General features: G+C 42.9%; 90 protein-coding genes, 1 tRNA gene and 2 other RNA genes (2 of these 93 only partly in view). 42 read left to right on the top strand and 51 right to left on the bottom strand.

The window, feature by feature from the left end; genetic code table 11:
• From GVN16_RS26130 to GVN16_RS18215, 15 genes are all read right to left on the bottom strand, one after another.
• Positions 1–2,036, bottom strand: partial view of a sensor histidine kinase gene (locus GVN16_RS26130; RefSeq protein WP_229244232.1) — the 5' portion only. Its footprint begins 106 nt before the window's first position; 2,036 of the gene's 2,142 nt are visible here — the first part of the coding sequence; it begins with the start codon at positions 2,034–2,036; its stop codon lies off the left edge, out of view.
• Positions 2,033–5,755 carry an ATP-binding protein gene (locus GVN16_RS26300; RefSeq protein ID WP_166565366.1) on the bottom strand — a complete coding sequence of 1,241 codons (3,723 nt, stop codon included), beginning with the start codon at positions 5,753–5,755 and terminating at the stop codon, positions 2,033–2,035. The genes GVN16_RS26130 and GVN16_RS26300 overlap by 4 nt, the downstream gene beginning before the upstream one ends.
• A 523-nt stretch (positions 5,756–6,278) precedes the next feature.
• A complete protein-coding gene (locus GVN16_RS18275) occupies positions 6,279–7,505 on the bottom strand; it encodes a DUF418 domain-containing protein (protein ID WP_166565365.1) in 1,227 nt (408 codons plus the stop codon).
• Positions 7,506–7,701: 196 nt separating this feature from the next.
• Positions 7,702–8,865 (bottom strand): DUF1624 domain-containing protein, encoded by a 1,164-nt coding sequence (locus GVN16_RS18270; protein ID WP_166565364.1) that lies wholly within the window; start codon positions 8,863–8,865, stop codon positions 7,702–7,704.
• A 55-nt stretch (positions 8,866–8,920) separates the two neighbouring features.
• Positions 8,921–9,976, bottom strand: coding sequence for a type II asparaginase (locus tag GVN16_RS18265; RefSeq protein ID WP_166565363.1), 1,056 nt, complete (start codon positions 9,974–9,976; stop codon positions 8,921–8,923).
• Between the two features lie 93 nt (positions 9,977–10,069).
• Positions 10,070–10,768 carry a hypothetical protein gene (locus tag GVN16_RS18260; protein WP_166565362.1) on the bottom strand — a complete coding sequence of 233 codons (699 nt, stop codon included), beginning with the start codon at positions 10,766–10,768 and terminating at the stop codon, positions 10,070–10,072.
• Between the two features lie 18 nt (positions 10,769–10,786).
• Positions 10,787–12,082, bottom strand: coding sequence for a DUF418 domain-containing protein (locus tag GVN16_RS18255; protein WP_166565361.1), 1,296 nt, complete (start codon positions 12,080–12,082; stop codon positions 10,787–10,789).
• Between the two features lie 35 nt (positions 12,083–12,117).
• Positions 12,118–13,023, bottom strand: a complete 906-nt coding sequence (locus tag GVN16_RS18250; RefSeq protein ID WP_166565360.1) for an amidohydrolase family protein — start codon at positions 13,021–13,023, stop codon at positions 12,118–12,120.
• Between the two features lie 62 nt (positions 13,024–13,085).
• A complete protein-coding gene (locus GVN16_RS18245) occupies positions 13,086–13,877 on the bottom strand; it encodes an SDR family oxidoreductase (RefSeq protein ID WP_166565359.1) in 792 nt (263 codons plus the stop codon).
• Between the two features lie 51 nt (positions 13,878–13,928).
• Complete coding sequence (locus GVN16_RS18240) at positions 13,929–14,825, bottom strand: alpha/beta hydrolase (RefSeq protein WP_166565358.1); 897 nt, start codon at positions 14,823–14,825, stop codon at positions 13,929–13,931.
• A 140-nt stretch (positions 14,826–14,965) separates the two neighbouring features.
• On the bottom strand, positions 14,966–15,484 hold the full coding sequence (locus tag GVN16_RS18235; RefSeq protein ID WP_166565357.1) for an ester cyclase: 519 nt from the start codon (positions 15,482–15,484) through the stop codon (positions 14,966–14,968).
• Between the two features lie 721 nt (positions 15,485–16,205).
• Positions 16,206–18,059, bottom strand: coding sequence for a helix-turn-helix domain-containing protein (locus tag GVN16_RS18230; RefSeq protein WP_166565356.1), 1,854 nt, complete (start codon positions 18,057–18,059; stop codon positions 16,206–16,208).
• A gap of 439 nt (positions 18,060–18,498) precedes the next feature.
• Complete coding sequence (locus GVN16_RS18225) at positions 18,499–19,191, bottom strand: hypothetical protein (protein WP_166565355.1); 693 nt, start codon at positions 19,189–19,191, stop codon at positions 18,499–18,501.
• Positions 19,188–20,348, bottom strand: a complete 1,161-nt coding sequence (locus GVN16_RS18220) for an AAA family ATPase (RefSeq protein WP_166565354.1) — start codon at positions 20,346–20,348, stop codon at positions 19,188–19,190. Before GVN16_RS18220 ends, GVN16_RS18225 begins: the two co-directional genes overlap by 4 nt.
• Before the next feature lie 215 nt (positions 20,349–20,563).
• On the bottom strand, positions 20,564–22,378 hold the full coding sequence (locus tag GVN16_RS18215; RefSeq protein ID WP_166565353.1) for an AAA family ATPase: 1,815 nt from the start codon (positions 22,376–22,378) through the stop codon (positions 20,564–20,566).
• A 1,046-nt stretch (positions 22,379–23,424) separates the two neighbouring features.
• On the opposite strand from GVN16_RS18215, the gene GVN16_RS18210 reads away from it, so the two are divergent.
• Together GVN16_RS18210 and GVN16_RS18205 are read left to right on the top strand one after the other, a co-directional pair.
• Positions 23,425–24,027 (top strand): REP-associated tyrosine transposase, encoded by a 603-nt coding sequence (locus GVN16_RS18210; RefSeq protein WP_229244230.1) that lies wholly within the window; start codon positions 23,425–23,427, stop codon positions 24,025–24,027.
• A gap of 320 nt (positions 24,028–24,347) precedes the next feature.
• Positions 24,348–26,219 (top strand): lipid A-modifier LpxR family protein, encoded by a 1,872-nt coding sequence (locus GVN16_RS18205; protein WP_166565352.1) that lies wholly within the window; start codon positions 24,348–24,350, stop codon positions 26,217–26,219.
• Positions 26,220–26,431: 212 nt separating this feature from the next.
• Here GVN16_RS18205 and GVN16_RS18200 read toward each other — a convergent pair whose 3' ends face one another.
• On the bottom strand, positions 26,432–27,004 hold the full coding sequence (locus GVN16_RS18200; RefSeq protein WP_166565351.1) for a dihydrofolate reductase family protein: 573 nt from the start codon (positions 27,002–27,004) through the stop codon (positions 26,432–26,434).
• 145 nt (positions 27,005–27,149) lie between these two features.
• On the bottom strand, positions 27,150–27,554 hold the full coding sequence (locus tag GVN16_RS18195) for a hypothetical protein (protein ID WP_166565350.1): 405 nt from the start codon (positions 27,552–27,554) through the stop codon (positions 27,150–27,152).
• Between the two features lie 416 nt (positions 27,555–27,970).
• Here GVN16_RS18195 and GVN16_RS18190 point away from each other — a divergent pair, with 416 nt between their 5' ends.
• From GVN16_RS18190 to GVN16_RS18180, 3 genes are read left to right on the top strand one after another with little or no spacing between them, the layout of a single operon-like run.
• Complete coding sequence (locus tag GVN16_RS18190; protein WP_166565349.1) at positions 27,971–28,519, top strand: hypothetical protein; 549 nt, start codon at positions 27,971–27,973, stop codon at positions 28,517–28,519.
• Entirely contained in the window at positions 28,516–29,457 is a 942-nt protein-coding gene (locus GVN16_RS18185) for a hypothetical protein (RefSeq protein ID WP_166565348.1), read from the top strand. The genes GVN16_RS18190 and GVN16_RS18185 overlap by 4 nt, the downstream gene beginning before the upstream one ends.
• A gap of 24 nt (positions 29,458–29,481) precedes the next feature.
• Positions 29,482–30,435 (top strand): hypothetical protein, encoded by a 954-nt coding sequence (locus GVN16_RS18180; RefSeq protein ID WP_166565347.1) that lies wholly within the window; start codon positions 29,482–29,484, stop codon positions 30,433–30,435.
• A gap of 126 nt (positions 30,436–30,561) precedes the next feature.
• Here GVN16_RS18180 and GVN16_RS18175 read toward each other — a convergent pair whose 3' ends face one another.
• Genes GVN16_RS18175 through GVN16_RS18165 form a run of 3 tightly spaced genes read right to left on the bottom strand, consistent with a single transcriptional unit; the run spans position 30,562 to position 34,960 of the window.
• A complete protein-coding gene (locus GVN16_RS18175) occupies positions 30,562–31,506 on the bottom strand; it encodes a hypothetical protein (RefSeq protein ID WP_166565346.1) in 945 nt (314 codons plus the stop codon).
• A 40-nt stretch (positions 31,507–31,546) separates the two neighbouring features.
• Positions 31,547–33,685 (bottom strand): hypothetical protein, encoded by a 2,139-nt coding sequence (locus tag GVN16_RS18170; protein ID WP_166565345.1) that lies wholly within the window; start codon positions 33,683–33,685, stop codon positions 31,547–31,549.
• A gap of 24 nt (positions 33,686–33,709) precedes the next feature.
• Complete coding sequence (locus GVN16_RS18165; protein ID WP_166565344.1) at positions 33,710–34,960, bottom strand: hypothetical protein; 1,251 nt, start codon at positions 34,958–34,960, stop codon at positions 33,710–33,712.
• A gap of 402 nt (positions 34,961–35,362) precedes the next feature.
• Here GVN16_RS18165 and GVN16_RS18160 point away from each other — a divergent pair, with 402 nt between their 5' ends.
• The 5 genes from GVN16_RS18160 to GVN16_RS18140 all read left to right on the top strand — a co-directional run bounded on the left by GVN16_RS18160 (position 35,363) and on the right by GVN16_RS18140 (position 41,005).
• Positions 35,363–35,770, top strand: a complete 408-nt coding sequence (locus GVN16_RS18160; RefSeq protein ID WP_166565343.1) for a hypothetical protein — start codon at positions 35,363–35,365, stop codon at positions 35,768–35,770.
• Between the two features lie 326 nt (positions 35,771–36,096).
• Positions 36,097–36,473, top strand: a transfer-messenger RNA (tmRNA) gene (gene ssrA / locus GVN16_RS18155).
• Positions 36,474–36,625: 152 nt separating this feature from the next.
• Positions 36,626–39,031, top strand: coding sequence for a TonB-dependent receptor domain-containing protein (locus GVN16_RS18150; RefSeq protein WP_166565342.1), 2,406 nt, complete (start codon positions 36,626–36,628; stop codon positions 39,029–39,031).
• Positions 39,032–39,070: 39 nt separating this feature from the next.
• Positions 39,071–39,748 (top strand): response regulator transcription factor, encoded by a 678-nt coding sequence (locus GVN16_RS18145; RefSeq protein WP_166565341.1) that lies wholly within the window; start codon positions 39,071–39,073, stop codon positions 39,746–39,748.
• A 12-nt stretch (positions 39,749–39,760) separates the two neighbouring features.
• Positions 39,761–41,005, top strand: coding sequence for a HAMP domain-containing sensor histidine kinase (locus GVN16_RS18140; protein WP_166565340.1), 1,245 nt, complete (start codon positions 39,761–39,763; stop codon positions 41,003–41,005).
• 6 nt (positions 41,006–41,011) lie between these two features.
• Here the strand turns inward: GVN16_RS18140 and GVN16_RS18135 are convergent, their stop codons facing one another.
• The 3 genes from GVN16_RS18135 to GVN16_RS18125 form a co-directional block, all read right to left on the bottom strand.
• Positions 41,012–41,830, bottom strand: a complete 819-nt coding sequence (locus tag GVN16_RS18135; protein WP_166565339.1) for a sterol desaturase family protein — start codon at positions 41,828–41,830, stop codon at positions 41,012–41,014.
• A 208-nt stretch (positions 41,831–42,038) separates the two neighbouring features.
• Complete coding sequence (locus GVN16_RS18130) at positions 42,039–42,485, bottom strand: SRPBCC domain-containing protein (RefSeq protein WP_205748906.1); 447 nt, start codon at positions 42,483–42,485, stop codon at positions 42,039–42,041.
• Between the two features lie 4 nt (positions 42,486–42,489).
• Positions 42,490–42,984 carry an SRPBCC domain-containing protein gene (locus tag GVN16_RS18125; protein ID WP_166565338.1) on the bottom strand — a complete coding sequence of 165 codons (495 nt, stop codon included), beginning with the start codon at positions 42,982–42,984 and terminating at the stop codon, positions 42,490–42,492.
• Positions 42,985–43,117: 133 nt separating this feature from the next.
• Between GVN16_RS18125 and GVN16_RS18120 the strand changes: the two genes are divergently transcribed.
• Positions 43,118–44,089: a GlxA family transcriptional regulator gene (locus GVN16_RS18120; protein ID WP_166565337.1), complete on the top strand. Its 972-nt coding sequence runs from the start codon at positions 43,118–43,120 to the stop codon at positions 44,087–44,089.
• Positions 44,090–44,212: 123 nt separating this feature from the next.
• Here the strand turns inward: GVN16_RS18120 and GVN16_RS18115 are convergent, their stop codons facing one another.
• Positions 44,213–45,283, bottom strand: coding sequence for a M42 family metallopeptidase (locus GVN16_RS18115; protein WP_166565336.1), 1,071 nt, complete (start codon positions 45,281–45,283; stop codon positions 44,213–44,215).
• A gap of 191 nt (positions 45,284–45,474) precedes the next feature.
• A complete protein-coding gene (locus GVN16_RS18110; RefSeq protein WP_166565335.1) occupies positions 45,475–46,794 on the bottom strand; it encodes an alkaline phosphatase in 1,320 nt (439 codons plus the stop codon).
• Positions 46,795–47,059: 265 nt separating this feature from the next.
• Between GVN16_RS18110 and lysA the strand changes: the two genes are divergently transcribed.
• From lysA to GVN16_RS18095, 3 genes are read left to right on the top strand one after another with little or no spacing between them, the layout of a single operon-like run.
• Complete coding sequence (gene lysA / locus GVN16_RS18105) at positions 47,060–48,298, top strand: diaminopimelate decarboxylase (protein ID WP_166565334.1); 1,239 nt, start codon at positions 47,060–47,062, stop codon at positions 48,296–48,298.
• Positions 48,299–48,309: 11 nt separating this feature from the next.
• A complete protein-coding gene (locus tag GVN16_RS18100) occupies positions 48,310–49,518 on the top strand; it encodes an acyl-CoA dehydrogenase family protein (protein WP_166565333.1) in 1,209 nt (402 codons plus the stop codon).
• A gap of 9 nt (positions 49,519–49,527) precedes the next feature.
• Positions 49,528–50,541 carry a Gfo/Idh/MocA family oxidoreductase gene (locus tag GVN16_RS18095; protein ID WP_166565332.1) on the top strand — a complete coding sequence of 338 codons (1,014 nt, stop codon included), beginning with the start codon at positions 49,528–49,530 and terminating at the stop codon, positions 50,539–50,541.
• Positions 50,542–50,572: 31 nt separating this feature from the next.
• Here GVN16_RS18095 and GVN16_RS18090 read toward each other — a convergent pair whose 3' ends face one another.
• Positions 50,573–51,472, bottom strand: a complete 900-nt coding sequence (locus GVN16_RS18090) for a sugar phosphate nucleotidyltransferase (protein WP_166565331.1) — start codon at positions 51,470–51,472, stop codon at positions 50,573–50,575.
• Between the two features lie 127 nt (positions 51,473–51,599).
• Between GVN16_RS18090 and GVN16_RS18085 the strand changes: the two genes are divergently transcribed.
• The 3 genes from GVN16_RS18085 (at position 51,600) to GVN16_RS18075 (ending at position 57,664) form a co-directional block, all read left to right on the top strand.
• Positions 51,600–53,315: a hypothetical protein gene (locus GVN16_RS18085; RefSeq protein WP_166565330.1), complete on the top strand. Its 1,716-nt coding sequence runs from the start codon at positions 51,600–51,602 to the stop codon at positions 53,313–53,315.
• A gap of 36 nt (positions 53,316–53,351) precedes the next feature.
• Positions 53,352–55,325 carry a plastocyanin/azurin family copper-binding protein gene (locus GVN16_RS18080; RefSeq protein WP_229244228.1) on the top strand — a complete coding sequence of 658 codons (1,974 nt, stop codon included), beginning with the start codon at positions 53,352–53,354 and terminating at the stop codon, positions 55,323–55,325.
• Between the two features lie 296 nt (positions 55,326–55,621).
• Positions 55,622–57,664 (top strand): M3 family metallopeptidase, encoded by a 2,043-nt coding sequence (locus GVN16_RS18075; RefSeq protein WP_166565328.1) that lies wholly within the window; start codon positions 55,622–55,624, stop codon positions 57,662–57,664.
• A gap of 37 nt (positions 57,665–57,701) precedes the next feature.
• On the opposite strand, the gene GVN16_RS18070 is transcribed toward GVN16_RS18075, so the two are convergent.
• On the bottom strand, positions 57,702–58,685 hold the full coding sequence (locus GVN16_RS18070) for a tetratricopeptide repeat protein (protein WP_166565327.1): 984 nt from the start codon (positions 58,683–58,685) through the stop codon (positions 57,702–57,704).
• A gap of 63 nt (positions 58,686–58,748) precedes the next feature.
• Between GVN16_RS18070 and GVN16_RS18065 the strand changes: the two genes are divergently transcribed.
• Complete coding sequence (locus GVN16_RS18065) at positions 58,749–58,991, top strand: hypothetical protein (protein WP_166565326.1); 243 nt, start codon at positions 58,749–58,751, stop codon at positions 58,989–58,991.
• A 33-nt stretch (positions 58,992–59,024) separates the two neighbouring features.
• On the opposite strand, the gene GVN16_RS18060 is transcribed toward GVN16_RS18065, so the two are convergent.
• Together GVN16_RS18060 and GVN16_RS18055 are read right to left on the bottom strand one after the other, a co-directional pair.
• Entirely contained in the window at positions 59,025–60,545 is a 1,521-nt protein-coding gene (locus GVN16_RS18060) for a gluconokinase (RefSeq protein WP_166565325.1), read from the bottom strand.
• A 1-nt stretch (position 60,546) separates the two neighbouring features.
• Positions 60,547–61,428 (bottom strand): helix-turn-helix transcriptional regulator, encoded by an 882-nt coding sequence (locus GVN16_RS18055; RefSeq protein ID WP_166565324.1) that lies wholly within the window; start codon positions 61,426–61,428, stop codon positions 60,547–60,549.
• 138 nt (positions 61,429–61,566) lie between these two features.
• Here GVN16_RS18055 and GVN16_RS18050 point away from each other — a divergent pair, with 138 nt between their 5' ends.
• From GVN16_RS18050 to GVN16_RS18015, 8 genes are all read left to right on the top strand, one after another.
• Positions 61,567–64,728: a SusC/RagA family TonB-linked outer membrane protein gene (locus GVN16_RS18050; protein ID WP_166565323.1), complete on the top strand. Its 3,162-nt coding sequence runs from the start codon at positions 61,567–61,569 to the stop codon at positions 64,726–64,728.
• Between the two features lie 5 nt (positions 64,729–64,733).
• On the top strand, positions 64,734–66,254 hold the full coding sequence (locus GVN16_RS18045; protein WP_166565322.1) for a SusD/RagB family nutrient-binding outer membrane lipoprotein: 1,521 nt from the start codon (positions 64,734–64,736) through the stop codon (positions 66,252–66,254).
• Positions 66,255–66,366: 112 nt separating this feature from the next.
• Positions 66,367–67,299, top strand: coding sequence for an RraA family protein (locus GVN16_RS18040; RefSeq protein WP_166565321.1), 933 nt, complete (start codon positions 66,367–66,369; stop codon positions 67,297–67,299).
• 50 nt (positions 67,300–67,349) lie between these two features.
• The gene (locus GVN16_RS18035) at positions 67,350–68,846 is read left to right on the top strand and encodes a mandelate racemase/muconate lactonizing enzyme family protein (RefSeq protein ID WP_166565320.1); all 1,497 of its coding nucleotides are present in this window, start codon (positions 67,350–67,352) and stop codon (positions 68,844–68,846) included.
• A 78-nt stretch (positions 68,847–68,924) separates the two neighbouring features.
• Entirely contained in the window at positions 68,925–69,863 is a 939-nt protein-coding gene (locus GVN16_RS18030) for a bile acid:sodium symporter family protein (protein ID WP_166565319.1), read from the top strand.
• Positions 69,864–69,993: 130 nt separating this feature from the next.
• Positions 69,994–70,935, top strand: coding sequence for an RraA family protein (locus GVN16_RS18025; protein WP_166565318.1), 942 nt, complete (start codon positions 69,994–69,996; stop codon positions 70,933–70,935).
• A gap of 12 nt (positions 70,936–70,947) precedes the next feature.
• Positions 70,948–72,222 carry a mandelate racemase/muconate lactonizing enzyme family protein gene (locus tag GVN16_RS18020; protein WP_166565317.1) on the top strand — a complete coding sequence of 425 codons (1,275 nt, stop codon included), beginning with the start codon at positions 70,948–70,950 and terminating at the stop codon, positions 72,220–72,222.
• A gap of 307 nt (positions 72,223–72,529) precedes the next feature.
• On the top strand, positions 72,530–73,714 hold the full coding sequence (locus GVN16_RS18015; protein ID WP_166565316.1) for an AGE family epimerase/isomerase: 1,185 nt from the start codon (positions 72,530–72,532) through the stop codon (positions 73,712–73,714).
• 38 nt (positions 73,715–73,752) lie between these two features.
• Here the strand turns inward: GVN16_RS18015 and GVN16_RS18010 are convergent, their stop codons facing one another.
• Complete coding sequence (locus tag GVN16_RS18010; protein WP_166565315.1) at positions 73,753–75,570, bottom strand: M61 family metallopeptidase; 1,818 nt, start codon at positions 75,568–75,570, stop codon at positions 73,753–73,755.
• Positions 75,571–75,743: 173 nt separating this feature from the next.
• Here GVN16_RS18010 and GVN16_RS18005 point away from each other — a divergent pair, with 173 nt between their 5' ends.
• Genes GVN16_RS18005 through trmB form a run of 6 tightly spaced genes read left to right on the top strand, consistent with a single transcriptional unit; the run spans position 75,744 to position 84,383 of the window.
• Entirely contained in the window at positions 75,744–78,740 is a 2,997-nt protein-coding gene (locus GVN16_RS18005) for a tetratricopeptide repeat protein (protein ID WP_166565314.1), read from the top strand.
• A gap of 7 nt (positions 78,741–78,747) precedes the next feature.
• Positions 78,748–80,433, top strand: a complete 1,686-nt coding sequence (locus GVN16_RS18000) for a TonB-dependent receptor (RefSeq protein WP_166565313.1) — start codon at positions 78,748–78,750, stop codon at positions 80,431–80,433.
• Between the two features lie 12 nt (positions 80,434–80,445).
• Positions 80,446–81,423 carry an SPOR domain-containing protein gene (locus GVN16_RS17995; RefSeq protein ID WP_166565312.1) on the top strand — a complete coding sequence of 326 codons (978 nt, stop codon included), beginning with the start codon at positions 80,446–80,448 and terminating at the stop codon, positions 81,421–81,423.
• Positions 81,424–81,429: 6 nt separating this feature from the next.
• Positions 81,430–82,383, top strand: a complete 954-nt coding sequence (locus GVN16_RS17990; protein WP_166565311.1) for a hypothetical protein — start codon at positions 81,430–81,432, stop codon at positions 82,381–82,383.
• Between the two features lie 30 nt (positions 82,384–82,413).
• Positions 82,414–83,709, top strand: coding sequence for a folylpolyglutamate synthase/dihydrofolate synthase family protein (locus tag GVN16_RS17985; RefSeq protein WP_166565310.1), 1,296 nt, complete (start codon positions 82,414–82,416; stop codon positions 83,707–83,709).
• Positions 83,710–83,711: 2 nt separating this feature from the next.
• The gene (gene trmB, locus GVN16_RS17980; RefSeq protein ID WP_166565309.1) at positions 83,712–84,383 is read left to right on the top strand and encodes a tRNA (guanosine(46)-N7)-methyltransferase TrmB; all 672 of its coding nucleotides are present in this window, start codon (positions 83,712–83,714) and stop codon (positions 84,381–84,383) included.
• Between the two features lie 36 nt (positions 84,384–84,419).
• Here the strand turns inward: trmB and gap are convergent, their stop codons facing one another.
• On the bottom strand, positions 84,420–85,430 hold the full coding sequence (gap, locus tag GVN16_RS17975) for a type I glyceraldehyde-3-phosphate dehydrogenase (RefSeq protein ID WP_166565308.1): 1,011 nt from the start codon (positions 85,428–85,430) through the stop codon (positions 84,420–84,422).
• A 799-nt stretch (positions 85,431–86,229) separates the two neighbouring features.
• Here gap and GVN16_RS17970 point away from each other — a divergent pair.
• The 3 genes from GVN16_RS17970 (at position 86,230) to GVN16_RS17960 (ending at position 88,018) form a co-directional block, all read left to right on the top strand.
• Positions 86,230–87,048, top strand: coding sequence for a 2,3,4,5-tetrahydropyridine-2,6-dicarboxylate N-succinyltransferase (locus GVN16_RS17970; protein ID WP_166565307.1), 819 nt, complete (start codon positions 86,230–86,232; stop codon positions 87,046–87,048).
• Positions 87,049–87,399: 351 nt separating this feature from the next.
• On the top strand, positions 87,400–87,837 hold the full coding sequence (locus GVN16_RS17965) for a helix-turn-helix transcriptional regulator (RefSeq protein WP_166565306.1): 438 nt from the start codon (positions 87,400–87,402) through the stop codon (positions 87,835–87,837).
• 1 nt (position 87,838) lies between these two features.
• Entirely contained in the window at positions 87,839–88,018 is a 180-nt protein-coding gene (locus tag GVN16_RS17960; RefSeq protein WP_166565305.1) for a hypothetical protein, read from the top strand.
• A gap of 384 nt (positions 88,019–88,402) precedes the next feature.
• Here GVN16_RS17960 and GVN16_RS17955 read toward each other — a convergent pair whose 3' ends face one another.
• From GVN16_RS17955 to GVN16_RS17910, 10 genes are all read right to left on the bottom strand, one after another.
• Positions 88,403–88,660 carry a JAB domain-containing protein gene (locus GVN16_RS17955; protein ID WP_310587445.1) on the bottom strand — a complete coding sequence of 86 codons (258 nt, stop codon included), beginning with the start codon at positions 88,658–88,660 and terminating at the stop codon, positions 88,403–88,405.
• A complete protein-coding gene (locus GVN16_RS26345) occupies positions 88,638–88,805 on the bottom strand; it encodes a JAB domain-containing protein (RefSeq protein WP_409013185.1) in 168 nt (55 codons plus the stop codon). The genes GVN16_RS17955 and GVN16_RS26345 overlap by 23 nt, the downstream gene beginning before the upstream one ends.
• A gap of 79 nt (positions 88,806–88,884) precedes the next feature.
• Positions 88,885–89,412 carry a hypothetical protein gene (locus GVN16_RS17945; RefSeq protein ID WP_166565304.1) on the bottom strand — a complete coding sequence of 176 codons (528 nt, stop codon included), beginning with the start codon at positions 89,410–89,412 and terminating at the stop codon, positions 88,885–88,887.
• Between the two features lie 61 nt (positions 89,413–89,473).
• Positions 89,474–90,559 carry a tetratricopeptide repeat protein gene (locus GVN16_RS17940; RefSeq protein ID WP_166565303.1) on the bottom strand — a complete coding sequence of 362 codons (1,086 nt, stop codon included), beginning with the start codon at positions 90,557–90,559 and terminating at the stop codon, positions 89,474–89,476.
• A gap of 92 nt (positions 90,560–90,651) precedes the next feature.
• On the bottom strand, positions 90,652–93,186 hold the full coding sequence (gene gyrA, locus GVN16_RS17935) for a DNA gyrase subunit A (protein ID WP_166565302.1): 2,535 nt from the start codon (positions 93,184–93,186) through the stop codon (positions 90,652–90,654).
• Positions 93,187–93,287: 101 nt separating this feature from the next.
• Positions 93,288–93,962: a tRNA (guanosine(37)-N1)-methyltransferase TrmD gene (gene trmD / locus GVN16_RS17930; protein ID WP_166565301.1), complete on the bottom strand. Its 675-nt coding sequence runs from the start codon at positions 93,960–93,962 to the stop codon at positions 93,288–93,290.
• Between the two features lie 13 nt (positions 93,963–93,975).
• Positions 93,976–94,506: a ribosome maturation factor RimM gene (gene rimM, locus GVN16_RS17925; protein ID WP_166565300.1), complete on the bottom strand. Its 531-nt coding sequence runs from the start codon at positions 94,504–94,506 to the stop codon at positions 93,976–93,978.
• A 65-nt stretch (positions 94,507–94,571) separates the two neighbouring features.
• Entirely contained in the window at positions 94,572–95,135 is a 564-nt protein-coding gene (locus GVN16_RS17920; protein ID WP_166565299.1) for a 30S ribosomal protein S16, read from the bottom strand.
• Positions 95,136–95,235: 100 nt separating this feature from the next.
• Positions 95,236–95,593, bottom strand: an RNA gene (gene rnpB, locus GVN16_RS17915) — RNase P RNA component class A.
• A 22-nt stretch (positions 95,594–95,615) separates the two neighbouring features.
• Entirely contained in the window at positions 95,616–97,013 is a 1,398-nt protein-coding gene (locus tag GVN16_RS17910; protein ID WP_166565298.1) for a DUF4403 family protein, read from the bottom strand.
• A gap of 272 nt (positions 97,014–97,285) precedes the next feature.
• Between GVN16_RS17910 and GVN16_RS17905 the strand changes: the two genes are divergently transcribed.
• Complete coding sequence (locus GVN16_RS17905; protein ID WP_166565297.1) at positions 97,286–98,566, top strand: aminotransferase class I/II-fold pyridoxal phosphate-dependent enzyme; 1,281 nt, start codon at positions 97,286–97,288, stop codon at positions 98,564–98,566.
• A gap of 53 nt (positions 98,567–98,619) precedes the next feature.
• Here the strand turns inward: GVN16_RS17905 and GVN16_RS17900 are convergent, their stop codons facing one another.
• The 4 genes from GVN16_RS17900 to GVN16_RS17885 all read right to left on the bottom strand — a co-directional run bounded on the left by GVN16_RS17900 (position 98,620) and on the right by GVN16_RS17885 (position 102,906).
• Entirely contained in the window at positions 98,620–100,716 is a 2,097-nt protein-coding gene (locus tag GVN16_RS17900; protein ID WP_166565296.1) for a VWA domain-containing protein, read from the bottom strand.
• Between the two features lie 109 nt (positions 100,717–100,825).
• Positions 100,826–101,572 carry a 3-oxoacyl-[acyl-carrier-protein] reductase gene (gene fabG / locus GVN16_RS17895; protein ID WP_166565295.1) on the bottom strand — a complete coding sequence of 249 codons (747 nt, stop codon included), beginning with the start codon at positions 101,570–101,572 and terminating at the stop codon, positions 100,826–100,828.
• Positions 101,559–102,251, bottom strand: a complete 693-nt coding sequence (gene rsmI, locus GVN16_RS17890) for a 16S rRNA (cytidine(1402)-2'-O)-methyltransferase (RefSeq protein WP_166565294.1) — start codon at positions 102,249–102,251, stop codon at positions 101,559–101,561. Before rsmI ends, fabG begins: the two co-directional genes overlap by 14 nt.
• A 421-nt stretch (positions 102,252–102,672) precedes the next feature.
• On the bottom strand, positions 102,673–102,906 hold the full coding sequence (locus GVN16_RS17885) for a 4a-hydroxytetrahydrobiopterin dehydratase (RefSeq protein ID WP_166565293.1): 234 nt from the start codon (positions 102,904–102,906) through the stop codon (positions 102,673–102,675).
• Between the two features lie 351 nt (positions 102,907–103,257).
• Here GVN16_RS17885 and GVN16_RS17880 point away from each other — a divergent pair.
• Positions 103,258–103,342: transfer RNA gene (locus tag GVN16_RS17880), tRNA-Ser, on the top strand.
• A gap of 191 nt (positions 103,343–103,533) precedes the next feature.
• Here the strand turns inward: GVN16_RS17880 and GVN16_RS17875 are convergent.
• The 3 genes from GVN16_RS17875 to GVN16_RS17865 all read right to left on the bottom strand — a co-directional run bounded on the left by GVN16_RS17875 (position 103,534) and on the right by GVN16_RS17865 (position 108,805).
• A complete protein-coding gene (locus GVN16_RS17875; protein WP_166565292.1) occupies positions 103,534–104,367 on the bottom strand; it encodes an alpha/beta fold hydrolase in 834 nt (277 codons plus the stop codon).
• A gap of 157 nt (positions 104,368–104,524) precedes the next feature.
• Complete coding sequence (locus GVN16_RS17870; protein ID WP_166565291.1) at positions 104,525–107,383, bottom strand: PD-(D/E)XK nuclease family protein; 2,859 nt, start codon at positions 107,381–107,383, stop codon at positions 104,525–104,527.
• Between the two features lie 105 nt (positions 107,384–107,488).
• Entirely contained in the window at positions 107,489–108,805 is a 1,317-nt protein-coding gene (locus tag GVN16_RS17865; RefSeq protein WP_166565290.1) for a deoxyribodipyrimidine photo-lyase, read from the bottom strand.
• A 69-nt stretch (positions 108,806–108,874) separates the two neighbouring features.
• Here GVN16_RS17865 and GVN16_RS17860 point away from each other — a divergent pair, with 69 nt between their 5' ends.
• The 4 genes from GVN16_RS17860 to GVN16_RS17845 are packed head-to-tail and all read left to right on the top strand — an operon-like array spanning position 108,875 to position 111,935.
• Positions 108,875–109,600 (top strand): hypothetical protein, encoded by a 726-nt coding sequence (locus GVN16_RS17860; protein ID WP_166565289.1) that lies wholly within the window; start codon positions 108,875–108,877, stop codon positions 109,598–109,600.
• A gap of 31 nt (positions 109,601–109,631) precedes the next feature.
• Entirely contained in the window at positions 109,632–110,768 is a 1,137-nt protein-coding gene (locus GVN16_RS17855) for a 5-(carboxyamino)imidazole ribonucleotide synthase (protein WP_166565288.1), read from the top strand.
• 13 nt (positions 110,769–110,781) lie between these two features.
• Positions 110,782–111,264 (top strand): 5-(carboxyamino)imidazole ribonucleotide mutase, encoded by a 483-nt coding sequence (gene purE / locus GVN16_RS17850; RefSeq protein ID WP_166565287.1) that lies wholly within the window; start codon positions 110,782–110,784, stop codon positions 111,262–111,264.
• A gap of 17 nt (positions 111,265–111,281) precedes the next feature.
• On the top strand, positions 111,282–111,935 hold the full coding sequence (locus tag GVN16_RS17845; protein ID WP_166565286.1) for a LysM peptidoglycan-binding domain-containing protein: 654 nt from the start codon (positions 111,282–111,284) through the stop codon (positions 111,933–111,935).
• Between the two features lie 81 nt (positions 111,936–112,016).
• Here the strand turns inward: GVN16_RS17845 and GVN16_RS17840 are convergent, their stop codons facing one another.
• Genes GVN16_RS17840 through GVN16_RS17830 form a run of 3 tightly spaced genes read right to left on the bottom strand, consistent with a single transcriptional unit; the run spans position 112,017 to position 114,106 of the window.
• The gene (locus GVN16_RS17840) at positions 112,017–112,265 is read right to left on the bottom strand and encodes a hypothetical protein (protein ID WP_166565285.1); all 249 of its coding nucleotides are present in this window, start codon (positions 112,263–112,265) and stop codon (positions 112,017–112,019) included.
• A gap of 1 nt (position 112,266) precedes the next feature.
• Positions 112,267–113,010, bottom strand: coding sequence for a lipoprotein signal peptidase (locus GVN16_RS17835; RefSeq protein WP_166565284.1), 744 nt, complete (start codon positions 113,008–113,010; stop codon positions 112,267–112,269).
• A 4-nt stretch (positions 113,011–113,014) separates the two neighbouring features.
• Positions 113,015–114,106, bottom strand: coding sequence for a proline dehydrogenase family protein (locus tag GVN16_RS17830; RefSeq protein ID WP_310587443.1), 1,092 nt, complete (start codon positions 114,104–114,106; stop codon positions 113,015–113,017).
• A gap of 255 nt (positions 114,107–114,361) precedes the next feature.
• On the opposite strand from GVN16_RS17830, the gene GVN16_RS17825 reads away from it, so the two are divergent.
• Positions 114,362–115,343, top strand: partial view of a chorismate mutase gene (locus GVN16_RS17825; protein ID WP_166565282.1) — the 5' portion only. It continues 113 nt past the right edge of the window; only the first 982 of its 1,095 coding nucleotides appear in the window; it begins with the start codon at positions 114,362–114,364; its stop codon lies beyond the right edge, outside the window.

Here is a 115,343-nt window from a genome sequence, read left to right as displayed (position 1 = left end):
AGGCCCAGTCCGGTACCCTGGCCGGTTGGTTTGGTGGTAAAAAACGGCTGAAAGATCTTGTCGAGGATTCTGTCGGGAATACCATTTCCGTTGTCGCTCACGCGGATCTCCACCTTGTTGCCCGATTTGGAAGTGGTAACAGACACCTTGGGCTCAAAACCATCCTCCGATTGTCTTTTCCGCTCACTAACGGCATAAAAAGCATTGGTGATGAGGTTAAGTATCACCCTTCCCATTTCCTGGGGGATCAGCTCTATTTTGCCGATTCTTTCATCAAAATCCGTGATTAATGCAGCGTTAAACGATTTGTCTTTCGCCCTCAGACCATGGTAAGCCAGACGGAGGTATTCGTCTGTAAGGGCATTGATATCAGTCTGTTCTTTTATGCCGTTGCTGCTCCGGCTGTGTTGCAGCATCCCTTTTACAATGGCGTCTGCCCGCTGGCCGTGGTGACTGATTTTCCTGAGATTTTCTGAAATATCGGATAATAGCTCATTTTCAAGCCCCGTATCCCTTTCTCCGTCCTCCTTACTCCGTTCTCCAGCCAATTCTTCTATCAACTCCACACTTACCTCACTGAAGTTATTGACAAAATTCAGGGGATTCTGTATTTCATGGGCAATGCCGGCGGTTAGTTCACCCAATGAGGCCATTTTTTCTGACTGGATCAGTTGCGACTGTGTGGATTTCAGGTTTTCGAGGGAGGTTTTCAGTTCCGCTGTCCTTTCATTTACCTGCTTTTCCAATAGTATATTCTGATCTGCCAGCAGCTCCTTTTTCTCTTCCGTTATTTTGAGTACTTTTTCGGCTTCGTCTGAAACGCTCTTCAATATCTCCTTGAAGCGTATTGAAATATAGACCATCAGCAGGAGCGGGGCTCCCAGAAACGTCAGTGAAAGGAGCGGTTTTTCATATTCGTAATAAAGGTCCGGAAAATTCTTATGCAAGGTAATGTAAGCGAAAGCAGCCAGGACAGTCACCACGATACCGGCCACGATGGCAGACGGGGCACCTTGTATATTTTTTCTATATCTGATTATAAGATAGATTAAATACGAAATCATTGCCATGAAAAACAAACCAAACGGGGCCGAAATGGAGAATATGTGGGCTATGTCGCTGGTGATAATCATCAGGAGGATAATCACGAGGTTTAGCCGGGTGATCCGCTTTAAAAGCACCCACTCCAGGATGATCATACCAAATACGGTCATGATGGGCTGTGTGGTTACCGAAATGAGGTAACGGATCTTCTCGTCGGGATAAGTGATCTCAAAAAAAGTATTCCAGAAGCTTCCTGCAGCTGCAATCAGGACAAAAGTGGTCGATATGGCAATCAACCAGAAAATTCTTTGTCCGGGATTCAGAAAAACCAGCAACCAGAAGAGGAAGAACAGCAAAAACGACACAGAAATGCTGATAGCACCATAGATATGCGTGAGTTTATGGTCGTAAGTAACCCAGCTGACATACTCCGGACCGGTAATGTTGATAAGGCTCTGGAGGTTATGCGGCTTCAGCCTGATTTCTCGCTGCGTAAAAGTGGTCTCATAATCTACAAAATGAATGGCCAGGAGGTACTCTTTACCCGGAATAATGCACACCGGAACAGGGTATTTCAGGATAGGATTATACGCTTTATAGGGATTTCCGGTATTACCAAATGCATGAATCAGCTTTCCATCCAGGTAGATATCGGTTGCAGCCCAGAGATCACGGCTGAGGCCAAGCGGCATACCATTAAACGAGCTGTCCGGCTTTATTTTAATTCTGAACCATCCTTCCACCCGTCCGGAGGCATCTTCCATTCCGGCATTCAACTCCGTCAGATTGAGTTTTTTCCAGCCCGTCAGGTCAATGTCTTCTTTTGCCCATGAAGGATCATGGCCCTGCCTGAAAAGCCAGCCCTCCAGAGGAGCCAGAAACAGCCTCTGATGCGTATGAAACATGTCTGCTGAAAGCACAGTTGTTTTGTCCTGTGCATAACAGAGGTAAGAAGTAAGAAAAATGAACAGGCCTGACAGGATTCTTTTCATATCATCCAGGCGGGTAAAATAATGATGAATGTGGTGCCGCTCCCTTCCTGTGTTTCCACTTTCAGTTCACCATTGTGCCCTTTGGTGACAATATCGTAGCTCAGCGACAGTCCAAGACCTGTGCCTTGCCCGGTTGGTTTGGTGGTAAAGAAAGGCTGGAAGATCTTGTCCAGCACCCTTTGCGGTATGCCGTTTCCGTTATCGCTGATTTTTATTTCTATTTTATCACCGGACTTTTTTGTGCTTACGGCCACCGTAGGGTCGTACTTTTCTCCGGAGACCCTGGCGGCCTGCTTTTTCTCACTTACGGCATAGAATGCGTTGGTGAGCAGGTTCAGAATCACCCGGCCCATATCCTGGGACACGACGTTGATTTTACCGATGCCAGTGTCAAAGTCCGTTTTAAGGGTAGCGTTAAAGGATTTGTCTTTGGCCCTCAATCCGTGATAGGAGAGACGCAGGTATTCGTCACACAGAGCATTGAGGTCTGCAGGTTCTTTCTGACCGTTGCTGTTGCCCGAGTGCTGCAGCATGCCTTTGACGATGGCGTCAGCCCGCTTGCCGTGGTGACTGATTTTTCGCAGGTTTTCGGAAATATCTGCCAGCAGATCGTTTTCAAGCCCGGTATCCCTTTTTCCATCCTCCTTTCTCCGTTCTCCAGCCAATTCTTCTATCAGCTCCACACTCACTTCACTGAAATTATTGACAAAATTTAACGGATTCTGTATCTCATGGGCAATACCAGCGGTCAGCTCTCCCAGAGAAGCCATCTTTTCAGATTGAATCAGCTGTGCCTGGGTAGATTTCAGTTCTTCCATTTTCTGGTTCAGTTCCGAAGTCCTGTCCCTGACTTTTTCTTCCAGTATGCGGTTTTCTTTTTCGAGCCATCCGGACCGCAGCTTGACAATGAAGTAAACAATAAGGAAGGCTATCAGTACAAAGATGGTATAGGCCCACCAGGTACGCCACCAGGGCGGTGATATCGTGAATTTCAGCACATCCGGCTGGCTCCAAATCCCGTTAAAACCTTTGCTGATCACTTTAAAGGCATAATTTCCGGGGGCCATGTTGTAGTAGATCCTGGATGTGTTCTTCGCACTCGCCTCAGACCATTCTTCGTCCTGGCCCTCCAGGAAATAGCGGTAAACGATCTTATCCCTGCCGGTCACCGACTGGTTGGTGAAGGAGAAATTGAAGGAATTCTGGTGATAGGGCAGTTTTAAACCGACCGGCATCTGGAATCCCGGCGTTATATCGTCCCATTCAATCTTATTATCAGCCAGATAGCCCTGGTCGGCAGGCAATTTATCTTTGGTATATTTTTTCCCTCCCAGCGTCAGCGTATCTCCCTTCGCCAGTTGCTTTTTTATATAGGCATTGCTGTGAAAAACCGGGTTCTGGTCCATAATATTGATGCCTTTGATATGCACGGAAGGCGAGGCAAGGTCAATGACGGGATCCTGGTGGGTGACGGTCATGACAGGGGAGGCAGCCCACCAGGTCTGGCCGTTTGAAGCCACCATCACAGTAGCCTGGTTGTAGTCGTTGTAAGGGAAACCCGCCGACTTATTATAATTGTAGAACTTCCATGGCTTATCTTTTGAATCAGGGCGTTCGACCACCTGGATACCGTTTTCTGAACCGATGTGAATCCTGCCGTTAACTTCCGTCATATCATACATAGCCGGCGGACTCATGCCATTTTCAGCACTGATGTTGGTGATGGTTTTCAGGTCTTTGTCAAAAACAGACAAGCCGAATTCCCCGCCTATGAAGATGTCGCCCCGAGAAGACTCGAAAAACATAGAGGTGTAATTTCCCTGCAAACCGCTGCTTTCGTTCAGGGTGATAATGGTATTTGCCCGGGCATCCACCAGATTCGCCCCTTTTTCAGTAATCACCCAGATTCTTCCCTGTTTGTCTCTGCGTGTTAAAAACGCGAGGTTTGAAACAAGTCCGCCAGCTTCATTAAGGGCTTTTATGGTCTTTTTTGCAGGATCATACACAATGACCCCGTCACCCCCCGAAAACCAGATACTGCCGTCATCCATCTGAAAACCTGTAAAACTGAGGTCGCTTATTTTCAGTTTCCTGGTATTGTAAAAGGTAAAGGCGGAGGTGTTCAGGTCTATAATGCCGAATCCGCCTATTGTTCCGAGAAAAAAGACATCTTTACCGATTTTGTAAATATTCCGGTGTTCATTAATCATCATTTCCTGTGGAAATTTCAGCAAAGAGAGTCGTTCTGTCGCCGGGTCATATATGTTTATTCCTTTGTAACTGATGATCCAAATCCTGCCTTTTGAATCTTCCTGTATACCCCAGACATCGTTGCTTTCCAGGCCATCCTTGATGCTGAAATGCTCAGACAGCATACCTTCAGGGTCTATCAGCAGAACGCCGTCGTTGTTGCTGCCCAGCCAGATGGTCCCATCGTTGCCTGTCATTCCGGACGAAGGGAAATTATTGAGAACAACGTTAGTGCCGGTCACCATTTTTTTCATCAGGGCCAGCCTGGGATCATAAACAGTAACCGTATCGTTGGAAAGTATCCAGACCCTGTCTTTTTTATCTGTAAATACATCCAGAACCCGTCCGCTGAAGCCCTGCTTTTTGCCAAGGAAAAATATCTTTTCTTTCTTTAAAGAAATGGAGTAAGCCGCGTCTGAATTGCTCGCCACCACCCACATGTTGCCTTCAGCGTCCGGTGTAAAATCATAAGCTGTTTTTACAAGCAGCCCTTCGTTTTCTCCGATCATCCGAATGTTTTTCAAATCGGGTGAAACGATGCCCACTTTACCCTGAAAAGCAAGCCAAAGCCGGCCTGAACTGTCAAATCTGTGGCCAGAAGCTCTGGGAAGCTTAACCTTATCCGATTGTGGTTTGAACTGGTAGGCTACTTTTTTTTCCAGATTTATCAACCCGATATTCCCGTTGGTTCCCCAGATTTTTCCCGTTGCATCAAAGGTCAGTCTGCCTATGCCGAGCTTGTCTTTTAAATAATAATTTTCAACGATGCCCGTTTTCAAATCTATCCTGAAAATCCCTGAGGCATTGGCCGTGGCGATCAGACGACCCTGCTTGTCGATCACTAAATCAGGAATAGATTCTGTACCGCCTGTTTCGTCTTTTACGAAGAAATTGTAGTTCATGAACTCACTGCCGTTGTATTTACTTAGCCCACGTTCTGTACTGATCCATACGCCGCCCCGAGGATCAGTGACAATGGCGAAAACTTTACTACCCAGCAAACCTTCCGCCTGGCCCAGTTTTACGATACCCGAAGTGCCTTTTTCCCACAGCCCGGGGGCTGTGGCCTGGGTGACGACCGGTTTCGGAAGTAAGAACTTTTTGTAAATGAATTTTATGGGTTTGACGGTATCCAGGAACATGGGCACCTGCTCCAGTTTGTCCCAGTCAAAATCAAGCGAACCAAGCGGAGCCTTCAGAGGCTTGAACGCATGGAGTCCGAAGGGCTTCGATGGAAGCTTGTCCAGGTTAAACCTGACCGTTTCCGGTTTCGGGGTACTGTCCTGCGGATATTCCTTCCATTTTATCGGTTTTGCGGCGGGCAGTTTGAAGGGCCTGGTAACCGGCGGTTTACTCGCCAGCTCATTTTCAGAGAGGGTTTTGCCGTTTTTCAGTTGGCATGAAGTGATGATAAAGAAAGAAAAGCACGTAAAAAATAAAAACCGGACGATCTGAAAAAAATTCTTCACAGCTTAGGGGTTTAGGAGTTTTAAGGTATTCAACATCATATTTTCTACAGGAAGCAGTCAAACACCATCACGGGTAATGATGAAGTTTTCCGCCCTGTCTGTTCAGTCATTTTCCAAATTCATTTCCGGCTGATCTTTCAGTACAAATGATTGATTTTCAGCCATAACAAATTTATACGAACCTCTCCGGAAGGCATTGGTCTATCTGTTCAATTCCTTGGTTTATTTGTTCAGGACTTAGTCTATTGTTGCAGGGCTTGGGGAATGTTCAATGAATGAATGAGTGAATGTTCAATGAGTGCCTGCCCGACCTGGGCTCCGCCCGGGCGGGAATGTTAGAATGTTTACCCGACCTGAAATGACAGAATATTTAATGAGGGAATGATTTAAAGAGTCTCGGCCCAGCCAAGGCTTGTCGAAGCTGTACGTACGAAAGAGACGTTGCATGCAACGTCTCTACAAAAAGAATCAAAAAAAATGCTTATAGCCTAAACCTTACAGCTTATAGCCTATAGCTAAATGCTTACAGCTCCCTTCTTCTGAAAGGCTGCATTTTCCTGTAAGTCAGTGAACGCCAGAGCCACTCCATCGGCCCGAAACGGAAATATTTTAACCAGATATGGCTGTAGATCATTTGTATCACATAAATAGCCAAAGCAATCAGGGTCAGTTTGGCAGGCCCTAGTTTTGCGGCCAGTCCCAGGCCATAGCTCATAAAAACAAAACAGCAAAGCACTGACTGCATCAGGTAATTGGTAAGGGCCATTTGTCCGACAGGGGCAAAAATCATCCATCTTTTCCGCCAGACAGGGTTTTCAAACGCCAGAGCAATGGCCGAAGCATAGAAAATACACAAGGCAGGCACACCGAATGCATACACCACCGGCTGGATAATGCCCATCGGTTGAAGATCATAGTAAGCATCTGTGGTCATCATCATGGCCAATACGATATTACAAGGCACACCAATGACAGCCCCCCAGATCATTGCCTTACGGATAAAAGAACGGTTGGCACTCACATTTGCATAAAGCATATTTTTTGCCACATAAAAACCAATGAGAAACATAGCGAATACCCTGAAAAATCTTCCGGTAAATACCAGATCCGGGTATCTGCCTATCACCAGTCCGCCGATATTCATTTCAATAATTTCAGGATAGCTCCCGCTTTGAAATACCTGGATGACGTGTTTGAAAAATGCCTCGTTTTCAAGAATCGCCTCAGCAGAAACCGGTGCCTGGGGATGAACCAGGTTTAAACCCCAGAATATGCCATATTGAATAACAGGAAGTAAGAGCATAACAATGGCAGTGCGAATTAAGGTTTTGTCCGAAGATTTCCTGAACAGCAGCAACACAAAGCCCAGCATGGCATAAACCGTCAGAATGTCACCGATAAATAAAAGAACGGCATGAAGTATTCCGATGACAAACATGATGATGAGCCTTCTGACGAAACGAAACGTGAAATCCCTGCCCACGCCGGAAGACCGCTGCATCTGCAACGCAAAGCCAATCCCGAAAAGCATAGAAAAGAGGGAGTAAAATTTCCCGTCGATCAGAAAATGCTCTAACCATTCTACATAATGATCAATACCGGTGGTGCCCAGGGCTTCCTGTCCGGCATCTGACAACAGGAAATACACGGCATGACTGACCATATTGGCCAGTAGCACGCCCAGTAAGGCAAATCCACGGAGCACATCCAGTAAATGGTGACGTTCGGTCAGGGTAACGGGTTGATTCATGGCTGTTTAGGGGGTAATTTCAGGTAATTTAAACATAAAATTTCTTTCCGGCAAACAGACGTTGCATGCAAGCTTTCTCTGCAGATATTTAAAATCAATTTTCTACAGATATTATCAATACCGTAGATACACACGGCTGTGTGTATCTACATGGAGAACAGCCTACTGCTTAAAGCTTATAGCTTACCGCTCAAACCTACAAATACCCCAGCCACCATTTCTCCTTATGTTTCTTTTTATAGGCGTCAAACTTTTTACACAAAGGATAAAGCATCAAAACAATCCCCATCCAGATCAGGTAAACGACGCCGAGATTAAAACCGAAGTCTTTCAGGTTAATGTCGAATGAAGTCTGTACCATCAGCTCCCAGCCGTGCCCGGTCAGCTCAGCGGTGATGAAAGAAAGCACACGGATCAGATACAAATGCATGATATAATAGAAAAACGGCACCCTGCCAAAGACGCTGAAGAACTCAACCAGTTTCCCTTTCCACTTTTCTGAATTGGCAAGAAACAATAAAGCAACAGATAAAGTAACCAGCAGATACAAAAGTGACGGCGGGTATTTATTCACATTCAGGAATGACATCAGGGTCTGAGCGGCTGTTTCATAGGATTTCCATGGCTGCGGGTCGCCGTACAGGTTGGACCAGCGGAGCAATACAAAAAGCAAAAGGGCCGAGAATCCGATGGTATTGAACAGCTTCTTTCTGCGGTGATTTCCGAAAGAAGAGGCATAGAAATTGCCGAAATAATAGCCTAGGGCCATTACACCGATCCAGGGGATGATGGGATAAACGATGTTAATTTGGTGCTTAGCCGATAATTTGACAGTGGTAAACTCATGAAGCACGCTCCACCACACACTGCCATCAAAATGAACCGTATCCAGGAGGTTATGCCCGAAGATGAGTATACAGGAGATTACCAGGATCGCGTTTTTCGGTAAATGGATAAACCCGGCGAGAAAAATCATGCTGATGCCCAGGCACCAGATCACAGCCATATCCACATTCCGGAACTGCACGTCAAAATACCAGGCAAAGGTGATGATCGTCAGCTCCAGGAAAACCAGCCACAGCCCACGCTTGATGAGAAAAGTTGAAAGTTCGGCCTTTGTTTTTCTTTTACCACTCATAAAAGCGGATATTCCGGCCAGGAAACTGAAAGTTGGGGCACAGAAATGGGTAACCCAACGGGTAAAATAAACCACCAGGGTGGCCTGGGCAGGGTCGGTGATGTCCAACACACCAACAGAGTTATAAAAATAGTCCCGGGTATGGTCAAGGGCCATGACCACCATGACCAATCCTTTCAAAAGATCAATAGATTCAATTCTGTTTTTGTTAAGGTCTGTCATAGTCTTTTTATATTTAGTTAGGTTAAAAATCTCTCAGGGATTGTCCTTTTTTAAGTCAATAAGTAAGGAACATCTCCTGAATTTTACTCTTATCTTTTGTCACCGTTAAAGCCAGCATTAAAAGTATCCTGGCTTTCTGGGGATTGAGTTTATTCGATACGATGGTTCCGAGTTTTGCATCTTCAAACGGCCCCACATATTGCGTAGTCACCTGACCTGACACCACCCTTGACGATCTTACCACGATGATGTCCTTTTTTACCGCAGTTTTTACTGATTCCAATATGGTTTTATTTATACTCCCGTTGCCCGTACCGGCTATGATTATCCCCGGATGATCAGCATTAATAAAGGCATTGATAGCCACATTGGAGGCATCCGCATAGGCATATACAATTTCGACCGTCGGCAAAGTTTCCGTTTTACTGATGTCAAAAGGCACAAAACTGCGATTCTTAACGGACGACGGAGCGTTGTAAGATACTTTTCCATCATACACCTGACCAATCGGACCGGCATTTGGGGCTGCGAATGCGTTGACATTAAGAGTGTTTACCTTCACCACATGCCGGGCCTCATATACATTTTCATTGAAACATACCAGTACGCCTTTTCCGGTACTGTTAACATCACTTGCTACAATGATGGCATCATACAGGTTTTTAGGACCGTCGCTGCTGATGGCCGTACCGGGCCGCATGGACCCGGTTAAAACGACTGGTTTGTCTGATTGCACCGTCAGGCTGAGAAAATAAGCGGTTTCTTCCTGGGTGTCCGTTCCGTGGGTGATGACCACGCCGTCCGCTTCATTTTTAGCAAATATTTCATTGATCCGCCTGGCTAGTTTCAGCCAGATCTCAACCGTCATGTCGTAACTTCCGATAGCGGCGATCTGTTCTCCCTGGATATTGGCTTTCTGTTTGATCGAAGGGATATTCTTCAGCAATTCATCTACCGGGATTTTCCCCGGTATATACCCGGCCCGGTCGGTATTGGGTTGTTGACCGGCTATGGTGCCGCCTGTCGACAGCACAATGATGCGTGGCAGATTTTGTGATGCCGCGGAAATAGCATAGCTGGAAAAAATAAGTATCAATAACAGTTTTTTCATGGTTTCGGGGATGTTTCCCAGTTTTTCTCTAAAATAAAAATAATTCCGGGGATCATTGCTATCAGCTATTTAATGGCCATGAGAGGCATCATCTCACGTCAGAGGCAGTTTGACAAACCATCGCACCAAAGGATCAAGAAACGACAGCGGAACCTCGAAAATCACCAACAGGTAAACCATCACATCCACCATCAGGAAGGCCGGAAACAGCCATCTTCCCTGCTTTTGTTTTCTTTCGAGCACAATCAGGGTGATCAACAGGCCAAGGATGATGGGAATTCCGATCTCGCCGCCCACAAACCTGAAAAGGGCGGGCTCTATAAACACAATACCTGTTACGATCATGGCCCTGGCGTGTATCTGTACCTGACGTCTGTACGCCACGCCGATGCTGAAGTAGATGGCCAGGAAGAAGAAGTCCCTTACCGGGAAAAGTACATTCGCGAAAGCAAGGTCTGCTGCCGGAACGGCTTTCATACCACTATTTAATATCAATAGCACCGATATCAGCATCACCGGCATCAGAACGTAGGTCAGCCTACCGATCATTCTGTGCAATTCCAGCTTCTTTTTGCGGATCAGCAGGGGCTGGACAATGAGCAAGGTCACCCAAAGCACCATCATGAACGCATGAAAGTGAAAATAGAAGTTGAAATCGTTCGTACCGCTGAAAAATTTAGAGAAATACGACTTCCAGAAGCCGGCAAAGGCCAGGGCCATCAAAGCGATAAAATAGTAACCCGACTTATCAAAGCGGATTTTCCTGACTTGTTCTGTTCTGAGGGTTTCCATAGGGCAGGGGTTTAATGTTTATTTTCTGAAAGGATGTCTTTTCATATAACTCAGGTTTCTCCAGACCCACTCCATAGGGCCAAACTGGAAGTATTTCAGCCAGATGGGACTGATGATCAGCTGAACAACCCAGATAGTGAACACCACATACAGCAATTCATGACGCTGCAGTTTCCCGAAAAGCCCGAACCCCGCACCGGTAAAGATGAACATCGCGATCACAGAATGCATGATGTAATTTGTCAGGGCTATTTTACCTACAGCGGCCAGCCCGGTCTTCAGCCAGCTCAATAGCGGTAATTTACAGAAAAGCATAATCAGCCCGACGTGTCCTATGGCCGTAGGCACACGACCCACATCATAGGTAACATTGGCCTGTGAAAAACCCAGCAAAGAGAAATGACTGTCCATGATCAGCCGGGTTTCATAATAATTGACACTTAATCCGACAGCATAGCCCAGTAAAACCATGAGACCGTAAAAACCATACGACTTTTCACCCGAAAGTATCTTCAGTTTGTAAAGGGCAATGCCGAGCAACATCATGCTCAATATATCCCATACATCGTAGCGGTAAGGAAACAACTCATTGTAGTGCGTATTGAACGGGGCAAGGTAAGTCACCACATCCAGGTAGCCCTTTTGCATGTTTTTATCGCTCGCCGCCACACCTTCAGCTGATCTGTCCGCTGTTCTTTTTTTCCATCTTTCATCGGCTTCTTTCATGTCGGCCGACAATGCCTTTCCTTCTCTTGTATTTTTCTGGGCCAGTTCCAGCTGCTCCATAAACTTCACATCCTTTTTGTACTCTGTGTAACTCCACAGCGTACCCACGGCAGACAGAAATACGGATATGAGGATCAATTGTCTGGGTTTTAAACTCCTGAAAGAAAAAACCAGGAAGCCCATCAGGGCATAATTGTACAGAATCTCGCCCCGCCATAACAACAGATAGCCGTTGATCAGCCCGAAAACCAGCAGCCAGGTCAGCCTTCTGAAGTAAATGTTGGCGGCGGTGATCCCGGCTCCTTTTTTCTCGAGGCCTTCCAGGAGAATAAACATGCCTACACCGAACAACAGCGAGAACAAAGCCCGCATGGTGCCCTCAAACAACATATTGGTGGTTATCCAGGTGTAAAGATCCCATCCGGTGGATCCTCCCGACACGGTGGGGTCGTCATAAGCACCCGTGAGACCCATGCCGTTGATGTTCATCAGCAGGATGCCGAATAAGACAATGCCTCTCATGATGTCCAGCGACTGGATCCTCTCTGAGAGTTTTGAAGCGGATAGTGTACTTTCATTTAAATTCATAGCAGGGGTATTGGTTTGATAGACATTTCAGCTTCCTAATCGTTTTTCAGTTTTAAAAACCGTGCGGCATTGTTATAGAAGATATCCTCTTTATCCTTTTTGCTCAGAAACTTCAGGTTGTCGAGGTAGCGGATCGATTTCTCTATCGCATAGGGCCATATCATCTGGTCTGAGCCAAACATGACGCGGTTAAGGTAGCCCGCTTCTTTGGCATGCTGCAGAAATTCCCTGATCGTCCGCTGCGAGTTCGGCTCCACCCACAGCATCACCGCGATATCAGTATACAACTGCGGATAATAAGCCATCAGCCGCAAGGTATGTTCGTGCCATTCCTCACCTCCGGCATGCATCAGGTAAATCCGGAGTTTCGGATACTTCACCAGCACATCTTCCATCAGATAAGGATCTCCCAGGGCCAGCCTCGCTTTGGGCGACCAGGAATAGGTGCCTCCCGGATCACCGCCACCGGTGTGAACGGCTACCGGGATGTCGAATTTTTCACAAATGGCCAGGTAGGGTTGCCATATCGGGTCGCTCAGGATGGTGCCCATGTAGTAATTACCGATTTCGCCGAAGACTTCCAGCTTTTTATCTTTGATCATCTGTTCCAGTTTGTCCGGTGTCATGCCGTAATCGTCCGGATTAAACATCAGGATGCCCCTGATCACCAAGTTAGTGTCTTTCGCAGCCCAGTTCTCCACACTTTCGGGATTACCGCTGACCATAGCTTTGACAACATTCCATTTTTTGAAGGCTGCGAAACTGGCCGAACGGTGTTCTTCCGCATTCTTTGAACCTTTCCGGCCGTAAAAATCGGCTGCAGGCTCACGTTCGCCGAAATCGCTGTCGGTATAAGAGTGAGCATGCATGTCTATGATCTTCCGTTGGGCGGTGGACAGGAGCGGTAAGCCCAGTAAAACAAATAGGAGGGTCTTTTTCATGGGTTTGATTTTAAAGGCTATGGCCGGAACTTCATCCGGTTCATCAAAAACTAAAACTTTGTCTACGGACTCACTTTGCCCAGCAACCAGGCGGCTGTACCCGGAAAATGCTGACCGATCCAGGCCATGATCACCCCATGACCTGTAAATACAAACGACTTCTTTCTTGATGCAATGGCCCTAACCATCACTTTCGCGGCCTTTTCAGTGGGCCACATCAGTTTTTTGGGCCTTGGGTCTGTCTTTTCAGCGTTTAAAACACCCTCGTTATTCACCCTGGCGATATCCGAATCTACAAAACCCGGATGAATGACGGTGCAGCTTACACCGCTTCCTTTCAGTTCCAGCTGCAGGGTTTGCCCAATGGACCGCACAGCGGCTTTCGAGGCTCCGTAAGCCCCGGTACCCGGACTCGGAATGTAAGCAGCCACACTGCCAATCAGCACCAGGCGTCCCTTAACCGCCCTTAAATGGGGCAGGGCATGTTTAGCCGTCAACGCCAGGCCAACCACGTTGATGTCCAGCTGTCTTTTCCAATCGTCAGCACTCAGCTGCTCAATTTTACCGGAAACACCGAAGCCGGCATTGGCAACGGCCACATCCAGCCCGCCGAAATGCCCGGTAATCGTGGCGACAGCCTGCTCAATGGCGGATTCATCCATAATATCACAGGGTACGACGATGCCCTGACAACCCAATATCATCACTTTTTCCAGAACATGCTCCAGTTCTGTCGTTCTGCGTGCCGACAGGGCCAGTTTTGCTCCCGACTTGGCAAATTCATAAGCCATAAACTTGCCTAAACCTGAAGAGGCTCCTGTGATCCAGACGACTTTGTCTTTAAAATCCTCCATTTAATTATTATTTCACTTCAAAATCAATATCATCAACAAAGCCATTGAGGGCTACTCTTTTTTCGCCGGATATAAAACCCTGAGTGTCCGGCTGATCATCGCCGGAACTACCGACATATGCGTTTCACCCTCAAAAATGTGCGTAGTTAAACTCAAACCCTGGTAATTCCTGCTTTTCAGACTGTCTGCGAAGGCCGTCATGACGGGAGTCATCGAGTTACCCTCCAGACTGCCCACCGACATAAATACTTTTACCGGTAAACTCTGAGTACGTTTTGAAAATTCTTTTTCCATGCCAAACATCTCTTTCTTGTTCCACCAGAAAGAAGGGCTGTTGATGCCATACCGCTGGAAAAGGTCGGGGGCAGTCAAAAGGCAATAGCCGACAAACAAACCGCCGAATGAATGGCCTGATATGCCACGGTCTTTGGTCGTTTTATAGTTTTTATCCACAAACGGAATGATTTCCTTTCTGATGACGTCCAGGAAAACCGGCCCGCCACCGGTGACCAGCGAGCCCTCGGGAAACCCGAATAATTTAGCATAACCGGGATTGGACTCGAAAACAGCGTCCTTTGAGGGCGTATAATCCCTGCTCCGGTTAACAAACCAGGGGCTCAGCGATTTTTCCCATTCATATTCGATGGCTACAATAATGAGGTCTTCCATATCGCCGAACATATCAAAACCTGTTCTGGCAGCATGGGCCACCGGAAAACCAAGTCCTCCGTCTAACATAAATAAAACCGGGTAACGGGTCGCCTCAGCCGGAGCATAGTGCTTAGGAAGGGAAACACTCAAGTGGTAATCAGCCCCGTTGATACCTGATTTTAAAAGATGTTTTTTCTGCTCATTAATGACAGGACCCGCCTGTGCCATGAGCACAGAATAGGAGAACATGAATAAAGAAACCAGAATTGAAAATCCGGAGGCCATCGATGTCTTCATGTTTATTGATCTTTTATCGTACACACCAAAGTATGTAAAGTTAAGCATATAAAACCAACAGCAGAACCAGGTACAAAAATTATCTTTTCATGGCTATAAAATTCATATCTGCCGATCCTGACTGTTGATCAAAAGTCTTGTTATTGTCGCGGGATAATCCCCAGCTGCTGCATAAACTCCAGGTTATCCATAAAATCCTGCTCCCGGGCTATTTTCCCGTCTTTCATCTTCACAAGGGTCACTCCATCCACGTTTACTTCCTTTTCTGTGGCCGGAATACCGAAGAATTCGCCGCTGTGGGTGCCTTTGAAGTTCCAGTGCTTCACGATCTTGTCGCCCTGGCCGAACACGTCGACGATCGTGAACGTCACTTTCGAAAACCCGGTAAGGTAGTTCTGATAATAAGCCTTGAACCCTTCAATACCCACGATGTTCTCAGGGGCCGTCACAAGCGTGATATTCTTGTCAAAATTCGTTTCGTTGATCAGGTCAATCTTGCCTTTGTTGATAATCTCGTCCCAGGTGGTTTCATACATCTTTAAATTGGCCTCGAGTTGCTTGTTGGCGGCTTCCAGTTTTACACATTCTTCCGACGGTTCGCTTTTACAGCCCGCCACAGACACCATCAGGGCGAGTATCAAAAATCTCATTCTTTTCATGTTCTGTAAGTTTTGGGTTCAGATCGATTTTTCAGTTCCTTATTACTGTCACAAAGCTAGCCTGCCCACCACCAACCCTGTTGGTCTATCTGTCCAATTCCTTGGTTTATTTGGTCAGGGGGTTAGTTTATTGTTGCCTGAGGGCAATTTTGAATGATGGAATGCCTGCCCGACCTGGGCTCCGCCCGGGCGGGAGTGAATGATAGAATGATAGAATTTGGATTCGGGACACGAAGAGGAATAATTTTGAATGCCTCCATGATTCAATGATAGAATAAATAATAGAATCCGGATTTCGGGACACGACGGGAGAACCATTAAGGCATGAAGAACATGAAGATCAAAGACAAGAACCAGTAGAGACGTTGCACGCAACGTCTTTGCCGCGAACACATCGACCCCGCATATTTAACGTGTAATTCTAAAATACCCACGTCGAATCGGTAAATACGCACGGCCGTGCATATCTGCGGGATTTATTGAAATAATATAAATGGTTAATTCGGACAGAAAAGAACAGAAGTTGCATGCAACGTCTCTACAACAAAAAACCTTAATGAGCTTAACTCCTTTTTATCGCAAGAGCGGGGCTCTGGTCGCCATACATTCAATCACTCTATCATTCATTCACTCAATCATTCAATGAATCATTCAATGAATCATTCCCGCCCGGGCTAAGCCCAGGTCGGGCAGGTACTCATTGAGGCATTCATTCATTCTCTCAAAGCCCAAACTTCCTCAAAATCGCCTCATACTGCGGGTCGCCTTCGAGGATGTCGAGGAAGGGGAAGACTTTAAGGTCCATCGGGATGACGTTGCGGTCTGCCGCTTTCTGAAGGTAATAGAGACTCTGCTTTTTATCCCTCAGTCCGGCGTAGGCAATGGACCTGGAAATGTCGTTATCGGGGGTTGCAGGCAGGCTGTTGATAAATGCCAGGGTTTCATCCTGCCGGCCGTTCCTGGCTTTACAAAAGGCTAAATAGTACTTCACTACTTTAACCCTGGTATTCATCTTACTGGACAGTTCAAGGTTGACTATTGCATTTTTATAATCCTTTTTCGCAACATAATACAGGCCCTTGACCCAGTAATACACAAAGGAATCATTAAACAATACCTCGCCTTCATCCAGTTTCTTCTTCGCCAGCTCCAGTTCCCCTGAATAAATCAGGGTCCAGATATAACCGCAGTTGATCACATGAAAGAGGGGATCCAGCTCCACCGCCCTGGCGTTGTATTTTACGGCTTCTTTCATTTCACCGAGGGTTTTCAGCTGAATGCCGTACCAGTAGTTGATGATGGCGTCGTTGGGACTGTACTTCAACGCAATCTCGTACGCCGTTTTGGCGGGGTCCCACTTCTTCTGGTCGCGGTAAATGTTCGCCAGGTTGGCATAGGCCAGTCCGTTGGTGCCGTCGAGCCTGATCGCCGTGAGGGCATCCCGCTCCGACATCTTATACTGGGTTGCCTCATCCAGGAATCCCCCGTCGCCAAGCAGGTACCAGGCCGTAGAGCGATAAGCGTACGCCATCGCAAAGTCAGGGTCCAGTTCAATCGCATTCGTAAACTTCTTCAGTCCCGCTTCCAGTTCTTCTTTGGTGCGGCTGCCGATCAGCTCCCGGCCCTGCAGGTACTCGCGGTAGGCCTCGGGATTCTTCGTCGGTACTTTGTTCAGCCTTTCAGAGGTCGCTTCGGTCAGTTTCTGGTCCAGTTCATCAGCCACTTCTTTTGACACCGTCGTCATAAAAGCCAGCACATCTTTGGCTTCGCCGTCATACTTCCTGGTCCACACCGACAAGTCGTCTTCCGCATTGATGAGGTTCAGCGTAATCCTGATTTTGTTGTTCATCAGCAACACCGAGCCCTCCATAATATAGTTGACGTGCAGTTCTTTAGCGATCTGGGGGATGAGTTTATCCGAATTTTTGTATTTGTTGGACGACGTCGTCGAAATGATCTTCAGTTTGGGAATAATCCCCAGCGAACTGTGGATCTGCTGCATCAGTCCGTCAGAGAAGAAGTCGCTTTCGGCAGAGCCCATATTTTTAAAGGGCATAATGGCGATGGAGTTTTCCGAAAAGCCCGGCTCGCTCTTCATTTTTGTCTTCAGCAAAAAGGCGGTAAGCCCCAAGGCCAGCAAACACAACAGGCCGAGGCCCATGTACAGGTATTTGCGTGTCGTAGTTACTTTACGGTTAGACGCAGGGGGCAGCACAGGTTCCTCAACCGTTTCCGGTACAACCGCCTGCTCAGCCACCGGCACGGCAGCATGGTTTTTACGGTAGTCGGTAGGAGTGAGGCCAAACTCTTTGGTAAAGTACTTGCTGAAGTTCTGGGGACTATCTATCCCGAGTTTGTAGGCGATCTCCGCAATTTTCATGTCAGGAGACCTGAGCCATTCTTTGGCCTTGATGAGTTTAATGTGACGGATGTAAAGGGAGGTGGAAAGCTGCGTGTGTTCTTTGACGACACGGTATAAATGAGAGCGACTGACCCCTAATTCGCGGCAAATGTCTTCATTTCCGAAGGCAGGGTTATCAAAATTAAGCTCGATAAGCGTATTAAGCCTATCCATTAACACCTTGTCAGAGTCTTTCATCAGAATTTCACAGCTTATAGTCAGGTTTTAGTAAACCGCAGGCACCAACCCGCCACTCAGTTTATTGCAAATTATAAAATTTTGCTTAAATTTAGGGTATAAAGCTGCTAAAGTTGTTTGGGAGGCCTTTATTATTACACACAATTTGCTGTATCGAGAGTTCGAATCTCTTCCTCTCTGCGGAGTTCGAGTCTCGCCTTCGTCACATGGTGGGATGAAACAAGGGTTCTGTTCCCCGTAGGGGCAAGGAGTAATTTAAAGTGTCGAGCCCGATCTTCTCCTCGGGAAACAGATATTTAAGAAGAATTGAAATTTCAAGGCAATCAATTTGATTAAAATATTAATTCTTAGTCATTAAGTCTTTTTAATTATTATACGTAATGCTAATAAAATTAATAAAATATATTTTCCTTTCTCAATTTTGAAGTCCTTGACTAATCGTACGGCAAAAATCGATGAAGTACTTAAAAGTCTGAATATGATTTGTTTTTTTATTTCGTTTAATCAATTCGTTTAAAAAATATTCTTCTGCAACTACCTGAGGGTTTCTTTTGGTGTAATTCATTTTTCTTTCTTCAAAGATTTCTTGTAAATATTTGGAATGAAATACTGCCGTTGATCCCGCAAAACTAGCAGGTTTATCCATTAACTCAGGATCCTCATTTCTAACATTAAAGTGCCTAACACATTTAGCTAAAAAAGTACTTTTGGGATTTTGCTTGAAAACTTTAGTGTTGCCTAGAAACCAAGTTTCAAAACACTTATTTTGAACAATAATTTCAAGCTTGGTTTTAGAATTTAATATAATATTCTCGTTATCAATAAAATCTAAGACTTGGTTTTTCTTTTCCTCGACTGTATAATCATCTGAATCGAGACATATTATCAAATAATCAAAATTTCCTGATTCATTGACATCTTGGATACTGTTTTTTAAATGATTATTTAAAAGGCAAGGGAAACCTTCCCCCGTGAAAATACAATAGTTATTTGCTGAAACCTGATGATGCCATTGTACTTTTTTTAACTCAGGAACGAGTATAGACAACCATTTTGGGTAAACTTTCACTTCTGTCCGCCTTCCTTCTACTAAGAAATAAACATTCATTGCTCCTGACCTGTTTGATATTCTTCCAATTGAATTAATTGCATAAATGCACTATGCTTAGAGTTCCCAATATTGAACTTGTCAATATCATGGGTTTTAATAATCCCGGCATTTCGAGTTACAAGCTTCCAATTATTAAAACCAATTGTATCAATGATATATGGATGGTGACTCGTTAAAACAAATTGTAGCTTTCTTTTAGAGGCCAAAATATCGTTAGTAATCTCATTGATGCAGTTTATTCCAAGACTGTTTTCAAATTCATCTATAAGAAATACGGTTCCCTCTGAACACAAATATAATTCACTCAGTTGAATCAACGTCCTATACATTCCAGATGAAATCCTATTTTGGCTAATCCAGTGTACAACACCTTTTTCTTTGATTTGTATGAACGGATAATCCTTAAGAAAATTAGGCATCTCCTTTTCTTTCGTCTCCAGCGAAGCAATTTTAATATCTTCTATTTGTGGAAATATATCTGCAAATCGCTGTTTTATTGTTGCGAAAACTTTTTTGTCCGCCTTTTGTACAAAAAATAACTTCAACGGTGTTTCAAGCTCACTTTCTTGTATTTTTACAATCGTATCATATTTCTTTGATAAACTTTTTGCATTGAGAAAACTGAATCTGAATCCTTGCCCGATACTAGCAGAATTAGAATGATCAACAAAATCAAGCTTTCTTAATCCACTATATGCAGGATTTATTTTATCCTCCTCCTTTAGAAGGTGTATAATACTCTGTTGTTGAGAAAGTTTGATGGTAGGATTACCCATAAAAAGAATCTTCTCCTCGTCTCTGAAAATGACTTCCTCTCCATTTAGGAGTAATTCTTCATGAATTATTCGAGGTCTATTTTTTTTGTCATCATCGTCATCGTCTTCATCGGCGTCAATAAAAATTTCTATCCCTTTGTTTTCAAACTCTCCTTTCCAAATATATTTATGATTGGCAAGCGTCTCAAATTTAATTTCCCAACTTATTCCATTTATTGACGAACCACCAGCAATTTGCTTTAAAGCCATCAGAGCTCTTAATATTTGAGTTTTACCCACTCCGGAAGCCCCTACCAACAGAGTTAGCTTATTTAAAGGAAACTGTTCTAGTCTCCAATCAAGCGATTTATCTTCAAATTTGAATTCTGAAATAGTCATACTACTATTTGTTTATTATAATTGGCAAATTTATTACTTAAATTCGATTATACAACGGTGATGTACGAACATCTAACGTTGTAGCAAACAACATAGGAAGGCTAGGCAAACTAAACCTATTAATATTTGATTAAACGGTTAGATAGGCACTCAATTACTTTGCTTTGTTATTTTTGTTAATTTCTTTGTGACTAAATCTCAGATATTTATGAATTTCAAGACTTCGAAAGCAAAATGTCAATCTTCTCAAACAATGCTTTAAAATGTACAAATGCCGCCGCATCAAGCTGAGATATTCTAGATGAGAACTCTCTTTTTTTCCCTGCGATAATCTCGTAAACTACATTTCCTCCGGGTGAAGGAATCGCTTTAAAATAATCTTTTAAACCTTCACAATCAAATAACAACCCTTCGATTGTCAGAGAAGACTTTTCCTCATAAGTCTCAGTTTCTGAAATGATGACATTTTTACTAATAGCATCAATACTTGGTACTGGGAGCAACATCATATATCCATTACCATTATTAAATTTAGTTAAACCTTTTCTCGGATCTTTCTCAATATCAACTGGGAATTTTTTATTGCGATTCCAGTTTCCATATCCTGCACTATCAAAATCAAATAAAGCAATCATTTTTAACTCAATGAATTGATGAAAAATCCCGTCTGGCTTTTGATCACCAGAATTAAAAAGCTGACCTAAAAAACTGGCCGAAAAACAATCCTGAATGTAGAAATTCATTTCTTTTTCGGGATAAAGTTTTTTCCAGACTGTTTCAAGTATAATCTTGTCTGTAATCCCTTCTGTAAATAGAATGTGTTTATTCGCCTTTTTTATATTGTAGGAAATCCCAAAACTGCTCTCTTCGATAGTCAGTGAAGTCAATCCGCTGCTTAAGGCATTGATTGCCGCCTTTTTATTTTGTTTAACCGGGCGGCCAAGATTACGATCCATACAATATATTGAATCATCAGGAGCCAGAGCGACTGTCGATGGCGAGTGTGTCGTTAAAATAACTTTTACATTATGTTCTTTTACCAAAACCTCCTGAACAACATCAAGAAATATCTGAGTTAAAGAGGGATGAAGATGAGCATCAGGCTCGTCAAAAAGTATGACCTGCGGGAAATGACCTTTATTTGAAGAATTATATAATACAAAAATCAGGGCTAAGATTGTAGTTTCTCCAGAAGAAAGCCCCTGAAAATATATTTCATTATTCTGTTTATCAATAAGTTTTACGGGATAAGGATAGTTTTCATTAAGGCTCTCGGCATAACGTGCTTTGTAGTTGAAGTCCGCCCTTTTTAAAATCTCATTAAAAGTGTCCCAAGGAGGAATAATGTCATCAGTTAACTGCTTATAGTATTTCTGCTTGAGGAAAAATTGATGAAACAACAGATCCAAAGCGGCAGAAAACAAATCCAATGGAATCGGATAAAAAATAAGATAATCTACGAAGGTTAAATTCTCAATTTTCTTCCCAGAGTTACTTGCCAATTCCTTAATTTGTTGTAGTTGATTAAGTGTTATTACTTTTGCTGATGGGCCTGTAGAAGAGCTACCCGGGGTTGATACTCCCTTAAAAATGTCGGCAATTCTAAAATTCACTTCATTTAATTCACCAGTCTCATTAGAGAAAGACCTATCACCTATTGAGTTATAAGCTAGAAAAATTGACATCAAATTAGGTTCTAATTCAGACCATTGCTGTTTAATGGTATCAATCAAAGCTGGCTCATTTCCTTCTATATTTGTGTTCCTCAAGCCAGGAGAGGAGTAAGTAATCTCTATAAGAGGTTTTTTTTCATCGTCGGTTAAAAAGTATTCAATTTTATGCGAACCATCTTCATCGTCTACTGTATTGCCATTTTTATCAAAATACAAGAGACCGCTACGGCGATTCCATAAAAATTCCAGGAGTTGAGTTTTTCCCGAACCATTCTCTCCGGTAAGCACAGTAAAATCACTAATTTTTATATCTGAAGCATCCTTCAGAATTTTGTCATTACGTAGGTGTAAGATCATTTACTTAATATATTTTTTTGAATATACGAACTTTCAATTTACTAATAAATTATTATTACATAAAAAGTATTGAAGTTAAAGAATTGGTGGCCTTTTAACCAATATCTCCTATTGTTATTTACAAGACCGGTCAAAGACCGAAATCAGCCGATTTGGCGTCCCTTTTCAACGTCCCCAGACGCTGGGAAGCTTACCGCATTATAATTTCTCGCCGAAAACATCTGATTTCGAGATTCTAAAAGACCACACTCACCGATCAAATCCTCAAACCCGGGCACTGCTGACCCAAATTTTCATGTTTTAGCTCCAAATCAGAGGGTAGTAGCTCGAATTTGGCAGGCAAAGCTCCAATTTTCCAGTAAAAGCTCCAACATTGGCAGTCTGAGCTCTAATTTCCCGATCAAAGCTCCAAATTGGCAGTAAAAGCTCCGATGTTGGAGGGTAACAGCTCTAAATTAGAGCCCTGATGCTCCAATTTGGAGCCTTGTAGCTCGAAATTCGAGCTATGGAGCTCTAATTTGGAGGGTGACAGCTCTAAATCAGAGCCCTGATGCTCTAAATTAGAGCCTTGGGGCTCCAAATTGGAGCCCTATAGCTGCAAATCGGAGCTATGAAGCTCTGATTTAGAGCTCGGAGCTCCAATTTCCACCCTACTTGCCAAACCTTGTAGCAAAACCCTCAAAACGTCCAAATTTTCATCGCAAAAGTATTTTCTGATCAATAAAATATGTAATTTTCACCCTCAATAAATCCCGTTATATTGATATGACACATACAGCAACACCCACCAAAAGAATTCATGAAGGCCGTAATGTAAAACGTTTCCGTGAGATGCCGGTATAAAGCAGGAAGCTCGGGCTTTCCAACGTCTTCAGACGTAAGGAAGGCGACACGCGGTCTCTGACCGCTGCCAGGAAAGTATCCGAAGAAGAAATCTGACATGGTATAAATTAAACTAACGTAACGCTAAATCGGTCGGAGACCGATATTCACCGTCCGTACGTCTGAAGACGTTGGACAGCACCACCAAAAAAAATATACACGCAATGATTAAAGGAAATCACATCCGCAACCAGGACGCTATGCATTTTCTGACGCTTACTATCGTAGATTGGGTAGACGTATTCACCAGGAAGAAATACAGGGATGTTCTTCTTGACAGTCTGTTGTTTTGCCAAAAAGAGAAGGGGCTCACACTCACGGCTTATGTCGTTATGAGTAATCACATACATCTTATAGCACAATCTGAAAACAGAAAGCTGTCAGACCTGATCAGGGACTTTAAAAAGTTTACGGCACAAAATATACTGGAAGAAATAGCCACGCCGGAAGAGAGCCGGTCAGACTGGATGCTGAAAAGGTTTCTTTTTGCGGCAAAAAATAACCAGAAACACAGCGAACATCAGTTCTGGCAAACCGGTAATCATCCCGAAGAGATTTTTTCGGAAAGTTTCTTATGGACCAAAATCAATTACATTCATATGAATCCGGTCAGGGCCGGGATAGTATCCAAGGCATCTGATTACCTGTATTCCAGTGCATCAAACTATGTAGACAGAGAAAGTCTGATTCCTGTGACCGTCGCCGGCATATCCATCATCAACTCTTTAAAATGCAAAGGTTTTGATGTGGATATCATGAGTTGGTGAGCTTTCCAACGTCTTCAGACGTACCGGAAGGGGACGCCCAGTCGGCGTCACGCGGTCTCTGACCGCTGCCGGGAAAGTATCCGAAAAAGAAATCTGACATGGTATAAATTAAACAAACTAATGCTATATCGGTCAGAGACCGATATTCACCGTCCGTACGTCAGAAGACGTTGGACAGCATTGTTAAACCCCTTTGTCTGTAATCACTATAGAATCCCGAATACAAGATACCGTTTAATAAATATGAAGGCCCGAATGAGTGAATTATGTAGCAGTCAGCATACATTTGGTCATTTAAAACCCTTTAAGTACCCAAACTTATGAAACGATTGATCATTACCCTGATTGCTCTGACGCCGTGTTTTGCAACGGCCCAGACAGACGACCGCGAAAGAGTTGCCGGAATAATTGAGCTTGACGAGCGTATTGCCGGCATCATAAAAGCCAGCATTAATAAAAATACTAAATTTAATGAGGTGGACGTACCCGTCCAGAACAATCAGCAAATGAACCAGCCCATCAAACTGAATGAAGCGGTAGGTGCATGGAATACACCTGTTTTACAAACGGAATTTGACAAAAAAACTACCGTCATTGATAAAAAGAGATACCTTGAGACCTTCACCATTAAGCAAATGGTCGATGAACTTATTTGTTTGCTGGGCATTGAAGATACTTCGTTACCAAAAGAGAAGGTGGAGTTCTACCTGGATAATATCAGGTACTATCAGACCATTTTTCAGGTCCATGAAAGATTGAGAATAGCCGTAAAAGACAATGACAAACTGAAACTCGAAGACAGGAAGGTGTACATAAAGAAGGTGCTTGAAAATATGGACCTGATTAAATACCAGTATGAATTTCTGCTGGACAGGGAATATACCCTTTACAGAAACACGAACCTCAGCAACAAGCTCATTAAGGGCATTAATATCTATCATGACAACGATTTCCTTTTTATCAAGCCTTTAAGCGTGCTGAACAATGACAGGGATTATACCGGCGGAATCAGAATTGAAGTAACCACGGACCAGCTGAAGATGCGTTTTCTTTCGGAAATCTTTGAGGACAGCAAATTCTTTAACAATTCGAACGTGTTAACCTACCAGAGTTTGTTCTTCGGTGTTGAGGCTTACACTCCTTACATCAGGTTTGGCCAGGAAGAGGCGACCCTGCGTGATTCTGTTTATTATGTTGACAGGCCGTTTGCCTCATTCCAGTATTTCGGAAGAACCCGCTACAGGCTTCATTACACGGGCAAGTGGCGTCTGAGAAACGAAATGAAGATTGGATGGATAGGCAAAGACCTTGGGAAAAAAGGCCAGGATGTTCTTCACCGTGATATCACCATAGCCTCAACCCACGTTGAAAAATGGGATAATCAGATCGGCGACGGGGGCAGGCTGGCCATCAACTTTGATTATTATGGAGATTTGATGCTTTATTCGGTAGATGGAGATATGTTCAAACCCAACAGACAATATTCAGTTACCGAATACAAAAAACATAAACGCAGGAGCCTGCACTTTTATGCCCCTTTTGAGGTACATGCAGGTAATCAATACACGGGTCTGGGAGGGGGTTTGGGCCTTTCAAACATAAGCTTTAAAGACAGAAGTGGCGGCTATGACTTCAATATTCCTCCCGGCAGAAGAGCTGACAAGGGAAGCCAGTTTGGAAGGTGGCTTCAAAGGTCTATATCGCTTTCAGTGGAAACTAAGCTGAAACATGTGATACATAACTCTATGCTGCAGGGAGTGGGTTGGTTTACCACGAAGGAAAGCGACAGTGACGGCAGCGATGACGAATACAAATCTGTGAGAAAATTAATGGGATATGAATACAAGGAAGGCGACAAACCCGAAGACAATTACAATGTAAAGGACGGCAAAATCAACCGCTGGATATTTAATACAGATTTCTCTGTTTCTTTAAAACAAAAGAAAACTACGATCTTTCTGACCTATTCTTTCAATACAAAGGAGTACAGATACGCTGAGGCTGATATTCAGAAGGTAGTAAAATTTGCCAATTCTCCGAGTACCATCCCCGGTAAAACACACCTGACCTGGAATCAGGTCAGGCAGGATAATATTTCAGAGAAAAAATATGCACAGGACATCATTACCACCAAGCTATTTGATCAGAAAATAAGGGGTTATGGCAGGGTAGGGCTTAACTTTCAGTTGTAACCAGGCACTGAGACCATTTGTTCGGAATATCCTGTAGAGACGTTGCACGCAAATGCTTTCCAACGTCTTCAGACGTACGGAAGGTGTCATCCGGTCTCTGACCGGAGTTTCTTTATTCACGAATTATTCAAAGATAAAAAGTGACTCTAAAACGGCGGCGGTCAGAGACCGCAATTCACCTTCCTGTACGTCTGAAGACGTTGGAAAGCTGCTTATAGTCTCTCCACCACATAATTCAACTCCGTAACCCCACAGTCAAACTGTTTGGTGTTCAGCAGGTTGAGTTTTATTTTGTCTTTGACGTCCACGAACAATGGAATGCCCTGCCCCAGGATGATTGGGTTAAGGAACAGCCAGTAGCCGTCGATCAGGCCCTGTTGGATAAGTGCATGCGTGGCTGTCGGGCTGCCAAAGAGCAGGATGTCTTCGCCGTCCTGTTGTCTTATTTCATTGATGCGGTCTGCCAAATTGTCGCTGATGACGGTGGTGTTGGTCAGACTCGCCTGATCCAACGATTTGGATAACACCACTTTATGGACTTCGCTGTACCATTTCGAATGTTCGATGTCGTGTTTGCTGGCGTTGGGCTGATCTGCTGCGGTAGGCCAGTAGCTTTCCATCATCTGGTAGGTTTTGCGGCCATATAGGGCCGTATCACCCTGACTTATTCGCTTACCGACGTAATCAAAAATTTCCTGGTTCACTTTAATCCAGTTCATCTCACCGTTTGGCCCGGCCACGAAACCGTCTAGCGATATGTGCATAAATGAAATTATCTTTCTCATAGCGTTTTGTTTTATTGTTTCCCGGTTGACAGCGATACCTTCCGTGGATCGCTGCCGGATATGCGAAAGTAAAACAATATTTTTAAATATAAGAAGGACAAAAACAATTACTGGTTAGGGAGCCGGAATACTGATCAGGGACAGATTATTCGATAGCGGTAAATAAACGGACCTCACCGTTGGCGTCATAGTGTTCCGGTAGATAAGTAACAACAACCCTTCCGTTAGCCCTGTCGCCATAGAAATCCCTTCTCCATTCGCCGTTAACGGTGCCGTTGGGGATATTTATTGATTCAGTACTGTTTGGAGGGAGATTCTTTCCATAATAGAACTCCACTTTTAACTGGTAGTTGGTATTTGTCATGCTCTCATACCTGATAATGACAACGTTATTCTGATCCTTGTGTGGCAACACCGTAAGCTCCTGCGTCATGCCTGGTTTGATCATTTTGGTTTCCTTAAATTCCGTTCCGAAAAACGAACAACTGCTGAATAAGCAGACAAGATAAAAGAAGTTTACTGTTCTGACTTTAAAAAGATGTGTTTTCATTTAAAAGTGTATTGTTTTACGAAGCAATTTCAGGAAGTTTTTTAATCTTATAATAAGATGTCCCATTATCAAATTGTTATCCGGGATGCAACGTCTCCTTTCTGCGTCGATGGGATACTATGTTAGCACACACCCGGAAACATGGTGAAATTATTCCACAATGTTCTGCAGATACGCACGGCCGTGCGTATCTGCAAGACGTCTCACAGCAAAATGCCTGACAGACTCGGATTACCAGGGACACGAAAACAGACCTTGCAGGCAAGGTCTCTACAATAATATTCAATGAAGACATTAAACAGCCCCATTCGTATAATTTAATGATGTATATACTTTGTGCGGCTGGAATTTGTCCTTAACTTTCGGATAAATCAGCTTGCGTTGTATAAATATACTTCATCAGCAACCCAAAATATATGATTCGATATCTCCGTAATACGGGACTCATCCTCCTGTGTCTTATCAGTGTGAAAATTTACGGTCAGGAAACCATCTCATTCGGACTTTCCGGTGTTTATAACTTCCCGCTTAAAACCATTGCCGCCGGATTTCGGGCCAACGTCCCTTTGGGCGAGCGTCTGGCCGTAAGTCCCCAGGTCAAATATGCCCCGAAATTCAATGACATCCACGAAATAATGGCCGGAGCCAACCTGCATTATAATCTCATTACGAATGTCAGAAGGAGAGGGGATGAGCTGATCTCTGAACCCCGCAAACCGATTGTGTACCTGGCCGCCGGTGTGCTGTATAACCGCTGGATCAATTACACTCCCAGTCTTAACGCCAAAGCCAAGGCCAACAATGTCCTTCCTGAAGCGGGACTGGGTATAGCCGCGGGCGGAAATATCCTGAGGATTTTTGCAGAAGGCAAATACAACATTCTCTGGAACGAATCTTACGGTGAAATCGGCGTACTGATCTATCCTTATAACAAACGATCATCCAAAGCCCTCAGATGCCCATGAAAAATATACTGATGATATTGCTGCTGGCGGGTATAATGGCGTGTTCAAAAGACAGGTTATTTTCCCCTGAAAGTAACAACCTCCTGGTTGCCGGACCTGATGTTAACTTTCTGCCTGATATACCGTCGGACCTGAAGAAAGCTTCAGAAACAGTGATGATAAATTCCGCCGCTGACGTCCCGTTTGTGACTAAAAACAAGAATAAGATCTATCTGCAGCCGGATGATTTTAACAGACTGCCGGACGGCAAGCAGGTGACTTACCCTTTTCACCTGGAAGTAAAAGAATTGCTGACCATCAAAGATATTATCCTGAATGACAAGCCTACGGTGTCTAACGGCAGACTGCTTTCTACTGACGGTCAGATTTTGGTGAGAGCTTATAAAAATGATGTGGCCTTGTCGCTGAACTGGGATAATAATTTCTTTATTGAAATGAAAGGGATGAATAACGACCTTCCCGATCCGGAAATGAAGCTTTTTCTGGATGAAGAATCTAAGGACAGTACCACCAACTGGCAGGAAGACACTACCAAAAACTGTGTTTTTTATCGACAAAGGTATGTTTGTGGAAAAATCACAACAAGAGACAGTGTTTATTTTGCCATACCTTCTGATTTAGGCTGGATCAACATCGATGCCTTTGTGAATTACACCAACACCACGGTGGTAAAATTAAAATCGGAAGCCAATCTCACCAATGTATCAACCTTTATATTTTTTCCGGAACTGAATTCGGTAATCAATACGTGGTGTTTGGAGAAAGAGTTCCCTATACCCTTAGGAGTAAAAATCAAAGTCATCTCATTTGCTTTTTCAGACGACGATGTACTTTATTCCTATTTAGAAGACTTCGTTGCCTCTCCCAACATGGAAATCAATATTAAATTAAGTAAAACCACCAAAGAAGCCCTCCTGGCAGAACTGGAGAAGCTCTGATGCTCATTAAAACGTACAATACCCATGAGAAACATCCTTTTTGCTTTACTTTTCTTAGTCACCCTGGCGTGTTCAACAGACCGTTTGTTCTCTATTGATGATAAAGAACCACAAAAGCCGGTGGCCGGGAAAGATTCAACAGAAAAAGAGCCTGAAATAGTCTTTGTATCCAAAATACCGGAAAACGTTAGGAAACAAGCCGAAGTAGTGACCATCAAATCTGACCAGGATTTGCCCTTTATCACCAAAAACGGGACTAAAATCTACATCAAACCCCTGGATTTTAATCCGATGCCCGGCGGAACTTACGTGACTTACCCGTTCAAGCTTGAAGTAACCGAACTGCTGTCTATCAAAGATATTATCCTGAACGAAAAACCAACAGTGTCCAACGGCAGACTGCTGACCACCGACGGCCAGATATTGATTAAAGCTTATAAAGACAACCAGGAACTGTCGGTATACAAATATTCTTCATTCAGGGTTGATATGAGAGGTTTAGGAAAACCAACAGACAGGCAGGGTATGTCAATTTTCCTGGGACAAGAGACGCCCGACGGGTTTAATTGGGTGCCGGATAGCGTATGTAAAATAGAAACCACCACCGGTTGCCAGAATATTTTTGACAGACAATTTGAGTACAGGCTGTTTCCAGCTTCCATCGGCTGGATCAATATTGATAAATTCATAGGCTATACCAACACCACCTCCATTGCATTCAAATCAGATATGAACCTTGAAAACATAAGGACATTCCTGTATTTCCCTGACCTGGTGTCTGTAATGAAAGTAAACTATGAGAAGGATTTTCCGGTCCCGGTGGGAGCCAAGGCTAAAGTGATATCTTTTGCGATGACCACCGACGAACAATATTATACTTTCTTTGAAGACATTGTGATCCGGCCTGAACACCTGGTCAATATAAAGCTGACGAAAACCACCAAAGAGGACTTTATGAAGGAGCTGGAAAAACTCTAGCTGTCCGGCGTCTTCGGACGTATTGGACAAGAATGCCTGATAATTTTGGTCCAGCTGATTTTTAACCTGAGCTTCTAGAGGGTACTCTTACTGGAGTGACTTCATTCACTCTAGTAAAAGTACCAATTATTTACACACATTGACTAACGCTCCGGTAGCATCTAAAAGAGGAAAACCGTTTGGGAGATTTTGTTTTTTGCTATTTTCATAGGTAGCATAAACGTCCTTTGATAAATAAACATCTTTATAATAAGATACCTCTACAAAAAGGGAGGCTAAGTGTGGATTATTACATAAATCCAGTCTTTCAAGCTTTAACGGATTAAGATCTCCTCTGTTCACGATTTGGAGATATTTCAAATTGGTATTCAGGGAAATATCTAAAGTACGTGGGTCTCCATTGTAACTGAGATATTCTAAACCCGGGCATTTTGAAACATAAATTTTGTGCAGAATGGTTGTTTTCAGAGGATGGGTAGAATAGCCAAAATTTATTTTTTTTATTTGTTTACAGTTGTCAAAATTGATAACTTTTATCTGAGCATCGCTGGTTTCAAATATTTCTAATTGCGTATTAGCTGATAAATCTAAAGAATCAACCGGGTTAATTGAAAAATTGAGATAAAGATATTTGAGCTTTTTAAACTTATTTATATCGGTTATTTGCTTTACAATAAGTTCCGTTCCAGTTTTTCCTTTGAATTCTTTTTTTAACAAAGGCATTACTTCAGTATATCTGGTCAACATTGGTTTGTAATATTCTGCTTCTTTAGAATTGGGTTGAATAACAACCGGCCGACCAAAATTTTCTGTTTTCCCGACATCTTCCAAGGCTATTCTTCCATTAATCTGATTATCAGTATCAATGCCCTGAGCAATTAGTTCTGCCTCAAATCCATCATCTTCCAACGTGATGTAGGGCTCTTTAGTTGGAACTGGTTTGAGCAGAAGGGCTTTTATACTGTCTTCTTTTGAAACAGGGACCGCTGGTTCGGGTACATTGTTGTTTTCTTTACAACTTACTACTGCTAAAACAGCTATTGGAATAAAAAATAAGATAAGATTTTTCATTGTTTTGTAAAATTATAAAAAGGGGTCTTGCCCCTTTTTATTAATGAAGGACCACCAATTTTTTAGTACTAACCTTTTCTCTATCAATGATTCTGACATACAGAAAATCGAAATCATTTGTTTTGCCTAATAAATCACGTTTTACTGTCCACTTATTTTTGCCGGATTTTGTTTTCTTTACCGTTTCAGTATATAATACTTCCCCAGTTTTATTTACAACCTCCAGAACTATATTTTCTTTGGACTCATCTAAAACCTCATATTCAATGCCTAAATCTTCATTATGAAGAATAGGGTTAGGGAATATTGTCATAATATTCGATTCATTACTCACTCTAGCTCCCGCAACACCAATAATATGAGAGTAAGGAATAATGGAAATCCTGCCAGTATTATCCTTTACATACCCGGTAAACGAAGTATTACTATAATTCATTGTAAAATTGGGTGTACTATTTGAAGCAGCCTGATTAAAATTGCTGGAAGTATTAGCATACCATTGATGACTAACATACGAAATACCCGACGGAGCCTGTAAACTTACCGTATAACTTCCCGATGAACCACTAATAATAGGCTTTGGAATTGGGGTCGGAGATACGGGGGTTGTAGTTAAAGCAGAGGATGAAGGGGATGTCTGAAAGATATTTAACCCCAAACTATAAAGAGCATTTCCATTAAAATGGGTTCCATCAGCCTGGCGACTACTTTGATAAGGCCAGGAAGTTGTCAGTGTTGTATACGTATCGGTATTGTTTAATAAAGAAATATAGGAAGAGTTACTGGCTTGTAATACTTCCTGCTGTTTGATAACATTCGCATTAACATCGTTACTTCCAATTTGTACTGCACTCATACTTGGCGATGTTCCTGGCACTGAATACAACCAACTTTGAGTAGGTAGACCAGGGTAGCTGTAATCATTAACGATATTTTCATGTTTTGTTGATGATGAGGATAACTCTTCAGTAATTAAAGAAGTTCTATAAATACTCCATTGTAAACTAGGTAATATTGTTCTGGATTCATCAATGATGGCTTTTAATTTGGTGCCATAATTTTTTACATCATAACCAGAGGGAACAGTGCCTTGTAACTTATAAATACCTGACTTATTTATATTTAATAATGTTTTTGTTTCGGCTTCCCCCTGATGCCAAATGACTGTCCTTACACCAAACATTCCACCATAAAAACTAAGAACGTTTTTAAAGACAGTAAACAGTTTATCATAATCTGTAGTAAAACCCCAGGGAATTACTGACGGATAATCTGTTATATTAGGAATAGAATAAGGATTGTTTGTGTTGTTTAAAGGATTAGTATAAGTACTGTTAAAAAAACCTTTCGTTTTTTTCATAGCCCCCTCCCAATTATTAATACTTGTTCCGGCTACTGCCACATTATAAAACATGATAGGAACTGGTGGTTGAGTAGTATAGTTACCATTTGTTGTGGTAAGGGGATTAACCCCGTGCATTTTAGCTAGCCATTCTCCTAAATGAAGGTAATACCATGTTCTCGTACAATTAGGCCCGATCCATGGATTATTATTACCTGGATTAGCAATATCTGTAGTATATCGAAGTAAGCCAAAAACCGGACGTTCTAGATTTACATAGTCTGACACATATCCTACTCCTCCACCATCCGTACTTATATTTTGAACATTCTTAAGAGATACTACACAATCAAAAGTATTATTAACGCCCGAATAACCAAAACCTGTTGCCCCATAACCTTGTGCATTGCTTTGCCCTGCTATGATAAATACTTCCCCCACGCCAAACTTTATTGATTTTACTACACTATTTGAGCCGTTCTTTAAGTTAAACTGGTACCAGCCAGTAGGTATATTTAAGGTAAAATAATAGGTATATCCAACACTTGTACCTATTCTGGTTTTCTCTGTACCACTAAATGAAACTGGACCAGTATATGCTCCTAAATCCACTCCATCAATTCGCAGTCTTCTTATTTCATAAGTGGCATTGTTTGTTGTTCCTGAACCACTTGCAGATTCCGTAAATTCCCCCGCAAATGTAACTGTTGCAGTGGCCGTTGCTGCATTTGAACTTCTTTGAAAAACAGCTCTGTCTATAGGAAATGAAATATCTTGTGAATAGGTATTTGATCCTATGACTATCGATATAATAAATAATATTATGGTACTTTTCATTATTTTAAACTTTCAGTGTTGAAATTATTTTGCCAAATATAACTTGGTGGCTACTAAAGGAATATTAGAGCTATAAGACGAATTTATCACCTTAATAAACTCATTTGTAATTACTGCTTGCCCAAAAGAAGTAGGTGTTAGACCGTCAGATGAAAAAAAGTTCCCTTGAGGATACTTTGGATTTACGGGTATACCATCATCTGTTATGTAATTACCCTCCAGAATCTTTTCATAAAGAGCATACAAGTCGACTAAAGGCAAATTATTTTTTTTTGCTAAATAATTTAACCATTCATTATAAGTTCGAACACTCCAGCGTTCTTCCACACCTATTACATCTTCATCAAAAATGGGGTTATCAATGTTTAACCCTTGAGAACTTCCTCCTTCCAGTATATTAGTAATATTTTTTGATGGCAGAAATAAATCACCCTTTTTTGCTATCCTAACATCGTTTTTATTGTATCGCTGAATAAAAAATTGTTTCCCAAAATTTTCTTCCAATTGATCATAAGTATAAGTATTATAATATGGTAATTTGAAAACCTCTGGTACATTGGCAATGACCCCCTTTGCCCCTTTTCTTATAAGTAATTGCAAGATTTCATCTTCCGGGAAATAACCTTCCCGGTCAAAAGTCAGAAAACTAATATCCTGAAGGTAAGTTCCGAAGTTAAATAGTTCTATAAAATCCTGCATGCCAAGCTCATATGTAAAAAAGTCAATTTGCTTTAATCGAGCATCGAGGCTTTTATAATAATTTTGTTTTTTTTCATTCCCATTTTCAAGCAACCTATCTAAATGCTTAAATTCTCTCTTACTGAAGGTGGGAAACCAATCTTTAGTATCTTCTTCTGATAGAGCCAGACTTAATACCTTCTGATATGGTATTGCCAAATTATTTACTTCGGTAGTTACTTTCGGTAGTTTAGTATCTCTATTTGTGTCATCTAAGCCCTTAATTTCCTGAAATTTTAGAAGACCATTTTTACTAGATGTAACTGTCTTTTTTCCGGTTCCATTACCCTCAAGTATCGGTAGTTTAAAATCGTTGATTCCCATTTGTTGGGCGAGCAAAGCAGGAAATGAAGTTTGTTGTGCCGCGGCATATACGCCACCATCACGTACCCCTGCCGACAGGGAAGACCCGATAGCAATATAAACGGGTGAAGAGCCATTAACCTTAGTGAGCTTTCCTAAGTCAGTAGTCTGACTATAAGTTTTGCTAAATTGCATACTCGCTGCTAACGTGAGCAAGAATAAAGTTTTGTGCATATGTATGTCGTTAATATTTATGTGTTCGCAAAACAAGTAAAAAAAAACTATTAGGCAAATCTTTTTTTTATAGAAACTTATTTTACGGAAAAATATTTTCAAAAACTCTGACTGTGATAGTCTTAAAGCGAGCAATTGTTTATCAATTAGCACCTCACAATAATATATCGATGTTATGATAAATATATGAAACTCATTCGTTGAAGACACCATCTCATTTTCACTTCAACAATCCCGGTCAAAGACCGAAGTACGCTTACTAGGCGTTCTCATCTGGAGCGTTTGAAGACGCGGGGAAGCCGACAGCCGAAAAATGACACAAATCATATTCCTGTATTGCATCCGTCATCATATACCGCGGAATGATATTTTAACTTTGATTACATATCAAATAGCACGATCATGGAAATCAATATTAAAAAAGGAGATCAGGTAAGTACCCTTCAGAAAAGTTTCAGAGAGGCATTTCCGTATCTGAAGCTGAAGTTCTACAAAATTCCACATCAGCACGACGAGGGTTCGGAGGATACACTGATCTGGCCTGCGGCCACGATGATTGACGGCATCAGGACAAAATATACGCTCGATACCATCAGCATAGAACCACAACACACAGCCGGAGAAGTTGAAAAGGCATTTTATGATATTTTCGGGCTGAATGTGCAGCTATTCAGACAGGCCGGGGGCATCTGGATACAAACCATCAAAACAGACGACTGGACACTGGAAAAACTCAACGAGGCAGGCGAACAAACTACCATCGAAACAGTGGAAGAAGAAAAAGATTACGGCCTCATGGACGATGATTGAGACACTTCCGGGAACTAATCCCTGCTGAAAATAGGTTCTGCAGGGATTTTCTTGTATCAGAAATATGAGTTTGTTTCTGATATCGTATAAATAGACTATGCAATGCGTATAATATCGGCAAAATAGCCTTGGGACTGAATTGTTGATAAGCACTGGCGGACGTATTTAAATTCACTCAGGAAAATTCTAAAAAAAGCTTTCCATAACCAACTAGTTATAAGAATTTTAACAGTAAACCATCCGAAAAATGCCAGGAGTTCATAAATTTCTTTTCATCAACCGGAACTTTTCAACGCAAACAGGACGTTTCCTATCTACTGCAATCCGGGGGCGACTGGTTTTGACGGCGTGATGCGGCTGCAGGTATAAGCATGTATGGAGTTGGTGGAAGGTCTCCATTCAAAAAATCTACCGAACAACAACTGGCAATACTCAGTATGCCATGGCTGCTTAATTTCGGAGTAAATTAGCATTCGCCACGTTCCTCCAAAGCTAACCTCTGTTGCGTTGGGTTTAGGGGCGTCGTAAATAGAGAGGCGTTCAGAGACGGACTTCTGATCTCAGAATAGTACACGAGAAGATAAGGGATTGTTTAGGTATGCCAAACGGCTTGCAATCTTCGAAAACTATGATTGGCTAAACATGTAGAAGGCCTGACGGTGGCCATGTTCGGACCAGGGTTCGAATCCCTGCGTCTCCACTGTATAACCGCCTGATCTTTAAGAGGTCAGGCGGTTTTTTGTTGATATGAAATTACTCTTATACTTCTTCATGTTTTTATTTTCAGAATCAGCCGCTTGTTTAAAAGAAATTCAGATTTGGTTTGCTTATTTGCGATTATCAAACAAGAAATCAATGAAGCAATTACTTTTTCTGCTCCTGTTTATCAGCTCATTTTCAACAGTTTATTCCCAATCTGTCAAGGTTACCTTATCAGGCACCGTCAAAGACAGGAAAGACAATAAAGGCCTGGCTTTTGTGACCGTTGCCCTTAAAAACAGCGGTGACAAATCTTTTGTGGCAGGTACCATCAGCAATGAAGAGGGCCTTTTCACCTTTACTGATGTTAAAAGCGGAAACTATACCCTTGAAGTATCCTATATCGGCTATAAAACATTGAGTCAGGCTGTTTCTGTCGGGGTGCTCAGTACATTTCTTGACCTGGGGCATGTTATGCTGGAAGAAGATGTGACACAGCTCGGTGAAGTGGTCGTCAAAGGCACAGACGGGGAGGGGCTCAACAATAAAATGGACAAGAAGACCTTTTCTGTCACCGACATGGTCAGTCAAAGCGGCGGATCGCTGCTACAGGTAATGAAAAACCTGCCGGGTGTGACCACCGACCAGGACGGAAAAGTACTGATCAGGGGCAACGACCGCGTAACTGTCCTGATTGACGGTAAACAAACAGCCCTCACGGGGTTTGGCAATCAGACCGGCCTGGATAACATTCCGGCCTCGGCCATAGAAAAGATAGAAGTGATCAATAATCCATCGGCAAAATATGATGCCAACGGCAACGCCGGAATCATCAACATCATCTATAAAAAGAACAAACAGGAAGGATTCAACGGTAAAATCGGGATGTCTGCAGGCCTCGGAGCCCTCTGGATCAAGAAAGACAACCTGCCGGATATCAGGCCGCAATACCGCAACACCCTGAAAATGAATCCGTCGGTATCACTGAATTACAGGAAGAAAAATACAAATATCTTTTTCCAGGGAGACTATCTCCATACGCCTACACTGAATAAAAACGAATTTGTAGACCGGTACTACGATGACGGGAAAGTGGTGAGGCAACAAACCAAAAGAAACCGCAACACCAATATCATCACCACCAAAGCAGGTCTGGACTGGAACATCAGCAGCAGCAATACCTTTAACATTTCAGGACTTTTCAGCAGCGAGAAAATTATTGATAACGGGGATGAACCCTTTTTTAACGCCACACTGACGGAGAGATTCCGACTGTGGAAGTTCCTGGAAGACGAATTGAAAACCACCGTGACAGCCTCGGGTTCATTCCAGCATAAGTTTCAGCAACCCGGCCATTTGTTTACCATAGGTTTTAACTATACCTTCCACAGAGAGGACGAGAAATACTTTTTTACCAATGTCATGCCCACTTTTACAGGCAAAGACGCCTTTAAACTCTTGTCTGACGAAAGTGTTTTCGATCTCACCGCCGACTACGTAAAACCATTGAAATACGGTCATTTTGAAGGAGGAATCAAGATCCGTAAGCGTTATATTCCGACGAACATGCAGTTCTTTCCGGGCCTGAATTCACCCATCGACAGCCTGGCCGGCGGCTGGGCCAATTATAATGAGACCATTCCGGCGGTATACGGTAACTACGTTCTCGAAAACAAGAACTTTGAACTGGAAGCAGGACTGAGATTCGAATATGTCGACCTTCGTTATTCTGTCAATCCCGATCACCCGACATACAAAAGCAGCGGGTATGATTATGTGCAGCCTTTTCCGAATGTCAGGTTGGCCTATAAAATCAACGAACACCATAAACTTTCGTTGTTTTACAACAGGAGGGTAGACCGACCTAACGAGGTGGATATCAGGATATTCCCTAAATATGATGATGCAGAGATCATCAAAGTGGGTAATCCGGCCCTGCGGCCGCAGTTTACCAATACCCTGGAGGCCGGATACAAAACCAGCTGGCAGGGCGGGTATTTTTATGCAGCCCTTTACCGGAAAATGGACAATGCCACCATCGCGAGGATCGGGAGCACCGTTCCGGGCAGCACCATCATTTATAACATCTTCCAGAATGCCGGAAGAAGCCATAATTCCGGCGTTGAGCTCATCTGGCAACAGCAGGTGACGCCCTGGCTGGCCTTGAATACCAATTTTAATGTTTACAAAAGCGTCATCAACGCTTTCACCGTGAAAAACCTGTATCCTGTACCCGTTACTTTTAAAGCAGACAGGGAATCATTGACCTCAGGAAGCGGAAAAATAAATGCAAATCTCAGGTTAAGCAAATCGATTGAAGCCCAGGTGTCTGCTGTTTACCTGGCTCCTGACCTAATTCCGCAGGGCAGAACAGGGGCGAGGTTTTCAGTTGATGCCGGAATCAAAAAACAACTGACAAAAGGAGAGCTATTTGCCAATGCAACGGATGTTTTCAACACCCTGGTGATCAGAAAGACCATAAACGGAGCAGGATTTCATTATATTAGCCATGATTATTACGAAACGCAGGTCTACAGGATTGGTTATAGCTATAAGTTCTGAGACTGATGCCGGAGATCCCGTTTATCTAAACTGTTCAATATGAAGCTGTTATTGGTAGAAGACGAGCCTTTCCTGCTGGATGAGATGGAAACCTATCTTACGGAACAGGGTTACAGATGCGAGAAAGCCACCACTTTTGAGGAAGGTCAGGAAAAACTGCACCTGTATGAGTATGACCTGGTAGTGCTTGACATCACCCTTCCGGGCGGCAACGGGCTTCATTTATTACAGATATTGAAGTCTGAACATAAAAACTCGGGGGTATTGATCGTATCCGCTAAAAACTCGCTGAGAGATAAAGTAGACGGACTTCAGATGGGAGCAGACGATTATATCACCAAGCCTTTCCACATGGAAGAACTCAACGCCAGGATTTTTGCCTTGCTGAGAAGAAGGTCCTTTGAAGGGGAAAATGAGATCCGTTTCGATCAGCTGGTCATCAACCTGACGGCAAAAACGGTAGTCTACGGAAACGAACCAATCCTGCTGACCAAAAAAGAATATGAACTGCTCTTGTATTTTATTGTCAACAAAAACAGGGTGGTCAGCAGGCAATCGATCGCAGAACACCTTTGGGGAGATCATTACGACATGGCTGATAATTATGACACGGTGTATGTTCATACCAAAAACCTGCGTAAAAAACTGGCTTATCATATGAATGTGGATTATATCAAAACCATACACGGCATGGGTTACAAATGGGCGTCAGCATAATCACCTGCAGAAATGAAATTACTCTATAAAACTACAAGAGACTACCTGATTGCTTCTATTTCCATCCTGGTCATCACCGGGATAGCCCTATTTACCCTGCTCAGAAAAGAAGTGGGGGATGAGATGAATGAACAGCTGGCCCTGCAGGCCGACAAGATTTTCGAAAACGCTCATTCCGGCAACTTTATCAATGCTCCTTTTATCAAAATCGAAAAAGTTTCCGGCCGGACTTCCCCGGGTCAGACCTATGGAGACTCATTGCTGTACGACCGTGTTCAGAAAAAGATGGAGGAATACCACTACATCCGTGAAGTGCAGGACATCGGCCAAGACCGCTACCAGGCCACAGTGATGACGTCCCACATCGGTTGGGATCAGTATTATCTCAGTATTTTCTACATTTTTGTGCTGATGGCCATCCTCCTGACAGGATCGGGCGTGCTGATCAATTACCTGTCAAACCGGAAAGTATGGGGCCCTTTCTTTGGTAATCTGAAAAAGATCAAGGCTTTTTCGGTAAGCTCTCCTGACTCACTGGGCTTACTGGAAACCCCGATCACTGAATTTAAAGAACTAAACAGCACGCTCAAAGACCTGACAGACAGAAGCCGTAAGGAATACCTGGCGTTACGGGAATTCACAGAAAATGCCTCCCACGAAATCCAGACCCCTCTCAGCATCATACAGTCAAAACTGGACAGGATGAGTCAGATGGAGATGAATGAAGAAATGTCCGACTATATCGTGCAGGCGAAATCAGGGGTGGAAAGGCTCTCCAAGATGAATAAGAGTCTTCTGCTGCTGGCAAAACTGGACAACAATGTTTTCAAAGACCAGGAACAGGTCATGGTAGATGAGATTGTCTTTACCCAGCTCAGAAATATGGAAGACCTGTGGGCCAACAAACAAATCACCCTGAAAGAAAACCTCCGTAAAGAGTCGGTATTTTGCAACAAATACCTTATAGAAACCCTAGTTTCCAATCTTTTATCCAATGCTTTGAAATATACCCTGAAAAACGGGATGGTAGAAGTCATCGTAAAAGGCAACAGCCTGATGATCTCCAATACCGGAACGAAACCCGAGTTTTCTGAGGAGCAGATCTTTCAGAGGTTCACAAAAAACGCAACGAACATTACGTCAACCGGACTCGGGCTGGCCATTTGCAAGGAGATTTGCACCTTAAATAAATGGGATCTGGCTTATCATTATGAAAACGGGATTCATTTCTTTCAGGTTACATTCCCGGTAAAATAAATACTTTCAAGACAGGTTTTGTATCGGTTCATTAACCGGACCGGCATATGTTTTTTCGTCAGACCCGAACCGCTGCTCCTGCATCCTGTCGTATTCTTTCACATAATCCGGGTTTTCAGTGCCCATTATGCGGTCCCAGATCCGGAAATACAGTCCGTAATTGCCGTTAAACCTGCTGTGGTGCAGGTTATGATGGACAGAAGTGTTCACAATCTCAAAAAGCCAGGTTTTACGGAACCACTTCGGGGCAATTTCATAGCCCAGGTGCCCGTACACATTGATAATGAACCCGATAAGTGTAAATAATATGATCGTGACCGGATGCATGGGCAATAAAAATACGATCGGTAACAGTACAGCACCTTCCGTCAGTGCCTCCAGTAAATGAAAACTGTACGAAGTCCAGGGCGAAGGGTTGGTACTTTGATGATGCACCAGGTGTGCGAGGTTAAACAGCCTCTTGTGATGCAGCAACCGGTGCATCCAGTAAAAATAGGTATCATGAATGATCAGGCTGACCACAAGACTGAAAACGATGTACCATCCGCCAAAGTTACCGATGTTATCATAAATCAAGGTATAATTACGGAATGGCGTAAACATCAGGGAAACAGCAATCAGGGCAAACACCAGGGTACTCTGGATTGAATACCAGATTTCCCTTAGAAAGTCTTTTCTTTTGGCGAATCGTTGCTGAATCTTAAACCGGTTCAGCTTCCGCGGTACCAACCAATAAAAAAGCACAAAGGCTATGCCTGCAATAATAAAATAGCGGACCGTTAAAATGCTGAAAATCCGTAGACCCTCTGCTGCGAACCTTTCCATAAACATAAAATTGAATGTCTCTTTACCAAACTTCAAGCCAACACTAAGGTAAGCAATAAACTGATACAAAATGTACCTTAAAAAGAAAGAAATTGTCTGCGAAAGGGCTGGAATTCAATACACAACAAATTATCGTACCGAAAGCATCAGAGGAAAGAACTACGGTGGTTCCGGCCCGTCGATTCAGCTGAAGATCAAACAACGGGAACTAGGTTTTACCTGGCTGCCCTTTTCCTTCGTCAATCAGGCTCTTCAAACTGTTTTCCAGGTAATCAGTCCAGGCACCCGAACAAGCACTAAAACACTCAATAGCAGGTACGAGGCCCTGATGTGTGAAGAGTATCCGGGTTTTGCCGTTCTCTTCCGTAATTTCAAAACTGATGCGGGTCCCGTTCCATTCCTGTTTGTTCTCAATAAAATTAAGCTGACTGTCAGTGATCAGCCAGCTTACTTTCTGATCCGGGACGAACTCCGTTAACTTCTGCGTTGAAGCATGAATATCCCCAAAACGGACTGTAAATTCGTCATTCAGTCTTTCTGAGCGGCCTTCCAGATTTTCTGTCCACCATTTCCTGACCTCATTAATGCTCTTGAATGCTTCCTGCGGCGAGGCATTCACCGTAAAACTGAGCGTAAAATCCTCTTCTGCAATCATTTTATCAGTTTTCATTAAGCTGTCCCAATCTTCTTTCATCCTCAGTCTGAGGCTTATCCTTACCGTTTGGCTGTCCCTGACCTGTCGTGATCAGGTTAAACAGGCTTTTCTGTATGTATCCTGTCCAGGCGTTACTGCAGATCTCATAGCATTCGTGCTCAGGCAGCAAGCCATGGTGTGTAAAAACAACCTGCGTTTTTCCCTCTTTTTCATAAATCTCAAAACTGATGTCGGTGTCCATCCATTCAGTCTGATCCTGTGCAAATTTAAAGTAGTTGTCCAGCACCTGCCAGACCACTTTCTTATTGGGGATGACTTCCGTTAACCTCATCTGACAGCGATGAACATCCTGAAAATGATACTTAAACTCCTCGTTGACCTTTTCTGTTCCGCCTTCCACTTGTTCCGACCACCAGCCACGTACGTTATTGACGGCATTAAAAGCTTCAGCAGGGCTCTGATCCACCCAGATTGTGGTGGTAAAATCTGATGTTGTCATTTTCTTAAAAGGTTTTGTAAATGAATAAGACAAAGTTACTGTCTTAATTCCGGACTCTCAGGGTGTTAAATAGACATTCTGTGGGGTTGATCCGGACAAAACAATACAATATCTTTGTTGAAAAAACTTTGCCATGAAACATGTGACGATCGTAGTTCCGGAAGGGAATGTCAACCTCAGCAGCATCACAGGTACCTATGAGATACTGAGCCGGGCCAATGCTTACTGGCAGAAGCTGGGCAACAAATCCATGATGGAAATCCACATTGCGGGTTTTGTAAAAGAATTGAAAATGGACGGCGGCTTTTTTTCGGTTAATCCTTTAAATATCCATGAAATACAAAAAACCGACCTGGTCATTATCCCTTCCATCTATTACAACGAAAACATCATAGAGCAAAACACCGTACTGATCAGCTGGCTCAGAGACCAATATAAAAGTGGTGCAGAAATAGCCAGTGTATGCTCAGGGGCCTTTTTGCTGGCCGCCACCGGCTTGCTGGAAGGCCGGACTTGCTCAACGCACTGGAACGTAGAAGCTGATTTCAGGCGGCTGTTCCCGAATGTTGACCTGCAGATCGATAAACTCATCACCATTGAAAAAGGAATTTATACCAACGGCGGCGGGTATTCCTTCCTGAACCTGATCATATTCCTGGTCGAAAAATTCTTTGACCGGCCCACCGCCATTTACTGCTCCAAAATCTTCCAGATCGATATTGAGAGGTCATCACAATCTCCTTTCCACATTTTCAGGACACAAAAAACCCACGGTGACGAACTGATCAGCAAAGCTCAGAATTATATAGAAGAAAACCTGGCTGAAAAAATCTCTTTTGAAGACCTGGCCTTCAAACTGGCCACCAGCCGCAGAAATTTTGACAGGCGTTTTATAAAAGCCACAGGCAATACCCCGGTGGAATATCTTCAGAGAGTAAAAGTAGAAGTAGCGAAAAGCACCCTGGAAGAAGGCCGGAAGAGTATTTTTGAGGTAATGTTGGAGGTAGGCTATTCTGACGATAAGGCCTTCAGAGAGGTATTCAAAAAGATCACGGGACTATCTCCTTTAGATTACAAAGCAAGATTTAACAAAGAAGCGGTTTGATCTCAGATTCATTTATCGAAGAGATGGCCAGCAAAAAAAGATCTCAGTAGATACGCACGGCCGGCCGTGCGTATCTACTGAGATCAGATTAAACAGAAACCAATAGCCAAAAGCTAATCAAATCTACTTCAAATAATTAAAATCCTGCCCGGCCTCTAATTTCAGCAGGAACTCATAATACAGATCAATACAAGCCTGGATATCGTCTTTATGACAGGTTTCTACTGTGGTATGCATGTATTTTTGTGGTAATGAGATCAATGCAGACGCCACACCTTCACCTGAATAGGCGAATGAATCGGTATCTGTACCTGTTGAACGGCTCACGGCAGCCCGCTGGAAGGGAATATTCTTTTCTTCAGCGGTATCAATGATAAAATTCAGGAGGTTGTTCTGCACCGCAGGACCATAAGACAGGGTAGGACCCTTACCGCAGGCAATGTCCCCGTCCTTTTTCTTGTCATACATCGGTGATTGGGTATCATGGGTAACGTCGCAACACACCGCCACATTCGGTTTCAATCTTCTCGAGATCATTTCAGAACCCCTCAGCCCGATTTCTTCCTGCACCGCATTGACAATGTATAAGGTATAAGGCAGTTCAATATTATTCTCCTTCAGTCTTCTGGCCACTTCAGCAATGATGTAACCACCCATGCGGTTGTCCAGGGCACGACCCACATAAAATTTGTCGTTCAACTCCATCAGGCCGTCTTCAAAAGTGATGACTGTGCCCACATGGATACCCATTTCTTCTACTTCTGCTTTAGATGAAGCTCCTACGTCAATAAAAATATTCTTCATTGAAGGCTGCTCTTCTTTACCGGAGTCACGCACATGGATGGCCGGCCAGCCGAAAATGCCTTTAACAATACCATTTTTACGGGTATGGATGTTGACCCTCATGGATGGGGCGATCTGGTGATCAGAACCACCGTTTCTCCTTACATAAATATAACCTGAGTCTGTGATGTAATTCACAAACCATGAAATCTCATCAGAATGGGCCTCAATGACCACTTTATAAGGTTTTCCGGGATTGATGACACCCACGGCTGTTCCGTACACATCTATAATGGTTTCGTCAATATAAGGTCTCAGATAGTCCAGCCAGATCTGTTGTCCCGTAGATTCAAAGCCCGTTGGCGAGGCGTTATTAAGGTATTTGTAAAGGAATTCAATATTTTTATCCATGCTTTAATTTTTAAGTATTTGCAAACATAAGAGGGAATTGGGATTTATTGAAAGAAATGGTAAAAAAAGGAGAAAGGATAACGGAAAAAGGATGATGGATTCGGGTGATAAAAGAAATGCCCTGAAAATGCTTTGCACTTCAGGGCATTATAAAAAAACCGTTCTCCTTGTTCCTTTGTCCTTTCCCCAGCTTACTTCAAATCCTTCGCATTAATTACATAATCCCACTTCTTAACGCCTGAAGCATCAAAAACATTGATTTTCAATACCCTTTCCAGTCTTTTTCCGGATATTTCCATGATGCCGTAGGTTTGCATTTTATTGACTTCTGTACCAGGCACTATCGTTCCCGCTTTGTATTCCGCCTCAACCGGCGACCCGGCCCCCGAGGTCAGCGGCGAAATAGTGAAGTCATACAAAGGATACGTGCCTTCGCGGTCCAGTTTCTGCAGGTTGGTGTGGTGCCTGTCACCGGAAATGATGATCACACCCGGTATTTTGTTCTCTTTGATCTTGTCCAGCATCTGTTTCCTTTCTACGGGATACGTCGAATAATTCTCAAAAACGGCAGCAGGATTGACAATCTGCCCACCCGTTACGACAAATTTAAACGGTGCACTCGAACTTCTCAGGGCATCAATCAGCCAGTTAAGTTGTTTCTGACCGAAATAGTCTTTCGTCGAATCCTGTAGCATGTTCGGAGCCCTGAACCAGCGGTCGTCCATCAGGAAAAACTGGCAGTCTTCCCAGAAAAACGTCCCCGTAATAGCCTCATCTTTGAAAATGTAGTTAGGATTGCCCCAGTTGTTTTTAAAAGCTTCCAGGGTCCAGTCTTTGCCCCAATAGCTCCTGTCGGCATCGTTCGGCCCGAAATCATGATCATCCCAGACAGCATAATGGTGCACATTAGCCCAGAGTTTCTGCAATTCCGGCTGTCTTTTGAAATCGGTATAACGCTTCTGCACGCCACTGCGGGTGTTCCAGTCAACCTCTCTCAGGTAAATGTTGTCTCCGCCCCAAACCATGAAGTTAGGCTTATGCTCATATATTTTCTCAAAAATCTTGATCGACTTGCCATACGGATCACCCGGTCTGTCGAAACGGGGCTCGTTGGTATAAGTACAGCTTCCGACCGCAAAAGTAAAGGCCGGAGGGTCCGTTCTGTAGTTCCACAAGGTCTGGGTCTGAAACTCCATCGGGTAAGGAATATTGACTTTTTTCTTGTTAACATACACTTCGTACCCGTATTTCTTGCCGGGAAGCACTTCGTCAGCTACCAGTTTAGCCACAAAAGCCTGGTCTTTGGTGGTGACGATCTCGTCGGTAAAAAATTTAACCGCAGGAACATCTTTCTCCCAGTAAGCAAATTTAACCGCTTCCGATTTTTCTGTCTGTACCCAAAGCAGTACTTCACGCATCTCAGAATAACCCAGCATCGGTCCGGATTTGATCTGAGCCTGGCAAAAGCCGGCCACCAATAAGCACAATAAGGTAAATTTCAATTTGTTCATTTTTTATTTTAAGGATTAATTTAACGAATGCCAGATTTTTGTAAAGATATAAGAAGCTTTGAAGGTTTACAATACAGCACCTGCTGAGAAGATGATCATTTAATCAAAACATAATTTAAATCCCCGGCCTGAAGGCCCGGTTGCCTGTGATTTAAATCATGGGTTCACTGGCATATCCATCGTCTGAAAAAAAGCTAAGTGCTAAAAGCTGACTGCTAACCGCTAATTCCTATCTTTGCAGAAATTAATCTTTTAAATAACACTGATGCACTTAGTAAACGGGAAGTATTATATCCAGGAGTTCGAAGTAGAAAATTTGACAAAAGAGTTCGGTACGCCACTTTATGTATATGACGGACACAAAATTGAAGAACAGATCATAAAAATGAGGTCGGCCTTTGAAGGCGTCGATCTTAAGCTTAAATATGCCTGTAAGGCCCTGACTAACCTTTCGATCCTGAAGCTGATGCGTAAAAACGGCATCGACATTGATGTGGTTTCTATCGAAGAAGCCCTTCTGGCCCTGAAAGTAGGTTATCTGCCTGCACAAATTCAGTATACCCCCAGCGGCGTTGCTTTTTCTGAAGTTCAGAAGGCTGTTGAACTGGGCCTGAGAATCAACCTGGATTCCATTCCGCTTTTAGAAAAGTTTGGTGAAACTTACGGCAACAGCCTGCCGATCGCCATCCGCCTTAATCCTTCCATCATGGCCGGGGGAAACCTTAAGATTTCTACCGGACATGCCGATTCCAAATTCGGGATATCCATTGAACAAATCGAAACCGTCGTAGAGCTGGTTAAAAAATATGACCTGAAAGTAACCGGCCTTCATCAGCACAATGGCTCAGACTTTAAAAGTGCAAGTGTGATCGTAGATGCCATGAAAAAGTCGTTTGAAGTGGCTTTCAAATATTTTCCGGACCTCGAATTCATCGATATGGGTTCAGGATTTAAAGTGGCTTATTCTGAAGACGACCATGTCACCGACATGGAAGATCTTGGAAAAGATGTGGTAAGCACTTTTAACCATTTTGTAAAAGAATACGGTAAAAATGTACAGTTATGGTTTGAACCGGGCAAGTTCCTGGTGAGTGAGTGTGGTATTTTACTGGTCAATACCAATGTGGTGAAATACAATCCTACCCGCAACTTCGTGCATGTGGACTCGGGGCTTAACCACCTGATCCGCCCGATGATGTATGATGCCTATCACGAGATCGTGAACATTTCAAATCCTGCCGGAGAAGTAAAAGAAACCTACGATGTGGTCGGATATATCTGTGAAACCGACACCCTGGGAAAAGACAGAAGTCTTCCCAAGGTAGAAGAAGGACACGTACTAGGCATTAAAAACGCCGGGGCTTATGCTTTCTCGATGTCATCCAACTACAATTCGAGGATAAAACCTGCAGAAGTGCTGATTTATCACGGTAAAGCCCAGCTGATTCGTAAAAGAGAGACTTTTGAAGATATTCTTAAAAACCAGATCGAAGTTGAATTCTAAAATGTAATCATATGAGCTCTCCCGACGATTTTAAAAGGTCATCTGTACAGGATACTTTTGAATCTCCTGATCTGTATGCTTTAGACGACCTTTTGTCTGAAGAGCATAAGATGATCAGGTCGGCGGTACGTGATTTTGTTAAGAAGGAAATTTCCCCCATCATTGAAGATGCGGCTCAGAAGGCAGAGTTTCCTTACTACATCGTACGTAAAATGGGAGAAATGGGCGTTTTTGGTCCTACTATTCCACAAACCTATGGTAGTCAAGGACTTGACTATATTGCCTATGGCCTCATGATGCAGGAAATCGAAAGGGGGGACTCAGGCATGCGGTCTACGGCCTCTGTGCAGGGTTCGCTGGTCATGTTTCCCATTTTTGAGTTTGGATCAGAAGCTCAGAAACTAAAATACCTGCCCAAACTGGCCTCAGGCGAGCTTCTGGGTTGTTTTGGTCTGACAGAACCCGATCATGGGTCCAATCCCAGCGGAATGTTGTCTCATTTTAAGGAAGAAGAAGACCATTTTGTACTGAACGGATCTAAAATGTGGATTTCCAATGCCCCGGTGGCCGATATTGCAGTCGTGTGGGCCAGAAATGCAGAGGGTAGAATCAAAGGGCTCATCCTCGAAAAAGGTATGGAGGGCTTCTCAGCACCTGAAATACACCATAAATGGTCTCTCAGGACCAGCATCACCGGTGAACTGGTCTTTAATAATGTGAAAATACCGAAAGAAAACCTGCTTCCCCTGGCCGACGGCCTGAAATCACCCATGAAATGCCTCGATAACGCCCGTTACGGTATATCCTGGGGTGCTTTGGGAGCGGCGATGGATTGCTACGAAGCCGCCAGGAGGTATGCTTTGGAAAGAATTCAGTTCGGAAAGCCCATTGCGGCCTTTCAGCTCACCCAAAAGAAGCTGGCGGAGATGCTCACCGAAATCACCAAAGCACAGCTGGTAAGCTGGAGATTAGGCACCTTAAAGAACGAAGGCAAAGCCACCACTGCCCAGATATCCATGGCGAAAAGAAATAATGTGGAAACGGCCCTGAAAATAGCCCGCGAAGCCCGTCAGATACTCGGAGGAAACGGCATTTCGGGAGATTACCCGGTCATGAGGCATCTGATGAACCTCGAATCGGTAGTCACTTACGAAGGTACACATGACATACATTTGCTGATATTAGGGAATGAAATAACTGGAATTCAAGCATTTAAATAATATATCCTTATGATTAATGTAGGTTTAGTTGGTTTCGGATTGTCCGGAAGATTTCTTCAGGCACCGTTTTTTATGTCTAACCGTAATTTCGTTTTGAAGTCGCTGGTGACGTCTCAGGAAATACCCAAATACATATTTCCTGATACCAAAAAAGCGGAAAGCCTGGACGAACTGATCAATGATCCGGAAATTCATCTCATTTCCATCGCTTCGCCCAATCCCACACACTATGAATACGCTAAAAAGTGCCTGCTGGCAGGCAAACACATCCTCCTGGAGAAGCCGATGACTTCAACAGCCGCTGAAGCCAGAGACCTGATTGAGATTGCGAAATCAAAGGGCCTGGTGATGTGTGTGTTTCAGAACAGACGCTTTGACGGTGATTTTATGACCGTTAAGAAAGTCATTGAATCCGGTGTTTTGGGAGAAATATTGTCGTATGAGGCTCATTTTGACCGCTTTAAGCCGATTCTTAATCCTAAAAAATGGAAAGAAACCGTAGCTCCCGGCAGCGGCGTTTTATATGATCTTGGCTCACACCTGATCGATCAGGCCATCTACCTTTTCGGCAAACCTGAAGGAGCTGAAGGCGAAGTGTTTATAGAAAGGGCCGGTTCGGAAATCGACGATGCTTTTGACCTGAGACTAAACTATAAAAACCTGAGGGTGACTTTAAAATCAAGCCTGATGATCAAAGAACAGGTTCCTAAGTATGTGGTAAACGGAACAAAGGGTTCATTCATCAAATATGGCCTGGATGTGCAGGAAGATCAGCTGAAAGCAGGTATGACACCTGATCAGGAAGGCTTCGGAAAAGAAGAAAGTCAGTTTGACGGGCACTTAAGAACCGAAATAGGAGGCCTTGAATACTATGGAAGGGTGGAGACGATTGCAGGAGAATGGAACCAGCTGTACGATAACCTGGCTTTCGTAATTTATGGCAAAAACGAACTGATCATACAACCTGAGCAGATATTGACCCAAATCGAGGTCATTGAACAGATAAAAAGTAAAGTCTCGTAAAAAATATCACGAGACTTTAATTAGCGAAGAATTACCAGAGTTCATTTGGATATTTTCCGGAATTCACAAGATTTTCAATGGATTGGGAGACGGTTGGCTTATCTTCAGGATAAGTCACCCCGAACCATTCCGCTTCACTCTCAAAAACCTTGCACTGCCCTTTATCCGACTCAATCAGGTGGCTCATCACGCGGGGAATATAAAATTCAGCTTTGGGAGCATTGTAATTCTCCCTGGCATACGTTTCAAACAATTGCTTGATCTCAGGGAAAACTGAAGGCATAAAGCCCCAGAAATTCATTGAAACAGGCGTATTTTCTCCCAAAATAGTCTCTTCTTCACCTTCTATGAACACAATCTGACCACCTTCTTTCCTGATGATCTGGGTTCTTTCTGTCACCGTGATCAGGAAGTCGTTGTCATTCGTAACGCAGACGCCTCTTGACACAGAACCGTTTTCAGACAAGGTGTTCTTAATCTGGTAACCGATCATGGCGTGTACTGTTTCATCGGTGTTGGAAGAAAGGAAATCAGCCATCGTTTTAAAAGCCTCATATCCGTAAAAATCATCGGCATTGATGACCGCAAACGGAGCCTTTGTCTGATCCCAGGCACACAAAACAGCGTGACCCGTTCCCCATGGCTTGCTTCTTTCTACTACACCCAGGTCTGCCGGAACATAAGAACCAAAACCCTGGATCGCAAAATCGTAATCAATTTTACCGTCGAGCTTAGGCCCGAAAAGGTCCTGAAAATCCTGCTTCAGCTCTTCCCTGATGATAAACACCACCTTGCCGAAACCGGCACGTATGGCATCATAAAGTGAGTAATCTATAATGGTTTCACCGTTTGGCCCGAAGCCGTCCAGTTGTTTAATTCCGCCATATCTGCTGCCCATTCCTGCAGCCAGGATCAATAGTGTTGGTTTCATTGAATAGTATTAAAAAAATGATTCGCAAAATTAAAGATTATGTTCGAATCAAAAAGTTTTAATTTTTAAGTGTACATTTAACAATTATTATTATTTTTGAACAAAATAAATAAAAACTATAACTTTAATGATCAAATCAATTTTTGCAAGCATTTGCATTCTTTTCAGTGTGAGCGTTTTTGCTCAGGAAGGTTCTGACTTTCCTATGCAAAAGCTACCTCAGGAGAACTGGCAGATACAAGGCTCTAAATGGGAGACAGCAGGGAATGTTGTTCTCAACCCCTTGAACACTAAAAAAAGTGTCATTACGCCAGGTAATGGTATTCTTGTTGCCAAAGCAAGTTCAGGTGTGCTTTCCTCTGGTCTCGCAACGCAGGATATCAAGTTGAAATTCAGATTTGTTTTGGGAGCGGGGGCAGATACCCGTTTCAATCTCGGAAACGGAATCGCTGTTTTACTTGAGAATACAGGTAAGACAAGCGGTGTGACCGGCAGCATCAGCATTGACAACGGAAAAATAATCACGCCGCTGGCTGACGCGGGTAAATCGGTAGGGCTATGGCAGACACTCGAACTGGTATATTCACCGGCAAAAACTGCCAGTGAGTCGACAGTAATCGAAAAGCTGGTCCTGAACGGCCTCACTATTCATGAGAACGTATTTATCAGTAACCAAAAGGCTTCTTCTGTAAATGACAAATTCACTTTTGATAACCAGCAGGGCTTTTTTGCCGTCAAAGATTTCGAATATCTTCAGTTTGGTAATAACAAACCGGTTTCACTGAGTGAACTGAGCTATACCCTTCAGGAAACCAATGGTTTTGACCGTTCATTCGAAGCCAAAGCCACTCCTCCGGTAAGCGGCAAAACACCGGTGCTGAGTTATGACGTGCCTAATGACTACAATCGTTATATCATCAACTTTAAAGGTAAACTGAAGGTAGATGAAGCCGGTAAATATGCGTTCACGATGGATTACCAGGGTGCAGGATATCTGAAGATCGACGGAAAACAGGTGACGGGTTCAAAAGAATGGACTTACAGGGAACCGATGACAGGAATGATTGATCTGACTGCCGGAGAACATGATTTTGAATACCAATATCAGACTATTTTCTGGAGACCGGCCATGGGCTTGTTCGTTTCAAGCGGCAAAATCAGGCCTTATGCCTTACATGTGTCCAGCTCGCTTCCTTTGCCTGAAATGAAAGGCGGTGTTTTTGCAGAACCTTCCGGTGACAAAGCCCAGCTCATAAGATCATTTGTATTTTTCAAAGACAAAAAAAGAACGAAGGTGATTTCTGTGGGAACTCCTCAGCAGGTTCACTACACTTTTGACCTTGACAACGCTGCTCTTTTATACGCCTGGAGAGGGGAATTTGCCAATGTGACCGACATGTGGCTGGACAGGGGAGAACCGCAGGTAATCAAACCGATAGGATTAAAAACAGAATTGTCGGGCAGAGTGCCTTTTTATGCCAACGGAGGTTCGCCGCTTGATTCCGTAGATGTTTACAGGGAATTTATCAATACCAGCTATTCGCTGAATGACCAGGGCCTGCCGAAATTCAACTATAAATGGAAAAACAGCACCTTTAGCCTTGAATATACACCGAGTGGTTCTGACCTGAATGTATCCGTCAATGCCTCTGACTACAATGGTTTTTCTATTTTGCTTGACCAGGGACAGGAAATTGTGAAAATTGAAAACGGCTTGTACCAGGTCGATGATCATTACATCAAAACAGATCCGAAACTGAAGCCGGAAATTATCTCTGCCGGAAAATCGAAACAACTGGTGACTGGCCTTAATAAACAATTGAATTATTCTATTATCTGGTAATATATTATGCAAAAAAGAACTTTAATAAAGGGATTTATGGCGGGCATTCTGCTTTTCGGCGGAGTGGCTTCAGCACAGAACAGGCCTTTGACAGAAGACGATTTCTATAAGATCATCACTATTCCTTCACCTGAGGGCCTTGAGCTTGAAGTGGGCGGGCTGGCCATTCTTCCGGAAGGAAACCTGGCGGCATCGACCAGGAGAGGTGATGTCTGGATGATCAAAAACCCTTATATGCTGAATAACAGCATGCCGAGCTACAAAAAAATCGCAGAAGGATTACATGAAGCTCTGGGTCTAAACTACCTGAAAAACAAGCTTTGGGTAACCCAAAGGGGTGAAGTTACCATTCTGAATGACCTGAACGGCGACAACATCACAGATGAATACCAGACTTTCTACAAATGGCCTTTATCGGGTAACTACCACCAGTATTCTTACGGACCGCTGGAAATGCCGGATGGCGATATGATTTTTACGCTGAACCTTGACTGGATCGGAAGAGGAGCCAGTTTATCAAAATGGAGAGGCTGGATGCTGAGAATGACCCCGGACGGTAAAATGACGCCGTGGGCTACAGGACTTCGTTCGCCTGCAGGATTCGGACTCAACAAAGCCGGAGATATTTTTTACACTGAAAACCAGGGTGACTGGGTAGGTTCAGGCCGTATTACCCATCTTGAAAAAGGTGATTTTGCCGGAAACCCATCAGGTTTGTTGTGGTCAGGCGAAGAAGGCTCACCGGTGAAACTGAAAGTAAGCGATATTCCGGATACGGGCGAACCGCTTTATGATGTAGCCAAAAGAGTACCGGGCATCAAGCCTCCTGCAGTGTGGTTCCCGCATACATTGATGGGAATTTCACTTTCAGACATCATCGAAAGCGGCAATGACGGTAAATTCGGACCTTTTGATGGACAAATGTTTGTCGGCGACCAGGGACACAGCAAGATCATGAGAATGTACCTTGAAAAAGTAAATGGTGTGTACCAGGGAGCTTGTTTCCCGTTCAGAGAAGGTTTCAGTTCGGGTATCCTGAGAATGAAATGGGGTATTGACGGATCCATGTTTGTCGGGATGACCAGTCGCGGATGGTCTTCTACCGGTAAAGACAAGTTTGGCCTGCAGAGACTGGCCTGGACAGGCAAAACGCCTTTCGAGATCAAAACGATCAAATCGATGCCGGATGGTTTCCTCCTGGAATTTACCCAGGAAGTCAACAAAGAAACGGCCCTTAACCCTGAAAGTTATGAACTGAACAGCTTCACTTACAAGTATCATCATTTTTACGGAAGCCCGATCATCAATTCCATGAAATTGAAAATCAAGGCCATCCAGGTAGCCGAAGACGGTTTAAGTGCAAGATTAGTAATGGATTCACTTCGTCTGGGCTACATCCATGAGTTCAAACTGGAAGGTGTTCAGAACAAGGCCAACCAGCCGTTGCTGCACAATGTAGGGTACTATACCCTGAACCAGATCAGCACTGTGGCTCCGAAACTGGATGTTGTAAAATATGCCGTAAAAGAAAAAGTAGCTGCTGTGGATCACAGCCAGCATGCCAATATGCCCAAAACAGACGCCAAAGCAGCCAATTCTGCCAAAAGAATCGTGGTGATGCCGGCTGAGTGGAATGGTGTCGTTGATCAGACCATCAAAATCGGTACAAAACCGGGTTTAAAATTTGATATCGATAAAATACAGGTAAAAGCAGGAGCAAAGATCAGGTTGCAGTTTAACAACAACGACGATATGCTTCATAATTTACTGATCCTTAAACCGGGTACGGTGGATAAAGTAGGTATGGCGGCTTTTGAACTGGGACTGGAAGGAGCCACTAAAAACTATGTTCCGGATCTGGAAGAAGTTTTGTTCCATTCTGCGATTCTTGAACCTGAGACTTCTGAGACGATCTATTTCACGGCTCCGTCGAAGCCTGGAAATTACACTTTTGTTTGTACATTCCCGGGCCACTACACTTTAATGCAGGGAACCATCAGAGTCAGATAATTTAATACACTAACCTATGATGAAGCCGGATCAGGAAATTCTCCTTTTCCGGCTTTTTTTTCGCATTTTATTTACAATATGAGAATTTATTGCAGCTTTATTGGATATTTCATTTCATACGGAATCAGAATTTTTATGTTTCCCTGGTCCGGAAACAGGGAAATTTCAAAGTAAGACTTATTTTCACGTCCTGAATTATTGTTGCCCGGATCAAAACTATTATCCGGACTTTTAATGTTATCCATAAAAATAATCCCGGTGAGCATGAAGCTTGCCTTTGACAAAAAACAGAAATTATGTCTGATAATCCTCTTTTAAACTCCTTTGATACTTTACATCAAACCGCCCCTTACGACAAAATCAAACCCGAACATTTCATTCCTGCTATTAAAATGGCGATAGAAGAAGGTAAGAAGGAAATAGAAACCATTGTCAATAACACTGATCAGCCTGATTTTGAGAATACGATCCTGGCTTTGGAGCATTCGGGGCAGCTGCTAAACAAAGTCAGTCACATCCTTTTTCATCTGAACGGTGCCGAAACCAGTCCTGAAATTCAGAACAATGTGAGAGAAGCCTCTCCACTGCTGACAGAGTTTTCGAACGACATTTCTCTTAACCCTGAGCTTTTTAAGAGGGTGAAGGCCGTTTGGGAACAAATGGATCATCTCAAACTTGACCAGGAAAGTAAAATGCTCCTCGATAACACTTACAAGGGTTTTGCCAGAAACGGGGCCAATCTTGATGAAAAAGACAAGGAAAGATTCAGGGAAATCAATAAAGAACTTTCTCAGCTGTCCATCAGTTTTTCTGAAAATGTGCTACATGAAACCAACGAATATGCCCTTCATATTACACAGGAAAGCGATTTAACGGGTTTACCTGACTTTGCAAAAGAGGCAGCAAAAGCTACAGCAGCCAGCCAGCAGAAAGAAGGCTGGATCATAACGCTGCAGGCTCCGAGCTATCTGCCTTTTATGCAGTATGCTGAAAACAGAGAGCTGAGAAAAGAACTTTTCATGGCTTTTAATTCAAGGGGATACCTGGGGAATAAGAATGACAACCAGGAAAATGTATATCAGATCGTAAAACTGAGATATGAAAAAGCCAGGCTGTTGGGTTATAAAACCTGGGCTGATTATATCCTGGAAGAAAGAATGGCTGATTCAGTGAAGATCGTTGAGGATTTTCTGGCCGATATCAGGCAATATGCCGAACCGGCTGCAGCCAAAGAACTGGATGAACTGACCATATACGCTCGAAATAATGGCTTTCAGGACGAAAAACTTCAGAGATGGGATGTTTCGTACTATTCCGAAAAACTCAAAAAAGAGAAATTTGCCATCAATGACGAGTTATTGAAGCCGTATTTTAAGCTGGAAAACGTTTTAGAAGGCATATTTACACTGGCAGACAAGCTTTATGGCATTACTTTCAAAGAAAATCCGGATATCGCCGGCTGGCATGATGAAGTAAAAGCCTTCGAAGTTTTTGATGAAAACGGAGAATTATTGTCGGTTTGGTACGGAGACTATTTCCCGCGGACCGGTAAAAGGGCAGGAGCCTGGAACAATACGATTCAGAGTCAATGGATAGAGAACGGGGTGGAGTTTCGTCCGCATGTGGTCAATGTCTGCAATTTTTCGCGTCCGACAGAAACCAAACCTTCTTTACTGACTTTCAATGAAGTGACGACATTGTTCCATGAATTCGGCCATGCGTTGCACGCTATGCTGGCCAAAGGCAAGTATTCTTCGCTGTCAGGCACAAGTGTAGCCTGGGATTTTGTGGAGCTTCCGAGCCAGATCATGGAAAATTTTGCAGCTGAGCCCGAAGTACTGAAGCTTTTTGCCAGACATTACGAAACAGGTGAGCTCATTCCTGATGAGTACATCCGGAAAATAAAGGACAGCTCTAATTTTATGGCCGGTCTTGGCAACATCAGGCAGTTGGGCCTGGGTACCATTGACATGAAATGGCACAGCAAAGCACCAGATAATGAAAGCATTGAAGAATTTGAAGCTAAAAATGACACTGGAGCCGCCGTTTATCCGAAAGTAGAGGGTATTTCTGTCAGCACGGCCTTCAGTCATATTTTCTCGGGCGGATATTCTGCCGGGTATTATAGTTACAAGTGGTCGGAGGTGCTGGATGCAGATGCTTTTGAGTTGTTTAAAGAAAAAGGAATTTTCAACAAAGAAGTAGCTGAATCATTCAGAGACAATATCTTATCAAAAGGCGGAAGCGAGAAACCGATGGAGCTGTACAGGAAGTTCAGAGGAAGAGCCCCGAAAGCAGAGGCCATGTTTAAACGGTCCGGCTTGCTGGAAAATAACTGAGTATTTTAAGCCGGTAGCAAACTACCGGCTTATATTTTTAACATCCTTTGAGATAATCTGCTGATTTTCCATCTTTTAACTTCTGACCCGTACTGAAAAACTTACAAGCCTGATCTTTTTCATTGAGTTTCTGAGAAACCAGTCCCAGGTAGAAATAAACATAATCCACTTCAGGGTTTTTATCTTCAATTTCTGTCAGTATAATCTTCGATTTCTGATAATCCCCTGACAAAAAGCTACTTATAGCTTCGTTTCTGCGGGTGTAAGGGTTTTTATCATCAATCTTGAGGGCCTGCTGCAGGTACTCATTTCCTGCTTTAAGGTCGTTATCAATAAATGAGAACAAAGTCAGGTTGTTCAGATAGATGATCGAGGTGGGATCGCTCAATAAAGCTTTTTTGCCAAGATCGATCGCTTTTTTAAGGTCATTTTCTTTTTCGGATATCACGGCGAGGTTATTCAGGGCAAATCCGAAACCCGGTTTGATGGCCAGGGCCTTGTTCAGGTATTCTTTGGATATTTTCAGGTCATTTTGCAGAAAATAAACATAACCGATGTTTGTCAGGGCTTCCACATTTTTCGGATTGAGCTGAATCGATTTGTTCAGTGACTCCAGGGCCTCCGTCGTTTTATTCATCCGCACGAAATTCTGTCCGTAAAAGTTATGATAATCCGATGAGTCTTTATAATCCTTAGCGATTTCACTGAAAAGGGCATTACTTTCTTCTGTTTTCCCGATCTCGCTGTACAACTTGGCCAGGTTAAACCGGGCCTGTGTAAAATCAGGGTCGATTTGCAGGGCTTTTTCAAAATCTGCCTGTGCTTCTTTCAGCTGGTCGAGCCTCAGGTAAAGCACGCCCCGGTTATTATAGGCATCCGAAAAATCAGGTGTTTTTTCAATGGCTTCATTAAAAAAAGAAAGGGCTTTATCCAGTTCATTCTTTTTAAAATGGTAATTTGCACGCTTAAAGAATTCTGCGGATTCACTTTTTTCTTTACTTTTGCAAGCAAAAATTGTCATGAGAATTAAACAATAAAGCACAGTTTTTTTCATTATTCAGAAAATTATTAATCAACAAACAACATGAGATACGTTAAAGACATCCCGAATGATTATTGCAAAACCTCGCTTTATTCATTCAATAATAAGTTCATCATTAAGTTCGAGGCCGGAATGTACGAGCAAATATATAAAGTTTCTGAATTGGATGTGTCGGGAGAAGAAGATATTGAAGAAATGCTGGGAGATACTTTTTACCTTAAAGTAGTCAACAGGTTCAAAGAAATGCAGGACGACTTCGAAATGATCATCGACGTCATTGATTAAAAACAAAAAAGCTCCTTACCGGAGCTTTTTTTATCAGTCGTTATTCTGCAATTTCGATATCTCGTGAAATTCATCCCCGAGTTTCTGGGTCAGGCTTTCGAAAATCCTATGGTATTTGTCATAGACTTTGTTGTTGTCCATAGAAGGATGCAGGTCTATTCCTTTGATGACCAGGTCGCCGGCTGATTCCAGGTTGTCATACACCCCCATAGAAGTCAAAGCCACCATGGCAGCCCCCAGGTTGGAGCTTTGCCTGTAGTTGCTCACCGAAACGGTCATCCCGAATATATCAGAAATCAATTGTGCCCAGAAAGGGTGCGTAGCATAGCTTCCCGTCACATGCAGATAGTCAAAACTGCGGTATTTGCGGATGGCATTGCCGATACTCAGGATTTCAAAAATGATCCCTTCGATGGTAGCCCTGATCAGATGCTTGGGTTCGTGCGTGATATTCAGACCGAAAAACATGCCTCTGGCATCCGAATTCCAGATCGGCGACCGCTCTCCCAATAAATAGGGCAAAAACAACACCCCTTCAGATCCGGGTTTTACTTTTGACACTTCGTTCAGGATTTTATTGAATGAACTTTCAAATTCGTTGGTGACATCCACATAGCCAAGCAGCCGGGTTGCCCATTCAAAGGCCACACCACCGTTGTTGGTAGGTCCGCCGGAAATAAAGAAATTCTTATCCAGCAAATAATTAAAAAACTGGCCTTTTTCATCTGTCAGGCATTCTTTTCCTACAGTCCTTACCGCTCCGCTTGAGGTGATGGAGATGGTGGCCTGCCTGTCATTCAGCACTCCTGAGCTCAGGGTGGCCAGGCAGCCGTCTGTACTTCCGATGATCAGCCGGGTATTGGGCAGGAGCCTCAGCGACTTGATAAATGTATCCTTGATTTTCAGCGAAGAATCAAAAATAGGGACGGGGGTCGAGAAATAGCTTTTATCCACGCCCGCAAACTTCAGCGATTCTTCTTCCCAGGCGAGCGTATTGAAATTGAAAAAACCTGTAGCCGACGCCAGACTGTAGTCAATCATGTATTCGCCGGTGAGCTGGAAAATAAAATATTCCTTGAGCGAAATGAACCTGGAAGTCTTTTCAAATCTTTTGGGGTCCTGTCTTTTAATCCAGGTGATTTTAGCGAGGGGAGACATCGCATGAATCGGTGTTCCCGTATTCTGGTAAATCTGCTTGCCGACGGATGAGTTTTTAAGTTCGTTGGCAATTTCATCGGCCCGGTTGTCAGCCCAGATAATGGCGTTTCCAAGCGGTACACCCTTGTTATCGACCGGCAAAACGCTGTGCATCGCCGAACTCAGACAAATGGAAGTAACCACGTATTTTTTATTGAATGCCGGATCGTTAAGAATGCTCTTAAGCACAAAAAGTACCGTAATAAATACCTGTTCAGGATCCTGCTCACTAAAGTCCGGCTGTGGGTGAAATGTCGGGTAAGAACCTTTTTTATACACAATCTCGTTGCCGTGGTAATCAAAAGCCACGACCTTAGCCGCAGATGTTCCAATTTCAATCGTAATTACACATTCCATATCACAAACTGTTTTTTCTGTAAATTTTAGGGGAATACCCGGTTAGTTTTTTAAAGGTCGTTGAAAAATGCTGTGAGGAGTAAAATCCTGTTTCCAAAGCTATTTCCGTCATTGAAATATTGGTGGTTTTGAGGAGCCTGATCGATTCTGAAATCCTTAAATTGATGAGGTAGTTTAAAGGCGAAAAACCGGAATAGTATTTCAGTTTTTCCGTAAAGGCGGTATTACCCAGACCCACCACGCCGGCCATCTCACCGACAGTCCAGTGATGTGACAGGTTTTCCCTGAGCATCAGGTCAAGTTTCTGAAACATTTTCTGGAAATCAAAGCGGTGGCTTTCCTGTTTGCTGACCGCCCTGGCCGATTTAATGATCATTTCTTCAATAATCGAGTTGACCCTGACTATATACCCGATTTCTTCATTCATCAGTTCATATTCCAGGCTCTGAAAAAGCTCGATTCCCTTTCTGAAATCCTGTAATATCAGCGGTTTTTTAAGGGCCAGCAGCTTGCAGATGATCTTCATGTCAGACTCTGCCAGTTTGGTCCATTTTCCGAAGGTAAAATCATCATCTTCATCAAAATTTTCAATTTCAAGGGAGAGTTTATAAAACAATCCTACTTCCAGCATACCCTCCCTGTTGCCCAGTGTTTCGTTGGGTTTGGCTATCAGGACGTCATTCGGGAAAAAGTGCTGCATGGCATCATTGACCATCCATTCAAATTTTCCCTCCAGGAAAAAATAAATTGAAAAATACTTCACCTTTTCTACCTCGAAGCAACGGTGTTTCATGGAGGAGTTTTTGACCCTCTCAAACTCAATAATATAAGGAAAAGCCTGCAATTCAGCCGATTTTTCTTTATTCAGAGTAAATGATGACATCCATTAAGGGGTTTAATATGGCAAATGATCCGGGAATCATTTTTACAAAATCATTCACCGTAAAATAATGAAAGTTTTTATAGAAATAATTCTAGATTTTTGAAAGATTAAGTAAAATAACCAAAACCAGCGTTAACTATGAAGCAAAAACTACAATCTTTTTATGTTTTTCTGACTTTTTGTGTTTTGTCCGGGGCAGCCATGGCACAAAACATCAAAGGAACGATCAGTTCATCGAAAGATAATGCAACCATCCCGGGCGTCTCAGTCACCGTCAAAGGCACCTTCACAGGTACAACCTCTGATACCGATGGAAAATTCAGTATCAATGCCAGCCCGGGAGCCGTCCTCGTTTTCAGCTATCTGGGATACAAGACCTCAGAGATAAAACTGGCCAATCAGACCATTCTGAATGTAAGTCTGGATGAAGACGCTCAAAACCTTGACGAGGTCGTGGTCACCGCATTGGGTATCAAAAAGGATGCAAAGAAACTGGGCTATTCGACGACGACCGTGAGTGCTGAGCAGATCACAGAAAACAGATCGCCGAATTTTGTGAATACCCTGCAAGGTAAAATTGCGGGTGTCAACATCTCAGGCATGGGTACCGGTCCTGCAGGAACGTCAAAAATCAGGATCAGGGGTCAGTCGTCCATCTCGGGTCAGAACAACCCTTTAATCGTAATCAATGGTGTTCCTATTGATAATACGAACTTCGGAACCAATCCCAATAATGCCGGAGCAGATAACTCCATTGGCGTGAGAGGCGGCGGTAATACCTCTGATGGTGGTGACGGGCTTTCGAGCATCAACCCTGATGACATTGAAAGCATGACGATTTTGAAAGGAGCTACGGCCGCGGCCCTTTACGGATCAAGGGCGAAAGACGGTGTATTGATGATCACCACAAAATCAAGAGGAACCAGCAAAGGAATAGGCGTAAGTTATAATACGAACTTTACGAACGAAACCCCGCTTGACTTCACAGATTACCAATACGTTTACGGACAGGGTGAGAACGGGATAAGACCTACGACACCCAATCCGACTTCAGGTCAGTGGTCGTTCGGAGAGAAATTCCAGCCGGGCATGACCCAGGTGCTTTTTGACGGTGTTTCAGTGCCGTATGAACCTGTATATGACCGCATTAAGAAATTTTACAGAAACGGTTCCAACTTTACGAACACCATCAGCCTTTCGTCAGCCACAGAAAAAGGAGGATTTAACCTGTCTATTTCAAACATGGACAACAAAGGGGTTGTGTCTAACAATACCTTTAACAGAAAGACTATTAACTTAGGCTTTGGCTACGATTTATCCAAAAAACTGAGTTTTTCGGGTAACATCAACTATTCTAACGAGTACAACAAAAACCCGCCGAACATAGCCAACCAGGACAACTCGATTCCCACGTCTATTGCCAACATGGCCAATTCTATGCCGCTGGACCTGCTTGATCAGAAAAAATACAATGCGGCCGGCAATGAGTATGTTTATTCGAGATTTATGAACCGTACCAACCCTTACTGGGTAATCGCGGAACAGTTTCAGAACATCAGACGCGACAGGATCTTTGGTAACCTATCAGCGAAATACAACATTTTGCCGTGGTTATTTGCCCAGGTCAGGGTAGGACAGGATTACTGGTCAAGAGACCAGGATTATAACAACTTCCCTACAGGCCACGCCTCTCTGGCAGCTGCTCCTGCAGGTTTTGTGAACGGTATGTACACCCAGGAATCGAGAAGATTCAGAGAAACCAACACCGACATCCTGATTTCCGGAACACAGAAATTCGGTGATTTCGGCTTTGACTTCAACTTGGGTGGTAACCAGATGTACAGAAGATCGGACCTCAACAGTGTACAGGTAACTGATTTTGTTGTACGCGGCCTTTACACCGTGATGAACGGCAGGGTAAAGGATCCGCTTTACGGCTTGTCTGAAAGGGCGGTTAACTCCGTTTACGGTTCGGGAGAGTTTTCTTACAAAAACTTCCTTTTCTTAAACGTAACCGCCAGAAACGACTGGTTCTCAACACTATCTCCTGAGAACAGAAGCATTTTGTATCCGTCTGTTTCCGGTAGTTTTGTTTTCTCCCAGGCGTTTGATTCTACGCCTGAATGGTTGTCTTTCGGTAAGATCAGGGCAGCTTATGCACAAGTGGGTAGCGATACCGACGTGAGCCCTTATGCCAACAATCTTTTCTATGGTATCAATGCCAACTTATTCCCTAATCCTGCCGGAGCTGCACAGCCGGTCGGCGGACCTCAGGGAACCACTGTTCCGAATGCGGGCCTGAGACCTATGAGAACAGCGGAATCTGAAATCGGTATTGACCTTAGATTGTTTAACAGCAGGGTAACCATCGACGCAGCCGTTTACAGGAAAATTACGACTGACCAGATCGTATCTGCCCAGATTTCGGATGCTTCCGGCTTCATTACCACGCTGATCAACAGCGGTAAAAGCAGAAACCAGGGTATGGAAATGCTGATCAACTTTGTTCCGGTTAAGACCAGGGATTTCCAGTGGGATATCAGCTTCAACGGCTCTTATAACATCACTAAAGTATTAAGCCTGCTAACCGACACTCCGGGCGAAAGAATTACTGTCGGAACGCACGTTTTCAACGGTGAACTAAGACAGGTAGTAGGTCAGGAAATGGGCCAGATCTATGGTTTTGGTTACAAAAGAGACGATCAGGGCAGAAAGATTTTCGGCGGCAACGGTATTCCTTTAAGAACCACCGACCTCATCTCTTTCGGAAGTGCCTTGCCTAAATGGGTAGGAGGGATCAACAATACCTTTGTTTACAAAGGCATCTCTCTGTCTGCTTTAGTAGACTTTAAATTGGGCAACAAGATGCTTTCCGGTACAAACTTTAACCTCTACAGACACGGATTGCACCAGGCGACACTTGAAGGCCGCGAAGGCGGGGTTGTGGGTGTCGGTGTAAATGAAAAAGGCGAAGTAAATGCTGCTAAAGCGGCAGTGCAGGACTACTGGTCGGTGGTCAGGTCACTTGCCCTTGTGGAACCGGTAATTTACAACGGCGGGTACTGGAAACTTCGTCAGATTACCGCAGGATATGATTTCGGCAAATTCCTTCCGGCCAAATCCGCGATCAAAGGCGTTAAACTCAGCTTCGTAGCCAACAATGTTTTAATGTTGAAGAAATGGGTGGATAACATTGACCCTGAATCATTCGGGTACAGTTCTGATAACCTCGTAGGTATGGAATCTACGGGCCTTCCGACCACCCGCAGTTTAGGCTTCAATTTAAATGTTAAATTCTAATCAATATGAAAAAAATAATCAGTCTGTTTTTTATATCTGTCAGCTGCGTTTTTATTACGGCATGTGATAAGGGTTTTGATGAACTCAACATCAACAAAACCGCCGCAACAGCCATCAATCCCGTCTTTACCTTAAATAACGCCACGATCAACACCTCTATTCAGAGTGGTGTGGTGGCCTATGAAGTGGGGATTGTTCAGCAAATGGTCTCTCCTAACTCGGGCGTACTGGCCGGAGCCAATTTTAACCAGGACAACCGCGAAGGTACCATGACCAACTGGCAGAGGTACTACCGTAACGTCATCAGGAACACCAAGGACGTGATTGCCAGCACCAAAGATGCCCCGGCCAGGACCAACCTTTATAATATGGCCAGGATACTGCAGGCTTACGCGTTTATGGTACTGACGGATACTTATGGCGAAATTCCTTACTCAGAAGCAGGAAAGGGCTATTCTGATCAGATCGTTTTGCCGAAGTATGAGACCCAGCAGGTCATTTATACCGACATCATCAAAGAGCTTACAGAAGCCGCTGCGGCCCTTGATGCATCCAAAACCATCGAAACCGCCGATGTTTTATACGGCGGGGATGTGAGCAAATGGAAAAAACTTTCCTATTCGTTGCTGCTGAGGGCCGGTATGAGACTGAGCAAGGTTGACGCCGCCACAGCCCAGTCTACCGTAGCCAAGGCCGTGCAGGGTGGTGTCTTTGCGTCGAATGCCGACAATTGCTTCATAAAACATGATGCCAACTATGTCAACGGCATCGGGCAGATGCTCAATGCCACAGAGGCTAACAACTTCTTTATGGGAGCCCCGTTTGTTGATTTTCTTCAGAAGAACAATGATCCGAGACTGAAGTCGATCGCCATTCGCTATGTAGGTGCTTTGTCAGGATCTGATATGATTCCTGCCAAAGGCAACACCGACCCGGCCATACAGATCGGTATGCCGTTCGGATATGACAACGGCTCTATCAAAACCCCTGTAGCCGCCGCAAAACTGGCCAGTTTCTACGATTATACCCAGGTAGACCGTACCCGTCTGGTAAAAACCACCTCGCCGATGTTCCTGGTGACTTATTCCCAGACCCAGTTATTGTTGGCTGAAGCTGCCCAGAGAGGCTGGACCACCGGTTCTGCTGAAGACTATTACAACAAGGGCGTGAGAGCCCACATGGAACAAATGGCCCTGTACGATGCCAATTCTGCTATCGCTCCGGACGCTATCACTGCCTACCTGACCGCCCATCCGTATGTAAGTGCTTCTGCTTTAGAGCAGATCAACACCCAATACTGGGTATCTTCTTTCCTTAACGGACCTGAGGCGTTCGCTAATTTCAGAAGAAGCGGTTTTCCTAAATTAACACCGAACCCCTTCCCGGGCAAAAGTATAAAAGGTGATTTCATCAGAAGGTTAACTTACCCTAACTCTGAAATTTCTGTCAACAGCGTCCATGTCAAAGAAGCCATAGGACGTCAGGGAGCAGATGACCTGGATACCAAAGTCTGGTGGGATAAATAAACCCGCTTGAAACACGAGAACCGGATAGATTTCTATCCGGTTTCTTCTTTAAATCCACTGATAAAGATTATATTTATTCTAGATTTTATTCAACCATAATTAATTATAATCAATGAGACTCACCTTAAAAATTACGGCGTTATTTTCCATCGCCGGCATGTCGTATCAGGCTCAGGCACAGCAGATCCAGGCTACTCCGGAACAAATCAAAGTTTATTCCTCCGAATGGACGGGCCCCAGGGATCCGGACGGCAGACCCAAAGTATCCGATGACCTGATCAGACGCCTGGCCAACATCTCTATTGAAGAAGCCTGGGGTTATCTGAAAAACAAAGGCTACAATAACCAGTTTGAAGCAGGCTGGAAAATCATAAATCCCAAAAAAGCATTGGCCGGAAGGGTTGTTACGGCACAGTATATGCCCGCCCGTCCGGATGTAGACAATAAAATCAAAGAAAAAGGAAAAGTGGAGAACAGGAAAGGTTCTTCCAACTCATGGCCGATCGACGTCCTTAAAACCGGCGATGTTTACGTGGCCGACGGTTTCGGTAAAATCATAGACGGAACACTCATAGGCGATAACCTGGGCAATTCAATTTACGCCAAGTCAAAAACAGGTGTGGTCTTCGACGGTGGTATCCGCGACCTTGAAGGGCTGGAAGCCATTGATGGTTTTGTGGGATTTGTACGCGGTTTTGACCCTTCATACATCAAAGACATGATGATGACCTGCATCAACTGCCCGATCAGGATAGGCAGGGCAACGGCTTTACCCGGTGACCTCATTCTTGGTAAGGAAGAAGGCGTCATCTTTATTCCCGCCCACCTGGCCGAAAACCTGATCATTACTTCTGAGTTTGTAGGACTCAGAGACCAGTTCGGGCACCAGCGTCTGAGAGAAGGAAAATACACCCCCGGCGAAATAGACCAGGCATGGACAGAAGCCATTAAAGCAGATTTTATGCAGTGGATCAAGGATAATCCCGGCAAAGTGCCCATGTCAAAAGAGCAGCTAGACCAGATCATGAAAGAAAGAAACTGGTAAATACTGATGTCTTTAAACCTTAATATTAACTATAAAATTCAACCTTATTTATGAAACCAATCCTGGATCGCTTTAAATTCAACGGACACATTCCTTCGGGTCCCGTTGAAGACACACCTGTTGAAAACCACAAACCTGCTCCGGCATCCGGAGGAGACAACCGCCGCGATTTCATCCGCAAAGCCTCTTTAGGCGGACTGAGTCTCGGATACATGCTCGATAAAAATCCTGCCGAAGAAATCGCCTATGTCACCCAAAAAGTAAGCAGGGCAGGAAAACCTTCTGAACTGAAAATCACAGACCTGAGAATAGCTGTCGTAGCCGGAGCCCCCATGACCTGTCCGATCATCAGGATTGATACCAACCAGGGCATCTCGGGTTACGGAGAAATCAGGGACGGGGCAAGTGCCAGATATGGTCTGTTTCTTAAGAGCAGGCTTTTGGGCAAAAACCCTTGTAACGTAGAGAAAATATTTAAAGAAATAAAACAATTCGGAGGCCAGGGCCGTGCGGCCGGTGGGGTTTGCGGGGTTGAAATGGCCCTGTGGGATCTGGCCGGGAAAGCTTTCGGCGTTCCTGCATACATGATGCTGGGCGGCAAATACCGTGACTACATCCGTTGCTACGGTGACACTCCTCAGGATAAAGACTCTGATGTTTTTGCCAAAAAGATGAAAGAACGCTACGATACCGGGCTCACATTCCTTAAAATGGACTTTGGTATTGAGCTGCTTGCTGACGTTCCCGGAGCTTTGGTAGGAGCAGGGGCCTGGGATGTAAAAAGGCAATGGGGCAATCCTCCTGAAACCAAAGGTTCTGCCAGGAGTTACGCCCAGACCAAACACCCTTTTACCAGGGTTCAGATCACTGACAAAGGGATCGACATCCTGGCCAACCACGTCAGCAAAGTAAGGGACGCCGTAGGATATGAGGTGCCCCTGGCAGCCGATCACTTCGGCCATTTTGATGTCAATACGGCTATCCGTCTTGGAAAAGCCCTTGATAAATACCAGATGGCCTGGCTTGAGGACATGATCCCGTGGTTTTATACCGACCAGTGGAAACAAATTTCGGACGCCATTGACACACCAACCCTGACAGGCGAAGACATTTTCCTCAAAGAAGAATTCATCAAACTGGTAGACGCCCGGGCAGTGGATATGATTCAGCCGGATCTGGCAAGTTCCGGAGGTCTGCTTGAAACCAAAAAAATCGGGGATTATGCCGAAGAAAGAGGTATTCCGATGGCCATGCACTTTGCCGGCACACCGATTTCTTTCATGGCGAATGTCCACTGTGCAGCGGCAACAGAAAACTTCGTGGCCCTCGAACACCACTCCATGGACATCCCGTGGTGGGAAGACCTGGTGACAGGAATCGAAAAACCGATCTACAACAAAGGTTTTGCCAAAGTGCCTGATGCACCGGGTTTGGGAGTCGAAATCAACGAAAAAGTGGTTAAAGAACATTTGAAATCGGGTGAATTGTATTTTGCCCCAACCAACGAATGGGACAAAATAGATACCTGGGACAGAAGCTGGAGTTAAAAAAACAGATATTTCCCACATCAGTGAAGCGGAAAATATACTGAGCACTTAAATTGTCCCAAAATCAAATTCAACCAGATGAAAAATTATTTGTACACCATTTGTATTCTTATTTCTGTTGTCATTGCCTATAATTTCCCGGAATATTTTATTCAGATAGGAGACTATAAGCTTAGTAAGCTGATAGTTCCTTTGCTCCAGGTCATCATGTTCGGCATGGGTACCACCATGACCTTCAATGACTTTACCGGAATAATTAAAACTCCTAAGCCCGTAATTATCGGCTTATGCTGTCAGTTTGCCATCATGCCGTTTTTAGGATTCGGTCTGACAAAAATTTTCAGTTTCCCTCCGGAAATTGCGGCCGGGATCATTCTCATAGGAAGCAGCCCGAGTGGCCTTGCCTCTAATGTGATGGCCCTGATTGCCAAAGCCAATGTAGCGTTGTCAATTACCATTACGACCTTTGCGACCTTAATGGCACCATTGATGACACCCCTGCTGATGAAATTGCTGGGCGGACAATATGTGGAGATTGATTTTCTGGCAATGGTATGGGATATCATGAAAATCATCATTATTCCGTTGGGGATCGGTTTCATCATCAACCAATACCTTAAGCCCGTAGCAGCCTTTCTTCAGAGCTATCTGCCTTTGATTTCGATGGTCGGCATTGCCCTTATTCTGGTAGTCATTACAGCAGCCGGCCAGGCTTCGCTTTCCAGTGTCGGTATTTTACTGATCGTCGCGGTTCTTTTACACAATCTCGGAGGATTTTTATTTGGCTATTGGTCGGCAAGAGCCTTTAAACTCCCTGAGCAGGACTGCAGAACAGTGGCAATAGAAGTGGGACTTCAAAACGGTGGGCTGGCATCGGGACTGGCACTTCAAATGGGTAAACTGGCCACTGTCGGCCTGGCACCTGCACTTTTCGGACCTATCATGAACATAACCGGCTCTTTACTAGCCAGTTGGTGGAGCAAGAAGCAGCCCGAAGGATCTACCATACCTGAATAATTCTCTATCAGGTCAGCATCTTCATTGTTGAAACAAACTTAACGGGAGTATATACTCCTGAAAGGTTTGTTTCAACAAATGGACTCTCTGTGCCTTTACTTTTCAATTATTTACTCAAAATACCAAAATCATGAAAATATTATTTTCACTTGTTTGCTTTTTACTGGCTGGATTCGCGTCATTTTCCCAGCAGATCAGTAAGGCAGAATTGCTTTTCCTGACACCCGAGTGGAAAGGCGAAAGATTTCCCGACGGCCGCCCGAAAGTACCTGACGAAATTCTGAAACGCATGAAACTCGTCACTTTGGAAGAAGCCTGGGCTGTATTGAAAGGCTCCAACTACAAACACCAGTATGAAGACGGCTGGCAAACCATTAACCCCGACAGTGTACTGGTAGGCAGGGCTCTGACCGCAACATTTATGCCAGGCAGACCGGATATACAGCGGGTAACCGACGACCGAGGGCACAACAAAGACGGAAGGATCAAATCCCAGAACTCTTGGCCCATTGACATGCTCGTCAAAGGCGATGTGTATGTCGTAGACCAGTTTGAAGCCCACGAAGACGGCCCAACCATCGGTGACAACCTCGGAAACTCCATTTTCACGAAATCAGGCAATGGCATCGTCTATTACGGAGCAGTCCGGGACATCAACGGGCTGAAGGAAATAGGCTCGTTTACCTCATTTTTCAAAACTTATCACCCTTCTCACCACCTCAACAATGCTGATGGCGAATTAAACACCACGCTGATAGGGATCAATACCCCGACAAGGATCGGTAAGGCCACCGTAATGCCCGGTGACGTCGTTCTGGGCAGGGATGGGGGTGTTATTTTTATTCCGCCCCACATGGCCGAAAAAGTAGTCAAAACCTCCGAAATCGTCAGGTTAAGAGACCTTTTCGGACATCAGAGGCTTCGTGAGCAGAAATATACACCCGGACAGATCGATTCCCGGTGGTCAGACGACATAGAAAGGGATTTTTCCCAATGGCTCAACCAGCACATTGATAAACTTCCGGTACCCAAAGAACAAATTCAGGAATTACTTAAAACCAGGACCTGGTAAAATCACAATATCATGAAAAAAAATCAATCAAGAAGAAATTTTATGGCCGCAGGGGCTGCCCTGGCCGCACTTCCCATGCTAAGTTTCGGAAAAGGATACGAGGAGACCATCCGGGACACCTCTAAAAATTCCATTCCCACAGACCTGAAAATCACCGACGTCAAATGTGGATTTATCAGGGGCGGACACAGCCTTTTCGTCAAAATCCACACCAACCAGAACATCTGGGGCTGCGGGGAGGGCGTTGACGCCACTCCGGGTACCTACCACCTGGTCAAACTATTCGGACAAAGACTCAAAGGCAAGAGTCCGCTCAATGTCCACCGTCTTTTTGAGGACATCCGCAAGGGAGGTTTTTTTGAAGGAGCCCAATCGGGCATGTATGTGGCCGTACTTTCAGCCGTAGAATCCGCCCTCTGGGATCTGGCCGGGAAAGCCCTTGATCTTCCCGTTTACCAGTTGCTCGGCGGGAAATTCCGTGACAAAATCAGGGTTTACATGGATACCGCCTTGTATCAGAATACCCTTCCCAAACCTGAGGACTTTGCCACAGCCGCTAAAAATGCTGTCAAAATGGGTTTCAATGCCATCAAATTTGACATTGATCAGGCCAATGACCCCAATAAATATGACAGATACAACTGGACAGCCAGCCCGGCTGAATTAACCAGGATGTACGACCAGATTTCCGCCGCCCGCAAGGCCGTAGGACCCAACATAGACATTTGTGTGGATATGCACGGCCGGTACGATGCCATCACAGGCGAAAAAGTAGCCAAACTCCTCGAGCCCCTTAATCTGATGTGGCTGGAAGAACCCATCCCGGCCGAAAACCCTGAAGCTTATAAAAAGATCACAGATTCAACCAGCACACCCATTTGTGCCGGAGAAAATCACTACCTGGCCTTTGGATTCAGAAGGTTGCTGGAAACGGGAGCTGTAGACATCATCATGCCCGATCTCCAAAAAGCCGGTGGATTGGGCGAAGGGCAGAGAATTGCCAATCTGTCCAATCTTTATTATGTGCCGTTTGCTCCGCACATGGTGGCCTCATACCTGGGGGCTATGGCTTCCTGTCATGTCTGTGCCTCAGTACCAAACTTCCTGATCTTGGAATGGCAGACCTATTTCCACACAGACCCTATGTTTAAGGAAATCGTCACTTATGATGGAGAACAGGTCGAAAACGGATTTATTACCCTATCCAACAAACCCGGCGTAGGTGTAGAAATCAACGAAGAAGGAATGAAAAAGTATGCCACACCCGGCGTGCCTTTCTTTGAATAATATTTTAATCGGTTATTTAGAACTGAATCCCACAATTTTTACTCTTTTTAAAGCATTATAAACAAGCATCTGAATCCAGATCGCAGCGTCAAGACCACGGAATCATTCAGGAACGGGCTAATTTAAATTTGCTGTAAACCTCATTAATCTGTAAAATATTATATTTTTACATTGAATAGTTTATTTTATCTCATCATATCATGTCCACGCAGGAGGCAGATACTGACAGAAATGAACATTGCTTCCTAATTCGGATAAAATATAATTATAAAGAGAAATTATTTTCCTATTATTATCAACCTTATACATGGCCTTAACCTTTACCAACTTCCGGCAGGAAGTCCGTAACGAGCTCCTCAATATCCTCAATTATTGGATCAGATACGACATTGACCAGGAGAACGGCGGTTTTTACGGAGCTGTAAACCATCTTAATCAACCCAATCCCAAAGCCCCGAAAGGCATTGTGATCAACAGCCGCATCCTTTGGACGTATGCTGCAGCCCAGCAGCTTTTCCCGGATCCGCAATATCCCGTGATGGCCAAAAGAGCGTATGATTACATCAGGAAATATTTTGTTGATCCCCTCAATGGCGGCGTTTACTGGTCGGTAACAGCTACAGGAGAACCCCTCGAAAAGAAAAAACAGATTTACGGACATGCTTTTGCGATTTACGGTCTGGCTGAATATTACAAAATCTCAAAGTCACAGGAAGTTCTGGATCTGGCGAAGGATATTTTCGGGCAGGTTGTAAAACACAGCTTTGATCCCGTCAACGGCGGCTATGTGGAAGCCTTAAACAACGATTGGTCCGACACCGACGATTACATCCTGAGCAAAGGAGACAGCCGGAAGTCTATGAACACCCACTTACATCTGCTGGAATCGTTCACCAATCTGTATAGAGTCTGGAAAGATAAATCATCCGAGTTTCACCTGAAGCATTGTCTCGAAATCATGATCAACCGCATCACCGATCCCGAAACCTACAGGATGACCTTGTTCTTTACAGATAAATGGGAGCCAAGATCAACCATTATTTCATACGGGCATGACATTGAGGCCTCTTGGCTCATCTGGGAAGCGGCAGAAGTACTCGGAAATGAAGAATTGATCAAAAGGTGTAAAACAATCGCCATAGAAATGGCCAAGGCCGCTTCAGATGGTCTGGCCGGAGACGGCTCTATCTATTATGAGTACGAACCGGAAACCAAAAAGCTGCATACCAACAAAGACTGGTGGCCTCAGGCAGAAGCCATGGTCGGTTTTTTCAATGCTTATCAGCTGACAGGCAAGGTAAATTTCCTTGAAAAATCCGAAAATACCTGGAACTGGATAAAAAAATACATGATTGACCACGAAAACGGTGAATGGTTCGGTACCCTGGACGCTCAGAATGTTGTGAAATCAAGAGATAAGGTCAATTTCTGGAAATGTCCCTATCACAACGGGCGTGCCTGCATGGAAATCTGGCACAGGCTGGAAAAATAAAAAAAGGCCCTCAGGATTAATTCTGAAGGCCTTTTTTCTTATTTACTGTGAACCATTTTCTGATAAACTTTCTCCTGGTCTTTATTGACCTTATCCATTTTTTTAAGGACATACCTGACTTCAGGATTCTTTTTAAGCGGAATATTGTATTCCATGATCTTACCTGATCTTTTCAGTTTGATCAGGACAGAATCTCCAACCGACTTATTTTTAGTACATTGTGCAATCCCTTCAAAATCCTTTCCGTCTACGCTGATGATCTCGTCATTAACATAAATACCGTTTTCGTAAGCTCCACTGCCTTTGTCCACCCGGGTTACCGTACCTGAACCTGTTCTCACCAAAGCTCCGAAATACGGAAGATTATCTTCGGCTTTTTCGTCCACCAATTCCAAACCGGCATAGGCGTAATATTTCTGATAATCAATAGCTTCCGTATCGTAAATATGTTTTTCAAAGAAACTCTTCAGGCTTATTCCGGCCACTTTCTCGCAAGCCTGCTGAAACTGCTCATCGGTATAGCCCACATCTTTTTTCTTATAATACTCTGTCCATAAATACCTGAACACATCATCCAGCGACTTTTCAGCTTTGGTTTCCTTGAGTATGATCAGGTTAATGATGTTGGCCAGCACACCACCTTTGTTATAATAAGAAACCGTGCTGTTATTGGAATTCTCATTCGGTCTGTAGTACTTGATCCAGGCATCGAAAGAAGACTCGGCCACAGATTGTACTTTATTTCCGGGTACGTTTTCAATCGAATTGATTTTGCTGGCCAGGTATCCTGTAAACAATTCCTCACTCATCATATCCGCTCTTCTCAGGATGTCGTCCTGGTAAAAAGAAGTAAAACCTTCAGAAACCCACAGCATATGGCTATAGTTCTCTTTTTCGTAATTAAATGGTCCTAATGCGAATGGCCTGATCCGTTTGACATTCCACAAATGGAAGTATTCATGGGCGATCAGTCCCATAAAACTCCTGTAAGTCGCTTCCGTTTTATATACTCCGGTTGATGTCTGACAGGTCGTGGAGTTGAGGTGTTCCAGCCCGCCACCTGAATTCGGCATATGGTGAACGATGAACAGGTAGTTTTTGCACGGATGCTCACCAACAACCGATGCTGCAGCTTCCACTACCTTTTTATAATCTGCGATCAGCTTTTTGGTATCATAATCGATTTTGATATTCGAGTAGTTCGCGATCTTATGCTTAACCCCAAGTGCTTCAAACTCAATGATTTCGTGATTCCCGATTTCAAAAGGACTGTCGACCAGGAGGTCAAAGTTTTCAACCTCAAATTTATTGGGAGCTACTTCAGGCAAAGCAACAGATACCTTTTTAAAGCTTTCATGCGGAAAAACGCTTAAATAAGACTTTTTCTCTGTTAATCCCGGCACAAACATAAACACGGCGGCACCGTTCAGATACGCATGGGAATCGTCCAGGTAAGCATTTCTGACAGAGAGCTCATAACAGTATACCTTATAATTGACGGTAACCCTGGCAGCCCCTTCGGTATAAACCCGCCAGGTATTTTTGCTGACTTTTTCAGTTTTCAGCTTTTTGGAAGACGAGGCCGTAAAACCTTCCACATTCTTGGCATATTCACGCTCCAGGTAAGAGCCCGGTGTCCAGACCGGCATTTTAATTTCAACAAATCCCTGTGACTTCACAGAAGGAAGTGTCTGAATATCTTCGAGGATCATACCGACCTCAAAATAGTGGGAATGAGGCTCAGACATCCTCAATTCATAGCTGATCCGGGCTGAATTTGACTGACTCATGACCTCAGAAACAGAACATAACACTAAAACACCGATAAAATAAACACACTTACGCAGGTAAACCATAATCTGATAGCTTGTTAATGAAACTTTGAGAAGTACAAATCTACAATTTTTCTACAAATCAGTCGTTTTCACAATTGAAATTTAAATAAAGGGTTCATTTTAGAAATTAATAGAGTTTTTAACCGAACAGTTTTTTTAAATTTGGGCTTTATTTACTACCGACAAAAAATAGTATGAAAAAAATCACCTTAAACCTTCTCGGAACGCTCCTGATATCTACCGCCGGTCTGGCTCAGAATACTTTAAGCTACACAGAAATTGAGTCGCATTACAATAATGGGGTGGAATTGTTCGAGAAAAAGGCTTTTTCAGCTTCCCGGAAAGAATTCAGGAACTATATTGAAAAATCGGAGAGATCGTTGAACCCCAACAAGTTCAATATCGGAAATGCAGAATATTATTCCGCGTTATCCTCCCTTTACTCAAAGTCAAAAGACGCTGATATTGAGGTTGAAAGGTTCGTTCTTAAAAACTCAGATCACCCGAAAGCCAAAATCATTTTCAGCGATCTGGCCAACAGCTTTTTTCAAAAGGGAGATTATAAAAGTGCAAAAGAATACTACGAGAAAGCCCTCATAAACCGGGCTGATAACCTGGACACTTATGAACTTCGTTACAAACTCGGTCTTTCGCTTTATAACCTCAAAGATTACAAAGGTGCCCTGAGCGAATTCAATTATGTAAAAGGTACCGTGGCTCCCAATGCCCTGAACGCCGCTTATTATGCCGCAGTCATCAATTTCCAGAATGAAAACTTCGACGAAGCCCTTTCAGATCTGAAAAGAGTGGAAAATGTTAATCCTTATAAGATAGAAGTACCGAACTGGATTGCCCAGATCCTTTACCGTCAGAAAAAATATGATGAATTGCTGAGTTATGCCGAGCCCATCATCGCCAATCCGAACGGCAGAAAAATCGACGATATCTGCCTCGTAGCTGCAGAAGTGCATTTCTTCAATGACCATTTTGACAGGGCAGCAGTTTATTATGAAAAATTCAAAGAACTCAGAAGAGGCACCGTTTCTCCGCAAGTGACCTTCAGACACGGATACAGCTTATATAAGGTAGAAAATTACGCCAAAGCAGTTACCGTTTTTAAAGGTATTGCCAGCCTCAATGACGCCATAGGTCAGCAGGCGGCCTATTATTTAGGTATTTCAGCATTAAAATCCGGCGATCTTAACTCAGCCGCTGCAGCTTTCGACGCCGCAAGAAAAATGAAGTTTGATACACAGATCAAAGAAGAGGCCTCTTATAATTTTGTCAAGGTGCTGGTAGAGCAAAACAACAACCAGCAGGCTGTTGCTGAGCTTCAGGCTTATCTGACAGAATACCCGAACGGAAAATACGTGGACCAGTCTAACGAACTGCTGAGTGAAATCCTTTTCGAAACCAACAATTACAATTCTGCCATTACTTATATAGAAGGATTGAAAAAAAGAACCCCGGCCATCAACGAAGCTTACCAAAAGCTGTGTTTCAATCAGGGTGTGGTGGATTTTAACCTCGAAAAATTCGACAGGGCCATCCAGTTCTTTGATAAGTCATTAAAATACCCTTCCAATGCATCCCTGGCACTTGAAGCCAAATACTGGAAAGCGGAATCTTCTTTTGAACTCAACAGACCGGAAACAGAGAGCCTGTACCGTGAACTGCTGAGTGCATCTGATTCAAAAATCAGGTTAAAAAGTATTTACAGCCTCGGTTATTTGTTTTACAACCAGAAAAACTATTCAAAAGCCCTTACTTTCTTCGAGGATTTTGTCGCAAAAACCAAAAACGAAACGGCTCTGAGACAAAACTATGAAGATGCCTTATTGAGAGCGGCAGATTGCCATTTATCAGCTAAAAACTACAATGAAGCACTTAAATACTATGAAAGTGCCATCGTTTCGAATACTACTGACAAAGACTACGCCTTGTATCAGAAGGGGATAACCCTCCGGTTTATGGGCAGGGACGATGAAGCCAAACGTACTTTGGACCAGTTCTCAAAAACATATGAAAACTCACGCCTGATTGACGACGCCCTGTATCAGAACGGGATGATCGAAATGGAAAAGAGTAATTACCAGGGTGCGGTGGCTCTATTTACCGACCTGTTAAGAAAAAAACCTAACAGTTTGCTGGTACCTAACACATTGATGAAAAGGGGCTTGGCTTTCAGTAACCTGAAAAACTATGACAAAGCCATCAGCGATTACAAGGTCATCATCAACAAATTCGGAAAATCTGAAGCCGCTGAAGAAGCCCTGATCGGTCTGAGAGACGTTCTTAACCTGGTGAACAGGAGCGAAGAGTTCTTTGAAGTAGCTGAGCAGTTCAAGAAAAGCAATCCTGAGAGCGGTTCTATCGTGAATATTCAGTACGAATCAGCTAAAAACCTTTATTATGCCGAGAAATACGACAAAGCTGCAGCTGCGTTGGTGAGTTACATCCATACTTACCCGACCAGCTCTAATGTTCCGGAAGCTAAATTCCTGATTGCAGAGTCTAATTACATTCTTAAAAACAAAGCCGAAGCCCTCAGATATTACCGTGAAATCATCGAAGACAACCAGACGGCTTACCTGACCAAATCAGCGTCAAGAACTGCGGCCATCCATTTTGAAGACCGCAATTACACCCAGGCTATTCCTAATTACCTTACTGTTGCCGGCTCTTCGTCAAACAAACGTGAGATCGTGGCTGCCTGGGAAGGATTATTCAAGTCTTACTATTTCAGCGGAAACTACGACAAAGCCATCCAGTATTGCCGCGAAGCCCTTGCTAATGGCGGAAATATCGTAATCGGTACGGAAAACAGGGCTCAGCTTTACCTGGCCAAGTCTTATATGGGTAAAGCCGATTTCGTAACGGCTGTCAAAGAGTTTGAAAAAACCATCAGCATGGCCAAAGACGTCAACGGAGCTGAAGCGAAATATTATATCGGTGAAATCCAGTACAAAGCAAAACAATACGACACTTCTATCAAAACCCTGCAGGAGTTAGCCCAGGATTTTGCCGACTTTGCTTACTGGTACGAAAAAGCCTTCTTATTGATTTCTGATAATTATATTGGTAAAAACGACGCATTCATGGCCAAAGCCACGCTGAAGTCGATCATTGATAACTCAGAAAACAAACAAACGGTAGAAGAAGCTAAACAAAAACTTAAATTGATAAACTAATAAGTTCATGACCCATAAATCAATTCAAATAACTGTTATACTGGTTTCGGCTTCTTTACTGGCACACGCCCAGACCAAAGAAATCGGGAACGAAGAAATTACCATTACCAAAGACCGGAAAGTTGAACTCCCTAAAGCCAACCGTATCTTTGAAAAAATACCTCCGGTAGCTAACGAAGTCAAAGAAAAGAAAATGGTTTATTCATTTTTTGACCGCAAACCAACCGGGATAGAAGAGATTAAGTTTACGCCGAATATAGTACAGCCGAATTCGAAAAAATCCAAGCTGGACGAACTGACGAGTTATAATAATTATGTAAAGCTGGGAGCCGGAAACTTCGGAAGGCTCTTTGCCGAAACTTATATCAACTCGAACCAGGACCAGAAACTGGTATTCGGGATTTACGGATTACATAATTCAGCCAAAAGGGGCCCGGTAAACGGAGAGAATTCAGGATCAAGCACCAACCAGATCAAACTGGACGGAAAATACCACAGCGGTAATTTCAAACTGAAAGTAGACGCCGGTTACGAAAGAAGGGCTTATCATTTTTATGGTTATGACACCACTTTTGTGAGTCCGCCGGCCAAAGAAGACATCAGGCAACGCCTGAATCTTTATAATTTCTCTGTTTTGTTTGAAAACACCAACCCGAAACCAAGGGTCGATTACTCGCTCAAAACAGGTATTAAATCGCTGAATGACCGTTACGACGCAGAAGAAATCGACTGGGGAACCCAGTTCAATTCCCATTTCCCGATTATCCAGGATAAGGTTACCGCTTTAATTGCTGCCGAAGCTTACCTGACCCAGAGATCTGATAACTATGAGGTCAACCCGGTCAGAAAAAGAAACTTGTTCAGGGTAGAACCTTCATTTGGTTTTAATTTCAGCCGTTTCTCAGCCAAACTTGGATTTAAGGCAGTCAACGAATTTGACGAAATTGAAAAAATCAACAGCACCAAGGGATTCCCTGTGGCCTCGCTGTCTTACAAAACACCTGGTCTGATCTACTTCTTTGCCGGATTTGACGGAGACATCATCCGTAATACCCTGCACTCATTCTATAATGAAAACCCTTTCCTGATTCCCCAGATCAACCTGAGAAACACGGTTAAAAACCAGGAATATTATATCGGTAGCCGCGGAGACCTTTTCTCGGGTATTAACTATAACGCAAAATTTGCCTACGGAACCTACCAGGGTCTTTACTTCTTCAATACCTATGACGGTAACCCTCAGGAGTACCAGAGAAGATTTGAAGTGGTGTATGATCAGAATCAGACCGAGTTTTATAACGTTTCAACAGAGCTGAACTATCAGAATCTCGAAAACTGGAAAACCAATATCAAGGCAGATTATTTCTACTACCAGGTGATTGATTTTGAGAAACCTTTTCACAAACCGAACTTCACCGCCAGATGGGGCAATACCTTCGTTGTTGCTAATAAATTAGTCGCAAGTTTAGATTTTTACTATATTGGTCGTACATTTGCCAAAGACCCTTTCATGATGGAAGTAGTTAAATTACCCGGTATAACTGACCTGAACGCTGAATTTACCTATTTATTTAGCAAACAATTCTCGACTTTTGTTAAATTAAATAACATTATCGGCAAAAATTACCAAAGGTACTATAACTATCCTCAGTTAGGATTGAATTTCCTGATAGGGGTTAACGTGGCCCTTTAATATGACTAATGAATGATTTCTTTTGAAAAAGAGATACTGGAGCAACTCTATCGCAATGATTTTCTGGTGCTACCCGAACTTGGAGCTTTTGTAGCCAGGTTCGAGCAGCCGAAAATCAACGAGGAAACCTCCGGGATACAAGGTCCATACAAAACTTTTGATTTTAATCCTTTAATCAGGGAAGACCTTAATTCGAAATTTTACCACATTCTCGCTGAGAAATACTTCAAGCCGGTAAAAGAGGTGGAAAAACAATATCATGTTTTCCTTCAGGGCGTTTTTTCCGAGTTATCTGAGAATAACAGCTTTGATATGAGTGATTTAGGGTATTTTGAGGTGAATAATTCAGGAAACATTGATTTTAAGATTTATAAAAGCATCAACTTTTATGAAGACAATATTTCTCCTCTGAAAACTTCAGGAGGAGTAAAGACTAAAATCAACCTGGAAGAGATCACCCTGAGTGACGATTATTTCGATACGATTCCCAATAACAAAAAGCCTAAATCTCACAAGGCATTACGTGTCATACTATATCTGCTTCCTATTCTGATCCTGATTTCAGGCCTGGTTTATATCCTGTTCCTGAAAAAAGACCCTGTCATAGATAAAAAGAACAGATCGGCTATTGCAGAAAGTTTCGACTCTACCAAACTCAACGAACCGCTGTTTGATACCATCAGTCTTCAGACAGACACCGTCATTGCGGACCTGGTGCAACCCGAACCAAAACAGGAAAAAATAATAAAACCTTCTGAAGAAAATACGGAATACAACTATATTATTACAGTAGGGGTGTTCAGAGATAAAAGCAATATCAATCAGCTCAAATACCAGTTGAAGGAAAATGGCATAGTAGCTGAGACCGAGAAAATGAATAAATTGACCAAAGTATACGTTTTGGTCAGAGATGAGCAGGAAGCTCAGAAAATCGTAAGAAAAATTGAACAATTAACCGGAGATAAAGCCGTTTATAATAAAATTAACTAGAAGATCATGAACATTTCTTCTCAATTAGACGATAAAGACTTCAAAGGACAGGCCCTGGGCATCAGTGCTGTTATTTATGTAATATTCCTGGCCCTGCTGTTTTTCTTCAAAATCATGTACGAGCCGATAGCGGAACCGCTGGCCATGGGAGTGGACCTTAACTATGGTGTAGACCTGGTAGGTTCGGGAGATATCCAGACGCTTAACAAAGCCAATGCTTCCAAAAATAATTATGATGTAAAGCCTGCTGAAAAAGAGGAAGAGAAAAAAGAAACTCCGAAACCTCAGCCGGTAAAAAACGTAACTCCTCCCGCTCCTGAAAAGAAAGTGACACCAACAAAACAACCACCGGTGATCAGTTCAGAAACAGATGAAAGTAAAGTGACTGTCAAAAAGACGACTGACGCCCCGGTAAAAAATACAGCCCCGGTCAGTAATCCTACTACGACTACCACCACAAAACCAACCCCGCCACAACCACAAAGAACTGTAGATCAGGGTTCACTGTTCAAAAAAGGCGGCTCAAACTCCAGTGCGTCAAACGGAACAGTCGGAACCCGTGACGGAATAGGAGGGAACAACAACGGAGATGGCAAAAAAGGTGAAGTAGGAGATAAGGGAGACCCGAGAGGAACACTGGACGGCAAAAGCCTTTACGGAACTCCCGGCAAAGGAGGTACCGGCGGTGCATCTGTCAGCATTTCAGGCTGGAACAAAAAAAGCTTCTCATTACCAAAAGATAAATCAGACGAAACAGGCCGTATTGTTTTCAAAGTAACCGTCGACGATACAGGTGATGTAGTAAGTATCATCGTCATGGAAACCGGTTTAAGCCCTTCTGTAACGAATTTCTACAAAAATTATATCTCTCAGAAACTCAGTTCTTACCTTGTTCCCGAAGGTACGCCGCCTCCGAGAGCATCCGGAACAATTACCATTAACATTACCAGAGGAAATTGATTATCTTTGCGGCTCAATTCAGTGCAGCAAATGAATTATCAGGAAACTATCAGGTTTTTATACGACAAACTTCCGGCATTTCAGAAAATCGGAGCGAAAGCCATAAACCCAAAGCTATTTAACATAATCAAATTATGTGACCGTTTGGGCAACCCACAGAATGACTTTAAAAGCATTCATGTGGCCGGTACCAACGGAAAGGGCAGTTCTTCTCACTTTCTGGCCTCCATATTGTATGAGGCTGGCTACAAAACCGGTCTTTATACCTCACCACATCTGAAAGACTACCGCGAACGGTTCAGGATTAACGGAAACATGGCCCCGGAATCTTATGTGAACGGGTTTGTAGAACAAAACCTCGATCTTATTGATGAAATAAAGCCCTCATTCTTCGAATTATCAGTGGCCCTGGCATTCAAATATTTTTCAGACGAAAAAGTAGACATTGCCGTGATCGAAGTAGGGTTGGGAGGCAGGTTTGATTCTACCAACATCATAACCCCCATACTTTCGCTGATCACCAATATCGGGTTAGACCACCAGGAGCTGCTAGGACACACACTCGAAAAAATAGCTTTCGAAAAAGCCGGGATCATCAAAGAAAATATTCCGGTCGTTGTTTCAGAATACCAGGACGAAACCCATATGGTATTTAAAGAAATGGCCATGGCGAAAAACGCACCCATTACTTTTGCAAAAGACCGCTTTGAGATCACAGAAGAACACTCCGGCGAGGGCATTGCCCTGGAGCTCAGCATAAGAAATAAAACAAACGGGGAAATAAAGAGGTACAATTCAGGTTTAACCGGTTCTTATCAGAAAAGCAACATCCTGGGTGTCATAACCGCGGCTGAAGCACTCAACGGAATCGGCTTGAGTATCTCCGGGCAGCAACTGAGCGACGGCTTACTCCATGTCATCAAAAATACTTCTCTTAAAGGCCGCTGGCAGGTACTTGGCACACAGCCGCTGATGATTTGTGATACAGGTCACAACGAACACGCCCTGAAGATCACCACACGCCATTTTCAATCTAAAGAATCATCCAGGTGTCATTTTATACTGGGCTTTGTCAAAGATAAAGATGTCAATAAAGTCATTGGCCTGTTTCCGGCAGATGCCCGTTTTTATTTTTGTACTTTCGACTCATTCAGGGCATTGAATAAGGACGAGTTACGCAGAGTTGCAGACGAAAATCACCTGAAAGCGAACTATTTTGACAATGTGAACGACGCCATTCAGAATGCCCGCGAACATGCCGGTCCCGAAGATTTTATTTTTATTGGTGGCAGCACCTATTTAGTAGCAGAAATAAACAATTTATAAGCGTGTCTAGAAAAAAGCAACACAGATTTGATCATAATAAGCTGGCGAATAATGTAATAGAACGTGGAAAAGCACTCTATACCACCATCAAAGGCAAATGGAACGACGAGTACTTTAAAAACCAGAACCCGATTACCCTGGAGCTGGCCTGCGGTAAAGGCGAGTACACGGTAGGCCTGGGTAAAAACTTCAGCGAAAAAAACTTTATCGGCATTGACATCAAAGGCGACAGGATAGCCAGAGGAAGTAAAATTGCAGGTCAGCTGAACCTTAGCAATGTGGCTTTTCTCAGAACAGGCATACAGTTTCTGGATGAGTTCTTTGAGCCTGATGAAGTATCTGAAATCTGGCTGGTGCATCCTGATCCGCAACCGAGGGATAAAGAAGAGAAAAGAAGGCTGACCAATCAGAATTTTCTCAATATATATAAAAAATATTTAAAGAAAGAAGGCATATTCCATCTTAAAACAGACAGCAGCTTTCTTTATGACTATTCCCTGGAGGTTTTAAAGCAGGATCCGGATTTTGAAATCCTGGACCACACCAATGATCTGTATCATTCTCCTTTGTGGGACGAGCATCACAATATCATCACCCATTATGAAAAACTTTTTCATGAACAGGGTAGCACCATCAATTACATCAAAGCAAAACTCATAAAAAAAGCTCCGTAAAGGAGCTTTTTTTATGAAATGCAAGGAGGACCAGAATTATTTGATCAATCCTGCAAAATATTTCACTGTTCTCACCAGTTGAGAAACATAAGACATTTCGTTGTCATACCAGCTTACAGTTCTTACCAACTGAGTATCGCCTACATTCTGAACCTTAGTCTGAGTTCCGTCAAACAATGAACCGAAGTTGATACCTACAACATCACCGCTTACGATTTCGTCTTCAGTATATCCGAAACTTTCGTTAGCCGCACTTTTCATAGCAGTGTTGATTTCTTCAGCAGTTGTTTTCTTGGCAAGAATAACAGTCAACTCAGTCAATGAACCTGTAAGGGTAGGAACACGTTGAGCAGAACCATCCAGTTTACCTTTCAGTTCAGGCAATACCAGACCGATGGCCTTAGCAGCACCGGTACTGTTCGGAACGATGTTCTGAGCAGCAGCTCTTGCTCTTCTCAAGTCACCTTTCGGGTGCGGAGCATCTTGTGTATTCTGATCGTTGGTGTAAGCATGAACTGTAGTCATCATACCGTTAACGATACCAAATTCTTTTTCTAAAACCTGAGCCATTGGAGCCAGACAGTTAGTTGTACATGATGCACAGCTGATGATAGTCTCTGAACCGTCAAGGATCTCATGGTTAACATTAAATACGATAGTTTTCAGGTCACCAGTAGCAGGAGCAGAGATAACTACCTTTTTAGCACCGGCTTTCAGGTGAGCTGAAGCACTTTCAGCACTTGTGAAGAAACCTGTACATTCCAAAACAACGTCGATATCGTGGCTTCCCCATGGAATTTGAGATGGATCTCTCTGAGCATAGATATTGATAACATCACCGTTAACAACTATAGAATTTTCAGTAGATTCAACTTTTTGTTCGAATCTTCCCTGAGCAGTGTCGTATTTCAATAAGTGAGCAAGAGTCTTAGGGCTTGTCAAATCATTGATGGCAACGATGTCTATCCCTTCCATGTTATAAATCTGACGATAAACGAGACGACCGATACGTCCGAAACCATTAATAGCAACTTTGATGTTTTTCATTCGATTATTTCAATTTTTGGTAAAAGTACCACAAAAATAATGAGATTATACAGGATTATGAAATATAGACAAGATTAAATTCTGTTATTTTAGACAATTCTGAGCCGTATGACGACACTGAAAGAAATCTCATAAAACAAGCGAATCAAAGCGTATTAGTATTACTATTCAAATTAGTAATATATAAATCAATCGGAATTCATCCTGTTAGTAATTACTTTGAGATTGAACATTCCACTGTTTATAATACTAATTATGCCTGTAACATTCTATTAATCAAGCAATTTTAACATATTAGTTAGCCCTGAAAGCCTCATTCCATTCTCACCCGTTATAATATAGCTCCAAATTATCTCTGTAAAGATAGTCCAGAGTATTGATAAGCATTCGCCGGATTCCTGAGCTGGTGTAAGGGGTAAATAAGACTTATATAAGAAAATTTGACCCTATATGTGCCTGTTAATCTGCTATATTTAAGCCTTTAGCATGTTATAATTAGTAAAAGTATATTAAAATAGGAGGGATGCCTCCCGTAATACTAACTATTGAATGACTACAGATATCCTTAGATTGCTAACAATACTACTTATATTAGTATTTCTATTTTCTGGTTTTACTAATTAAAATACCGTATTTTTGATAGTTGTAACCGTTGTGCAGAATATAATTTGGCTTAAAATAATCAAATGCCCGTTTTTGCGAACTGCCTGATATTTAACATTACAACAGCCTGTAAACCAGTAAAATAGTCACTTATTCGTAAAGTTTTAATTAATATATATAATCTTTAGTTTGTTCAATGAAAGAGAAAGAAGCCCTTATTTTAAAAGCCTGGGACAATCGTGAGTTACTAAGCGACCCTAAAACCGTTGAAGTAATTAATGAGGTAGTGGCATTAGTAGACAAAGGAGAACTTAGAGTTGCTAATCCCGGTGAAGATGGTACCTGGGTTACTAACGAATGGGTTAAAAAGGCCATTATCCTGTATTTTCCACTAAGAAAAATGGAAATTCAGGAGTCAGGTATCTTCCAGTATCATGATAAAATGCAATTAAAAAATAATTATGACGCCCTGGGTGTAAGGGTTGTTCCACCGGCTGTGGCCAGATATGGTGCTTTTTTGGCTAAAGGTGTGATTCTGATGCCAAGTTATGTCAATATCGGTGCCTATGTGGACGAAGGAACCATGGTAGATACCTGGGCAACCGTCGGAAGCTGTGCACAAATCGGTAAGAACGTTCACCTGAGCGGTGGCGTGGGTATCGGTGGTGTATTGGAACCACCTCAGGCTTCGCCGGTTATTATCGAAGACGGAGCTTTTATCGGATCCAGGTGTATCGTGGTGGAAGGAGCTCATATCGGTAAGAGAGCCGTGTTGGGTGCGGGTGTTACCATCACCGGAAGTTCGAAGATCATTGATGTGACAGGCGACGAACCGGTTCAGTACATTGGCGTAGTACCTGAAAACTCGGTAGTTATACCAGGAACTATCACGAAATCATTCCCTGCAGGTGATTATGGTGTGCCATGTGCACTGATTATCGGCAAAAGAAAGGCAAGTACAGACCTGAAAACTTCTCTTAACGAAGCTCTGAGAGAGAATAATGTGACGGTATAACAGGCATTTTTTAATGCAAAAGGCTCTTCAAATTGATTTGAAGAGCCTTTTTTGTTTTATAGGAAGCACGAATTTTTTTATAAGAAAGCACTAAAGTCTTCACAAATGTAAACAATAGCTTTTTTATAAAACAAATGTTTTGTCAAATTAATTTTTACTTTTCTAAATTCTGAGTTTTCAAATATTTTTGAAATATAAAAATAATACAAAAATGGCCTTTGGTAATATCTCAGAGCATATTTACGTCGAGTTTACAATTATTAATTGTCAAATTTGCAATTGTAAATACTAATGTTTACATTTGGAAATAATTATTTATAATTGTTAATTATCCTTAGTTTACTTTTGTAAATGGAGTTGAAAGATAAAATAGAAAAGTTAATTATTGGCCTGGGATTAACCTCTACGCGGTTTGCTGATTTTATAGAAGTCAGCCGGCCCATCATCAGCCATATATTGTCAGGCCGTAACAAGCCCAGTCTGGAGATTGTACAGAAAATTATGGGTAAATTTCCGGAATTAGGCTATAAATGGTTCCTGGATGATGAAGAAATTGACATGGAAATCGTGGGGCAAATTGCTAAGAATCAGGATTTTAGTGACCTGTTTACCCAGTTTTCAGGCTCGCGAGAATCGAATATTTTTAATCAGGCCGGGGCTATGCACAGTATATTCAATTCTCAGACCGAATCGGGTCAAACTAAAAATGGCAAAGATCTGAGAAAAATCGAAAAAATTGTCGTTTTTTACAATGACAAAACATTTACAGAATTTAACGCTGCTGGTTAAGATGTCCGATTTTTTTAAGAGACTTGTTTACAGAATTATGCCCGGAGTCGCTATCGCCATTTGTATTGTAGTACTCATCATCGACTTCATTTTCAGACTCCCGGTTCAGACACCTATTTATTTTATTATCCCGTCCATGTTGCTGATCATTTATCTGGGGAGCAGAATTAACCTGAGATAAATCACGAGCTGTACATCATCAAACCTGCTCACAGTTTGTATCGATCTGTGAGGCCCGGCCTGATATTCTTTCTCAGGTATTGTACCCCGCTCAGTAATTGAGGCGGAAGTTTAAATATCTGCCCAAAGCAAAATAGTTTGCAAAAAACCGGTGATGTTTTCATGGCTGACAAAAATACCCGCAGTACCATTTAAGTGAATTGCATTTCTGGAAAAACAGAAGAAAAATCACTCGTTTCGGGTCATTTTCCATAGCCCGCGAGAATTGAATATTTTGTGCCAGCCCCGGGATTGACGCAGGATATTCAATTCTCAGAGCGAATCAAATCTGGTTAAAAATGGCTCGGAATTTAATAAAAGAGCATGTCGGTGAGATTTGAAATCATCAGATATCTTCAGGACTCAGCCCGGTGATTTCGGATATGGTTTTTATATCCATGCCTTTTAATTTCATCTTCTTTGCGATGTGAAGTGTATTTTCCAGTTTCAACTGATCGATTACCTGGATTTCCAATAACTGACCAACTACCATCAGACGATTGGTTAAACTTTTATCCAAATCAGAAACATTGGTATTACCACTGGGATGATTGTGAACCAGGATTAATTTTGTAGTTAATTTATAAACAGCAATCCTGAAGATCTGCCGGAAGAAGGATGAAAAGACAATTATCTATCAGACGATTGGTTAAACTTTTATCCAAATCAGAAACATTGGTATTACCACTGGGATGATTGTGAACCAGGATTAATTTTGTAGTTAATTTATAAACAGCAATCCTGAAGATCTGCCGGAAGAAGGATGAAAAGACAATTATCTATTTGTTATATAATTTATATTATGTTAAATAGAAAAACCAGAACCGATCATAGCTCGATTACTGACTTATCCGACACGTGATATTGCGAGCACCATTTCTCGTCATAAATTGACCGGTAATAAATATAAGATTTGACATCTCTCATTCTTTCTGCAAATATCTTGTTATCCTCTTCTCCGTTGACAGTTATCCATTCCGAGCCGTTACCCGACTGAATCACAGAGCCTTTACTGATACTGTTATGACTCCATCTTAATCCATATTCTCCGCGATTCAGTTCTTTGGAGATCTGTTTAACCACTTCCACGTAGCTTTTGTACGATTGTTCTTTATACTCAATCCTGACGCTGTCAACAATCGCCGGGCCAATGCCGTTATTGGTAATAATGATGGACATTTTCTGGTTTTCGTCAACCATCTCGCTGGTAATCAGGTATGGCCAGACCGTTTTCAGTTGCTGCTCACGCATGAGCGATGTCTGGTAAATCGTGATGATCAATGCACAGGCACTGACAATGGTAGCGGAAATCGCGATGATGGTATCCGGACTGAGGGTTCGTTTTTTTGCAGCCATAAAAATTCTGATATAAAAAAAAGGCCGGTTTTATTCAAACCGGCCTTTTTCTCAAAACATATTATTTACATTGCTCTAATACTCTGTCAAGGTTTTTCAGGTTTTCTACAGTGTCAGCATCAGTAGGTTTTGCTGCAAGAGAAGCTGTGAAATACGGTTTAGCCAGTGTGAATTTCTCACAAACTTTTTTCTCAACCGCCTTACCTTCTTTAGCGTAGGTTTTCATATCCATGGCATCTACAGCTTTTTTGATCTCAACAGCTTCGTTGAAATACAAAACACCTAAGCCGAAGTTAGCGTCAAAGTTTTTAGCATCCTGCTGAAGGATTTCTTCGTACACTTTTTTAGCTTCTTCTTTTTTACCGGCGTTGTCATAGATGATACCCAGGTTCAATTTGTTGTTGATGTTTTTAGGATCAGCCTGCACCAGGTGCTGAAGATCTTTGATGGCATCTTCTAACTTGTTGGTAGCCAGGTAGCTGTTGATGAGCTCAGCTCTCAAATCTTTATCACCAGGATTAACGGCAATACCTTTTTTCAGGATATTGATAGACTCTTCAACATTTTTTTCATTCTTGTAAATCGTTGCAAGACTGTAAAATACCGCAGGGTCTTTTGCTCCCTGAGCCAGGTATTTGTTGAAACTTTCTTTGGCTGTTGCGTAGTCGTTGTTTTGCTGAGAAACAATACCCGCATACAAAGTAGCTGTAGTATCTTTAGGATTTACAGTGTTAGCCAAAACGAACATTTTAGAAGCTACACCCAAATTTTTGTTATTGTAGTGAGCTGCACCCTGAGCCATCAGTGAGGTAAACAACCTCTCCCCTTTCAAAGCCTCTTCGATTTCGGCTGCTTTTTTTCCGCCTGCCGCTTTTTCAACTTCCAGGGCTTTCACATAAGTTTCGTAAGACTTAATAGAAGCCAGTGAATCGGTTCCACACTGATCAGCAAAATCTCTGTAAGATTCAGCCAGTTTAACCCATGTTGCACTTTTTGTATTCTTTTTCGGGTTCTCTGTATTTTTTAAGTTCTCTTCTACTGCTGCCTTAAAAGATTTACAAGTTGCTTCCTTTATCGGGTCTACGGCTCCCTGCGAGTAAGAGCTGAAGGTGGCACAACTTAGAGCCAGAACAAACAATTTCTTCATTTTAGATTTGGTTTGGTAATTAAAATTATTATTTAGACTATAGTTTATTCAAAAAATAATCAAATTTGAATGCATTAACTCAAAATTAACATTTAAACGGCATTTTCACCATTTTCTGATGAAGATTCTCCATTTTCTGTCTCATCTTCAATTTCTTCTTCCCTGATGATCCTCGTTACAGAAGCGATTCCGTCTTTTTCGTTGAGTTTGATCAGCTTCACACCCTGTGTATTTCTACCCATAACGCGTAATTCAGACACACTCATACGAATGGCAATACCTTTTACTGAAATAATCATCAGATCATCTTCGTCAGTCACTTGTTTGATGGCCACGAGATTACCCACTTTGTCGGTAATGTTAAGTGTTTTCACACCTTTTGCACCTCTTGAAGTGATTCTGTACTCAGAAATATCCGAACGTTTACCGTATCCGTTTTCAGAAACCACCAGTAACTGGGCATCTTCGCGGTCGGCACAGATCATCCCGATTACCTTATCGTCCGGTGCCAGGGTTATACCCCTTACCCCGGTAGCTCCCCTACCCATTGGTCTGATGCCCGATTCGTGGAATTTCACCGCTTTACCTTGTGATGCCGCAATGATGATATAATCGTTTCCGTTGGTCAGAGCCACATCCAGAAGAGTGTCGCCTTCGTTGATATTGATCGCTATGATACCGTTTTGTCTTGGTCTTGAATAAGCCTCAAGGAGCGTTTTCTTCACTGTTCCGGCCTGAGTACACATCACAATATAGTTATTGTTGATATAATCCTCATCAGAAAGTGTCTTAACATTCAGAACCGCCTTGATTTTATCTCCCTGCTCGATATTGATCAGGTTTTGAATGGCCCTTCCTTTCGACGTTTTACTGCCTTCAGGCACTTCAAATACCCTCAGCCAGTATAGTTTACCTTTTTCAGTGAAAAACAGCAGGTAATTATGGTTAGTGGCCATAAACAGGTGCTCGGTGTAATCCTCGTCCTTGGTTTTTACGCCTCTTGACCCGGTACCGCCCCTGCCTTGTGTTTTGTATTCATTAAGAGCTGTTCTCTTGATATATCCCTGGTTTGAAACGGTAACCAGCATTTCATCATCCGGAATCATGTCCTCGATGTTGAACTCACCGCCGGCCATTTCGATTTTAGAACGTCTGGCATCACCATACTTGGTTTTGATGTCCTGAAGATCTTCCTTGATAATGTCTTTTTTCCTTTCTTCCGAAGCAAGAATGGCTTTCAGATCTTCGATCAGTTCTTTGATTTCTTTGTATTCCTGGATGATCTTATCTCTTTCAAGACCCGTAAGACGCTGAAGTCTCATGTCAAGAATGGCCCTGGCCTGGATTTCAGACAAACTGAAGGTCTCGATCAGACCATTTTTGGCTGTTTCAGGGTCTTTTGAGTTCCTGATTAATGCAATTACCTCATCAAGGTGATCAAGGGCAATCAGTAAACCTTCGAGAATATGAGCTCTTTTCTCCGCTTCTTTCAGCTCATACTGCGTTCTGCGGGTGATAACCTCAAGTCTGTGCTCTACATAATATTTGATCAGTTCTTTCAGGTTCAGGGTAACCGGTCTTCCTTTAACCAGGGCTACGTTGTTGATACTGAAAGACGACTGAAGCTGGGTATGTTTGTAAAGGTTGTTCAGTACCACATTAGGCACTGCATCTCTTTTAAGATCATAAACGATTCTCAAACCGTCACGGTCCGACTCATCCCTAAGATCTGAGATACCTTCTATTTTCTTTTCATTGATCAGCTGGGCGGTTTTTTCGATCATATTCGCCTTGTTGACCATGTAAGGAATCTCCGTTACGACGATCTGCTCTTTACCTGTTCTCGATACTTCGAAATTGGCCACAGAACGGATAACGACCCTTCCTCTTCCGGTTTCAAACCCGGATTTAACACCGCTGTAACCGTAGATAATACCACCTGTAGGAAAATCAGGGGCTTTAACATACTGGATCAGCTCTTCTATTTCAATATCCGGGTTGTTGATATAAGCCACAATGCCGTCTACAACCTCGTTGAGGTTGTGAGGGGCCATATTCGTCGCCATACCAACGGCGATACCCGAAGTACCGTTTAAAAGCAGATTGGGGATCCTGGCAGGCAATACCGAAGGTTCTGTCAGGGAATCATCAAAGTTAGGTTGATAATCAACCGTCTCTTTATTGATATCTGCCAGCATTTCTTCGGCAATTCTCTTGAACCTGGCCTCAGTATAACGCATCGCAGCCGGCTCATCACCATCCACAGACCCGAAGTTTCCCTGACCATCAACCAAAGTATAACGAAGAGACCACGGCTGGGCCATACGGACCATCGTGTCATATACAGACTTGTCACCGTGCGGGTGATACTTACCTAAAACCTCTCCTACAATACGTGCAGACTTTTTGTAAGGTCTGTTGTAGAATACTCCGAGCTCAGACATACCATACAAAACCCTTCTGTGAACAGGTTTAAAGCCGTCTCTTACGTCAGGCAAAGCACGTGAGATAATCACCGACATCGAGTAATCGATGTAGGCTCCACGCATTTCATCCTCAATATTTATTGGAATTATTGTCCCGTGATCGTGGGAATTAAGGTCTAAATTGTCATTTTCCTCAGCCATACTAAATCTGTGAAGATACTTTTAAAAGTTTATTAAATTAGATTCTTTTGAGTATTTGTTATTCGTTCAAAAATACAAAAATTTTGCACTTTTTCCAATGATTATTGCAATAAATCAGGTCTTCGTTCTTCGGTTCTTTCCACAGATTTTGCCAGCCTCCATTCGTTGATAAGCTTTTCATTACCAGACAGTAAGACCTCCGGAACAGCCTTATCTTCGAAAACGGCAGGCCTGGTATAGACCGGCGGGGCTAGTAAATTATCCTGGAATGAATCGGTCAGAGCGGAAGTTTCGTCGTTCAGAACACCCGGAATGAGGCGGATGACGGCATCAGCCAGAGCTGCAGCGGCAATTTCTCCGCCTGAAAGTACATAATCACCTATGGAGATTTCCCTGGTCACGAAGAGTTGTCTGACCCGCTCATCAATGCCCTTATAATGGCCGCAGATGATCATGAGGTTGGTTCTGAGCGAAAGTGTGTTGACGGCTTTCTGGTTTAATCTTTCACCATCGGGAGTCATGTATATAATTTCATCATACTGACGCTCTGCCGTGAGATTTCTGATGATTTTGCTAAGGGGCTCGATCATCATGACCATACCCGCTCCTCCTCCGAAAGCATAATCGTCAATCTGACGGTTTTTGCCGAGTCCGTAATCTCTCAAATCATGAATAACGACCTCAGCAGAACCATTTTCAGCAGCTCTTTTCATGATAGAATGGGCAAAAAAGCCTTCTAACAAACCCGGCTGGCAACTTATTATATCGATTCTCAATACTGGAAAAGTTTTATGGGTTTAAATATAAGTCTATTAAACCTAACGGTAAATCGACTGTAATATTTTTATTTTCATGATCGACAGAACTGATAATTTCATCGACGATCGGAATCAAAGCTTCTTTTCCCTCAATGTCCACCGCCAGCAGATCCTGTCCTGAACCTTCGTAAATGGCCTTGAGTGTTCCAACGTTTTGCCGGGTACCCTTATCAAAGATGGTATAGCCTATTACTTCGTGGTAATAAAACTTATTTCCTTCCAGTTTGGGTAAGAGGTTAAGAGGAAGGTACATGTCTAACCCGATGATCGGTTGTGTTTTTTCGATCGAGTCCATGTCTTCAAATTTTGCTATGGATTTTTTGCCCCTGATCTGAATATTATCAATAAAAAAAGGCACCAGGTCGTCTTTGATGTTCAGAAATACAGAGTCCATTTCTGAATAATATTCAGGAAAATCAACGTCTAACCACAAAACAACCTCGCCTTTTACACCGTGGGGTTTTGTGACTTTACCTAAAAAGAAACAATCTTCAATAGTCATATTCAAATAAATAAAAAAATCCCCACCGCATAAACTGGAGGGGATTAATTATCATGCGATTAAAATTATTCTTGTGTTGCTTCAGGTGCATCAGCTGCTTCGTCAGCAGGAGCTTCTTCAACACTTTCTTCAGCTACAGGAGCATTAGCAGCTTCAGCAGCGGCAATCAGATCCTGCTCAGCTTTAAGGGCTGCAGCTTCTTTTTCTTCTTTTTTCTTACGTTCAGCTTCGAAGATCGCAGTTTTAACAGCAGATTTATCAGATGATAATTTCGCTATTTTGCTTTCTCTTTTCTGTGCTTTTTCAGCCAACCAGTCTTCAAATCTCTTGTCAGCAACTTCCTGAGTGATGGCTCCTTTGTCCACACCTATCTGAAGGTGTTTTTTGAACATGATACCGTTTACAGAAAGGATTTTTTTAGTTGTATCTGTTGGTTGAGCTCCAACCATCAGCCAATACAAAGCTCTGTCTCCTTTAAGTGCGATAGTCGCAGGAGTAGAATGTGGATTGTACTGACCTAATTTCTCAATAAAGCGACCATCACGTGGTGCTCTAGCATCTGCTACAACGATATCGTAAATAGGCATTTTTTTACGACCCTTTCTAGCTAATCTGATTTTAACTGCCATAATTGTTTGTTTAAATTCGGGAACCCGTCCCGGTTTTTTTTAAATTTGGAGTGCAAAAGTACAAACAATCTACGATATAAAAAAGCTTTAATACCATAAAAATAGAAATAAGCCTATAAGCCGAATTCTGTATTTCACTTATCATTTATCTGGGATACCGGTCGCCCGGTACCTCTATCAACCTACCCTCCGGCTGGGGCGAGCAACCCTTAAACGCCGGTATATTTGGTCTTTCAGCTCATGAGGTTTACCCTGCATCTGCCATTGCTGGCAAACCGGTGGGCTCTTACCCCACCATTTCACCCTTACCCTGATTGCTCACGGCGGTATATTTTCTGTGGCACTGGCTGTAACAGTATCGTCGCCAACGCTGTCCCTACCCGTTAGGTAGCATGATGCTCTTCGCTGTCCGGACTTTCCTCCCCCCGTTGCCGGGAAGCGATAAGATGGCTTATTTCTGCTACAAAACTACGCTATTTTTTACAAACCTTTCACTTTTAACTGCACTTTCGCTTTTGAGTTCACAATGGCCAGGATGCCTTCTTCGCTTACCTGTACCTCACCGGGCACCACTTCTGTGATCACCCCGCTCATTTTTACGCCTTTGCTGAACTCTGTATTGATGGTGCTTTCCACACTTGCTTTGGCAAATTTAATGATATCATCCATCGGCAATCCGAAGTCTTTTTCCACCTTTTTCTCCAGGGTGCCTTCCAGTAACCAGCTGGCGGCCTTCACCAGGAAACTCTTGGACTTAATGTCAAGTTCTGTCTGGGTCAGCACTACCTGCCTGCTTACCGGATCATATTTGGGGATCCCTTTCAGATAAATCGTGCCCTTCAGGTTTCCCTTGGTCTGAACCTCTATAACCAGGTATTCCTTACTGCCATAAATAGACATATCCGTTATGCTGATCTTATACTTCCCTTTTCTGAATTCAAAAGTCTGACCTTCAAACATGGTTTTGCTGATCCTGGTGGCCTCTTCGTATGAAATCACATTAAAAAGAGAAACTTCAAACACTTCCGGTATCTGATCGACGGTCTTCAAAAGCGGTATCTGCGTGACCGGTTTGGGGGCCTCCGGCTCCTTTCCGACGATGGTTTCTACAAAAACCTTAAACCCGATGGTGGTTTTAAGATCCTGCCCTACGGTTTTAAGCGGCGTCAAAAAGATGTCTACCGGCTCAACCTTCACCCAGGTGTGGTATTCCTCAGAGGCCAGGAAAGGCTTTTTAGCCATATTCCAGGCATCAATCAGGTAGGGCTTCAGCGAGTAGTTTTCCTTAATCACCTGGTCTATCTGTTTCGCAAAAGACGCGTGGTTATTGTCAATGAGCTTTCCGACAATCGGCGACAGGGGAATATCGACGTAGCCAACTTTCAACACAGGTTTAGAGATCCACTCATAACCGTTCGGCGTGGTCTGGGTATTCAGAGACCAGTCCTGCCCGATAAAAAACCGGGAAGTAAACCTCAGTTTCATTTCAAAAGTAGTGGCCGGTGTCTGGGAATAGCCCAATGCCGAAACTCTTTTTTGTGCCCAGATTTTCAAAGGCACTTCGTAACTGAAAACGTCATTTTTTAATGAGGTAAAAACAAGATTGCCCTTCCTCCAGACTTTGACTTTGAAGTCGTCATTTTTGTTGTCTTCAAAACTGGCATCTTCATAAATCAACTCAGGTAAACCTTTATTAATCTGGGCCTGGATATCCTCAATGGAAATGTCGAGCGGCAGGCTGATAATCGAGGGTTTTCGTTCAAATTTCAAGACTTTTTCGGTATATGTTTCTTCAACCTTTAAATCGGGCTCTTTCTGAGCAAACAAACTAAGGGGGGCAACTAAGAGCAGTAAAAATCCTTTAAATCCTGGTTTCATTCAATAAAATTTCAAATAATTCGATAATGCTTTTTCACTCAGTATAACTGTAAAAGTTATGTAAAATTATAAAGAAAAGCACAAAAAAACAGGAAAAACGATAAGTATAAATTATTTCTCTTATTAGTTAATATCTATATTAAAAAGGAATTATTATTGCATTTTTTTTCTAATTAAATCTTTTTTTAACACCAACTATTTTTTTGGTACATCTATTGCGGTATTTTCTGATGCTCATATTTCTATCAAAAAAATAAAAATACTACTTAACAATGTTTCAAATTCCAAAAAAATTAGAGTGGGTCAATGACACTTTCAACACTGGCCAGAAACTTGGTATTTTTAAAGCAAGAGTAACAGATCAGCAACTCAATGGCAGAACTGTCACTGTAAACAGCGGAAAAGAGGTTATTTTTTTCGGGAATTGCAGTTATCTTGGTTTAGAAATAAATCCGGAAATCCAGGATGCAGCCATTGATGCCATCAGGCGTTACGGCACTTTTTTCTCTTCTTCCAGATCGTTTATAGGCCTTGACCTGAATGAGCAGCTGGAAGAACAATTCGAAAAGATTTTTGAAAGGCCCGTAAACATATGCCCCACTACCACGCTGGGCCATATTTCAAATTTGCCGATCCTGGTTGACAGAAAGGACGCCATCATCATGGACGTGTTTGTGCACCAGTGTGTGCAGACTGCCGTCGCCCTTTGCAAATCAGAAGGTACTCATGTAGAATTCCTGCGGCACAGCCAGCTTGATCTTCTGGAAGAAAAAATTAACCAGCTGAAAGACAAACACCGTAACATCTGGTACATGATTGACGGTGTCTATTCTATGTTTGGCGATGGTGCCCCCATGAAAGAACTGGAATACCTGATGAATAAATATGAGCAACTTCATGTGTATGTTGACGATGCCCATGGCATGAGCTGGGCAGGACCCAAAGGCTCCGGTTATGTTCTGAGCCAGATCAAATACCACGAGAAACTGTTCCTCGGAGCTTCACTTTCCAAAGGAGCGGGCGTAGGTGGTGCGGTGATGGTTTATCCTGACCGGAAAATCAAGGAAACCATTAAAAACTGTGGCAGCACAATGGTTTTCTCAGGCCCAATGCACCCTTCGACCATTGTTTCAGCTCTTAAATCAGTGGAAATCCACCTGAGACCGGATTTCGGAGACAGGCAGCTGGCCATTAAACAGAGAATAGAGTATTTCATCAAGAGGTCCAGGCAGCTGAACATCCCGCTGATCGGAGAGTACCTCACTCCTATCTTCTTTATAGGCGTAGGTTCAATCGAAAACGGAATTATGTTCACCACAGCCCTGATTGAGGCCGGTTTCTTTGTAGATATTGCTTCGTTCCCAAGCGTTCCGCTTAAAAACACAGGTCTGAGAATCACAGTCACCAATCACGTCAGCATCGAGGATATTGACAGCCTGCTGGTATTCCTGTCTGATTTTATCACCAAAATGGAAAGCGAGGGTAAATTTGACCGTGAAGAGGTCAGAAAGGCTTTTGCTCCCAAAGTAAGGGTGCCTAAAGAGACATATTAATTATAACCAATACAAAACATTCAAAAGCTTCGCCTTATCCGGGTGGAGCTTTTTTAATAAGTTCCGAGATACTTTCTCAGTACCCACTCAACAGTAACCAGCAATATAAGCAAAGGAAGAAGCCATTTCAGATTGATCATTTCTTTCAGTTCTTCAGAGCTGATCACTTTATCAGGCGTGTTGGTCTTGTCAATAAAGTTCCTGAGGGTAGCAAGATCCTTAGCCGTCACAAACTTGCCGTTGTTCTGGCTGCTCAGCGTCTTAAGCAGGTCAAAATCTGCTTTGGAATTGAGGCTTTCAATGTCAGATTCCGTTACCAGGAATTGCCCTTCTGCCGTTTCTTCTTTTCCTAAGATCGTAGCTGAAGCCTTATAAGAATACAGGCCCGGCGTAAGATTGGAAATCTCAAACTTTGAGTTTTCATTAGTAAGCTGGTAAGAATATACCTTTTCCTGGCTGCGGTTGCTTTTCAGCACCAGGTTAATTTTAAGATCGTATATTTTCTCAAACAATGCATTATAAGCTTCATTTTCAAGGACTACCTTCTGATCGATCCCGAAGCTTTCATTGACCGGATAAACCCTCAGTTTTCTTTTATCGTCCTTAATCGAGATCAGCTGAAGTGTTTTCGTGATCAGGTCATCTATGATCTCCTGCTTGTCAGTCAGGGCATACTCTTCCATTCTCCACTGCCAGATGCCTTCGCCTGAAAACACCCCGGATTTCCTTTTGGAGTTCACATTGACAGCCAGAAGCGGTCTTCCGGTAGGAATATTACCCACCTTTTGCAGCAATATCGTCTCTGCTCCCGGAAACAGTTTATATTCACCAAAAGGTACTAAAACAGGAGGCAGTTTATCCAGAATCCTTCTTGTTTCATCAGAAGAATTGAAGAGGTTAAAGTTGACATCCTGCGTTCCGGTCACTTTATCCAGCCTGTTGAGTGGCGAATTGATACTGACAACTTCCTGCATCATATTGAAGCTCTGAACATTCACCTTAGACCCGAGAATAAACAAGACAGGTTTCTGTTTGGCCAGAAGGCTGTTCACCAGGTTATTCGAAGTGCCGTAAACATCAGGCAACTGGTGCAGAATCAGCAGGTCAAAAGGTTCCGTTCCGATCGTGTTGATATCGTCAGATTGTAAAACCTTTATCTGCAGGTCAAAAAGGTCGTTTTTTTCAATGATGCTTTTGATAGCTTTGATATCAGGATGCGGGGCAAAAGCCACGAGCAATATCTTTTCCTTGCCGTTAACCACATCAATGATCACTTCCCTGTAGTTGTTTCTCGAAGAAAACTCTCCGGCCACAGGCACCACTTCAATGGTATAAAGCTGTTTGCCGATTTTATCAGCGTTCAGTTCAAATGAGATGGCATGGAAATCGTCATTGCTTGTAAAGTTGATCGTCTGACGGGCCAGAACAGCCCCTTCACTGCTTTTGATGTTTACAGTGGTACTTTTCCCTGCAAATAAATGGGAACTGACATCAGCGTTGACCCTGAACTTATTGCCGAGGTATGCCAGTTTATTGGCCGTAATTCCTTCAATAGCCACGTCTCTGTGCTGTGTGCTGTCACCAAAGCCGGCCGTATGTATTTTAAAATTGTACTTCTGGAAGTTGGGAGAAACGCCCTTGTTGATGATTCCGTCAGAAATCAAAACCAGGTCGGTCAGGTTTTGACCTTCGTAGTTCGTTTTAATTTCAGAAATTAAATGGGATAAGTTGGTGTTTGTGACATCAAATTTAACCTGTCCCTGCAAATTCTCAGGGTTCAGGTCTTCAGAAACAAAATCACGGATGTCTACATCCAGTCCTTTGTCTTTAAGGTCATTGACCAATGCTGTCAGTTGTGAAAAAAGATCATCTGCGGCTTTTTTGCCCGGAAAGGCCATTGACCGGGAATTATCAACGGCGATCACGACTTTCGGCTTGATGATCATCGTGTTAAAAGTCTTAATCAGGGGATTAAGCAATAAAAACGCAATAATGCCGGCAAGAACAGTCCTGCCGGCACCAAGTATAAGATTTTGTTTCTTTGTGAGTGTTGTTTTTTTCTGGTACAGCAAAAAAGCATAGCCTAAGCCAACTAAAACGCAAATCAGAATATATAACGGAGAAGATTGAAAAATCAATTCTGGTTTCATATAGTATGATGAATTAAACACAAATATGGCCTCTTCCTCTTATAACGACAATAAAACAAAAAACTGGATCACAGCCACTTCCAATCTTTCACTCAGAAAAAAAATAATATTACATCAGCATTCCGCCATCTACCACCAGCGTCTGTCCGGTAACGTAGGCCGATAGGTCGGAGGCCAGATAAAGACATGCATTGGCAATGTCCAAGCCCTGCCCTGCCCTTTTCAGCGGAATAGATTTTGTCCATTCTTTCAGTTGTTCTTCGTTCAGTTCTCCGGTCATTTCAGTTTCGATAAAACCAGGAGCGACGGCGTTCGAACGGATGTTACGTGAGCCCAGTTCTTTGGCCACTGACTTGGTAAAACCCAGGATACCGGCTTTTGAGGCAGAATAGTTGGCCTGACCTGCATTGCCCATCAATCCTACTACGGAGGTGATGTTGATGATTGAGCCTGATTTAGCTTTCATCATAGGTTTTGTAACCGCTTTTGTCAGGTTAAAGACAGATTTCAGGTTGATCCTCAACACATCATCCCACTGCTCCTCGCTCATTCTCATCAGCAGCGTATCTTTGGTTACCCCTGCATTATTAATCAATATATCTACGGTACCAAAATCAGCTACCACAGCATTAACCAGTTCTTCAGCAGCTTTATAGTCAGAAGCATCCGATTGGTATCCTTTGATTTTAGTGCCGTATGAAGACAACTCTTTTTCAAGAGCCTGGCCTTTTTCAACACTCGACAGATAAGTGAAAGCTACATTAGCTCCGTTTTTAGCAAATTCTTCTGCAATTGCTCTTCCGATACCTCTTGAGGCTCCGGTAATTAAAACATTCTTTTGATCAACTAACTTCATTTTTCTTTTTTGAATTTTTACCTTCAACAACAATGACTATTTCACCTTTAACGGTACGATCTGTAAAATTAGCAAGAATTTCGGATAATTCACCCCTGACCGTCTCTTCAAACATTTTTGTAAGCTCCCTGCATACCGCTGCTTTGCGGTCACTTCCGAAATATTCTATAAAATTCTGGAGCGTTTTGAGCAGCCTGTGAGGCGACTCATAAAATATCATGGTACGTTTTTCTTCAGACAACTCCGTCAGTTTGGTTTGCCTTCCTTTTTTGACGGGCAAAAAACCTTCAAAAACAAACGAATCGGTCGGCAGGCCCGAATTGACCAATGCCGGCACAAAGGCCGTAGGCCCGGGCAGGCAGTTTACATCAATGCCGTGACTGATACATTCCCGGACGAGAAGATATCCCGGGTCAGAGATGGCGGGAGTGCCAGCATCCGAAACCAGCACAATCTTTTTTCCCGATTTGATCTGGTCAATGATCTTTTTTAATGTCCCATGTTCATTAAATATATGGTGACTTTGCAATGGCTTGGAAATCGAAAAATGTTTGAGCAGAAAACCGGTCGTACGTGTATCCTCGGCCAGGATAATATCCGCACTTTTTAGTTCTTCCAGGGCTCTCAGGGTAATATCCTGAAGGTTTCCGATAGGTGTTGGTACAAGAATGAGAGCCATATATCCGATTTTAAGACTTTTATAAAAAAAATACAATAAAAATACTTTATTCTACTTCCTTAAATGACTAATAGTTAATATATTAACGCATCTCTAACAAAAACTAAACTATAAAGATGGCTATTTTAATTTTCATTGTCCTGCTGGGTTCTATTTTAATTTCCTCAAAATTAAAAAGTCAGAAAGAGCCTGAGTTTCCGAAAAGTTACCTGATCTCTTTGAGAAACCGTCCGAGGTCCACCAATGATCGTTAAGAAAATTTGTTTATAACCTGCTGATATTCTGATTAATAATCAATTTCAAGACATTTTAAAACTAAAAATTTAGTAATAATCAAGCTTGAAAAGCAACAAATCGGGAGAAAATAATCCTGAAAAGTGAATTAATCGCAACCCAACTGATTATCAACAAGTTATCAACATTAAGCTACTAATAAATCAATCTTTGATGCTAATTCCTCGTCTTTTACAGTAATTTTATCTCCGGCACTGTGCGTGCATAATTTAATTAAAACCTTATTGTAGACATTTGACCACTCAGGATGGTGGTCAAGTGCTTCTGCAATTTCAGCCACTTTTGTCATGAAAGCAAAAGCCGCCTTAAAATCTTTGAATGTAAATTCCTTAACCAATTTATTTTCTTCAATTTGCCACATACCTGTCCTCTGTTTTAGACTTCCGTTTATGAATCTGAATACAAAACTATAAAAAAAGAGCGGAGTTACTTTTGTAATGCGGAGATTTCTTCGAACCTGCCCTTCACATCCCCGGTTTACATTAATTAACCGGAATGCAGAAAAGGAAATCACAAAAACGGCCTTCCCTGATTATCGGAGCGTTTTTAACTAAGGATTACAGGAAATAAAAATAAATTTCATGACGTAGACATCTGATTCTGAGTGTACTCAGAAAAACTATTAAAAAACTTTCAATATTTACTTGACATTATAAAAATATGCGGGTATCTTTGCACCCACATTTCGAGAACGATATACTGTTAGCGAATTAGAGAGATGGCAGAGCGGTCGAATGCGGCGGTCTTGAAAACCGTTGACTGTCAAAGGTCCGGGGGTTCGAATCCCTCTCTCTCTGCAAAAAGCCCGGAAGCAATTCCGGGCTTTTTTATTGGCTGATTCCTTCATTTATTCCCTGTTCAATCGATACAAACCCTCATTGAGGGTTCTGAATGCTTCTATTCTTTTGGTAAAAACTATTGACACTACAGGCACAGATTCCTGCTTTTGTAAGATGGTGTTGGGGCGGGCAAAATAAGAAAGTAATCTCTAAGGCAATTTTGAAACCAATGATTTGAAATTTTCAAGGACCAGTTCAGGTTCCTCAATCATGATAAAGTGTCCCGATTTTTTGGTGGAGACATGTGTGAAATCACTTACACCATTTTTTAATAATTCATGAGCATTAAACCAGGTTTGCCTGGCTGACGCCGGATTCGCAGCATCCACCTGCATGCTGGTCAGCACAATTACGGGTATGTTTGGCAAAGGGGGCAATTTGCTTACGTATTGGATGTCTTCTATTAATTCCCTGGCCTCGAGTGTCCCTCCGAAATTTACACCATAGGCTTTTTTGGAAGCCTCAAAAAGCATATCTTCCTCAGCCTGGGAAGGACGGTTATAAAATTCGTGCGAGGGATCAACAAATAACAGGGCTGCCGTTTTAAGAGGGTTCTTTGCTGCATAATCCCTTATGATCAAACCGCCCAGCGAGTGCCCGACCAATATGACCTTTCTTCCGTTTGAAAATTGATTGATTACACTATCCAGTTCACTTCGTAAGCGTTCAATGTTCCTTGGGCCCGGGCCATTTTCTGATTGGCCATACCCTCCCCGGTCATACATGAGCACATCAAATTCATTACTTATTTGCGAAGCAACCGCCTTTTGGGACCATACGGTATGATCATTGCCCAATCCGGATTCAAAAACAACCAGATACTTAGAATTTTTTATTACTGAAAATGACGCCAGCCGGTGGGTGGCTAAACTGATCTTCGTTTCTGTAAAGACAGGACCAGGATCGTTCATATTTTTACAGGAAGCAACCAATGAAAGGATACCCAATGCCATCAGTGCAATATTTGTTTCAGCTTTTTTCATTCATTTTTTTCACAAAGCTACCTCAATAAAAAATAACACACAGATGTGCCCGGATTAATAAATTGTAAGCATCCGCCTGTGTTCAGTGCAGTTCCCTGCCTCCAAGCATTCAAGCATTCAAACATTCAATCATTCAATCATTGCCTCATTGTAAATCTCACCTCCTGCAGATATTGATAAAATCGCAGTATTTACAAATGTCCGTGTCCTCGGTTTGTTTAAAGGGTACAGATTCATTCAGTATCTCTGAGATAATCCCGGAAAGAAAATCTGAGGTCTCAGAAATGAATTTCTCCGGATCATCGGATACTTCCAGTTCAAGGTTTTCTCCCAGATTCCGGAAAGAATAAATCTGTGGAATAAGGTTATGGCTTTTAAATGGCTTTTTATTTAACGTAAGTGAGCCGTTATCCAGGATGTTTCTCATCAGAATGTACCTGTAGATGTACAACTGCCTTAATTTACCCTTCCCTGGATCCATCAAGGCCTCTTCTTGGGTCTGTTTGCTACCCGGCTTAAGATCCCTCGATTCAACTTTCCCCGTTTTGTAGTCAATGATTTTGAGGGCTGCCCCATCCCATTCTATTTTGTCGACAAATCCGGAAATCTGCACAGTAACAGACTCTCCCAGATGATCATACGGGAAGACGGTCCTGATTTTCTCTTCGGTAGCCAATACATAAAAAGGATAACTTCCATCCTTCAATCGCTGGTCAAAGAAATCGACCAGCAGTTTCCCGGCAATCTGCCTGAAAATGGAATTGAGGCCCGTTTTGGTCTCATATCCTCCGTAATGTTCTTCTATGACGCTGTCAATCTTATCTGAAAGACTGCTTTTAATGATTTCAATGGCCAATTCGTTGATTTCGGCCCCGCTTTCCATATAGGCCTGGTCAATCAGCTCCAATGTTTTGTGAAGTATATTTCCGAAAATATCAGGTCCTAAGGTATCATCCACCTCTTCAGGCTCGGATATCTTATCAATGTGGCTCCAGTAAAACTGAAGAGTGCAATTGACGTACTGATTAACAGAAGATGGATAAAAGCCCTTATTCCGGAGGAAATTCTTTGTTTTCACCAGTACCTCACTGCTCTTTTCTATCTCTATTTCTGATTCGGCGACGATCTCAATGCCTTCAAATTCAATCTGGGGATATTCTATGCGGATGTTTGGGTTGGCTTTGCTCAGCTCTTCTTCAACCTGGTAAATAAACCTGCTTTTGTCCTTACCGCCGCCTACGCCTTCTTTGTCGGGCAGAAGATAAATGAGATTAACGTTCTGAGCCCGCTGCATGAGCCTGAAAAAGTGATAGGCCATCACAGAGTCCTGATCTGCATAAAGCGGCAGACCGAAGTACTTGGCTGCGTCATAAGGGATCAGAGAGTTGTTTTTATTCGATGAAGGCAGAATTCCTTCATTTAACGACAAAATGTAAACATTGTCAAAGTCAAGACAGCGGGTTTCAAGCATGCTCATGATCTGCAGCTCAGCCACCGGCTCCCCTGAAAAAGGCACCCTCTCCTGCTTAAAAAGCTCTTTAAGTAGTATTTTAAGGCTTTTAATACTGAGTATCTCACGCTCCTTTAAAATAGTGTCCAGCCGGTTAAGTATCTTGGTCAGCACAAAGAAGAATTCTGATTCCATCGGATTACCGGATACCCTCAGAAAGTCCCGGAGCAGCTCAGCCATGCTTTGAATAGCTTCCAGACATTTTACAGGGTCTTCTTCCCAGTCTGTCAGGGCCAGCTCAAACAGAGGCGACTCTATTTTGTTTCGCAGCAGGTCAGCAACCGAAATATAGACCATGTTTTTAGACAGGATCAGTTTTTTAACCGCTTCGGCGTTATCATCCAGTTTTTTACCCCCGTCAATGTGTTCATTCTTGAGAATCCTGATGATCGGATGATTGATCAGTTTGAAAATGGCCCGATGGTTATATTTAAATTGTCCGTTGTTTCTCAGGTCTTTGATTTTGTTCTGCTGAATTTCAAACAGAATATCAATAAAAGACGCGATCAGGGAGTTTCCCAAAGGCAAACCCATTGTAATATTGTAATCTTTGATGCCGTCAGGAATACTTAAAAGCAATGGCTGAATGAGCCCTTCATCCAGCACCACAATGACCGCATTCCCTTCATTTTGTCTTTCTATGAGCTTCGTGGCCAGTTTGGCCTGAAAGACATTATTTGAAAGTCCGAATATTCGTATTTCTTTCTTATTATTAATTAAATATGAATTAATCCAGTTCCATTCTCCGTATTTCCCTGAGTTTTTATATTCTCTGAGTACTTTACCGGCCTTATTGCCGGTTTTCATATAATATTCATCCGTATCCCAAAGGCATTCAGCTTTACCGGCCTTCACCAGGCTTTCTATGATGCGTTCTTCAGCCCTGCTCAGGGCATTTAACCCTACAAAATAGAACCGGGAGATATTGGCGTTTTCAGAAATCAGCTTTTCCACTTCATTCGCCATGATGCGGTAAGACATCCCGCGATAAGCCAAACCCTGCGTCAGAAGCCGCTGATAAAGCTTTGAATAAGCCATCGAAAGTTTCTCGAAAAAACCAAAATAGAGCTGAGAAATGGTAGACATCTCGCTATTTTCCTCCAGATCCCAGCGTTTTATAGCCTCAGCTTCGCTCATGTAATTAAAAAGCATGTGAGGGTCTTCCACCATGGCCTGGTCAATGCTGTCAAAGTCTTTAAGCAAGGTCTGGGCCCAGCCGATGAACTTGTCAAAAGAAACATCAGGGTCTATTTCCTTGAATATTTCAAAGAGCTCAAATAACAGCGAAACCGAATCAAGGGTTTTCAGCCCTGAAAACTTCAGCACAAAGTCATCTATTGAAAACACAAGGGGAGATAAAAAAGGGATATCCGAGCAGGCAGCAAGTTCCTTTTTAAAAAAGAAAACAGCTCTCCTGCTTGGCAAAACCACTATAGCATTGCGGATATTGTCTATAGCATGTTTTTCAAAAATATACTTTGCAGAATCGCTGAGAAAAGATGGCATAAACCTTTTGATCAATTTTAAGACTTAAAAGTAAGCAATCATTTTTCAATTATTGATAAAAGGAAAATGGAAAATACCAGCCGGGATGAAGAGGCACCATTTATATCAACCCTTTTCCAGGGCCTTTTTGTAAGCGGCCAGGGTGCGGTCGCGGGCTGTTTTATGATCTACAACGGGCTGAGGATAATCAGGCGTGCCGTATTCAGGAATCCATTTCCTGATGTATTTCAGGTCTTTGTCAAATTTCTGGGTTTGTGCATCGGGATTAAATATCCTGAAATAAGGAGCAGCATCACAACCGCTTCCGGAAGCCCACTGCCAGCCACCGTTGTTGGCCGAGAAATCAAAATCCATGAGTTTATTGGCAAAATAAGCCTCTCCCCAACGCCAGTCAATCAACAGGTCCTTGCAAAGAAAGCTCGCGGTGATCATCCTTACCCGGTTATGCATGAAACCCGTGGCATTGAGTTCCCTCATGCCGGCATCTACTATCGGGAAGCCGGTGGTGCCGTTACACCATCTTTCAAACTCTTCTGTGTTGTTCCTCCATTTGATGTTGTCATAGTCCTTTTTAAAAGACCGGCCCTCATTGATATGCGGAAAATGCCAGAGGATATTCATATAGAAATCACGCCATATCAGTTCATTCAGCCATGTTTCATTCAGTTTTAATCCCAAAGAGGCTAATTTTCTGATGCTTATCGTCCCGAACCTCAGGTGAACACTCAGTTGCGAAGTACCTTTTACTGAAGGAATATCCCTCTTCAGATGGTATTCACTGATCAGTTCTTCATCTAAAACCGGTCTTTTAAAATCAACTGTGGCTGACTCAAAACCTATGGCCGCCAGAGAAGGAATCTCCAGGGGTTCGAGCTTCAGGAGTTGACGGATGTATTGGTGAACAGGATATGGCTTTAGAAAGAAATCATTCAGCTTTTCTTTCCATTTCCTGGAATATGGGGTGAACACGGTATAAGGACCGCCATTGTTGTTCAGTATCTCGTTTTTTTCAAATATGACCTGGTCTTTGAAAGTGTAAAAAGGAATCCCGAGCTCATTCAGCATCTGCCCTACCTGTTTATCCCTCTTTTGGGCATATAATTCGTAATCATGATTGGTGTAAACTTCTTTGACATCGAATTCTGCCGCAATTTCTTTCCATATTTGATTTACTTCACCACTTTTTACGAATAATGAAGAATCGAACGTAGCCAACTCATGATGAACAGCCTCAACCGCAGAATGTATAAAAGCTACCCGCCTGTCTTTCCGGTCTTCCAGCTGATTAAGGATGGTTTCGTCGAAAATAAAGAGCGGAAGCACCGGATATCCGCTTTTCAGGGCATGATACAAACCGGCGTTGTCTTCCACCCTGAGGTCCCTTCTGAACCAAAATACCGCAACTTCACTTTTTTTCTTCATTTCAATTGATTTTTAATTTAACTTTGAAACGATTAAAAATGTTTATCCAAATTAAACGTTCAACCTAACATGAAAAAAGTAATTGTTTTTTGTCTTGCATTTTCTTCACTGGTGGTGAGGGCCCAGGAGTTAACTACCTCAAAAGAGGTCATTAACAAATATCTGGAGGTAACTAAAATCGGTGAAAATTATAAGGCCATCACAGATATAACCCTGAATTCGACATCTGAATCCCAGCGAGGGGTGGCAGAAACTGAAATGAAGTTTGCCGTTCCGTTTAAATCAAGCATGTCGATATTTTCAAACGGTATGGAAGTGATGAGTTCAAAATACGACGGAAATACCTTGGCCAGAAAAAGCAGTTTCGGTGGTGGCAACGGCCCGGGACAACAACCTAAAACCGGGGAAGAAGCCAAAGCCGAGGCATTGAGAACTTTTCCTTTTCTTGAAGCCATATATGACGAGAATGGTTACACTCATAAACTGGCCGGAACTGAAAACGTGAACGATAAGCCTGCTTATGTAGTTGAAGTGACTGATCCGACCAAAAAAACCTGGAAGGATTACTATGACAAGGCTACAGGATTAAAAGTGAAAACTTTTTCTGTGAATGAAAGCCCCCGTGGTAAATTTGAAAGTACAGTGCTTTATGAAAATTATAAAGCACTGAAAGGTTCTCCGATCCTTTTTGCCCTGGTAAAAAAACAAGTAGGTCAAATGGGAGAAATCGTTTCGGAACTTCAAAGCATAAAAATCAACAAAGGTCTTAAAGAGAAAGACTTTGAAGTTAAATAAATGAAAGTGAGTAAAACATACACCAATAGAAATGGCTTTTGATAACAAGAAGAAACTGGGAATTATTGGTGGCGGACAATTGGGCAGGATGTTGATTCAATCTGCCATAGATTTTGATTTTATTATTCATGCTCTGGATCCTGATCCTGAAGCTTCATGTGTTCACCTGGCCCATCATTTTGTGACAGGTTCCCTGACAGATTACCAGACTGTTTACGATTTTGGTAAAGATATGGACCTGATCACCATTGAAATTGAACACATCAATACTGCAGCCCTGAAAGACCTGGAGAAACTGGGGATCAAAGTATTTCCTCAACCAGGTATTGTTGAAATTATCCAGGACAAACGACTTCAGAAATCCTTTTTTGAGCAAAACGGTATTCCTACAGCAGAATTTGTCCTCGTAGACGACAGGGAATCTGTAAAAAACCACCTTGAATTCCTTCCGGCGGTCAACAAAGTCGGAAAAGGCGGCTATGACGGCAAAGGTGTGCAGATTCTGCGAGGCGAAGCCGATGCTTCAAAGGCATTTGACGCTCCGGGCCTGCTTGAAAAACTGATCGATTTTGATAAAGAACTGGCTGTGATCGTGGCCAGAAGCGAATCGGGCGAGGTGAGAACGTTTCCTGTAGTGGAAATGGCCTTCCATCCTGAAGCCAACCTGGTAGAATATTTATTTGCCCCGGCGGATATTGACGCTTCTACCACAGAAAAAGCAGCTCAGATTGCGATAAAGACCGCTGAGGCTTTCGGTATCGTAGGATTGCTGGCTGTAGAAATGTTCCTGACCCAATCAGGTGACATCCTGGTCAATGAAGTTGCCCCGCGACCTCATAACAGCGGACACCAAAGCCAGAGGGCTAACTTCACCTCCCAGTTTGAGCAACACCTCAGGGCTATTTTTGATCTGCCGTTAGGCGAAACCGGCCAGATAGCCCCTGCTGCCATGGTCAATCTGCTCGGAGCTGATGGTTACACAGGAGAAGCCATCTACGAAGGCATGGAAGAAATCATGAAAGTAGAAGGCGTGCATCCGTTTCTGTATGGTAAAAGCAAAACGAAACCGTTCAGAAAAATGGGACACGTAACAATAATTGATTCCGACTTTGAAAAATTAAAAGAAAAAGTCAATTTTGTAAAAAAAACATTACGAATAATTTCATAAAAACTCGAATTCAATGGTAGGAATAATAATGGGGAGCAATTCTGATTATGAAGTTATGTCTGGTGCAGTCGAAATCCTGAAAAAGTTTGGTATTCCATTTGAAATGGATGTAGTATCGGCCCACCGAACTCCTGAAAAAATGATCGATTATGCTTCCACAGCTTACGGAAGAGGCCTGAAAGTCATCATTGCCGGTGCGGGAGGTGCAGCACACCTTCCTGGGATGGTGGCCTCGTGTACCATTCTTCCGGTCATAGGCGTCCCTGTAAAATCAAGCAACTCTATAGACGGCTGGGATTCCATCCTGTCGATTCTTCAGATGCCGAACGGTGTTCCGGTAGCGACCGTCGCCTTAAATGCCTCAACCAACGCCGGGCTGCTCGCTGTGCAGATCATCGGCACATCAGATGTAAAGATCTCTGATGCTTTGCTGGCCTACAAGGAAGAATTAAAAGAGAAAGTTAATCAAATGAGTACCGCAATTAAACGTGCATAATAAACAATTATTAAATTATGGAATTTGAAGAAAGAAACCCTAAGCCCCAGGAAACCTCCAAAAATCTACCTGTTGTAGTTTTAGGAGCCTTAATCGGAATCATCTGCCTTTTGTTGTATGTAGGCTGGCATTTTATGTCTGATGACGCCTCAAACGCCAGTGAAATCACTGATGAGCCGGTTAAAGCTGTAGGAGAATTTGATTCAGAAGGAAAAGAAGATACAGAAGCTTCTTCATCGACAGATGTTGCAACTGCTGCTCCTGCCGAAGAAGAGCCGGTTATAGACCTTCCTAAAAAGACAGAAAAAGTGACCGAAACCAAAAAAGAAGAAACCAAGCCTGTTGAAAAATCATCTTCAAAAGGTGAGTTCACCAGCCACCTGGTTGAAAGCGGAGAAACCTTCAACGGTATTGCCAACCGCTATAACGTTTCCGTCAATACTTTAAAAAGCAATAATTCAGGAGTTGAACCAAGCGGTATCAAAGTAGGTGTTACAAAACTCAGGGTACCTGTTCAGACGATCCACACTGTAGGACCAGGAGACGTTTTGAGGGTAGTTGCCAAGAAATACGACATCAGCCTTGATTTGCTCATGAAAGCCAACGGTAAAACCAAGAACTTCGCCCAGAGGGGTGAAAAGCTGGTGATCCCTAAGAAGAATAAAGAATAAGCGATCTTGCTTTACATAAGAAAAGGGCTGTTTTCATGAAAAACAGCCCTTTTTTATATCTTGAATTTACCGGTATCCTGATTAAGCATACAAAGAAAGTATCATAGTCAGAACGGTTAATATCAGAAGTATTATTCCCTGAACTTTCAGGCTGTTCCGCTTTTTCTCTCTCAGGATGAACAATTGTATAATAACGGCTATCGATCCCGGTAGCAACACCAATATTTTTCTCACATTAGGATTGGGCAATTGCGATGCAAAAAACAAGATAAAAAGCAAGCAAATAGCAATTGTCCATCGCTGGATTCTGTTTTTTGTACTGGTTTCCATTTTACTCTTTATTGTTTAAATTTTCTTCATTTTGAATATCTTCCCTGCTTTCAGATTGAATATTATCTCCATCGGTTGCTGCCTCTTCTTCTTTAACTTCTTCAGTTTCTTCAGGAGCATCCGCTTCAGTGATTTCTGAAACCGTTTCTCTCATGTCATCATATACCTTATTATCGAGAAATGACTTCTGAAATATCAGAATAACCACTACACCACAAAAAATACAGGCATCTGCAAAGTTAAATATCGGGGTCGAGTTATATGTGCCTCCTAAAACCGGCACCCACTCAGGCCAGAAACCATCCAGGAAATAGAAATAGAACATATCGATCACCTGTCCGTGAAACCAGGGCGTAGAAGCCTCCAGAGGCATATTTCCCTCAAGCAGAACCCCATAAAACGTACTGTCAATGACATTACCGATCGCTCCTGCCCAGATGGCCGCTACAGACCAGAGTAATCCTTCATGCGAACCTATCTTAGCCAGGTGATTCAAATACCATCCAATGCCCACCATCGCCACTAGTCTGAATAACGTCAATGCCAGCTTACCATACTCACCTCCCAGCTCCATTCCAAAGGCCATGCCTTTGTTAAGAACGTAGTGAAGTTTAAAAACATTAGGGATCAGGTCAATATTTCCAAAATGATTGGGCAGAACCACAAAATGCATCCATAATTTAATGAGTTGGTCGATTATAATCAGTAGTAAAGCAAATAAAAAATACTTCTGCGATGATTTCATTGGGTTATTTTTTGTATCTCCTTCTTAATTCTTCTTTTATTAATAAAAATTCACGGCTGCTTTGTCCTGCAATCGAAGTATTCTCTGCGGCTCTTCTGAACAGGTAAGGCATTACCGATTCAACCGGACCATAAGGCACATACTTGGCTACATTAAAACCACTTTTTGCCAAATTAAAGGAAATATTATCACTCATGCCTAATAACTGTGCAAAATAAATTCTGCTGTCCTTAGGATTTATATCCAGTTCATCCATCAGTTTCACGCATTTCAGACAACTTTCGTCGTTGTGAGTTCCCAGGCAGATGGCGACAGTATCCAGGTGATTCAGCGAAAAATCAACTGCGGCATCATAGTGTTCGTCGGTTTCTTCCTTGGTTCTGTTGATGGGGTCTTTGTATTCATTTTCACTGGCTCTCAGCCTTTCTCTTTCAATGTAAGCCCCTCTGACCAGCTTCGCTCCTACTTTATATCCCTTATGCTGGGCTGTTTCAACCGAATTCTTAAAGTTGTCGAGCACATCATACCTGTAAAGCTGGTAGGTATTATAAATGATGACAAGTCCGGCGGTATTGAATTTCTCCATCATTTCGTAGCAAAGCGAATCGATGGTGTCCTGAATCCAGCTTTCTTCTGCGTCAAAAAACAGCCTTACTTCCAGCTCAGCGGCTTTGGCTGAAATTTCAGATACTCTTCTTTTAATGGCCTCAAAGGCTTTTTTCTCCTCTTCTTCCAGCGGCTCCTCTCCCAGCTGTTGTTTTTCGAGCAGATCGACAGAGCCGATGCCTGAAACCTTAAATACTGAAAACGGAATTTTGTCCCTGTTTTTAGAAGCAATTTCAATGGTTCTGATGATTTCATCTTTGGTCCTTTCGAAATCAGATTCGTTATCTTCACCTTCTACCGAGTAATCGAGGATAGTGCCTACATTGAATTCGGCCAATGAATCTATCGTTTTACGGCATTCCACAATGTTTTCGCCACCACAAAATTGGCTGAAAATCGTATTCTTGATAATTTTTTTTATCGGTAATCCTAATTTCAGGCTAAGTTTAATAAAAAAAGTTCCTATCTTTACGAGCCAATTCAGATTCATCAAAGCAAATATGTAATAGGTCTTTTTAAGGTTTCTATTACTGATATGTTCGAAGGCGATTGACGTGTCCTGGAGGTTTATGTCTGTTGACTTTGTTTTTAAAGACATTTTTTGAAATTCGATGTAATTTTTTGAGTAGTCTGTCAAATATTTTGCAAATATATTACAAAACGATTTATTTAACTTTACAGTTTAGGGATTAATGTTTGAAACGGGCTAAAAAAACCGTTCGAACGCATTTAAAGGATAATTTTAATGAAAGCAAATTTAGACGTTCTTCCGCTTAGCAGTTGGATTGAAACAGGCGATAAGCCATTGATCATTGCGGGACCATGTAGTGCCGAGACAGAAGAGCAGGTTTTAGAAACCGCTCGTGGTATTGCCAAAGAGGGATATGCTCACATTTTGAGAGCAGGTGTGTGGAAGCCACGTACCCGTCCGGGCAGTTTTGAAGGGAAAGGTGAAGAAGCACTTCCATGGCTTCAGAAAGCTAAAGAAGAAACAGGTTTGAAAACAGCTGTAGAAGTAGCTACTCCTCAGCACGTAGAACTTGCCCTTAAATATGGTGTGGATGTATTGTGGATCGGAGCCAGAACTACTGTTAACCCGTTTAACGTTCAGGATCTTGCTGATTCATTGAAAGGTGTTGATGTGCCGGTTTTGATCAAAAACCCTGTTAACCCTGATCTTGCCCTTTGGGTTGGAGCATTTGAGCGTATCGCCGGTGCAGGTATCAATAAAATGGGTGCTATTCACCGTGGTTTCTCTAACGCACAGGAAACCAAGTACCGTAACTCTCCTATGTGGCAGATTGCGGTTGAATTCAAGACTTTGTTCCCTCAGATCCCTATGATCGGTGATCCGAGCCACATGGCCGGTAAGAGAGCTTACCTGGCTGAACTGACTCAGAGAGCTATGGATTTGAACTACGACGGTCTGATCATCGAATCTCACAGAAACCCTGATGAGGCGTGGTCTGATGCTTCTCAGCAGCTTACTCCTGCCGCTTTGGGTGAAATGTTGAAATCTATCGAGATCAGAAAAGCTACTTACGGTGTCGATTTCCAGAGTGAACTGGATCGTCTTCGCCAGAGACTTGACAATCTTGACAGGGAATTGCTTGAAGTACTGGCCAGCAGAATGGCGGTTGTAGAGCAATTAGGTGAATATAAAAGAGATAACAATGTAGCTGTTCTTCAACTGGACAGATGGAAACAGGTGCATGGTTCAAGAGCAG

Origin of the sequence: Emticicia sp. CRIBPO (genome assembly GCF_009905725.1) — a bacterium.
GTDB lineage: Bacteria > Bacteroidota > Bacteroidia > Cytophagales > Spirosomataceae > Leadbetterella.
This window is presented reverse-complemented; position numbering and strand designations above follow the sequence as displayed.

Excerpts from the sequence above, each read along its gene's own strand:
- GVN16_RS18275 (WP_166565365.1), bottom strand. The coding sequence starts at position 7,505 with ATGAATCAACCCGTTACCCTGACCGAACGTCACCATTTACTGGATGTG.
- GVN16_RS18270 (WP_166565364.1), bottom strand. The coding sequence starts at position 8,865 with ATGACAGACCTTAACAAAAACAGAATTGAATCTATTGATCTTTTGAAA.
- GVN16_RS18265 (WP_166565363.1), bottom strand. The coding sequence starts at position 9,976 with ATGAAAAAACTGTTATTGATACTTATTTTTTCCAGCTATGCTATTTCC.
- GVN16_RS18260 (WP_166565362.1), bottom strand. The coding sequence starts at position 10,768 with ATGGAAACCCTCAGAACAGAACAAGTCAGGAAAATCCGCTTTGATAAG.
- GVN16_RS18255 (WP_166565361.1), bottom strand. The coding sequence starts at position 12,082 with ATGAATTTAAATGAAAGTACACTATCCGCTTCAAAACTCTCAGAGAGG.
- GVN16_RS18250 (WP_166565360.1), bottom strand. The coding sequence starts at position 13,023 with ATGAAAAAGACCCTCCTATTTGTTTTACTGGGCTTACCGCTCCTGTCC.
- GVN16_RS18245 (WP_166565359.1), bottom strand. The coding sequence starts at position 13,877 with ATGGAGGATTTTAAAGACAAAGTCGTCTGGATCACAGGAGCCTCTTCA.
- GVN16_RS18240 (WP_166565358.1), bottom strand. The coding sequence starts at position 14,825 with ATGAAGACATCGATGGCCTCCGGATTTTCAATTCTGGTTTCTTTATTC.
- GVN16_RS18235 (WP_166565357.1), bottom strand. The coding sequence starts at position 15,484 with ATGAAAAGAATGAGATTTTTGATACTCGCCCTGATGGTGTCTGTGGCG.
- GVN16_RS18230 (WP_166565356.1), bottom strand. The coding sequence starts at position 18,059 with ATGGATAGGCTTAATACGCTTATCGAGCTTAATTTTGATAACCCTGCC.
- GVN16_RS18225 (WP_166565355.1), bottom strand. The coding sequence starts at position 19,191 with ATGAATGTTTATTTCTTAGTAGAAGGAAGGCGGACAGAAGTGAAAGTT.
- GVN16_RS18220 (WP_166565354.1), bottom strand. The coding sequence starts at position 20,348 with ATGACTATTTCAGAATTCAAATTTGAAGATAAATCGCTTGATTGGAGA.
- GVN16_RS18215 (WP_166565353.1), bottom strand. The coding sequence starts at position 22,378 with ATGATCTTACACCTACGTAATGACAAAATTCTGAAGGATGCTTCAGAT.
- GVN16_RS18210 (WP_229244230.1), top strand. The coding sequence starts at position 23,425 with ATGATTAAAGGAAATCACATCCGCAACCAGGACGCTATGCATTTTCTG.
- GVN16_RS18205 (WP_166565352.1), top strand. The coding sequence starts at position 24,348 with ATGAAACGATTGATCATTACCCTGATTGCTCTGACGCCGTGTTTTGCA.
- GVN16_RS18200 (WP_166565351.1), bottom strand. The coding sequence starts at position 27,004 with ATGAGAAAGATAATTTCATTTATGCACATATCGCTAGACGGTTTCGTG.
- GVN16_RS18195 (WP_166565350.1), bottom strand. The coding sequence starts at position 27,554 with ATGAAAACACATCTTTTTAAAGTCAGAACAGTAAACTTCTTTTATCTT.
- GVN16_RS18190 (WP_166565349.1), top strand. The coding sequence starts at position 27,971 with ATGATTCGATATCTCCGTAATACGGGACTCATCCTCCTGTGTCTTATC.
- GVN16_RS18185 (WP_166565348.1), top strand. The coding sequence starts at position 28,516 with ATGAAAAATATACTGATGATATTGCTGCTGGCGGGTATAATGGCGTGT.
- GVN16_RS18180 (WP_166565347.1), top strand. The coding sequence starts at position 29,482 with ATGAGAAACATCCTTTTTGCTTTACTTTTCTTAGTCACCCTGGCGTGT.
- GVN16_RS18175 (WP_166565346.1), bottom strand. The coding sequence starts at position 31,506 with ATGAAAAATCTTATCTTATTTTTTATTCCAATAGCTGTTTTAGCAGTA.
- GVN16_RS18170 (WP_166565345.1), bottom strand. The coding sequence starts at position 33,685 with ATGAAAAGTACCATAATATTATTTATTATATCGATAGTCATAGGATCA.
- GVN16_RS18165 (WP_166565344.1), bottom strand. The coding sequence starts at position 34,960 with ATGCACAAAACTTTATTCTTGCTCACGTTAGCAGCGAGTATGCAATTT.
- GVN16_RS18160 (WP_166565343.1), top strand. The coding sequence starts at position 35,363 with ATGGAAATCAATATTAAAAAAGGAGATCAGGTAAGTACCCTTCAGAAA.
- GVN16_RS18150 (WP_166565342.1), top strand. The coding sequence starts at position 36,626 with ATGAAGCAATTACTTTTTCTGCTCCTGTTTATCAGCTCATTTTCAACA.
- GVN16_RS18145 (WP_166565341.1), top strand. The coding sequence starts at position 39,071 with ATGAAGCTGTTATTGGTAGAAGACGAGCCTTTCCTGCTGGATGAGATG.
- GVN16_RS18140 (WP_166565340.1), top strand. The coding sequence starts at position 39,761 with ATGAAATTACTCTATAAAACTACAAGAGACTACCTGATTGCTTCTATT.
- GVN16_RS18135 (WP_166565339.1), bottom strand. The coding sequence starts at position 41,830 with ATGGAAAGGTTCGCAGCAGAGGGTCTACGGATTTTCAGCATTTTAACG.
- GVN16_RS18130 (WP_205748906.1), bottom strand. The coding sequence starts at position 42,485 with ATGATTGCAGAAGAGGATTTTACGCTCAGTTTTACGGTGAATGCCTCG.
- GVN16_RS18125 (WP_166565338.1), bottom strand. The coding sequence starts at position 42,984 with ATGACAACATCAGATTTTACCACCACAATCTGGGTGGATCAGAGCCCT.
- GVN16_RS18120 (WP_166565337.1), top strand. The coding sequence starts at position 43,118 with ATGAAACATGTGACGATCGTAGTTCCGGAAGGGAATGTCAACCTCAGC.
- GVN16_RS18115 (WP_166565336.1), bottom strand. The coding sequence starts at position 45,283 with ATGGATAAAAATATTGAATTCCTTTACAAATACCTTAATAACGCCTCG.
- GVN16_RS18110 (WP_166565335.1), bottom strand. The coding sequence starts at position 46,794 with ATGAACAAATTGAAATTTACCTTATTGTGCTTATTGGTGGCCGGCTTT.
- lysA (WP_166565334.1), top strand. The coding sequence starts at position 47,060 with ATGCACTTAGTAAACGGGAAGTATTATATCCAGGAGTTCGAAGTAGAA.
- GVN16_RS18100 (WP_166565333.1), top strand. The coding sequence starts at position 48,310 with ATGAGCTCTCCCGACGATTTTAAAAGGTCATCTGTACAGGATACTTTT.
- GVN16_RS18095 (WP_166565332.1), top strand. The coding sequence starts at position 49,528 with ATGATTAATGTAGGTTTAGTTGGTTTCGGATTGTCCGGAAGATTTCTT.
- GVN16_RS18090 (WP_166565331.1), bottom strand. The coding sequence starts at position 51,472 with ATGAAACCAACACTATTGATCCTGGCTGCAGGAATGGGCAGCAGATAT.
- GVN16_RS18085 (WP_166565330.1), top strand. The coding sequence starts at position 51,600 with ATGATCAAATCAATTTTTGCAAGCATTTGCATTCTTTTCAGTGTGAGC.
- GVN16_RS18080 (WP_229244228.1), top strand. The coding sequence starts at position 53,352 with ATGGCGGGCATTCTGCTTTTCGGCGGAGTGGCTTCAGCACAGAACAGG.
- GVN16_RS18075 (WP_166565328.1), top strand. The coding sequence starts at position 55,622 with ATGTCTGATAATCCTCTTTTAAACTCCTTTGATACTTTACATCAAACC.
- GVN16_RS18070 (WP_166565327.1), bottom strand. The coding sequence starts at position 58,685 with ATGACAATTTTTGCTTGCAAAAGTAAAGAAAAAAGTGAATCCGCAGAA.
- GVN16_RS18065 (WP_166565326.1), top strand. The coding sequence starts at position 58,749 with ATGAGATACGTTAAAGACATCCCGAATGATTATTGCAAAACCTCGCTT.
- GVN16_RS18060 (WP_166565325.1), bottom strand. The coding sequence starts at position 60,545 with ATGGAATGTGTAATTACGATTGAAATTGGAACATCTGCGGCTAAGGTC.
- GVN16_RS18055 (WP_166565324.1), bottom strand. The coding sequence starts at position 61,428 with ATGTCATCATTTACTCTGAATAAAGAAAAATCGGCTGAATTGCAGGCT.
- GVN16_RS18050 (WP_166565323.1), top strand. The coding sequence starts at position 61,567 with ATGAAGCAAAAACTACAATCTTTTTATGTTTTTCTGACTTTTTGTGTT.
- GVN16_RS18045 (WP_166565322.1), top strand. The coding sequence starts at position 64,734 with ATGAAAAAAATAATCAGTCTGTTTTTTATATCTGTCAGCTGCGTTTTT.
- GVN16_RS18040 (WP_166565321.1), top strand. The coding sequence starts at position 66,367 with ATGAGACTCACCTTAAAAATTACGGCGTTATTTTCCATCGCCGGCATG.
- GVN16_RS18035 (WP_166565320.1), top strand. The coding sequence starts at position 67,350 with ATGAAACCAATCCTGGATCGCTTTAAATTCAACGGACACATTCCTTCG.
- GVN16_RS18030 (WP_166565319.1), top strand. The coding sequence starts at position 68,925 with ATGAAAAATTATTTGTACACCATTTGTATTCTTATTTCTGTTGTCATT.
- GVN16_RS18025 (WP_166565318.1), top strand. The coding sequence starts at position 69,994 with ATGAAAATATTATTTTCACTTGTTTGCTTTTTACTGGCTGGATTCGCG.
- GVN16_RS18020 (WP_166565317.1), top strand. The coding sequence starts at position 70,948 with ATGAAAAAAAATCAATCAAGAAGAAATTTTATGGCCGCAGGGGCTGCC.
- GVN16_RS18015 (WP_166565316.1), top strand. The coding sequence starts at position 72,530 with ATGGCCTTAACCTTTACCAACTTCCGGCAGGAAGTCCGTAACGAGCTC.
- GVN16_RS18010 (WP_166565315.1), bottom strand. The coding sequence starts at position 75,570 with ATGGTTTACCTGCGTAAGTGTGTTTATTTTATCGGTGTTTTAGTGTTA.
- GVN16_RS18005 (WP_166565314.1), top strand. The coding sequence starts at position 75,744 with ATGAAAAAAATCACCTTAAACCTTCTCGGAACGCTCCTGATATCTACC.
- GVN16_RS18000 (WP_166565313.1), top strand. The coding sequence starts at position 78,748 with ATGACCCATAAATCAATTCAAATAACTGTTATACTGGTTTCGGCTTCT.
- GVN16_RS17995 (WP_166565312.1), top strand. The coding sequence starts at position 80,446 with ATGATTTCTTTTGAAAAAGAGATACTGGAGCAACTCTATCGCAATGAT.
- GVN16_RS17990 (WP_166565311.1), top strand. The coding sequence starts at position 81,430 with ATGAACATTTCTTCTCAATTAGACGATAAAGACTTCAAAGGACAGGCC.
- GVN16_RS17985 (WP_166565310.1), top strand. The coding sequence starts at position 82,414 with ATGAATTATCAGGAAACTATCAGGTTTTTATACGACAAACTTCCGGCA.
- gap (WP_166565308.1), bottom strand. The coding sequence starts at position 85,430 with ATGAAAAACATCAAAGTTGCTATTAATGGTTTCGGACGTATCGGTCGT.
- GVN16_RS17970 (WP_166565307.1), top strand. The coding sequence starts at position 86,230 with ATGAAAGAGAAAGAAGCCCTTATTTTAAAAGCCTGGGACAATCGTGAG.
- GVN16_RS17965 (WP_166565306.1), top strand. The coding sequence starts at position 87,400 with ATGGAGTTGAAAGATAAAATAGAAAAGTTAATTATTGGCCTGGGATTA.
- GVN16_RS17960 (WP_166565305.1), top strand. The coding sequence starts at position 87,839 with ATGTCCGATTTTTTTAAGAGACTTGTTTACAGAATTATGCCCGGAGTC.
- GVN16_RS17945 (WP_166565304.1), bottom strand. The coding sequence starts at position 89,412 with ATGGCTGCAAAAAAACGAACCCTCAGTCCGGATACCATCATCGCGATT.
- GVN16_RS17940 (WP_166565303.1), bottom strand. The coding sequence starts at position 90,559 with ATGAAGAAATTGTTTGTTCTGGCTCTAAGTTGTGCCACCTTCAGCTCT.
- gyrA (WP_166565302.1), bottom strand. The coding sequence starts at position 93,186 with ATGGCTGAGGAAAATGACAATTTAGACCTTAATTCCCACGATCACGGG.
- rimM (WP_166565300.1), bottom strand. The coding sequence starts at position 94,506 with ATGACTATTGAAGATTGTTTCTTTTTAGGTAAAGTCACAAAACCCCAC.
- GVN16_RS17920 (WP_166565299.1), bottom strand. The coding sequence starts at position 95,135 with ATGGCAGTTAAAATCAGATTAGCTAGAAAGGGTCGTAAAAAAATGCCT.
- GVN16_RS17910 (WP_166565298.1), bottom strand. The coding sequence starts at position 97,013 with ATGAAACCAGGATTTAAAGGATTTTTACTGCTCTTAGTTGCCCCCCTT.
- GVN16_RS17905 (WP_166565297.1), top strand. The coding sequence starts at position 97,286 with ATGTTTCAAATTCCAAAAAAATTAGAGTGGGTCAATGACACTTTCAAC.
- GVN16_RS17900 (WP_166565296.1), bottom strand. The coding sequence starts at position 100,716 with ATGAAACCAGAATTGATTTTTCAATCTTCTCCGTTATATATTCTGATT.
- fabG (WP_166565295.1), bottom strand. The coding sequence starts at position 101,572 with ATGAAGTTAGTTGATCAAAAGAATGTTTTAATTACCGGAGCCTCAAGA.
- rsmI (WP_166565294.1), bottom strand. The coding sequence starts at position 102,251 with ATGGCTCTCATTCTTGTACCAACACCTATCGGAAACCTTCAGGATATT.
- GVN16_RS17885 (WP_166565293.1), bottom strand. The coding sequence starts at position 102,906 with ATGTGGCAAATTGAAGAAAATAAATTGGTTAAGGAATTTACATTCAAA.
- GVN16_RS17875 (WP_166565292.1), bottom strand. The coding sequence starts at position 104,367 with ATGAAAAAAGCTGAAACAAATATTGCACTGATGGCATTGGGTATCCTT.
- GVN16_RS17870 (WP_166565291.1), bottom strand. The coding sequence starts at position 107,383 with ATGCCATCTTTTCTCAGCGATTCTGCAAAGTATATTTTTGAAAAACAT.
- GVN16_RS17865 (WP_166565290.1), bottom strand. The coding sequence starts at position 108,805 with ATGAAGAAAAAAAGTGAAGTTGCGGTATTTTGGTTCAGAAGGGACCTC.
- GVN16_RS17860 (WP_166565289.1), top strand. The coding sequence starts at position 108,875 with ATGAAAAAAGTAATTGTTTTTTGTCTTGCATTTTCTTCACTGGTGGTG.
- GVN16_RS17855 (WP_166565288.1), top strand. The coding sequence starts at position 109,632 with ATGGCTTTTGATAACAAGAAGAAACTGGGAATTATTGGTGGCGGACAA.
- purE (WP_166565287.1), top strand. The coding sequence starts at position 110,782 with ATGGTAGGAATAATAATGGGGAGCAATTCTGATTATGAAGTTATGTCT.
- GVN16_RS17845 (WP_166565286.1), top strand. The coding sequence starts at position 111,282 with ATGGAATTTGAAGAAAGAAACCCTAAGCCCCAGGAAACCTCCAAAAAT.
- GVN16_RS17840 (WP_166565285.1), bottom strand. The coding sequence starts at position 112,265 with ATGGAAACCAGTACAAAAAACAGAATCCAGCGATGGACAATTGCTATT.
- GVN16_RS17835 (WP_166565284.1), bottom strand. The coding sequence starts at position 113,010 with ATGAAATCATCGCAGAAGTATTTTTTATTTGCTTTACTACTGATTATA.
- GVN16_RS17830 (WP_310587443.1), bottom strand. The coding sequence starts at position 114,106 with ATGAATCTGAATTGGCTCGTAAAGATAGGAACTTTTTTTATTAAACTT.